The following is a 111,454-nucleotide window of genomic DNA, read 5'->3' on the forward strand; positions in this document are numbered from 1 at the left end:
CCCAATGTCTTCGCGCTGAGCGAGGCCGACCTGATTCTGGTGATCCTGTCGCTGATCGACATGTCGCTGGTCGGAGGCCTGCTGGTGATGGTGATGATCTCTGGCTACGAAAACTTCGTCTCGCAGTTGGATATCGACGACAACAAGGAGAAGCTCAACTGGCTGGGCAAGATGGATTCTTCTTCGCTGAAGATGAAAGTCGCGGCCTCCATCGTGGCGATCTCCTCGATCCATCTGCTGCGGGTATTCATGGATGCCCAGAACATCTCCACCGACTATCTGATGTGGTATGTGATCATCCACATGACCTTCGTGGTCTCGGCGTTCGTCATGGGTTACCTGGACAAGCTCACCAAGCACTGATCGACGCTGTTGCCGAGCATCTAGCCGCCGCCCGTCCGTTGCCAAACGGACGGGCGGTTGCGCTCATGGCTTGTGATTTTTCAACGGGTGTACAAAAAATGAGCAGTCATGCGTGGTTCCCACTTGTGAGGTGCTCTCATGAACCTGCATCAGCTCAATGTCGAAGCCAGGGCTGGCCATGTCGAGGAACTCAATCTGATCGCCATCGAAGGCGGTGATTATCTGCTCGAGGCCCGGATCCAGGGCCATGCCCACCCACTGGCAGATGGTCGTGGCGAACGGTTGCGGGTGCATTCGGTGGAGGATGCGCGGCAACTGCTCAACGCTCTGCCGATGTTGTCGATGAACCTGGTGCACTGGTCGGTCCAGGACGAAATGTGCGGAATGGGTTCGCACCCGGAGGAGGACTTGAAAGTGCCGATCTCCCAGCGTTCGGCCTGGTAGCCCTGATAGCTGAATCACTGCGTCGCTGTGTGCTAGGCTTCTCGCCCTTTTTCATGCAGGGCGGATTTCCTTCGCCCTCAAGCGGAGAGTGAAATGTCCGAACTGAACCTGAGCACCGACGAAACGCGCGTCAGCTATGGCATTGGCCGTCAGCTGGGCGGCCAACTGCGTGACAACCCGCCGCCAGGCGTGAGCCTGGAAGCCATCCTGGCTGGCCTGACCGATGCGTTCAACGGTGCCGAGAGCCGAGTCAGCGAAGCCGACCTGTCGGCCAGCTTCAAGGTCATCCGTGAGGTGATGCAAGCCGAAGCGGCTGCCAAGGCCGAAGCTGCTGCTGCCGCTGGCAAGCAGTTCCTGGTCGAGAATGCCAAGCGTGACGGCATCGTCACCCTGGCGTCGGGCCTGCAGTACGAAGTCCTGACCGCAGGCGAAGGCGCCAAGCCGACTCGCGAAGACAACGTGCGTACCCACTATCACGGCACCCTGATCGACGGCACTGTGTTCGACAGCTCCTACGATCGTGGCCAGCCGGCCGAATTCCCGGTCGGTGGTGTCATCGCGGGCTGGACCGAGGCGCTGCAACTGATGAATGCCGGTAGCAAATGGCGTCTGTACGTGCCGAGCGAGCTGGCCTATGGCGCCCAGGGCGTCGGCAGCATCCCGCCGCACAGCGTACTGGTGTTCGACGTCGAGCTGCTCGACGTTCTGTAATGCCGTCGGGGCCGCATTGCGGCCCAGTCGCGGGCAAGCCCGCTCCCGCAGGTGCCGTGCATTCAGCGCGTGCGGGAGTTGGCCAAGCCTGTGGCATCAGTTCCACTCTGTTCCCCCGGGGCGCAATGCCCGTGCATAGCAATACAGAAACAGATTTCGCACCAACTCCTTGAGCACTCCCGGCTCGCTTGAATTCAGGCCATTGAGGTCCAGGTCGCCCTGGTCGCGCAGCTCATCGAGCGCGTCTTGCTCGAGCACGGCACAGACTTCGCCTGTTTCGCGATGCAGAATGCGCAGGTAGGGGTGAGGCCGGTCGAGCCAGGCATCGATCAGATAGGTCATGGCTGTTCTCCTTGGAATGGGTTCCAATGAGAATAATTCTTATTATCAGAATAGCAAGACCCTATTGGAAGTTTTCTTCCGGGCGGGGTAGGGACTTGTCGCAGACCTGAGGGGCCGCCCGGGTGGCGGCCCCGGTGCGGGGTCAGACCTTGCGTACGAACTCGGACTTCAGCTTCATGGCGCCGATGCCGTCGATCTTGCAGTCGATATCGTGGTCGCCATCGCACAGGCGGATATTCTTGACCTTGGTGCCGACCTTCACCACCAGGGAAGATCCTTTGACCTTGAGGTCCTTGATGACCGTGACGGTGTCGCCGTCCTGCAGGACATTGCCGACCGAATCCTTTTTCACCACGTCGTCGCTGGCGGCTTCGGCTTCGCCATTGGCCGACCATTCGTGGGCGCATTCGGGGCAGATCAGCTGAGTGCCATCCTCATAGGTGTATTCGGAGTTGCATTTGGGGCAAGGTGGCAAAGTGCTCACAGGGGTTCCTCAAGACAAGCGGGATTAAGGCCCACATTGTATAAGGTTTTGATCGGATAGTGTGTTTTGCCTGTGCAAACGCATTCGCGGGTAACCCCGCTCCCACAGACGCGGCGCAATCTGTGGGGCGGAGTTACCCGCGAATGAGGGCGATGCGATCTTAGTGGGTTCGGGCTACCGCAAACTCGCTCAGTTCGATCAGTGCGTCACGGTATTCGCTGGCTGGCAGCACTTCCAGGCATTCGATGGCGCGCTTGACGTAGTCCCGGGCGAGCTGGGCGGTATAGTCCAAGGCGCCGGAGGCTTCCACGGCGATGCGGATCTGCTCCAAGTCCTCGATACCGCCCTTCTGGATCGCCTGGCGTACCAGGGCGGCCTGTTCGGCGGTGCCTTCGCGCATGGTGTAGATCAGCGGCAGGGTTGGCTTGCCCTCGGCCAGGTCGTCGCCGACGTTCTTGCCCAGGGTCTGCGAGTCGCCTTTGTAATCCAGCAGGTCGTCGACCAGCTGGAAGGCCACGCCCAGATGGTCACCGAAGGTGCGCAGGGCTTCGCGCTGCTCGTCGCTGGCGCCGGCCAGTGCAGCGGCGCTGTGGGTGGAGGCCTCGAACAGCATCGCGGTCTTGCCGCGGATGACATCCATGTAGACCTCCTCGGTGGTGCTGGCATCGCGAACTCGCGACAGTTGCAGCACCTCGCCCTCGGCGATCACCCGGGTGGCCTTGGAGAGGATCTGCATGACCGGCATCGAGCCCAGCTCGACCATCATCTCGAACGAGCGCGAATAAAGGAAGTCGCCGACCAGCACGCTCGGGGCGTTGCCCCACAGGGCGTTGGCGGTGGAGCGGCCACGGCGCATACCGGACATGTCGACCACGTCATCGTGCAGCAAGGTGGCGGTGTGCAGGAACTCGATGGTCGCCGCGAGCAAGCGCAGGTCGTCGCCTTCACGACCCAGGGCCTTGCCGCACAGCAGCACCAGCAATGGGCGCAGGCGCTTGCCGCCAGCGGACGTGATATAGTCGCCGATCTTCGATACCAGCGGCACGCGCGAGGTCAGCTGCTTCTTGATGATCTCGTCGACGGCGCTGAAATCGTCAGCTACCGCGCGGTAGAAGGTTTGGGGTTGCATCGGCTGCTCCATTGAGGTTGCGCGGCATGCTAGGTCGCGGGTCCCGGTGTGTCAAGGCGCGGTGCCCGTGGCCCCTGGCCGCCACTTGCAAGCATTTATTGGGTTGCGTACAATCGCGCACCCTAACTTCCTGGGCAGCACCTGCCTTACGCAATTGCACCGGGCCGTTCCAGCCCAGTGCAGCCATGCCAGCCAATACTCATCATATAAAGCGCTGGGTGAGCAGGATTATCGGAGAAATACCCAATGTCTTACGCAGTAATCGTTACCGGCGGCAAGCAGTACAAAGTCGCTGAAGGTGAATTCCTCAAGATCGAGAAGCTGGAAGTCGCTACTGGCGAATCCGTGACCTTCGATCGCGTTCTGCTGGTCGCCAACGGCGAAGAAGTCACCATCGGCGCTCCAGTCGTCGCAGGTGCCAAGGTTGTGGCCGAAGTCGTTTCGCAAGGCCGTCACGACAAGGTTCGCATCATCAAGTTCCGTCGTCGTAAGCACCACATGAAGCGCATGGGCCACCGCCAGTGGTTCACCGAAATCAAAATCACCGGTATCCAGGCTTAATCGCCCCGATCCCCTGAATTTATTGGAGAATTGAACCATGGCACACAAAAAGGCTGGTGGTAGTACTCGTAACGGTCGCGACTCAGAATCGAAACGCCTTGGCGTGAAGATGTATGGTGGCCAGGTTATCAAGCCAGGCAACATCATCGTCCGCCAGCGCGGCACCGAATTCCACGCCGGCTACGGCGTTGGTATGGGCAAGGATCACACCCTGTTCGCCAAGATCGAAGGCGTGATCAAGTTCGAGAAGAAAGGCGAGTTCGGTCGTCGTTACGTAAGCGTCGTCGCGGCCTAATCGCGCTGTCGCTGGAGAAGCCCCGTCATGCGACGGGGCTTTTTCGTTTGTGGTGAGCCTCTTGCAAAGCTGTTTGTATGGGCTGCCGGCGTGGGTTTCTACGGTCGTACGGGGCCGCCGCGCTCATTTTTGCAAGAGCCTCATGTAATTGAGTCATTCAGCTCGTCGGAAGACGAGAGGCGGTTTTTATGAAGTTTGTTGACGAAGTATCGATCCGGGTCAAGGCCGGTGACGGCGGCAATGGTTGCATGAGCTTCCGCCGCGAGAAGTTCATCGAGAACGGTGGCCCCAACGGTGGTGATGGTGGCGACGGCGGCTCGGTGTACATGGTTGCCGATGAGAACCTCAACACCTTGGTCGACTACCGCTACACCCGTCATCACGAAGCCCAGCGTGGTCAGAACGGTGGCAGCACCGACTGCACCGGCAAGAAAGGTGAAGACCTGTTCCTGCGCGTGCCGGTCGGCACCACCGTGATCGACGCCTCGACCCAGGAGGTGATCGGTGATCTGGTCACGCCGGGGCAGAAGCTGATGGTCGCCCAGGGCGGCTGGCACGGCCTTGGCAACACCCGTTTCAAGTCCAGCACTAACCGCGCGCCGCGTCAGACCACGCCAGGCAAACCGGGTGAGCAGCGCGACCTGAAGATGGAGCTCAAGGTCCTGGCCGACGTCGGTCTGCTGGGCTTGCCGAATGCGGGCAAGAGCACCTTCATCCGTGCGGTTTCCGCAGCCAAGCCGAAGGTTGCCGACTACCCGTTCACCACCCTGGTGCCGAACCTGGGTGTGGTCAGCGTCGACCGCTGGAAGAGTTTCGTCATCGCCGACATCCCGGGCCTGATCGAAGGTGCTTCCGATGGCGCCGGCCTGGGTATCCGCTTCCTCAAGCACCTGGCGCGCACCCGTGTGCTGTTGCACCTGGTCGACCTGGCGCCGCTGGACGGCAGCAGCCCGGCCGATGCCGCTGAAATCATCCTCAACGAGCTGGCGCAGTTCAGCCCGGCTTTGGTCGATCGTGAGCGTTGGCTGGTGCTGAACAAGGCCGACATGATCATGGACGATGAGCGCGAAGAGCGCGTCAAGGAAGTCGTCGAGCGCTTGAACTGGGATGGTCCGGTCTATGTGATTTCGGCCATTGCCAAGCAGGGCACCGAACAGCTCAGCCACGACCTGATGCGTTACCTGGAAGACCGCGCCGACCGCCTGGCCAACGACCCGGCCTACGCCGAAGAGCTGGCCGAGCTCGATCAGCGTATCGAAGATGAAGCCCGTGCCCAGCTGCAGGCGCTGGATGACGCGCGTACTCTGCGCCGCACCGGCGTCAAGAGCGTGCACGACATCGGCGACGACGATGACTGGGATGATTTCGAGGACGACGAAGACGGTCCGGAAATCATTTACGTGCGCGACTGATCGGTTGCAGTACACTAAACGCCGCTCAAACGAGCGGCGTTTTTGTATCTACGGTATCTACAGATTCGACATAGGTTGGAAGAGAAGATGCGAAGCAAGGTGACAGGCGCCAAGCGCTGGGTCGTGAAGATCGGCAGCGCCCTGCTGACGGCGGATGGCAAAGGCCTCGACCGCGGCGCCATGGCTGTCTGGGTCGAGCAGATGGTCGCACTGCGGGAAGCAGGTGTGGAATTGGTGCTGGTCTCCTCCGGGGCCGTGGCAGCGGGCATGAGCCAGCTGGGCTGGACCTCGCGACCGAGCGCGATGAACGAGCTGCAAGCCGCCGCTTCCATTGGCCAGATGCGCCTGGTGCAGGCATGGGAGTCGAGCTTCGGCGAGCACGGCAAACACACCGCGCAGATTCTTCTGACCCATGATGACCTTTCCGACCGCAAGCGTTACCTCAATGCGCGCAGCACCCTGCGTACTCTCGTCGATCTGGGTGTGGTCCCGGTGATCAACGAGAACGACACCGTGGTCACCGACGAGATCCGTTTCGGTGACAACGACACCCTGGCCGCCTTGGTGGCCAACCTGGTGGAAGCCGATCTGCTGGTGATCCTCACCGACCGCGACGGCATGTTCGACGCAGACCCACGCAACAACCCGCAGGCGCAGCTGATCTATGAGGCTCGCGCCGATGATCCGTCGCTCGATGCCGTTGCTGGCGGTACCGGGGGGGCGCTCGGTCGCGGCGGTATGCAGACCAAACTGCGCGCCGCGCGCCTGGCTGCCCGTTCCGGCGCCCATACCATCATCATCGGTGGCCGCATCGAGCGTGTCCTGGATCGCTTGAAGGCTGGCGAGCGCTTGGGAACTCTGCTGTCGCCCGAGCGCGGCATGCTCGCCGCACGCAAGCAGTGGCTGGCCGGCCATCTGCAAACCCGCGGGACCCTGGTGCTGGACGACGGCGCCGTGAAGGCCTTGCGCGAATCGAACAAGAGCCTGCTGCCGGTTGGCGTGAAGACCGTGCAGGGCAGCTTCCGTCGTGGCGAAATGGTGGTCTGCGTAGGGCCTGATGGCCGTGAAGTGGCCCGTGGCCTGGCCAATTACAGCGCCCTGGAGGCGCAGAAGATCATCGGCCAGCCTTCCGATGCCATCGAGAGCCTGCTGGGCTACAGCGCCGAACCGGAGCTGGTGCACCGCGACAACCTGGTGCTGGTCTGAGGAGGCGGGGCATGCTGAAAAAGATGATTGCCCTGGCGGCCTTGGCGCTGCCGGTGCTAGCCCCAGCCGATGAAATCGGCCAGGTATCCACTGTGTTCAAGTTCCTCGGGCCGAACGACCGCATTGTGGTCGAGGCGTTCGACGATCCGAAGGTCGAGGGTGTGACTTGCTACCTGTCGCGGGCCAAGACGGGCGGTGTGAAAGGTGGGCTGGGTCTGGCCGAAGACCGCGCAGAGGCGTCGATCGCCTGCCGTCAGGTCGGTCCGATCAACTTCAAGGGTGAGCTCAAGGACGGCGAGGAAGTATTCAAGGAGCGCACCTCGCTGGTGTTCAAGACCATGCAGGTGGTGCGCTTTCTGGACAAGAAGCGCAACACGCTGGTGTACCTGGTGTACAGCGACCGGATGATCGAAGGCAGCCCGCAAAATGCGGTAACGGCAATTCCCATCCTGCCGTGGGCGCAGTGATACCTGGTTGACGGTCGGGAGGGGGCTTTGGCCCCATCCTACGCTGCAAGGGAGTCACGCCAGACTCAAAGCATGCAGGCGCTGGCGCTAGCCTGCGAAGGGCCGCAAAAGCGGCCCCAGTTCACCGACTCAGGCCAGTTCCTCGGCCACATCCTCACGCACGATCGCCTTCACTTCATCGATACGGCTGATGAACTTCCAGTCCGCTTCGTCGATGTAGATGCCGTTCGGTCCGCTACCCCCTTCCAGGTCAATCGCGACCCGCGCCGACACCTGCGGCTTCACGCTCGCCAGAATCGGCACGAAGCCTAGCTGCTGGCTGGTTTCCAGCAGCGCTGCCTGGTTGCGTTCGTCGATGTCCGCCGCCTCGTCGAGGTAGTAGGGCAGGCGGATGCGCCCGGCCAGATCGCGATCCATCAAGTGCAGCAGCAGGTACATGTTGGTCAGCGCCTTGATGGTCATGGTGGTGCCGTTGGACGCGGCGCCATCGATGTCGGCGTGGATCACCGGCTGGCTGTTGATCTTGGTGATCTCGAAGGCGAGCTCGAACAGGTCCTTCAGGCCCAGCTGGTTGTGGTTGGCCGCCACCAGCCGCGCCAGGTACTCCTTGGCCTCTTCGTTCTTGTGATCCTGCTCGGCGCTCTGGGTCAGGTCGAACACCGACAGGGTCTCGCCTTCTTCGTACTGGCCGGCGCTGTGGATGATCTGGTCGATGTGCTTGAGCGCTTCCTTGTTCGGTGCCAGGACCACGCGGAAGCTCTCCAGGTTGGACACCTGGCGCCGGTTGATCTCGCGGTTGAACAGCGCCAGTTGGTGCTCGAGGCTGTCGTAGTCACTGCGAATGTTGCGCAGAGTCCGGGCGATGTCGGTGACCGCCGCGCGACGGGCCTTGGCCAGGGTCAGGGCCTCTTCGGTGCGGTGCGAGTAGGCATTGATCAGCAGCTGCAGGCGGCGTTCCATGTCGTCTTCGCTGTCGAACTTGGCCACGCCCTTGAGGCGCACCTGGGCGTACAGCGCCTCGATCTGGTTGTCCACCCGCTGCAGCGCCTGCCAGCTGTCCTGGTAGTCGTTGAGCAGTGGCAGCAGGTTGTCCATGGAGTCGTCGACCGCTTCCATGAACGGCGTGCCGAACGGCAGGTCGGCCGGCAGCAGCTGGCGGCGGCGCAGGGCGTCGTCGAGGGTGCGTTGCTTGGCTTCGAGGTCGGCGATCTGCCGGCCGACCAGTTGCAGCTTGGCCGACAATTGCTGGACGCGTTCGGTGAAGGCGTCGCTGGAGCGCTTGAGCTCGTCCTGGGCGGCTTCCAGTTGCGCCAGTTGCTCCATCTTCTCGGGCTCTTCGGCGCTCAGGGTTTCGCTGCGGCGGAAGTCTTCCAGGGCCTTCTGGGCGTCGAGCACCTGTTGGTACAGGGCCTCGGTCTGGGCCTTGCTCGCGTTGCGGTCGGCGGCGACTGCCTGCTGGGTCTTGAGCTGCTTGAGTTCTTTTTCCAGGCGCTCCTTCTGGTCGCGCAAGGCGGCGCGGTCGGCCAGGGCCTGCAGGGCCGGCGGGTCGATGTGCGAAAGGTCGATGGACAGGCCAGGCGCCTCGAAGCGCTCGCCCTTGAAGCTGTCGAGCACTGCTTCGAGGGTCTTGACCCAGACATCGCTGTCGTCCAGCTCGATGCCCCGATCGCCCAGCGGCAGGCTGAACAGCGCACCGTTGAACAGGCGCATCAGGCGGTCGACATCCTGCTGGGAAAACTCCTCGCGCAGGCGGGCGTAGCTGTTGTTGTCGGCGTGATCGAGCTGCTGCTTGACCTGCTTTAGGCGTTTTTCCAGATCGCGCACGCGCTCGTCGAGGTCCTCGGCGGAGAACTGACGCGACTGGGCCAGGGCGCCGGCCAATTCGTCGTGGGCATCCTTGGCGGCCAGCAGTTGCTGCTCCAGGACCTTGGCATCTTCGACCAAGGCGAAGCGATGCTTGAGTACCGACAGCTCGCCAAGCCAGCGCTGGATGCCGGTGATCTCGCGCTCCAGTCGCATCAGCTCCTGGGTACCACCGCGTTGGTCGTTCTGCAGGCGGTCCTGTTCGCTGCGGTAGTGCTCGGCCTGGATGACCAGTTCTTCCTTGCGCGCCATGGCGTACTCCTGCCAAGTGCCCAGCAGGTTGTCGAGCAGGGGCGAGAGGCGGTGCAGCTTGCCGCGCAGGATGTCGCGCTGGGCCACGCCGCCGGCCAGGGCCTCGACCAGCGGGCCTGCGGCGACCAGGGCATTGTAGTCCTGCTCCATGCGGCGCACGTCGCGGAAGGCTTCCTCGCAGGCGGCGATGTAATCGACGCTGCCCGAGCGCAGGCTGTGCTCGAAGGCATCGAGGAACAGCTGCTTGAGCTTGGCTGCGGTGATCTCGCGCATGTGCAGCAGGTTGATGAACAGCGAGCGGAAGGTCTTCAGGCTCTGTTCGCTGGTCGAGCGCAGCGGGATCAGGGTCAGGTCCAGCGGCACCGACGTATGACCGCCGACCAGCAGTCGGCGCAGTTCGTCGGGCTTGAGTTCGTAGGCCTTCAGGCCGTGCTGCTCGAGGTTGGTGAACAGCTCCTTCTGTCGCAGGCAGGTGTCGTTCTTCTGGTAGTGCGCCAGGTCCAGCTGTCCCTGGTAGGCAAAGAACTGGTGGCCGAAACCACCCCCTGGGCCGCGGCCGACCACACCGATCACGTGGGGGCCGTGGGGCAGGTTCAGCTCGCAGAGGATATAGCTGGTGTCGCTGGCGAAGTAGAACCGGCGCGACTGCTCCAGGCTGTACTTGCCGAAGCTCATGTCGGACATGCGCGCCAGGATCGGGAACTGCAGGGCGTTGATCGAGGCGGATTTACCGAGGTTGTTGGCACCATAGACCGACAGCGGCTGCTCCAGAGGGAACAGTCCCAGGCTGTAGCCGGCGGTGTTGAGCAGTGCGAAGCGGCGAATACCGTAGCGTTCCTGGCTCATGCGTCAATCTCCTGTTGCTCTTCGCGGATGGCTCGGGCGAGGGCTTCTTCCTCGCTCTCCTCGCTGTCGAACGGCGACAGGTCGAGCGGATCGTCGGTGCGGTTGAGTTCTTCCGGGCTTTCTTCTTCGACCAGTACCGGCGTTGGCAACGGCAGGTCGCTGTGCAGACTGGCAGCCAGATCCCGGTCCTGCTGGACCGACAGGCACACATCCAGGAAGCGGTGCATCGGCGGCAGGAAGCGGTAGATGCCGCCTTCCTCGTGGGCAAAACCCAGCTGGGTCATGCGGCGCAGGATCTTTTCTTCCAGCTCGTCGACGGTCTGCACTTCGGCCTGGATGAACAGGTCGCGGTACTTTTCCAGCAGCGAAGGCAGCTCATCGCGGCCAATGCTGCCGCCGTCAAGCACGGCCATTGGATCGCGGCCCTGGTCGGCCAGGTGCTCGACCAGGATGAAGGTGAACAGCGACAATCGCTGGGCGGTCTTGTTGACCTGCGCGGCGGCCTGCTCGGGCACGAAGTAGTAGAACCCGCGGGTATCGCACACCAGTTCGAAGCCCAGGGCCTTGAACAGGGTGCGGTACTGGTCCTGGAAGTTCGACAACTGGGCATACAGCTCAGGGTCCCGGCGGCTGATGTGAAAACCTTTGAACAGCTCGCGGAAGATGGGGGCGAGCTGGGACAGTTCGGAAAGATCAAGATGCATTGGCTGGGCTCGCGTTGGATTCAGGCGTGGTTTCGCGGCTGGAGGTCAGGGCGAAGGAGCGCAGGCTGACCAGGTGCTCGCGGGTGGTGTACTCGCGGCGGTCCAGGCGTTCGCGGCTAAAGCGCTTCTCCCGCGACAGGCGCGAGAACCAGTACAGCAATTCGTCGGTGGCGCCTTCGGGCTCCTGCTCGAGCAGCCAGACCATCAGATCCGGCAGGGGCAAGGCGTCCTCGCAGCGCTCGAGCATTTCCTTGACCGTGCGCGGAGCGCGGGGCAGCGGGCCCTTCTGGCTCTTGTGCGCCTTGGGGAAGCGCGCCGGCTTGGGCTCGAAGCGGGCCAAGGCATACACATAGGCCTCGACCTGGCTGGCGCTGCCGAGGAACGTGCTCTGCGGGCGGGTGAACATCGGCATGGCCGCATGCGGCACCGCATCGATGCCTTTGCGTCGGATCACCGAGAGGGCCAGGGCCGCGCCACGGGTGACCGCGTTGTGCCGGCGCGCTTCTTCGCGCAGCGGCAGCAGCAGCTCACGGGCATGGCGCAGGGTGAGCTGGGCGCTGGTCTGCATCTCGAGGATGCGCGCATGGGTGCGCAGCAACATGTCGTCGTCGACCAGATGGCCCAGGCGCGCCTGCTCGCCCAGCAGGCGCAGCAGCACGGTTTCGACCTTGCGCACGCCTTGTTCGAAGGCGCCGTCGGCATTGACCAGTTGGATCATCGGCTCGACGTATTCGTCCCAAGTCGCCAGGACTTCGGCGTAACGTTGGCGCAGGGGGATCTGGCGGTTGCTGGTCTTGGCCCGTTCAGCCACGGCGACCAGCGCCTGCTCGTCGTTGTCGAGTTTCTTGAGGACATCGCGCACGCGCATGTCGAGCAGGCGCAGTTGGCGCGCCAGGTCGTCGCTGTCGCGGTTGTCGAAGGCGTCCTGGATGTGCCCGGCCAGGCGCTCCAGGTGGCGCAGGTAGGCCTCGATCTCAAGGCACAGGCCCAGGCGGTGCTCGCGGCGCAGGTAGGCGAGGAAGTCGTGGATCTGGGCGTTGAGCTCGAAGCGGTTCGGGCTCTTGGCCACCGGCACCAGGATATCCAGGCGTATCCATACGTCCAGCAGCTGGGTGATGTCCTGCGGCGTACTTTCCACCTGCTGCCGGGCAAGCTGCTGGCGCAGTTCGACCAGGCTCAGGGTGCCCTGGTCGAAACGCTCGCACAGCGGCTCGATCAGGGCCCAGTGTTCGGCTAGGGCGCGCAGGACGCGCTTGGGTTCGATCATTGGCGGGTCGACTCGTTGCCAAATAAAAGGGGCGATTGTACTGCATCCGGGGGGGAGGATTTCACCCCTTGGTCTGTAATCGGGATGGCCCCAAGCCTTGCAGGGAATTGCCTGGCCTCTTCGCGGGCAAGCCCGCTCTCGCCTGGTCCAGTGGTGCGCTCAGCAACACCGCTGTATCCGTGGACGCGGGTTTGCCTGCGGATGGGGAAGCAAACAACAAATTTCCGCCGACCAGTTGCGGCGCTTGCTGGGCAACGGCGTTAGAATGGCCGACTGTTTTCGTTCCCCGGATGCCTGTGCCTTGCTGACCGAGCCCCGCCGCCGCGCTTACCTATCCGCCATGCAAGTGGTGCATTGGCTGCCGCGCGCCGAACTGCCGTTCGCCGCACCGTCGCGTCCGGAGCTGTTGGCGCCTTTGGCGCCGGTCGAGGACGTCGAAATCGACGTGCGGGCCTCGGTGCCATCGTCCGAGCAGGCGCCAGCCGCGCCGCAGGCCCGCTCGGCGGAGCGACCGAAGATCGAGATCCCCCGACCTGGCAGCGCTCCCAAGCCCGCCAGCAAACCGGTCGAAGTCGAGGAGCAGGCGCCGGCACCCCGGCCAGTGCCTGTGCCGCCGCCGCGTTTCGCCCTGCAATTGCTGCGTGCCGGCAGTTGCCTGCTGTTGGTGGAGCTGGCCACCGGCCAGCCGTTCCAGAGCCGTGACCCGTCTTACTTGCTGCTCAAGGACATGCTGCGCGCCGCCGGCCTGCCCGATGCGCCGCAGATCATCGGCGAGCCGGTGCGCTGGCCGCTGCTGGTACGCGGCAACATGGACCAAGGCCCAGAGGCTGCGCGCGACTTCGTCCAAGGGTTCATTCAGGCTCGCCTGGAAGAGGCGCCCTGCACCTGCCTGTGGCTGGTCGGCCTGCCAGCCGTGCGCTTTGCCGGCCAAGCCGACGGCGAGGCCTACTACCAAGAACTGAAGGTCGAGGGCCTGGGCGATGCCTGGGCCTTGCCGGGCCTTGAACTGTTGATGGACGAGCCGCAACGCAAGGCGGACGTCTGGCAAGCGATGCGCCGGCTGATGGCGCGCTGGAAGAGCGTTGAATGAGTGACTCGATCAGTTTCCGCCGAATGACCGAGGCGGATCTGGATGCCGTGCTTAAGATCGAATATGCCGCGTTCAGTCATCCCTGGACCCGCGGGATCTTTCAGGATGCGCTCAAATCCTACGAAGTGTGGCTGATGTTCGACGGGCAGCAGCAGGTGGGGCATGGCGTGATCAACGTGATCATCGACGAAGCCCACTTGCTCAACATCACCGTCAAGCCCGAGAACCAGGGACGCGGCCTGGGCCTGCGCTTGCTCGAGCACCTGATGGCGCGGGCCTATCAGCTCAATGGTCGCGAATGTTTCCTGGAGGTGCGCGCCAGCAACCAGTCGGCTTATCGTTTGTACGAGCGCTACGGATTCAACGAAATCGGCCGGCGCCGGGACTACTATCCGGTCGCCGGCGGCCGCGAAGACGCCCTGGTGATGGCCTGCACCCTGCTCGAAGAGTGACCTTGCAGGAGCAGGTCGTGTCACACAGCCATACCCTGATGAGGCAACGACCATGCATGACCTGCAGGAACTGATCGACAACAATGAGCGCTGGGCCGATGCGATCAAGCAGCGCGACCCGGATTTCTTCGCCAAGCTGGCCCGCCAGCAAACCCCCGAATTCCTCTGGATCGGCTGCTCCGATGCCCGCGTGCCGGCCAACGAGATTGTTGGCATGCTGCCGGGCGATCTGTTCGTGCATCGCAATGTCGCCAACGTGGTGCTGCACACCGACCTGAACTGCCTGTCGGTGATCCAGTACGCGGTCGAGGTGCTCAAGGTCAAGCACATCCTGGTCACCGGCCACTACGGCTGCGGCGGGGTGCGGGCGGCCATGCAGGACCGCCAGCTGGGCCTGATCGATGGCTGGCTGCGCTCGATCCGCGACCTGTATTACGAAAAGCGCGGCGAGCTGGCCAAGCTGGAGAGCGAAGAGGCCAGGGTCGATCGGCTGTGCGAGCTCAATGTCATCCAGCAGGTCGCCAACGTGGCTCATACCAGCATCGTGCAGAACGCCTGGCATCGCGGACAGGAGCTGTCGATTCATGGCTGTATCTATGGCATCAAGGATGGTCGCTGGAAGAGCCTGGACACCACCATCAGCGGCTTTGCCCAGTTGCCGCCTCAATATCGCCTGCGGCCTCTTGAGTAGCCCTTACCTCAATAGCGCGGGGCCCGTGCTTTACTCGGTGTAGGGACGAGCACAGGAGTGGTAGATGAAAGGCATGACGCTGCTGGCATTGGCGGCAAGTCTGGTGATGGGCGCCCACGCTCGCGCCGATGATCGAGACCTGTGGATGTTCGCCCAATGGGCGGGTGACCACGAGACGCGAGCCTTCCGCCAGATGCTGGTGGATGCACGCCTTTATGGTGTAGTGCCGATCCATCAACTGCTGCGCTCGGCCTCGGACTGGCGCCTGTGCCAGGCCTCGCCCTTCGCCGTGCCGCCGGCCGCCCAATGGCCCCAGGTGCGATCCACCTTGGCGCTGCTCAAGACCCTTGATGAACAAGGCATCCTGCGTCAGTTCGAAGTGGTCTCGGCCTATCGCGATCCGCGCCTGAACGCCTGTGCGGGCGGCGCGCCGGGTAGCGCTCACACGCGGGCTTTCGCGGTCGACGTGCTGCTGCCGGCGTGGTCAGATCCCAATCCGCTTTGCCGCTTCTGGCAGCAGCACGGCCAGGCCTGGAACATGGGACTGGGGCGCTACCCGACTGGGCGCATTCATCTGGATACCGCAGGGTTTCGGACTTGGGGTGGCGACGGTCACTCGGGCTCGTCGTTCTGTATCAAGCCCAAGTGAGCCAGGCAGCTGCGGCACTCCTGAACCACCCACGTCGCGAAGCGCTGGCGCTTGTCACCGGCCTCCAAGGGGCGGGGGCTGAGCAGGTGATAGGCAGAGCCATCACGCAAGAAGCCAAACGGCGCCTGAAGCTGTCCGCTGTCGAGCTCGTCGCGAACCATCAAGGCTGAAGCGATCGCCAGGCCCAGGCCCGCGCTGGCGGCCTGTATCGACAGATAAAAATGCTCGAAGTCGCTACGCTCGGTCTCTCGGGCCTGTCTACCGTCCAGGCGCAGCCAAGTGCTCCAGGCGTTGGGGCGGGTGGCGCTGTGCAGCAGCCGTTGGCCTTCGAGGCTGCCTCCCAGGTTGGGTTGGCAGACCGGGCCGATCCATTCGTCGCAGATCTTCAAACTGTGCAGCTGTCGGTCCCAATGGAAGTCGTCACGCCGCAGGGCCAGGTCGACACCCGCCCGTGCGAAATCCAGCGGGCCGCCAGCGGCCACCAGGTGCAGTTGCAGGTCAGGGTGGGTGGCGTGGAAGCGGGGCAGGCGCGGAATCAACCAGCGCATGGCGATGGTCGGCTCGCACGACAACACCAGGACGTTATCGCGCTCCTGGGTTTGCAGGCGCTGCACCGTGCCTTCCAGTTGTTCGAAGATCGATTGGGTGGTGCTGTGCAGTGTCCGGCCGGCAGCGGTGAGGAAGATCGCCCGGTTGCGCCGTTCGAACAGTTCGATGCCAAGGCTCTCCTCCAGCAGTCGCACCTGGCGACTGACCGCACCATGGGTCACATGCAGGCGCTCGGCGGCGCGCACGAAGCTTTCGGTTTCGGCGGCGATGTCGAAGTAACGAAAAGCGGTAAGTGGCGGCATTTTCATGATCGTGTCGGCGCGACAGCCCTGTGGGAGTGGGTTCGCCCGCGAAGGGAATCCTGTGTTTTCAAGAGCGAGTTCGCTCTCGAATCCGTGAAAGAAACTAGCGGATTTGTCGCACTATAAATCGATTTTTGCCTGTGGATAAGCCCTCGATAATTGGCGCTTCTGTGTATTTTCATCGCCTATCGAGGGGTTTTTTTGTGAATGAACTGATCGCTGTCGCCCTGTTCACCGTGCTGGCTGTCATCAGCCCGGGCGCTGACTTCGCCATGGTCACCCGCAGCAGTTATGCGCAAGGGCGCAAGGCAGGACTTGCCGCTGCCATCGGCATCGCATTGGGGGTGCAGGTGCATGTGCTGTACACCGTCCTGGGTATTGCCGTGATCATCAGCCAGAGCCCGGTGTTGTTCATGGCGATGAAGGTGGTGGGGGCGGGCTACCTGATCTACCTGGGCTACAAGTCGCTGACCAACACCTCACGCATCTGCCTCGATGGCCTTGCGCAGGACGGCCAGGCGAGCACGTTGCAGGCGTTGCGCACGGGCTTTCTGACCAATGCGCTGAATCCCAAGACCATGCTGTTTGTCGTCAGCGCCTATACCCAGGTCGTGCAACCGGGTAGCCCGTTAGCCCTGGACTTTGCCTATGGTGCGTTCATGTCCTTTGCCCATTGGCTGTGGTTCAGCCTGGTGGCGGTGTTCTTTTCCAGTGCGGTGTTGCGCAAGGCAATGATCGAGCGGCAGGTGATGGTCGATCGGGTGATCGGCGTAGCCTTGATCGGGCTGGGCGTCGCGGTGGTGGCGGCGGGGGTGCGATGAGTGATAGAGCTGGCGCGACTTTTCGCGGGCAAAGAAAAAGGGCTTATCTTTCGATAAGCCCTTTTCAATATGGTGGCTACACAGGGACTTGAACCCCGGACACCGGCATTATGAATGCCGTGCTCTAACCGACTGAGCTATGTAGCCAAGTGGCGCGCATTATTCGCCTGAAACGCGATTGTGTCAACACTCATTTCAAAAAAAATTTACGCGCTTTCAATCGCTTAGCCAGAAAGCCCTGAATCCGCGCATCACCAGACAATGGCCGAGCACCTTGACCAGGCGCTAATGCTGTTCGCCAGCCAAGCGTGCTGCGCGCTGTGTGGGGTGTCGATGGTGAAGTCATCACTGACGCGCCGCTGGAGAGATTGTGGCGACAATATAAAAAGGTAGCTATCTATCTACTTATTTCCGGATAATCGGATCCCAAATTCGCGGACGGAATACCTGCCATGGCCATCAGCAGCGCCCAGACTTCCACTGCCGCCAGCGCGACGGCCCAAGCCAACCCGCTGGTGATTCGCATCATCGCCTTCTGCGCTTTGGCGCATCTGATCAACGACTTGATCCAGTCGGTGTTGCCAGCCATCTACCCCATGCTCAAGGCGAACTATGACCTGAGCTTTGCCCAGATCGGCCTGATCACCCTGACCTTCCAGGTCACTGCCTCGCTACTGCAACCTTGGGTGGGCTTTTTCACCGACCGGCGACCGACGCCGAACCTGTTGCCTCTGGGCACGGTGTGCACGTTGGTGGGGATCGTGATGCTGGCGTTCGTCGGCAGCTTTCCGATGATTCTCCTGGCCTCGGCGTTGGTAGGCATCGGCTCGTCGACCTTCCATCCGGAAACCTCGCGGATCGCCCGTCTGGCCTCGGGCGGACGGTTTGGCCTGGCCCAGTCGACGTTCCAGGTTGGCGGCAATGCCGGCTCTGCCTTCGGCCCGTTGCTAGCGGCGGCGATCGTCATTCCCTTCGGCCAGACCCACGTGGCCTGGTTCGGACTGGCCGGATTGTTCTTCTTCGCCGTGACCTTGCTGCTGCGCCGCTGGTACACCGGGCACCTCAACCAGTTCAAGGCGCGCAAGGCCGTACAGGCCAGCCATGGCATCTCCCGCCAGCGAGTGATCCTGGCGCTGGTGGTACTGGGCCTGTTGGTGTTCTCCAAGTACTTCTACATGGCCAGCTTCACCAGTTACTTCACTTTCTACCTGATCGAGAAGTTCGACCTGTCGGTGGCCAGCTCCCAGTTGCACCTGTTCCTGTTCCTCGGCGCAGTGGCCGCCGGGACCTTCTTTGGCGGGCCGATCGGTGATCGCATCGGGCGCAAAGCGGTGATTTGGTTCTCCATCCTGGGCGTGGCGCCATTCACCCTGGTGCTGCCCTATGCCGATCTGTTCTGGACCACCGTGCTCAGTGTCGTGATCGGCTTCATCCTCGCGTCAGCCTTCTCCGCGATCGTGGTGTACGCCCAGGAACTGGTGCCTGGGAGTGTCGGCATGATTGCCGGGATCTTCTTTGGCCTGATGTTCGGGTTCGGGGGCATTGGGGCGGCGTTGCTCGGGTATCTGGCTGACTTGCGGGGAATCGAGTACGTGTACGGGTTGTGTTCGTACCTGCCGTTGTTCGGCCTGCTGGCGGTGTTCTTGCCGTCCACCAGCAAGCGCTGATGTCGTTGGGACCGCCTGGCGGTCCCGAGATTGACGAGTCGGCGGCCGTTGGCCTAGAGTGCCGGCTCTTTTCTTTCCACGTAGTCGATGCAATGCGCTGTTCCCTGAGTTCTCGCCTTGTTCGCCAGCCTGCTTTCCAGGCTGCACGTCGCACGTGGCCGAGCGACACGGTGCTCAAGCGTCGACGCAGCGTGCTGTTCGCCTTCACTTTCTCGCCACACCTTGCCCTGATCTGATCCGCGCTTACCTGCGCCGCGCCTTTGCGGTGCGCGTCTGCGCTTGCATCTGTTTTCAGTGATTTTTCCAGCCGACCGGGCCCCCATGGGGGCTGCCTGGCGGCGCGCAAGGAGTGGTACATGAACATGCGTTTACTGGCGGGCCTGTTGTTCGCCGTGTCAGTGGTGGGCTTCAGCCTCGGAGCGAGCCTGCCGCTGGTGTCGTTACGCCTTCACGAGGCGGGGGCCAGCACCCTTGAAATTGGCATCATCTCGGCCATTCCGGCGGCAGGAATGATGCTCTCGGCGTTCATGGTCGATGCCTGCTGCCGGCACCTGACCCGGCGCACCATCTACCTGTTCTGCTTTAGCCTGTGCACCCTGAGCATCGCCTTGCTGGAGTGGTCGTTCGCCTCGATCTGGTACCTGGCGCTGCTGCGCCTGGCGTTGGGGGTTGGCATGGGAATCGCGATCATCCTGGGTGAATCTTGGGTCAACGAGCTGTGCCCGGATCACAACCGCGGCAAGATCATGGCGCTGTACGCCACCAGCTTCACCGGCTTCCAGGTGCTGGGCCCGGCGATGCTGGCGCTGGTCGGTGCCAATAGCCCCTGGGTCACCGGCGTGGTGACGGCCTGTTACGGCCTGGCCCTGTTGTGCATCCTGCTGACGGTGCCCAAGGATCATGTGGAACACGGCGAGGAGGGCGAAAAGAGTTTCACCCTCGCCGGCTTCTTCCGCGTGGCACCAGCGCTGTGCGTGGCGGTGTTGTTCTTTTCCTTCTTCGATGCCGTGGTGCTGTCGTTGCTGCCGGTGTACGCCAGCAGTCATGGCTTTGCGGTGGGCGTGGCGGCGCTGATGGTGACGGTGGTGTTCGCCGGCGACATGATCTTCCAGTTGCCCCTGGGCTGGCTGGCCGACCGGGTCGAGCGCACCGGGTTGCATTTGGTGTGCGGGGTAGTGGCGATGTCGATCGGCATAGGTCTGCCGTGGCTGTTGCAGGCAACCTGGTTGCTCTGGCCGATGCTGGTGCTGCTGGGGGCAGTGGCCGGTGGCATCTACACCTTGGCGCTGGTGCTGATCGGCCAGCGCTTCAAGGGCCAGGACCTGGTCACCGCAAACGCCAGTGTCGGCTTGCTATGGGGTGTCGGCAGCCTGGTCGGGCCGCTGGTCAGCGGCGCGGCGATGGATGTGGCGCCCCATGGGTTGCCGATGGCGCTGGCGCTGATGGCGGGTCTGTTCGTGTGCTTTGCCCGGCAGTCGTATCGTCGGGCGGCCAGGCTGCGGGCTGTGACAGACTGACGCCAAGGCGCTGCCAATATCGGTCTGTTCGCAGGCATTTCGCGAAGAAGGCGCCACGGAGCAAGACCATTGAAAGCGGAATTACCCGCGCAAGATCCGTCGTTTAGCCGGTGAGCGATTGGTCTAAGCTGGGTGTTTTCCGCTCCCTGGAGGGCACTGCGCATGATCCACGCCGACCTCTCGCCCGCGGCCTACCGTGAAGCCACGGATTATCTGGCCGCTCTGGACCCGGACTGGGCCCGGCATATCGACACCATCGGCCCTTGCCTGCACAGCGCTGCGCCCGAGCGTGAACCCTTCGAAGCGCTGGTGCGGGCGGTGGCCTATCAGCAACTGCATGCCAGGGCAGCCGAGGCGATCCTGGCGCGGATGCTGGCCTTGTTTCCTGATGCCGCATTCCCCGAACCTGAGCAGCTGTTGGCGACACCGCCTGAGGTGCTGCGCGGCTGTGGCTTTTCTGCGAGCAAGCTGGCGACCGTGCAGGGTATCGCCCAGGCGCGCCTGGACGGTATCGTGCCCAGCCGCGAGCAGGCCATGACCTTGACCGATGACGCACTGATCGAACGGTTGGTGAGCCTGCGCGGTGTTGGCCGTTGGACGGTGGAGATGCTCCTGATCTATTGCCTGGAGCGCTCTGACATCCTGCCGGTGGACGACTTCGGCGTACGGGAGGGTTACCGGCGGCTCAAGGGCATGGACAAGGCCCCGACCCCCGCGCAGTTGCGTTCGTTGGGTGGGGTATGGAGCCCGTATCGGACGGTGGCGTCCTGGTATCTGTGGCGGGCTTGAACCGATGACGCACAGATTGCTCGGCAAGAATCGGAGTGCCACGCTCCAAGCACCCTGTCAGGCTTGAACCATCCGCAGCCAGGAGATGCCCATGAAGCCTGCCTCGACTTACCTCACCGATACCGACCGCTGGCACGCTGTGCAGGCGCGCGACGCTGCGGCCTGCGGTCATTTCGTCTATGCCGTGCGCACCACGGGGGTCTATTGCCAACCCGGTTGCAAGTCGCGGCTGGCCAAGCGCGAGAACGTCGAGTTCTTCGCCGATAGCGGGGCTGCCGAGGCGGCCGGTTATCGTGCTTGCCGACGCTGCACCGAGGCCAAGGCCGAGCAGGTTGCGCGACGCACTGAGCTGGTTGCTCGTGCCTGTCGCTTGATCGAGGCCAGCGACACCGCACCCAACCTCGAGCAACTGGGTGAGCAACTGGCACTGAGCCCGTTCCACCTGCATCGCCTGTTCAAGGCTGAAACCGGCCTTACGCCCAAGGCCTACGCCTCGGCCTTCCGCGCCCGTCGCCTGCGCGAGCGGCTCGATGATCAAGGCAGTTCCGTGACCGACGCGATCTATGACGCCGGTTACAACTCCAACAGCCGATTCTATGAAAGCGCAGGCCAACGCCTGGGCATGCGCCCGCGCGAGTACCGCGCCGGCGGGGCGGGGGCGAGGATCCGATTCGCCATTGGCCAATGTTCTCTGGGGGCGATCCTGGTGGCCCAGAGCGAGCGCGGCATCTGCGCCATTCTGTTGGGCGACGACCCGGAGCAGCTGTTGCGCGAGTTGCAGGATCAATTTCGCAATGCGCAGTTGATCGGCGGTGATGCCGGCTTCGAGCAATTGGTTGCGGTGGTGGTGGGCTTTGTCGAGCAGCCGGCACTAGGGCTGGCCTTGCCGCTGGATGTGCAGGGCACGGCCTTTCAGGAGCGGGTCTGGCAGGCGCTGCGTGAGGTGCCGCTGGGCAGCCGGGTCAGCTATACCGACATCGCCCAGCGCATCGGCGCGCCCAAGGCCGTGCGTGCGGTGGCCCAGGCCTGCGCGGCCAACCACCTGGCCGTGGCGATCCCCTGCCATCGGGTGGTGCGCCGCGATGGCGACCTCAGTGGCTACCGGTGGGGTGTCGAGCGCAAGCGGCAATTGCTGGAGCGAGAAACGGCACTCACGTGATCATCAGGAGCAGCGTAGAATTCCCGCCCAATCGAGCTTGTAAATAGGGGAATTCGATGGGGCGACTCAGCCATTGCCGTTTTTACGTGGGAATCCTCGCCTTGTTGCTGTGGGTGGCGACACCGGCCTGGTCGGCATCCGTCGGGCCGCTGAGCCTGGACGAACTGCCGGTGCTGGACGAAAACGCCAGCTTGAAGCAACTGACCGATCGGCTTGATCAGGTTCGCCAGGAACTGACCAGCGAAGCCAACGATGACCTGCTGTCACAGTTGCGTCAGGCCGCCTTGCAGGTGCAGCGCCAAGCGGACGCCTTGAGCGCCCAGCGTACGACCGATGTCGAGCGTCTGGACGACCAGCTCAAGGTCCTTGGCCCAGTATTGCCGGATGAAGCCGAGAGCATCACGCGTCAGCGCAAGCAGCTCAGTGACGAGAAAAAGCAGGTGCTGGCCGAGCAACAGCAGGCCATCAAGCTGACCCAGTCGGCGCGCGACCTGGCTACGCAGATCGTCAACCTGCGCCGCAGCCAGTTCAACTCCCAGGTCACCACCCGTGCTGCCAGCCCCTTGAGTCCGGCGTTCTGGTCGAGCCTGATCCGGCCGACCGACGAAGATGTCGCCCGCCTGCGCGATCTGCGTGGCGAGGCGACTGACGCTGTGGCCAGCGCCTTCAGTGCCGATCACCGCTGGTTGTTCATTGGCAGCCTGGCGGCCGCGCTGTTGGTCTGGACCTGGGTACGCCGCTTGCTCGAGCGCTTGCTGGCCAACGCCATGGTCCGCTGGTTGCCCGAGGGCCGCCTACGTCGCAGCGCCTTGGCCTTGAGTGTCAGTCTGGCGACCTTGAGCACCATCGGCGGCTCGGTGTCGTTGGTGCGTTGGGGCCTGGAGAACAGCGCCGAGCTGGGCAATGACATTGCCAGCTTGACCAACCACATTCTGGCGCTGGTGGTGTTCAGTGCCTTCATTGCTGGCCTTGGCCGCGCCATGCTGATGCTCCAGCGTCCGTCCTGGCGACTGCCGCCGATTCCGGATGAAGTGGCCAGCGCCCTCGGCTGGTTCCCCAAGCTCCTGGCGCTGGCGTTGATGGTGCTGCTGACCCAGGAGCGCATCAACAGCGTGATCGGTACCAGCCTCGCGCTCACCGTGGCCACCAATGGCCTGACCGCGCTGGTGGTGTCGCTGATCTTCGTCGCAGCGCTGGTGCGCTATCGTCGTGCCCGCAAGCAGCATCAGCTGGAACGGGCACCTGGGCTTGCGGGGCTGATCCCGTTCGTGATCGTGGTGTGGGTCGCGTTGGTCCTGCTGGCGCTGCTCACCGGTTACCTGACCCTGGCTTATTTCCTCACCGCCAAGCTGCTTTGGGTCAGCGTGGTGGGCACCTGCGCCTACCTGCTGGTCACGGTGTTTGGCGATCTGTGCGAAACCTTGCTCTCGCCACGCCAGCCTGGTGGCCTGGCCCTGGCCGCTGCGCTGGGGCTGCAGCAGCGCCACCAGGCCCAGGCCAGCACGATCCTGGCAGGGATCGGCCGCACCTTCTTGTTGTTTGTCGCCGGCCTGCTGGTGCTCATGCCGTCGGGCACCAGCCCGGGCGAGCTGCTGCAGAGCCTGGCGGACTGGGATGACACCGGCGGCAAGCTGCTGGGCAACCTGAACATCGTGCCCCAGGACATCCTGCTGGCCGTGGCCATGTTCCTGGGCGGTCTGTTCGCCATTCGTGTGGTCAAGCGCTGGCTGAGCGAGCGCCTGCTGCCGGAGACGGACATGGATGCCGGCATGCGTGCCTCCCTGGTGACCTTGGTCGGCTACCTGGGCTTCTTGTTCCTGGCCATGCTGGTGATGACGACCCTGCGCATCAACCTCACCAGCCTCACCTGGGTAGTCAGTGCCCTGTCGGTGGGTATCGGTTTTGGCTTGCAGCAGATCGTGCAGAACTTCATCTCCGGCTTGATCCTGCTCACTGAGCGTCCGGTCAAAGTAGGTGACTGGGTGAGCCTGGCCGGTGTGGAAGGGGATATCCGCCGGATCAACGTGCGAGCCACGGAAATCCAGATGTCAGACCGCTCCACGGTGATCGTGCCCAACTCCCAGTTCATTTCGCAGAACGTGCGCAACGTCACCATGGGCAATGCCCTGGGTGTGGTCGGCATCACCCTGACCTTGCCGCTGGAAACCGATGCGAACAAAGTGCGCGAACTGCTGCTGACGGCCTTCCGCGAACATGAGTCGATCCTCGATGCGCCAGCCTCGTCGGTGACCTTCAAGGACCTCACCACCAGCGGTATGGTGCTCAGCGTCAGCGGCTATGTGGCCAGCCCCCGCCAGGTGTCGGGCGCGCGCAGCGACCTGTTGTTCATGGTGCTGGGGCGTCTGCGCGACGAGGGCATCGCACTGTCGTCGCCGCAGAGCATGGTGCTGTTGCAGGACAATGCACGGCCAGCGGACGGAGCTGTGTGAGGCCCATCGCGGGCACCCCGGTGCTTTTGAGCGAAGCGTAAATCCTGGAGTTGCCCGCGAAGCCGACGGCTCGGTCGTTCAGACCGGCGTTGTCGGTGTTCGTGGGATAGAGGCGTAAGCACCTTCAGGCTCAATGCTGCTTCGCCCGCCGGATCCGCAACAGGATCATCCCCAGCAGCAGAATCACCGGCACCGCCATTCCCAGCAACGCCTCGCGCGCCGTCAGCCCAGCCCCCAGCACGTTCAGCCCGCCATACAGCAGCTTGAACAGGTTCAACAGGTAGTAGGTGATGGCGATGATCGACAGCCCTTCCACGGCCCGCTGGATCTTCACCTGGGCGTCAGCGCGGGCATTGAGGCTGCGCAGGATCTCGGCGTTCTGTTCTTCCATCTCCACTTGCACCCGAGCCTGCAATAGGTCGCCCAGGTTGGCCACGTTCTTGGCCAATTGTTCCAGGCGTTGCTCGGTGGCCGCGCAGTAACGCACGGTCGGCTTGAAACGCCGCTCGATGAACACCCCTAGACGCTGGCAGTCGCCCACATGGCTTTCGCGCAGCTCGCCCAGGCGCTCGAACACCAGCTGTGCATAGGCCTGGGTCGCGCCGAAGCGATGACGGGTCTTGACCGTGCGGCTGACCACCTGGCGCGAGAGGTGGGCAATGGCTTCGAGCAGGGCTTTGGAGTCCTGGCCGTCGACGCTGGCACTGCGTTCGGAGAGGCTCACCAGGGTCCGGTCAAAGGCATCGAGCTCCTGGCTCAACGTCTTGGCCGTGGTGAGTGTCAGCGAAGCCATCATACGGTAGGTCTCGATCTCCAGCAGGCGCCGGATCATGCGACCTTGGCGGTAGGCATTGAGCCGCCGGTTGACGAACAGCAGGCGGTTGGTGCCGTCTTCGGTCAGGCGAAAATCGCTCCACACCACCGCATCACCGCCCCCGACGCAGGAGCCGCAGGGGTCCTTGAAACCGTACCGTGTCAGGTCCAGGTCCTGCTCGCCACGCACCAGCACCTGTACGGCATTGATCACTTGCGCCGCCTGCGGCGCGACGGCCTCGGCCAGGACCTGGGGCAGCCCCTGCCAGCCGGCATCGTGGGCGGCGCAGGGCACCACCAGCGTCAGGGTGAAGAACTCGGCGTGGCGCTCCCATTTGAACGGATGGCCCTCCAGCCGGGTGATGCCTTGGGCGGCCTCGGTGTCGAGTGCATCCGGGCAACAGCGCTGCAGCAAGGCCCGGCAGTCGGCCTCATCGCCCAGCAGTGCCAGGTGATGGACATGGGCAGGCTCGTTGAAATACAGCGAAGGTCGGGCGTGCAGTTCGTTGTGCAGGGCGGTGCGTTGCGGGTGCATGGGAGGTCTGGCCTGGTGTTGTGATTGTTGGGCTACCAGGGGTGGGACTCTTTCATTTTAGATAAAAGTCACCAGAGGCACAGAAATGTGCCGGCGGGTTGTGGGACCCGCTCGCTGCGTAACGTCATTGTGGCGACCGATCGCTTGCAGGATGCAATCGAACGAGCTCTGGTCGCGTCTGAAAGAGTGGGTTGCGTTGCGTCTGTCGTTCATCCGCGTACCGAGCGGCTTGAGCAGTTCTACGCACAATATGCGGGGTTCAGGCACTGCCCTGATCTATCACTCAAGACGATGATGCTGGCGCTTCGGTAGCCAGTGCCTTATTTGTGAAAGCCCCTTGTGACAGCCGTCAGCAAGGGGCTTTTCGTCTCCGGCTATCAGCCCAGGCAACGCGTCACATGCTTGACCGACTGATACGCCGACAAGCCCCACGGCCCCAGTTCACGGCCGATGCCGCTGCCCTTGGTTCCGCCCCAGGACGTCTCGACGAATACCGCCTGGACCGAGTTGATCCACACGTGCCCGACCTCCAGCGCATCGGCCACACGTTCGGCGCGTTCGAGGTCGGCGCTGCAGACCGTGGCGACCAGGCCGAAGCGGCTGTCGTTGGCCTGGGCGATGGCTTGGTCTTCAGTGGCGAAGCGGCGGGCGCAAAGCACCGGGCCGAAGATTTCCTCGCTCCACAGGCGGCTGGATTCGGGCACGTCCACGTACAGGGTGGGGCTGACGAACCAGCCGTCACGGTCCAGTACCTGGCCGCCGGTCAGGCAGCGCAGGCCTTCTTCGCGCGCGGTAGCGAAGTAGCCGGCGACCTTCAGCCATTGCGCCTGGCTGGTCAGTGGGCCCATGGCCACCTCCTCGGTCAGCGGATTGCCCACCTGCATCTGCTCCAGGGCTGCCTGCAGACGTGGCAGCAGAGCATCGGCGATGCCGTCCTGCACGAGCAGGCGGGAGGTGGCCGAGCACATCTGGCCGGCGTTCCAGGTGATGCCTGCGACGATCCACTCCACTGCTTGGTCCACGTCACAGTCATCGAACACCACGATCGCCGACTTGCCCCCAAGCTCCAGGGTCACCGGCCGGCATTGGGCTGCGGCGGCGCGCATCACTTGGCTGCCGACGCCATTGCTGCCGGTGAACGACAGCTTGTCCAGGCCGTTGTGGCCACTCAGGGCGGCGCCGGTCTCGGCCTTGCCGTTGACGATGTTCAGCACACCGGCAGGCAGGTTCAAGGCCTCGGCAATCTGGCCGTAGGCCTGTTCGATCAGCGGGGTGACTTCCGAGGGTTTGAGCACCACGGTGCAGCCTGCGGCCAGCGCTGGGGCGAGTTTCCAGGCGCTGGTCACCAGAGGGAAGTTCCACGGCACGATCAGGCCGACCACGCCTACCGGCTCCAGGCGGGTGCGGGCGGTGAAGCCTGGGGCGGCCAGGGGCACGACGCGGTTCTTCTCGGGCAGTTGCTCGGCAAGGTCTGCGTAGTAGCCGAAAGTGGCGATGGCATCGTCCAGGTCGATCTCGGCTTCGTGGCGCGGCTTGCCGTTGTTGCGCATCTGCAGAGTGATCAACGCCTCGCGGCGTTGGCCGAGTTGATCGGCGAAGCCACGCAACAGTGCGGCGCGGGTGGCCGGGCTGGTGGTTTTCCAGGCAGGCAGGGCGCGGCGGGCGGCGGCCACGGCTTGGTCGACCTGAGCAGCGCTGGCCGACATCAGTTCGGCGAACGGCTGGCCCAGCGAAGGGTCATGCACGACGATGCAGTCGTTGCCTTGGCCTTCGACCCAGTGGCCATCGATGTAGTGAGGTGCGGTCATGATCGGATTCCAGTCAGGCGATTTCGGCGGAGGTTACCGGCGTGCGCGGCGCGCTTTTGCAGCGCACCCAGCGCGGGCCGTTCGGGCCATAGACGCCGGCAGGTTCAGGGAACAGATTGAGCAGGATCAGGTACAGCACGCCCGCCAAGCCCAGGGTGACTGGCAAGCTCAGGTCGATACCGCCGGCCAGTTCACCCAGGGGGCCGACGAACTGTCCGGGCAGGTTGACGAAGCATAGGCCCACCGCCGCGCTGGGGATCCAGGCGCCCATGCCGCGCCAGTTCCAGCCATGCAGGAACCAGTAATGGCCGCCGCGTTGGCCCCGGGTGAACACTTGCAGGTCATCGGCGTGGTAGAAGCCGCGGCGTGTGATCAGGCCGAGGATCATGATCACCATCCAGGGGCTGGTGCAGGTAATGATCAGCACGGCGAAGGTCGACACGCTCTGCACCAGGTTGAAGGTGAAGCGGCCAATGAAGATGAAGGCGATGGCAGCGACCCCGATCAGCAGGGTGGCGCCGGCGCGGCTGAGCAGGCGCGGGAAGACGCTGGACATGTCCAGACCTGTGCCGTACAGCGCTGTGGTGCCGGTGGACATGCCGCCGATCACCGCGATCAGGCATACCGGCAGGAAGAACCAGCTCGGCGAGATCGCCAGCAGGCCGCCGACATAGTTGTTGGCCGCGATGTAGTCCGGTGCCTGGGTGGCGACCAGGGTCGCGGTGCACAGGCCGAACAGGAACGGGATCAGCGTCGCCAGCTGGGCAGCGATCACCGCCAGCATGATGCGCGCCTTGGGCGTCTGGCGTGGGATGTAGCGCGACCAGTCGCCAAGGAAAGCGCCGAACGAGACCGGATTGCTCATCGCCAGTATCGCCGCGCCCACGAATGCCGCCCAGAAGCCTGGCTGACCGAGATTGACGCTGCCAGCGAAGTTGAGGTCGAAGGGGCCGGCGAAGGCGAGGATGCCCAGCAGGAACAGCAGGCTCGAAGCCCATACCGCGATCTTGTTGACCCACAGCATGAAGCGGAAGCCAAAGATGCACACCACCAATACCAGCACCGCGAACAGGCCATAGGCCAGGCCCAGGGTCAGGTCGGTTTCCGGCACCCCGACCAGGCGCTTGGCGCCGCCGACCAAGGCGTCGCCCGAGCTCCACACCGACAGGGAAAAGAACGCTACAGCGGTGAGCAGCGACAGGAACGAGCCGACGATGCGCCCATGCACGCCGAAGTGCGCACCTGACGACACCGCGTTGTTGGTGCCGTTGAGCGCGCCGAACAGGCCCATGGGCGCGAGGATCAGGGCGCCGACCCCGACGCCGAGCAGGATCGCCCAGACACCGGCCTGGAACGACAGGCCGAACAGCACCGGGAAGCTGCCCAGCACCGCGGTGGCGAAGGTATTGGCACCGCCGAATATCAGGCGGAACAGGTCCAGCGGGGAGGCGTCGCGTTGATCGTCGGGGATCTGTTCGACGCCGTTGGTCTCGATACCGGTCGATTGACTCATGGCAAGGCTCCAGCGCGCATGTTGTAGGTCGTCGCGGGGCGCGACCCTATTGTGGTTGCGTTGGCAGTGCGGCAAGGCCGCGGAAAAGGTCAGGCGTCGGAGACGACCGACAGGTGCTCGTGGCAGGCCAGCCAGCCTTCGTCCTGGCGGCGGAAGACGATGGTTTCGCGTTCGGCGAGCGAGTGCTCCTGGCCTGCGATGCGGATGCGGGTGGCCACATCGTGCATGAAGATCGCTACGTCGCCCTGCAGGCTCACGTGCTGATTGCTGGACTGACACGCCAGCACGGCGAAGCCTTCGGCTTGCCATTGGGCCCACAGGTGCTCATAGGCCCGGCGCGACAGCAGCGGCTGCGCCAGGGTATGGAAGAGGAAGGTGGCGTCTTCGCTGAAACAGGCGAAATAGCGGGCGGTATCGTTGCTGGCGAAAGCGGCGACGAGGTCGGCGGCGGCCTGGCGTACCTGGAGGGTCTGGTCCACAGCAGTGGCCTCACGGTTATTGTGATTGTGGTGCAGCGATTCTGGTGAGCCTTGGCGGGGGGAAAAATCGCTGGGGATAAATAATCAGTTCAGGAATTTGTGAACCAAGTCATCCAAGGGGGCGGCCGTTGTGACGTTTTCCAGAACCTTGGAGTTTTCACACAGTCAGCGACGGCCGTTGCAACGCTGCTGAAACAGTGCGCGTTTTTTAGCCACAGAATGGTTGTCGAGATTTTGACGAGGCAGGGGAGGGGCCATTGAGATTTATCATGGTGGCGGTCTATTGACGTAGTGTCATGGTGCCCCATACTCAAGCCATATAAAAAGAAAGCTGTTTCTCAATTAAACAGTTTCAATCCTCTTTCAGGGAGGGGATCATGCGCTCGACACTGATCATCAAGTCGATTTTCTTGTTGGTGCTGATGAGTGGCGCAGCTGGCGCTGCGGATTCCTACATCAGCAAGGCGAGTGTAGTGCCTGCCGCGACGGCGGGATGGCTATTTTCCTTTGCGGTGATTGGGTTTATCGCCCTCGCCAACCGATCGAAAATATAGTGAAAGTTATTCGCTTTTCTGTGCATTAACACCTTGGTTTTAATGCGTACGTTTTAAACATTGGCGTGCGGTGTATTGCCCTGCGCCGATAAGTGAAAACGATGTGAAAGTTCCTGGAAGAACCGCGTTTTATCAGGACGGAGCAACGGCTTGTGGAATCCCATGCCGTTGCTATATTCCACTTGTCGGCGCCCCCCAGCGGACGCCGCGGGAGCAGGAAGCTTCGTCGATGTGTTTCATCGCGGAAACATCCTCCAGGACGGTCGAGGCGATTGCGGTCGGTACTTGTTTTACGGCAAAGGCGAGCGTTTTCGCCCCGTTCTATTGTGTAGCGCTGGGCATGGCTACTTGACCGGAGGGATCCCGATGTTCCGTTTCCTGATCTCCACACTCTGCGCACTGATGCTCCTGCCTTCGGCGGCCAATGCCACCGAGCCGAATGCGGCCTACCTGCTGAGCCCTGGCGATGTAATCCTGGTCTCGGTCTGGCAGGAAGAAAACCTTCGCCAGGAGGTGAAGGTGCTTCCCGATGGCAGCATCACCTTCCCGCTTGCCGGGCGCGTCGACGTCGCCGGCCTCGATGCCAGCACGGTCGCCCAGAAGATTGCCAAGAAACTCGAGCAGTACCTGCCCGAGCCGAATGTCAGCGTGGTCGTCACCAGCATCGCCGGCAACCTCGTTTATGTGCAGGGCAAGGTGCTCAAGCCCGGCCCGGTGCTGATGGAAGGCCCCATGGCGGTGTTGCAGGCCCTGAGCATGTCCGGTGGCCTGGACAAGTTCGCCGATGAAGGCTCCATCAAAGTGATCCGGCGCAAGGGTGAGAGCCAGCAAGTGCTGCCCGTGCGCTACCGGGACCTGGTTTCCGGACGTGACATGACCACCAATTTCCAACTGCAGGCCGGCGATACGCTGGTCGTTCCTTGATCCTGCTTTGAGCCTATCGTGTCTGTATTGAAAACTTCCCGGGTCGCCGCGGCGATCCTGATTCTTCCTTGCCCGGCCGTGGTCCAGGCAGCGCTCTGGCACACGTCGGTCGCCGTACCCATGACCGTCGAACATGACAGCAACCCGTTGCTGCTGACCTCTCAGGAGAAAGCAGTGACCAGCACCTACCTCGATCCGGAAGTCGGCCTGCTGGGCACTTTCGATCGCGATCAGTTCGACTTCGGTCTGGGGGCTCATGTGTTGCGCTCATCCGATCGCAACATCCTCGACAACCGCGAGGACCCTCGCGTGCGGCTGGGGTGGCAACGCGATTACGACAAAGGCCGTTATGGCCTGGTGGGGACCTACGTCGAGAGTTCGACGCTGTCCAGTGCGGTACTCGAAACCGGCGTGGTCACCACCGACGGTACGCAGAAGCTCTACACCCTGACCGGCAACTGGAGCCGGCAGCTCAGCGAGCGAGGCCTTCTGGAAAACGAGACCTCGTACGACGACGCCAGCTACGACGTGTCCACGCTGATCGGCTACAAGGAATACGCCAACCGGTTGAGCTACACCTATGCCTGGACCGAGCGCACCGACCTGTTCACCCGGTTCATCTACCGGCGTTACGAACCGGATGATCGCGATGCGGCGATCGCCTCGAACAGCTACACGCCAGTGATCGGCATGACGCACCAGTTCACCGAACGCCTGGAGGGGAGCGTGAACGTCGGCGTCAACGAAGTCTCCGGTGACGGCGGTGGACGCAAGGGGCAGGGCGGCGTGTCGTTGCGCTATCGGGGCGAGCGCATGGACGCCAACGTCGCCGCCGACCGCAGTTCGGTGGCCAGCGGTCAGGGTGGGTTTTCCGAGATCGACACGTTGCGCGGCTCCTGGAGCTACCTGGTCGCCGACACCGATCGGGTCGGGTTCGATGCCAGCTGGCAGGACAGCAAAGGGCAAACGCCCAACAAATTATGGTCGGTTGGCGCCTGGGCCAGTCGAGAGCTCTCGCCATTTTGGGTAGCGCGCCTATCCTTGGTGTACAGAGAGCGCCAGCAAGACAACCTGCCAGATGCCACCGGCACCATTATCGGACTGAGCTTGACCTATAGATTTCCCGACTACTGATTTTTCAGCGGTGTGGTGACTATGAAATCTGAATACGAGCTGTCGATCAGGGACTACATCTCCATCATCAAGGATCGTGCACTGGTGCTGGCGATTGTCATCGTGGTGATCCTCGCGGCGACCGTGGCGGTCGCCGTGGCGGTGCCGCCGGTCTACCAGTCGACCGGGACTATCCTGGTGGAGTCCCAGCAGATATCTCCGGATCTGGTCGCCAACAACAACAACAGCTTTGCCGACGAACGCATCGAGGTGATCCGCCAGCGGGTGATGACCCGCGAAAACCTGCTGCGGATCATCGACAAGTACGGGCTGTTTTCCAGCAAGGCCCGCCAGCTCAGTGACGCCGACAAGGTCGAGCTGATGCGCACCGCGATCTTGGTCGAGACCTTGAGTACCTTCATAAAAGGGCGTGGCGAGGCCACGGTCGCCTTCAATGTGTCCTTCGAACACAAGCAGCCGGAGGTGGCCAGGGAGGTCGCCAACGAGCTGGTGACCTTGTTCCTCAACGAGAACATCAAGCAGCGTACCGAGCGCGCCAGTGAGACCACCGAGTTCCTCAGCCAGGAAGCGGACAAGCTGGGCGCCGAACTGCAGAGCCTCGAGAACCAGTTGGCCGACTTCAAACAAGCGCATGCCAACGCACTGCCGGAACACCAGACCCTGCGCATGAACATGCTGTCGCGCTCGGAGATGGAGTTCAGGGAAATCGATCGTGACTACAAGGCCGCCCAAGAGGAGTTGCGCTACCTGGACTTGGAACTGGCCGGGGCCAAGGCCGGCGTGCCTAGCACACTCGATGGCGGCAGGCCTCGTACGGCGGAGCCGCCGCAGGATCTGGCCAGCCTGCAGGCCGAGTACACCCAGTTGCTCTCCCGCTACAAGGAAGCGCACCCCGACGTACGTGCGGTCAAGCGCAAGATCGACGCCTTGAAAGCCGGCGGCGGCGCCGGTGGCATTGGCGTCGAGGGTAACCTGGACGTGGCCAAGGTACGCACCCGCATGGCCGCGGCGCAGGAGCGCGTTGCCTCGCTGGCCCAGCAAAAGCGCGACATGTCGCAGAAGATCAACGCCTACGAGGCCGAGATCCTCGAGGCACCCCAGGTCGAGCGTGGCCTGGTCAACCTGATGCGCGACCACGACAACGCCCGCAAGAAGTACGAAGAGATTCGTGCCAAGCAAATGGCGGCGAAGATTTCCGAAAGCCTGGAGCAGGAGAACAAGGCCGAGCGCTTCGTGCTCCTGGAGCCGCCGATGTTGCCGGAAAAACCGGTGAAGCCTAATCGCAAGAAGATCGTCGCGCTGGGCTTCGTCCTGGCCCCGGCCGGCGGTGGCGCACTGGTGATGGTGCTGGAAATGCTCAACCAGCGCGTGCGCGGTGTGGGGGCCCTGGAAAGCATCGTGGGCAAGCGGGTCCTGGTCAGCATTCCGCATATCCCGACCCAGGCCGAGCTTGCGCAGCGGCGGCGTTGGCGCGTGTGGCTGGTGGTCTCGATCCTGGCACTGGCGGTGCTAGGGGTGGTGTTGCTGCACTTCTTCTATATGCCGTTTGACCTCTTGCTGATGAAGGCCATGAGTCGGTTCGGATAGGGACAGCTGCGATGAACAAGATCACGCCGATAGACGAAACGAAAAAGACCGGCGCATCAGCGCCTTCCTCCATCGTGCCGGTCAAGCATCCGGAAGTGCCAGGCCTGTTCGACTATGTGCGCACCAAGGTCGTGCCCTTGCGCCCGGACCATCTGGAGCGTCACCGCATCGTGGCCTACAAGAAGAACTCGGCGATCAGCTCGGCCTTCGACCTGCTGCGCACCCAGGTGCTGCAAGCCATGGAGGAGAACGGCTGGCGCACGCTGGCCATCACCTCGCCGACGCCTGAGGCGGGCAAGACGGTGCTGGCGATCAACCTGGCGATGAGTATCGCCCACCACACCACCAAGACTGCGTTGCTGGTGGACTTCGACCTGCGCAGGCCACGGGTCGGCGCCTGCCTGGGGTTGCCGATGGAGAAGTCACTCAACGACTACCTGGCCAACGAAGCTGAGTTGTGCGATGCCATGGTCAACCCGACCTTGCCACGCTTCGTGGTGTTGCCGACCCGCGAGCCCATTCCGCTGTCGACCGAATTGCTGTCCTCGCCGCTGGTGAGCAACCTGATCCACGAGTTGCGCGAGCGTTACGAGTCGCGCATCACCATCTTCGACCTGCCGCCGCTGCTGAGCTCCGATGACGCCATCACCCTGCTGCCGAAATTCGATTGCGTGTTGCTGGTGGTGGCCAATGGCATGAACAGCAAGAAGGACATCGAGGACAGCCTGTATCACCTGGGTACCAGTAACCTGATCGGGACGGTGCTGAACAAGGCCGAGGAACAGCCGCGCACCTACTACTGAACTGCTGGCCACTGGGCAAGGGCTGCCGATCAGTTCGGGGAGTACCAAGGGTACTTTTGCTCCCAATGCCAGGCATGCGAGACGATCTGCTCCAGCGCCGCGAAGGCCGGTCGCCAGCCCAGCACGGTCCTGGCCCGGCTGGCATCTGCCACCAGGCGGGGCGGGTCGCCGGCGCGGCGGGGGGCGTCGCTGGTGGCGATCTTGCGCCCGGTCACGCCGCAGGCGGTGTCGATCACTTCCTGCACCGAGAAGCCCAGCCCGTTGCCCAGGTTGAATGCCGTGCTCGCACCACCGGCGAGCAGGTAGTCCACCGCCAGTGAATGCGCCGCAGCCAGGTCTGCCACATGAATGTAGTCGCGGATACAGGTGCCATCCGGCGTGTCGTAGTCCCGGCCGTACACCGTGATCGTCTCACGCCGTCCGGAGGCCGCCTGCAGAATCAACGGCAGTAGGTGGGTCTCAGGCTCATGGCATTCACCCAGTTCGCCCTCCGGGTCCGCGCCCGCGGCGTTGAAGTAGCGCAGGCACACTGAGCGCAAGCCATAGGCGCGGTCGAAATCCTCGAGGATCTGCTCGACCATCCACTTGCTGCGTCCATAAGGATTGATCGGCTGCTTGGGATGCGCTTCGTCGATGGGCACATGCTGCGGGTCGCCGTAGACGGCGGCGGTCGAGGAGAAGATCAGGTGACGGACATTGGCGCGCACCATCGCCTGCAACAGGGTCAGGGTCGCGACGACATTGTTCTGGTAGTACTTGGAGGGTTCGACCACCGACTCGCCCACCTGGATGAACGAGGCGAAATGAAACACCGCGCTGAATCGATGCTGGGCGAACAAGGCATCCAAAGCATGGGCGTCGGCGATGTCCAGCCTGACCCAGTTCGGACGCGGCCCGCAGGCGCAATTGTCCGCCACGATGACGTCGTGCCCTGCGCAACGCAGGTGTTTGACCATGTGCGAGCCTATGTAGCCCGCGCCGCCGACAACCAAGAACTTCATCCAAGCCTCCTGGAATCTGTTTGATGTGCAAGCGCGCTCCGGAGGGGCCGGGCGGTCATCCTTAGCAAGCGGATCAGGTGGTCAGCGGGTTGGCCATCTGCATGGGCACGCCCCTGGTTTCTTGGAGCCTAGATGCCTATTTCAAGAACAGCCAATTCGTCATCTGCCTGCCGTCGAAATGGATCAGATAGCGCCCGTCCTGATAGCTGACGGGGTATTCCTGAAGCTGTCCCTGGGCGTTTCGACTGAACAGTTTCAAGCCGTCGACGGCCTGGATCGACAAGGTGCCGTCCAGCGGCTCGACACGAAACGGGGTCCGCTTGTTCGGCTGGGGCTCGGCCCGGGTGCCCAGGGAGATCAACAGGTTTCGCGACTGTTTCAGCGGTTTGCCGTCCAGGCTCTGCACCGCCACGCTCGCGCTGGCGGTCTTGAGCTTAAGCTGGATGTCACCGAGCGCGAGCGTCTTGCCGCCGAGCCAGCCGATGGCCGCTTGGGTCAGCGGTGTGTCGATGGTGTAGAGCCCTTGTTGCCAGTTGCGTCTGAGCTCGCCGGTGTCGCTGCGGGCCTCGCTGGCGTTGGCCGGCAGCAGGGACTGGTTGGGATCCTGGATAACCTTGGCGCCGGTGGGCAGTGCGCTCGCCTGCAGCCACGGCAGCGCCGGTGTCTTTGGCATGGCAATCTGCAATTTGCCTTTTTCCATGGCTGTGCGCAGCAGCACCGAATCGGCTGGCGAGATGGACTGGTTGAACAAGGTGTCCGAGGTGGGGGCGAAGACGTAGCTTTGGTCGGCTTCGCGTACATCGCCGCGGCGATAGACCAGGGCAGCGGCCGGGAGTGTGGCCAGCTGGCTGGGGTCGTTGTAGGCGTGCCAGTTGCTCGCCGAACGATCCTGCTCGCGGAACGGCTCCTGGCTGTAGGCGTAGTGCATCAAGGCGTCCCAGCCCTGATAGCGGGCCGTGGCGGCGACATACAGCGCCAGTGTGTAGCGATCGGCCACAGGCTGGGTGTCGCTTTGCCATTCGTTGTTCCACTCGGTCACGCTCAACGGCCGGCCCACGACCTGGGCCGCGGCGAGCCAGTTGACCAGGTTGTCGCTGGTCAGCGGGTTCTTTTCCAGCTGGCCTGCGCCGCCATAGCTGTGGACGTCGATCAGGTCGCCACTGGTCAAGGCCGGCAAGGCGCTCAGGCCATTGCGTCCCCAGGTGCTGGTGGTGACGATCGGCACCTTCACGCCCAAAGTACGCAGGTGATCGATCATCTGCTGGTCGAAGCGTTGCTCCAGGTCGTTGAGGAACAGCTTGGATGGGCCATGTTCCCAGGCGCGCCAGGTCTGCTGCTTCGCGAGCCCATGTTGCTTGGCGAAGGCTTCGGCCAATTCCATGTAGCGCTTGATGTGCTGGGTGGGTGTCTTGTCTGGAAGCAGGGCATTGCCGTAATGCCCGGTGAGGTCGTTTTCATTGGTGATCAGTACGGCGGCGATGGCCGGGTCATCCTTGTAGGCAAGGCCGGTGTAGGCGTTGACGTGCCCCAGGTACTGCTCGGCGAAGCGCTTCATCGTCTGGGCGATGGTGTCGTTGACATAGTTGTAGCCCTTGAGGTCGGCGATGGGCTGTTTGTCGCGGTCGGTCAGGCCTTCGCGCTTGGGTAATTCATCGAAGCCGCGGATCTTGTCCCTGGCCATCAGGGCGCGCTGGACGTGCAGGTCCAGCCACACGTAGATCCCTTCGTCCTTGAGGCATTTGATCCACCAGTCGATCTTTTGCAAAGACTCAGGGCTCAGGTTCTGGGTGTCCCGCACTTGGTCGTGCCGGCCGAAGATGCTCGGTGTCACCCAATACGAATCGTGGTGATGCAGGCGCACGAGGTTGAATCCCAGGGCCGACAGGCGCTTGGCCTGGGCACGGATTTCGTCGTCCGTGGTGTTGAACAGGGCATAGGCCGAGACGTTGGTGCCCCAGAAGCGCACCGGGGTGCCATCGGCGAATTGCAACCGATCGCCCACTGCCTTGACGAAGCCACGCTTGCCGGCCGGTTTTTCTCCAGCGTTGAGGAACGACAGGTCCACCGGCGAGGTGCGCCAGTCGGTCTGGTCCAGCGGCCAGCGGCTGGTGTCGCCCAGGCCGAAGCGCTCATCGGAGGTCTGGGCCAGCTCGATGCCCTGCGAGACCGTGAGCACGCCTTTGATCTGCTGGGTGCCGGGAACGATCTGGTCTTTGTAGAAGAACGCCCGTACTTCGGCGTCGTCGATGGGCTCGATGTACACGCTCGTCAGGGGCGGATCGAAGCGCATCTCGATGTACGGCCCTTTGGCGCGGTCGCCCCAGGTCCAGCCTCGATTGCCCGGCAGCAGGCTTGGCTTGCCCATTTCAGTGAACAGGGCGCGGTCGAACTGGAACGAGATGCCGCCGCCCATCACATTGGTTTTGCGGCTGTGGGCCTGCAAGTCGAAAGCCCAGGTCAGGCTCTGCTGCGTGGTCTTGGCGATCTGGGCCTTGAGGTCGAACCCCAGTGTGGAGTTCCTGGCCTGCAGACTGTAGGTGAAGGGGGCCTCTACCTTGAAGGCGCCGCTGTCGAAGTTCGCCCATTTCCAGTCGGCAGCGAAGAACTTGAACTTGGCCTGCATCGCCAGGTTACCGCCACGGGTCAATTGTGGCAGGCCCTGGCTTTCGTCGATACTGGCGACCCAGTCCTCGGCGTGAGTGACGGGGGGCAATGCCAGCAGCAGGGTGAGCAGCAGGGATGAAACCAGGCAGCGTCGTGTCATGCGGGTCACCGGGCGGGCAGGCCGACACCAACGATGCCGGCAGCGTGGGCGAGTTTGAACCGGCGCACCATCTGCACATAGGCAACGGCTACACCGGCGAGGGACCAGTACACCACGGGGATGAACGTGATGCTGCTGACGGTGAAGATCGTGATCAGGATGCCAAGCAGGGTGGCTAGCAAACTGCGCCCGAGTCGGCACAGGTGCTCGTCCTTGTCGGCAAACGTACGCAGTGTCTTGCGCAGGCTCAGCAGCGCGGAGGCGAAGAAGGCGACGAACAGGGCCAGGCCGACCACGCCAAAGCGCAGGGCCAAGTTCAGGTAGGTATTGACGATGTCGATGATGCCTTGGCCCTGGACCATCGACTGCATTTCCGGCGTCTTGCGAAAATCGAACGAGCCGAACCACAGGTTGCGCTCGATGACGATCAGTGAGTTGTCCAGCAGCCGCTCCCGATAGGTGATGTTGTCTTTTTCCAGCGTGCCGATGTACGGCAGCATGTCGATCACCTTCTCGCCCCCCGGCACCACGGCCAGCAACGGCAAGCAAAGCAGGCCGGCGACCGCCAGCATTCCCAGGCGCTTGACCGCGCCACGCCCGGTGGCGATGAACACCACGATGATCACGCCCGTGCCGACCCAGGGCCCGCGCGACAACGGCACGAACAGTCCGGCTGCCAGTAGCAGGGCGCCCAGGGTGCGTTGCAGTGTGCTGCGTACATAGCCTTGGACGAACAGGTACAAGCCGATGCCGACCATCATCAGGTAGCCCAGAACGATCGCCTGGCCTGTGGTGGCGCTGGCGCGCAGCGCACCGCCCCGGCTCAGGTAGCTGGTCATGTCCATGTGGATGCCCAGCACGTAGGTCAAGGCGTTGTACAACAGCCAATGGCGCGCCGACTCGAAGGTTCCGATCAGTGCTAGCAACATCGTGGCGATCACGAAGCTGAACAAGGCGTCCTTGAAATGGCTGAGTTCCTTGAGTGCCCGGCTGGCCACGTAGTACGGCAGGAAGATATCCAGGAACAGGTACAACGTCTGGCGCAACGTGTCGGTCAGGCTGGTCTCGCGCAGGTAGAGCAGGTTCATCAGTACCAGGCTGGCGAGCAGGAAGCGGTCAGGCCAGGTGCGCCCGAACGGCAAGGTGTCCGACTCTTGGCGCAGGGCCAGGGCCGCGGGCAGCAGTACGCTCAGGCTGAGCAGGCGGATATGGTCCAGGTCGACCAGGTAGTTGATCACGCCAAAGCCAGGCACCGGTATCGCCGCCGCCGGCATCAGGAACAGCAGCATGAGGAACAGCGCCATCGGGTTGTGCTCGCGCCGTCCGGCAACCAGCAGCACCAGGACGGCAATGACGGCATACACCCAGAAGTTGCCGGACACGAACACCAGCAAGGTGAGCGCGAACCAGAGGTTGCGCCGACGCTTGAAGTCGGCTGAACGGATCAGGTCCAGCGCCGGCCGTCGTGCCATGGTGAACACCACGGTGGCCAGGAACAGGATGACGATCAATGCGCGAAGGTGTTCTGGCATAGGCGGTGATGACCTGTCCCTTTGTGATGGACGACGGCTAGCGACATGGCAGATTGAGACTATAGTGACTTTAGCCAATAGGTCAGGGAATGTAGTCATGCCGTCAGTCGACTTATCGCCGCCGACCAGCCTGCGCAAACGCGCATTGGGAGCGGGTGCGTGGAACATGGTCTCCCTGGTCGGTACGCAGGCCCTGCGCCTTGGCGGCAACCTGATCATGGCACGGCTGCTGGTGCCGGACATGTTCGGCATCATGGCCATCTCCACTACCTTGTCGGTGGTCCTGCACCTGCTGTCGGATGTCGGCCTGCGCCAGAACATCATCCAGAGCCCGCGCGGCGACGATCCGCTGTTTCTCAATACCGCCTGGACCGTGCAACTGCTGCGCGGCATCCTGCTGTTCGCCGTGACGCTGCTCATCGCCTTTGGCTCCTGGGCGACCCAGCAGATCAACCTGTGGCCAGCCGGATCCTCCTATGCCGCTCCGGAGCTGCCGTTGGTGCTGGCGGTCACCGGCATTTCCGCAGTGATCTACGGCTTGCAGTCCAACACCATCGACCTGGCCGTGCGGGCGTTCCAGCAAAAGCGCGTGGTGATTCTCGAGCTCACGGCGCAGTTCGTCGGATTGCTGGTCATGCTGGTGTTCGGCTACCTCACCCGGTCGATCTGGTCGCTGGTGGCCGCCGGGATCGTCTCCACCCTCGTCTCCACCGTGATGAGCCACTTGCTATTCGAAGGGCCACGCAGCCGCTTGTGCTGGGACAAGTCTGCGCTGACCGAGCTGATCAACTATGGCCGCTGGATTCTGTTGTCCTCGATGGTGGGCGTGCTGGCGATGAACGGCGACCGCATCTGGTTCGGCGGGGTGATGTCCACTTTCGACATGGGCGTCTACTCCATCGCGGTGCTGATTCTCTCGGCCGTGCAGGTCGGCTTGCTGAAACTGGGCGGGGCGGTGGTGCTGCCGGCCTTCAGCGAGGCCACTCGCGCTGGCGACAAACCCCGGCTGCTCAAGCTGTACAACCACTTCAGGCTGTACTTCGACACCGCCTGCCTGTTCGCCTGCGGCCTGTTCCTCACGGTCAGCCCGCTGATCATCAGCTGGTTGTACGACGACCGTTACCAGGATGCGGGCCGGATCTTGGCTATTCTTTCATGGTCGTTCTTCACCTTGCGTTACAGCTTGGCCCATCAGGTGTGGCTGGCCGTGGGGCTGACCAAGTACCAGGCCATGGACAACATCATCCGGGCCGTTTCGCTTTGGGTTGGGATGCCAGTGATGCTGGCCATCGGCGGCGTGGACTACGCGATCTGGTGGGTGGCGCTGCATACCTTCCCCACGTTGATCCTGGTGTTCTACGTCAATCGCAAACTGGAGATGTTCAGCCTCAAGCGTGAGCTGATGGTCTTGCCGATCATCGCGGTCGGCGCGTTGTGTGGTGAGCTGGTGACGCGGCTTTTCAACGGGTTCTGATTCCATCGCGAATACGCTGTCTGTCGCCGTCGGAAACCTAGAATTCCAAAGTCAATTTCACGGCATGGGTCTTGGAATCATGGGAAAGCATGACTCTGTTTCCCCGCTGCTAGGACGCAGGGGCTTTCTCAAGGGATGCGCGGTATTGGGTGCAGGCGGGCTGGTCTTCGGGCTTTCCGGGACCGCCACGCGCAAAGTCACTCAGACCGGGGGCTTCGTGGTGATCAACGGATGGGTGTTGCCCGCCGAATACTTTCGCAAGGCCTGAGCATGATCAAGGATTATCAGACGCACAAAGCACTGCGTGATGACTACGACTTCTGCATCATCGGCGGGGGACCTGCGGGCATCACCCTGGCCTTGCGCCTGGCCGAAGCAGGCTGGCGCGTGGTGTTGCTCGAAGGCGGCGGACACGAGTATTCCCAGCAATCCCAGGATCTTTATCAATGCACCTCCTCCGGTCTGGAGGCGTATATCCAAAATACGCGCCTGCGCTTTCTGGGCGGCACCTCCAACCATTGGGCCGGGCGCTGCCGGCCATTCGAAGCCTCGGACTTTTCTGTCCCGCCGCCGGGCGGCATTCCTGGCTGGCCCATCGCCTATGCCGAGATCGAGCGGTACCTGCCGGCCGCCATGGCCATCGTCGACCTGCCGGAAGGCGCGCACTTCCAGGCGATCAATGTCAGTCGGCTCGGTGATGACTTCGTACCTGACGAGTTCTTGCTCAGCCCGCCCACTCGGTTTGCCCAGAAGTACGCCAAGGCGCTGGAGCAGACGCCAGGGCTGGATGTGTTCATCCACTGCAATTGCGTCGACCTGGAATTCGATCACGCTGCCGATAGGGTCAAGGCTGTAGTGGTGTCCGATTACGATCTGCACCGGGAGCGGGTGATCGCCCGGCAGTTCGTACTGGCCATGGGCGCTGTGGAAAATGCCCGGCAACTGCTCAATAGCGAGTCACTGGCTGCCGCGGGCGTGGTCAAGCCCGATGGTTTTGTGGGGCGCTGTTTCATGGAGCACCTGAATGTCGACCTGGGCACGTTCATCCTCAATAGCGGAAAAGTGGACAAGCCTCGCCAGTACTTCACCACCGATGCGTTCGTGGCCGAGTATCACGCGGGCAAAGGCAATGTCTCCGCGACGGTGCTGGACGAGGTGACGAACTATGGCCGGACCGCCCAGGTCAAGGACTTCCTCGAGACCCTCAGCTGCGATATGGGAATCGCCCACAAGATCGATTTCATCGCCAAGTTCAACTGCCCCGGCGATGGCGTGCTGAGCACCATGATCGAACAGTTCCCCAACCTGCAGAGCCGCCTTTCGACATTGCAAGAAAAGGACGCGCTGGGCGTGGCCAAAGTGAACATGAACTGGGTACTGAGCGGCGATGACCGCCAGACCATCAAGTGCATCGGCGTCGAGCTGGCAAAGCGTTTCGCCGAAAGCGGGCTGGCCTTCGTCAAGTTGAACGACTTCGTCCACGACACGTCCCTGCCCCTGAAAATGTCGCCCCACGCGCACCACATGGGCACCACGCGCATGGCGGCCTCGCCCGATGCCGGGGTGGTCGACCCGGACTGCAAGGTGTTCGGCACAGACAATCTGTATATCGCTGGCAGCAGCATTTTCGCCAAGGGCGGGGCGAGCAATCCGACGATGCCGCTTCTGCAGTTCGCCTTGCGGCTGGCGGACCATCTGGACGCAAAGATGAAGTCTCAGGCGGGAGAGTTCGCCTGAAGGGTGTGACAGCGCGCCTGCAACCTGTGGATGTCTGGCAGCTGCGCTGATGGGGCAGGTACCGTGCGAGGAACGTGCGGCCTGGGTTCGGTTCGACATCGATAGGTTTGCGAGGGCAACAGCATGATGGGATGGCTGAGAAAAATCGTGGCGCATTACGCCATGTCCACCGGACGTGGGGCCGGACTGTACAGGCGCCTGTGCCGCCCCAACGCTATCCAGTGGGGCGCGTACCTGTCGCGCTGGGGGCGGTTTCACTCCACCGGGACCAACGTCCAGATAAACCCGGGATGCAATATCACCGACCCTTCCCTGGTGCGCCTGGGCAACAATTGCGGTCTGTCGGATTGCACGCTGATCGGGCACGACGGTGTGGTGGAGCTGATTGAGGTCATCTACGGCAAGAAGCTCGACTCGGTGGGTTTCATCGATGTCCGTGACAACAGCTGGGTCGCCCATGGGGCGATCGTCATGCCGCGGGTGACCATCGGGCCGAACTCCATCGTGGCCGCAGGGGCGGTGGTGACCAAGGACGTGCCGCCGGGCACGGTCGTTGGTGGCAACCCGGCCAAGGTCCTGTGCACGCTCGAAGACCTGGTCAAGCGGGTCGAGGCGCGCTGCGAGGCCTACCCGTGGATCGACCTGATCAAGAATCGGGCAGATGTCTTCGATCCACAGCTGGAGCCGAAACTGGCTGCCATGCGCGCCGAGTACTTTTACGGCACCGGGAGGCAGGAGACATGACTGAAAAGCTCGTCGATGTGCTGATCGTCAATTACAACACCGCAGGGCTGCTGCAACCGATGTTCGATGCCCTGCGCCGTGGCGAGGGCGCGGATCTGGCGAGCTACTTGGTGGTCGACAACGCCTCGGTCGATGACTCCCTGGAGCGCCTGGCGGCGGTCTGCCCCGAGGCGCTGCTGGTGGCCAATCCGAAGAACGTCGGTTTCGGCCGCGCCAACAACCAACTGGTCGAGCACCTGCAGGGCAAATACGCTTTGCTGCTCAATACCGACGCCTTCGTCGCGCACGACACCCTGGTGCGAACGGTCGAATACATGGAAGCGCATCCGCAGTGCGGCGTGCTCGGGGTGCGTCTGGTGGGGCGCGAGGGAGACCTTCAGCCCAGCTGCCGGTACTTTCCGACGCCGCTGAACATGTTTGCCGCGCGCACGGGGCTGGAGCGCTTCTTCCCTGGGCTGCAGACCATCGACGAGATGAACTGGGACCACGACTCGGTGCGTGAATGCGACTGGTTGCCAGGCTGTTTCTACCTGGTCCGACGCGAGGTCATCGAGCAGGTAGGTTTGTTCGACCCGCGCTACTTCCTCTATTACGAGGAAGTGGACCATTGCAAACGGGTCAAGCAGGCTGGCTGGAAAGTCGTGTATTACCCCTACACCACAGTGGTGCACATCGGCGGCGAAAGCTCCAAGTCAGTCACCGAGCTCGAAGCGGCCAGCCGGCAGATCTCGGTGATGCAGATCGAAAGCGAGCTGCTGTACTTTCGCAAGCACCATGGCGTGCCAGGGCTTGTGCTGCACATGCTGCTGGTGAGCCTCGGGGACACCTTGCTGGCGCTCAAGGCATTGCTCAAACGACGTGGCTGGGGGGCCGTGAAAGCCAGCTGGAAGCATGCCCGGGCGACCTGGGCGTTGCTCTTCGACACGCGCTTTGCAAGCCAGCCGACACGCTAGGGGGCCGTATGTTCGAGAACGTTCGCGCGGACCTGCGGGCCCATGGAGGCGACTGGGCGGCACAGGGCTTCTGGGTGATGCTGGTCTACCGTTTCGGGCGCTGGCGCTACGGGGTGCGTCCGGCGTTGCTGCGCAAGCTGCTGTCGTTCATCTACAAGGTGCTGTTCAAGCTGGTGCAGATCCTCACCGGCATCGAACTGCCCTGCGAGGTGGAGCTGGGGCGCAACTTCGTCATCGATCATTTTGGCGGCATCGTGGTCAGCGGCTATGCCCGCTTCGGCGATGACTGCCGCATTCGCAATGGCGTGGTGGTGGGCTTGAAGAACGTGCAGGAGCCCATCGCGCCGGTATTCGGCAACAACGTCGATATCGGCACCGGGGCCAAGGTGCTGGGCAATATCCGCATCGGCAACAATGTGATCATCGGGGCCAACGCGGTGGTGTTGACCGATGTGCCCGACGATTCGCTGGCTGTCGGTGTGCCCGCGGTCATCAAGCCCCGACGCAGTGGCGGATGAATCCATGATGACCGGCATCGGTGTGGTGGTGATCGGGCGCAACGAGGGCTCGCGGCTGGAGCGCTGCCTGGCGTCGCTGGCCGGTGCGGCGGATCAGGTGGTGTATGTCGACTCAGGCTCCACCGACGGGTCTGTGCAGATGGCGCAGGCGCGGGGTATCGAGGTGCTGGCCCTGGACATGACGCAGCCCTTCACTGCCGCGCGTGCGCGCAACGAAGGCTTTGCCTGTTTGCATCGCTTGATGCCTTCGGTGCGTTACGTGCAGTTCGTCGATGGCGATTGCGAAGTGGTCGCCGGCTGGCTGCCCGCGGCGCAGGCCTTTCTCGACCAGCACCCTGAGGTCGCCGTGGTCTGTGGTCGGCGCCGCGAGCGATACCCCACACGTTCGATCTACAACCAGTTGTGCGACCTGGAGTGGGACACCCCGGTCGGCCAGGCCAAGGCCTGTGGCGGCGATGCGCTCATGCGCGCCGATGCCTTCGTCCAAGTGAATGGCTACCGCGCTGACTTGATCGCCGGCGAGGAGCCGGAGTTGTGCGTGCGCCTGCGCGCCCAGGGCTGGAAGGTCTGGCGTCTGGACGCCGAAATGACCCTGCACGACGCGGCCATGACCCGCTTCAGCCAATGGTGGCGGCGCAGCCTGCGCGGCGGCTATGCCTTTGCCGAAGGCGCGTTCCTGCATGGCGCGGCACCCGAGCGCCATTGGCTGCGTGAGTCGCGCCGAGCCTGGGTGTGGGGGCTGGGGATTCCCTTGGCGACCCTGCTGGCCTGCACGTTGTTCGGTTGGGGCGGGCTGTTGCTGTTGCTCGTCTACCCGCTGCAGGTGCTGCGGCTGATGCGCCGGGGGCGCGGGTCGTTGCAGCAGAACGGGTTGCAGGCGGGGTTTCTGGTGTTGGGCAAGTTTCCCGAAATGTGTGGGCAGGTGAAGTTCTTGCTGAAAAGGTTCGGTGTCGGCAAATCCGTGTTGATCGAATACAAGTGAGATGTCCATGACATATCGGTCACTGGTCAAAAGCGTGTTCACCTTGCACCCCGGTTACTCGCTGCGGGCGCTGCACAACAAGCTCCGTCTGGTACGGCACATGGCGCGGGAATGGTCCGGCCTCAATGCGTTCCAGCGGCGTCTGTCGCTTGCCTTGGGCGACAGTGGCCGGGAGCGACTGGGCATCGATTGCATCGGCCTAGTCCAGTGGCCGTACATCAGCAAGGACTGGCCGGCGTCGATGCGCTTCGATGCGCTGGCCTCGCACTACGAAGTGGTCAGCAGCCGGTGCCCGAGCCTGCTGCTGCTGGGGCGCGAAGAGCGGCTGCTGCTCGATGACCTGTCGCGCTATTCACCGGCATGCTCTTTGGTGCTTGATCGGGCGTTCTGGTTCATGCGCGAAGGGGAGTTGGTGCTTAACCTGTTCCAACATGATCTGCGGGTCGCGTCGCTGGCCTTCAGCCTGGGCCTGGAGGACGGCGAGCTGTGCGTGTTCATCGGCGCAGTGCAGGGCATTCACAAAGGCATCGACAGCGAAACGTCACTGTCGATCTATCGGACGCTGACCAAGGATTTCGAAGGGCTGCGTCCGCGCAGCCTGTTGATCGAGGTGCTCCGCCACCTGGCCACGCGCCTGGGCGTCACGCGGCTCTACGCCGTGGGAGATAGCTACCGGCATCATCGCCATGCCTACTTCGGTGCGCAAAAGGCCCAGGAGTTGCCGACCAACTACGATGTCATCTGGCAAGAGCACGGTGCGCTGCCTTCGCAGCGCCAGGACTTCTACGTCATGCCGATCGACGAGGCCCGGCGCAGCCTGGACGACGTCGCGCCCAAGAAGCGCGCGATGTACCGCCGCCGTCATGACCTGCTGGACGATGTATTCGCCCAGGTGGACGCCACGTTGCGTTTGCAAGGTAAACAATCGGTGAGCGTGAAGGAGGCAGGCTACCCTGAGTCAGGAGTGCACCCATAATCAATCGAACACGCATTCAGTCGGGTCCCTATGCGCATTACGTATTTCGTCAATCAGTACCCGAAGGTCAGCCATAGCTTCATACGCCGTGAAATCCTGGCGCTGGAGCGTCAGGGCTTCATCATCCAGCGCATGGCCTTGCGGGGTTGGGATGCGCAATTGCTGGATGCCGACGACATGGCCGAGCGGGATCAGACCCAGTACGTCCTGCAAGGCGGCCTCAGAGGGCTGATCAAGCCCTTGCTACAGGTGCTGCGGGCCGACCCGCGACGGTTTTTTACCGCATTCTGGCTGGCCTTGCGCCTGGGCTGGCGCGCCGACCGGCCATTGCCTTACCACGTGGTCTACCTGGCTGAAGCCTGCTGGGTGCTGCAGCGATTGCGGGCATTTGGCAGCGAGCATGTGCATGCGCACTTTGGCACCAACTCCACCGAAGTGGTGATGCTGGCCAATGCCCTTGGCGGGCCGGCGTACAGCTTTACCGTGCACGGGCCGGAAGAGTTCGACAAACCCCAGTTTCTCCACTTGGGCGAGAAGGTCCGGCGCGCCGCGTTCGTCGCGGCGATCAGCTCCTACGGGCGCAGCCAGTTGTTCCGTTGGGTCGCCCATGGGCATTGGGCCAAGGTGAAGGTGGTGCATTGCGGCCTGGAGCGGATGTTCCACGACGTGCCGGCAGTACCGGCTCCGGCGGTACCAAGGCTGGTGTGCGTGGGGCGGCTGTGCGAACAGAAAGGGCAACTGCTGTTGCTCGAGGCGGCGCGGCGCCTGGCCGAGCGCGGTGTGGCCTGCGAATTGGTGCTGGCGGGCGATGGCGAGATGCGGGCGGATATCGAGGCGCTGATCGCCCGGCACGGCCTGCAGGCCCAGGTGCGCATCACCGGCTGGATCAGCAGCGCGCAGGTGCGTGCCGAGATCCTGGCGGCGCGCGCCCTGGTGCTGCCGAGTTTCGCTGAGGGTCTGCCGGTGGTGATCATGGAGGCCATGGCCCTGCGCCGACCTGTCTTAACGACCTATGTGGCGGGCATCCCCGAGCTGGTCCGCCAGGGTGAGAACGGCTGGTTGTTCAGCGCCGGGGCCGTGGAGGAACTGGCGCAGGCCATGGCCGACTGCCTGGCGCAACCGGTGGAGGTGCTTCAGCGTATGGGGGAGGCGGCGTATGCGCGGGTGCTTGAGCGCCATGACATCGACACCGAGGCCGGTAAGCTGGCCGCACTGTTCAGGGCTCCGGCATGACAGGGCTCGCGGCGGCGATACTGGGCGCGCTGGCGTTGCTCGTGCTGTTGCCGACGCTGGTGTTGTTCATCGAGGTGCTGATGGCCTGCCTGCCGGCACGGCTGCCGCCTGCGGCCCGCGTGCCGCGTCCGCGTTTGGCGGTGCTGGTGCCGGCCCATGATGAGGCCTCGATCATCATCGCCACGCTGGACAGCATCCGTGCGCAGCTGTGCGAGGGTGATCGACTGCTTGTGGTGGCGGACAACTGCACCGATGACACCGCAGCGCTTGCGCGGGCAGCAGGTGCCGAGGTGGTCGAGCGCTTCGATGCACAGGCGCGGGGCAAGGGTTATGCGCTGGACTTTGGAGTGCGCTACCTGGGTTTCGACCCACCGCCGGTGATCGTCGTGGTCGATGCCGATTGCCAGCTGGGCGAGGGCGCGCTCACGCGCCTTGCTACCTGCTGCATCGACAGCGGGCGTCCGGTTCAGGCGTTGTACCTGATGCAGGCGCCTGAGGGCGCAGGACTCAAGACCCGCGTGGCCGAGTTCGCCTGGCGCGTGAAGAACCTGGTGCGTCCACGCGGCTGGGCGCGGCTGGGCCTGCCTTGTCAGTTGATGGGCGCTGGCATGGCGTTCACCTGGCGTGACCTGGCCTCGCTGGAGCTTGCCAGTGGCCATTTGGTCGAGGACCTGAAGATGGGCCTGGACCTGTGCCGCATCGGCAAGGCGCCGTTGTTCTGTCCCGATGCCAGAGTCACCAGCTGGTTTCCCGTCAGCAACGAAGGGCTGGGGGCGCAACGGCGACGTTGGGAGCACGGGCACCTGGGCGTCTTGCTCAAGGATGCGCCACGGTTGTTGATCGAAAGCCTCGCCCGTCGCAATGGTGCGTTGTTGGCCCTGGCGCTGGACCTGATGGTGCCACCGCTGGCCTTGCTGGTGTTGGCCTTGGCCGGGGTTTTCTGCCTTTCGTGGTTGGCCTGGTTGCTGCTGGATGTCAGCACCGCGCCGTGGCTGGCGAGCTGCGCAGTGGTATTGCTGGGCATCGCCGTCCTGCTGGCCTGGTACCGGTTCTGCCGAGGGCTGATCGCATTTTCAGTGCTGCTCTACGCGCCGCTCTACGCGGCGAAGAAAATCCCTATCTACCTGGGGTTCCTGGTCAAACGCCAGGTGGACTGGGTGCGCTCCAAACGGGATGGCAACTGATGCCTATGTCGATCTGGCAAGGCCACTGGAGCACCATCGTCGACAAGCTGCGGGTGGTCGAAGACGCAGAGGATGAGCAGCGCTTGCTGGCCCAGTTATCCACACCTGGGGCGCGGCGGGTGCTGGGTTTCGTCAACGCCCATGCCATGAACTTGGTGACCCGCGACCGCGCTTATCTCCAGGCGCTGGCTTCGGCGGACGTGCTGTTGCGCGACGGTTCGGGCATGGCGATCCTGTTGCGCCGGCTGGGGTTGGCGCCTGGCCTGAACATGAACGGCACCGACTTCATTCCCAAGTTGCTGATGGCCTTCAGCGGGCGGCGTGTGGCGTTCTGGGGCACCGAAGCGCCTTATCTGGAAAACGCAGCGCGCAGCAGCGAAGCCCGCTTCGGGGTTCAGGTGACGTCTGTTCACCATGGTTTCGATCAGATCGATACCTACCTGGCCCTGGCGCACCGGCAGCGGCCGGAGCTGATCGTGCTGGGCATGGGCATGCCCAAGCAGGAGGCGGTCGCTGCCCGGCTGGCGCAAAGCGGCGTGCCCTGCGTGGTGGTGTGCGGCGGGGCGATCCTGGATTTTCTCGGCGACAAGGTGACGCGTGCGCCTCGGTGGATGCGGCGCCTGGGCTGCGAGTGGTTGTTCCGACTGCTGCGTGAGCCTAGGCGGCTGTTCAGCCGGTATGTGCTCGGCAATCCATTGTTCCTCTGGCGCACGTTGAGCTATGCGCGAGCGCGTGGTCACTGACAGGGAGTGGTGTCTGCTTCGCGGGTAAACCTGCGAAGGGGGCGACGCGCCTCTGCAACGGCCCAAAAGGGTAAATCCCCGGCGCGGTTCCAAAGTACTGCTACAGTGATATCAAACGCACCCATGTGCCGAGGACCCTCGGCAAACGGGTCGCACTATCGCCCTGGGGAGCAGTCCGCGCATTAGCGTGTGATTCAGGTGATCGATAGTCACGGGGACGATCTCCTACGTCATTGACCAGGCGGCACTCGCTGAGTGCGCGTCGGGTCTTTGTCTTTTCAGGATGAATGCGGTTGTTCTTGGCTTGGTAGGAAAGCGTGTGGTTTCTCGGCATCAGTGAGGACGAGCAATGGTTTTCGAACCCAGAAGTAACCGTTCCCTACTCCAGCGCAGACGCAGCATCAGCAACGCCATCCAGGCCGGGCTTGACGGCATCGCGGTGACCGGAGTCGCCTGGTACCTGATCTACCTGCACGTCGGTTACATCACCCCCGACTACGTCATCATGCTGCTGTTGCTGATCGGCGCCCTGGCGGTGGTCTATGACCACTACGCCATCTACCGCAGCAACGTGGGCCTGTCGATCAAGGCGTTCAAGCTGTTCAAGGCCTGGACGGTGACGTTCTGCTTTCTCGTGGCCATGGCTTTTCTCACCAAACAGAGCGAGCAGTATTCGCGCCTGCTGGTGGGCGAGCTGTTCGTCATCGGCTATTTCATCCAGTTGCTGCTGCATTTTCTGGTACGTGAAATCCAGGTGAAATTCCTGACGCTGCCCTACAGCCAGGAGAACGCCTTGATCATCGGCTCCGGTGAACTGGCGACCTTCCTGCACAAGAAGATCAGCAACAACCCCTGGCTGGGCGAGAAGATCGTCGGCTGCGTGCACATCGGTGAGACGGAGCTGCAAGTAGGGGCGCAGGAGGGAGAGGGTGGCCCGGTGATCCTGGGCGATATTTCCCAGCTGGATGACATCGTGGTACGTCATGGCATCAAGACCGTCTACCTGGTCACGCCGCTGGAAGGCTCGCAACTGATCCGCGATGTGTACCTGCGGCTGCTGGACAAGTGCGTTTCGGTCAACTGGATTCCCGACATCTTCTCGCTGCGACTGATCAACCATAGCGTGCGCGAAATTGCCGGTATCCCTGTGCTCACGCTTTCCGAAACGCCACTCACCGGCACCAGCCTGTTCCTCAAGAACCTCGAAGACAAACTGCTGGCCGCATTGATTGTGCTGTGTGCCGCACCGGTCCTGCTCATCATCGCTGTGGCCATCAAGCTCGACAGCCCGGGGCCAGTGTTCTTCCGCCAGGAGCGCATGGGCTGGAGCGGCGAGACCTTCCGCATCTGGAAATTCAGAAGCATGTTCGTGCACCAGCCCGAAACCGGGGTGCTCCAACAGGCGCAGAAGAACGACCCGCGCATGACCCGGGTCGGGGCGTTCATTCGCCGCACCAGCCTCGACGAGTTACCGCAGCTGTTCAATGTATTGATGGGCGAGATGTCCCTGGTGGGGCCACGTCCGCACGCCATCCAGCACGACACTCAGTATTCCAGGGACATCGCCGACTATTTCGCGCGCAACAACATCAAGCCCGGCATGACAGGGTTGGCGCAGGTGCGCGGTTACCGGGGAGAGACCAAGGATCTGGGACAGATGATCCAGCGGGTCGACTCGGACATCGAATACATCAACAACTGGTCGGTGTGGCTGGATTTCATCATTCTCGTGCGCACGCTTTCGGCGTTCACCGGCAAGCAGGCGTACTAGCGCGTCAGACGTGTCTGGATTATCGGCATCGGGTTCAGGTGCGCGTAGCGGCTGCGCAAGGTCTCGATCAAGGACGGGCTTGGTACCCGGGAGCAATGCAAGTACACCTTGGACAACCCGCCAAAGCCCATTTCCCGGTAGCGGCTGGCGATCTCTTCATCGCTCGGCCCCTCGGGCACACCCAGGTGCAAGGTCAGCCGGCCATCCTCCACCGCGAACAGCGGCGTACTCCAGAGGAACCATTCCGAGCCGGTGCGGGGGAGCCTGACAAAGAAGTGGGCATGGTTGCCTAAGGTATCGACGTCGCCGCCGCGGCGTCTTTTCCATTCCAGCAGCCCATCGTCGGGGCGGGCCAGGCAGCAGCCAATGTCGTAGTAGTCGAAGCCGTTTTCCAGCGCCCACTCCAACGCCATGAAGGTGGTAATCGAGTTGACCTCGCGCAGCTGCTTGGCATCGGCGAAAACCGACTCGGGGTAGCCGAAGCGAATGGTGCTCCAGTAGCGCTTACCGGCACGGGTGATGACGCAGCCCAGGTGGCAGGCCACCACTTCATCGTCGCGCAGGATCAGGTCCAGCCGGCCTGCGGACTTGGCGAGCCTGAAAACCTCGGCAGTGGCAATCTGCGAGGCGGACGCCCCATGGCGAGCCTTGGCGTAGGGTTGCAGCATCGTCGTGTCGGCATGGGCGATCTCTTCGTCGGTGACTGCCGGGCGCATGTGATAGCGCGGCCGGTGCTTGCGCAGGCTGCGCCGCAACTCACTGTTGTAGGTGGCGACGATGCTGTCCAGAGAGCGCCCCAATGGCACCACGGCGCTCAAAAAATGCGGCACCTGCAGGGCTCCGGGCACCGGCACTTCGCTGGCCAGTACCACGGCATCGCTGGTCGCGCTGGCCGGCGTGGTCGCCCCCATCAGTAACTTGGCCAGGTCGCGGTGGGCTTTGCGGCCCAAGTAAACCACCTCGTGGCTGCTCTGTTGGTCGGGCTTGAAGCGGCTGCGCTCCCAGCGCCACAGGCAGGCGCGGCTGGCCAGGTCCTTGAGCCTGGCGGACGTGGCCCTGATTTCGAAGCGGACCGACGGCGAAATGCACTGCCTGGCCAGTAGGGCGAGCTGTTCTTTCATCGCGGTGCTGGCGCTCCTTCAAGGGGCATGTGCATACCTAGAACGAGTAAAGATGTGAAACGGCCAGCTCGCAAGGCAGGGCCACAGTGTTCACCCAATGGAACGCTGAGGTCTGATTTGAGTATCTAGCGACTGTCCACTCGTCGGACTAACGTTGTGTCTATTGTTTTTTCAGAAGGGGCGCCGACCGCCGAATCGAGCCGACTGACGGTCGCTTGGCATGGCCGGTGTTGCCTACGCTGATAGTCCCGCACATGAATTGCGGGCAGGCGGCAACTGGATTGCGTACGTCTAAAAATCCCACCGAAGAAAGGAGCATTACCATGGCTTTCCAATACAAGCGTCTGGACAAGAACGACGCCGCTGTCTTGCTGGTCGATCACCAGACGGGTCTGCTCTCCCTGGTGCGTGATATCGAACCGGACCGCTTCAAGAACAACGTGCTGGCCCTCTCGGACTTGGCCAAGTACTTCAAGCTGCCGACCATCCTCACCACAAGCTTCGAAAACGGCCCCAATGGCCCGCTGGTGCCTGAGCTCAAGGCGCAGTTCCCAGATGCGCCCTATATCGCCCGCCCCGGCAACATCAACGCCTGGGACAACGAAGACTTCGTCAAGGCGGTGAAGGCCACCGGTAAGAAGCAACTGATCATCGCCGGTGTGGTGACCGAGGTGTGCGTGGCCTTCCCGGCGCTGTCGGCCCTGGAAGAGGGCTTCGATGTGTTCGTGGTCACCGATGCCTCCGGGACCTTCAACGAACTGACCCGTGATTCTGCCTGGCGCCGCATGGAGGCGGCCGGTGCGCAGTTGATGACCTGGTTCGGCGTGGCCTGTGAGCTGCACCGCGACTGGCGCAACGACATCGAAGGCCTGGGCACACTGTTCTCCAACCACATCCCGGACTACCGTAACTTGATGACCAGCTTCAGCACGCTGACGAAGTAATCCGGCGTGGGAGCTTTGCCTTAGGGGCTCATGCGCCTGGGGCAGGGTTCCCCGTCCGTATCCAGAGGTACCGGATGGGTCCACTGATCGGCTATTTCAAACTGGCCCTCAATCCCGGGCGTGGGGTGTTGCTCTTCACCTTACGCACCATCGTCGCAGGCCTGCTGTGTCTGTATCTGGCGTTCATCTTCGATCTGGAACAGCCCAAGTGGGCGCTGATGACCGTGATCATCATCAGCCTGCCCTTGGCCGGCATGACCCTCAAGCGCAGCTTCGCGCAGGTGATCGGCACGGCGGCGGGCGCGGCGGTGGCGGTGGTGCTCATGGCGCTGTTCCCCCAGGCACCGATGCCCTTCATCGTTTGCCTGGCCTTGTGGCTGGCGTTCTGCACGGCAGGGGGCACGCTGCTGCGCTATACCGACTCCCATGCCTTCGTCCTCAGTGGTTTCACTGCCGTGGTGGTGGCGATGCTGGCGGTGCCCGAACCGGACGGCATCCTGCTGCTGGCCATCACGCGCCTGACCGAAACCCTGCTGGCAGTGGCCTGTGTAGCCGTGGTCAGCCTGCTGACAGCGCGTCCGCAGGCGGTCGCCCAAGGTTACTTCGCCCAGGTCGACAGCCTGGTCAAGCTGATCGCTCGGCATGCCGCCGAGGTCATCAGGACCGAGGAAGACGAAGCCGCTTTCAACCAGCGCCAAGCCCAGCTGATCGCCCAGGTCAGCGCGCTGGAAGGCCTGCGCCGACATCTTTATTTCGATGCCCCGCACCTGCGCAACGCCGATGGCCTGGTGCAACTGCTGGCCAACCAGCTGGTGCTGCTGGTGTCGCGCCTACTGGTGTTGCGACAGCAACGTGAGCTGATCAAGCAGCACTGGCAAGGGCCGCTGCCGGCCGACATCCAACTGTTGCGCAACGATGAGCTGGACAGCCTCGATGCCCTGGCCAATGAGGGTGTGGCCTTATCGGCGCAGCGTCGCCAGGCCATACACCGCCTGAACCAGCGCTTCGAGCAGGCCGCCGACCGTGCGGAATTTCTCAGCGAACCATTGCCACCGCGTCTGCGTTCACTGGCCTGGGCCCTGCGTTGGGAGCAGGCGCGTCTGTTGCAACAACTGAACGAGCTGATCGAGCTGAACGAGGCGATCCAGCAGGGCAGGGCTGCCAGCTGCCCCCATGCCCAAGGGCGGGTCAGTGCCCTGCACCTGGATTTTCGCCTGGCCGGCATGAACGCCGCGCGGGCCTTCCTGGCGTTGTTCCTGGCAGGGTGGCTGTGGATCGAGACCGCTTGGGACGGCGCCCGCTCTGGAGTGATCCTGATCGGCGTCATGTGCTCGCTGATGGCCACTTTGCCTCGACCGCTGCTGGCCAGCCAGAACTACAACCGCGGATTGCTGGTGGCGCTGGTACTCTCAGCGGTCTATCAGTTCGGCCTGCTGCCGATCTTCACCGATTTCGAAATGCTCGCCCTGTGCCTGACACCCTTGCTCTATCTGGCCGCCGTCGGTCTGGCCAACCCCATGACCGCCGGGATCGGTATGGGCATCGGCCTGGTGGGCCTGCTGATGATCGGCCCGCAGAACGTCGGGGCTTACCATAACAGCGCCATCCAATGGTTCGAGTTCGCCGGGGCCTACCTAGCCGGGGGGCTGCTGGCGATGGTGGTGTTTGCCCTGGTCTTCCCGTTCAACCCGCAAAGGCGCATGGCCCGCCTGTTTCGCCTGAGCCGGGAAGATGTGTACCAACACGTGACTGCCCCCTCCAGCCTGGTGCGCCAGTTCGATTTCGAGAGCCGCATGCTCGACCGGCTCTCGGCCATGATCGGCCTGCTGCCGGCCACCAGCGATGCGCGTTCGCGGGAGCTGTTCGAGTGCAATCTGGTGTGCCCGGCATTGGCTATCGTCCTGGCCAAGGCACAGGCCCAGTGCGTCACCAGCGAGACCTTGCCGGAAGGCGTAAAGGCGCGATTGCGCCTAGGGTTGCAAGAGATGGCGGACTTCATCGGTGCGCGTCGTCAGGTGGACCTGGACGCACTGCTGCACGAGCTCGAAGCGCTTGGCGAAACCCTGGACGCCTTGCATCAGGTGCATTTCGAGGCGGGCCGGGAGGCGCTGCGTCAGTTGTTCATCCTGCGGGTCGCCTTGGCGATCGCCGGCCAGTTGCTCCAGCGCTACCGCCAGGTACTGGTGCCGACCACGCAGCCTGAAGAGGAGGGCGCCTATGCCCATTGATTTCGAGTTCGGCGGTGTCTACCTGCCGCCGATCGCCCAGGCGTTGTTGCTGGGCTTGCCGTTGTTTCTGCTTGCCGACGCCTTGCTGCGTCGAGTTGGGGTGCTGGCGTTGGTGTGGCATCCCGCCTTGTTCCAGGGTGCTCTGTATGCCGCGATCTGCGCGGCCCTGGTGTTATCGATGGGAGTGAGTGTCTAACAATGCCTGCCTTGAAACCTGTATTTTCCAAGGCACTGACCTTGGCCGTGCTGGCCCTTGCCCTGGTGCTGGGCTGGTTTGCCTGGGACTACTACACCCGTGCGCCCTGGACCCGCGACGCCCGGGTGAGGGCGGACGTGGTGACCCTGTCGGCCGAGGTGGCCGGTCGCATCATCGAACTGCCGATCCATGACAACCAGTTCGTCAAGCAAGGCGAGCTGCTGCTGCAGATCGACCCCGCCCGTTATGAGCTTGCGGTACTGCATGCCGAGCGCGCGGTCGAGGTCGCTCGCGCCGCACTGGGGCAGTCCAAGGCATCGATCGTCGCCAACGAAGCCCTGCTCAAGCAACGGCGCAGCGAAGAGCAACGCCGGCGTAGGCTTCAGTCCTTGTCGGCGATTTCCGCGGAAGAGTGGGAGAAGTCCGGCACGGACGTGGCCGTGGCCCAGGCCGATCTTCTACGCGAGCAGTCCAACCTGGGGTTGGCCCAGGCCAACGTGCAGCTCGCCGAGGCCACATTGAAGCAGGCCCGCCTGGACCTGGAGCGCACACGGGTCACCGCGCCGGTCAGCGGCTATGTAACCAACCTGTTGACCCGCCAGGGGGATTTCGCCCAATCCGGCACGCCGCTGTTGGCGCTGGTCGACAGCAGCTCGTTCCACGTCAGTGGCTATTTCGAAGAAACCAAGCTGCCGAAGATCAAGGTGGGCAGCCACGCGCGCATCGCCTTGATGAGCGGCGAGGTGCTGGAGGGCACGGTGGAAAGCATCGCCTACGCCATCACCGATCGCGAGAACCAGCCGGGCAACCGCCTGCTGGCCAACGTCAATCCGAGCTATACCTGGGTCAAGCTTGCCCAGCGGATCCCGGTGCGCCTGCGTCTGGAGCGCAGCGCCGACGCACCGCCGCTGCGCGCTGGGACCACGGCGACGGTCACCATCGTGGATTGAGTTGGGTGAGTCTGTCGCATGTTCGATCTGAATGATTTGTACCTGTACACCAAGGTGGTGGAGCACGGTGGCTTCGCCCCCGCCGGCCGTGTCCTCGGCTTGCCCAAGTCGCGCCTTAGCCGTCGTGTGGCCCTGCTGGAAGAGCGCCTGGGCGTGCGTCTTATCCAGCGCTCCACCTGCCAGTTCGCCGTCACCGAGGTGGGCCTGGAGTACTACCATCACTGTGTATCGATGATGGACCGGGCGTATGCCGCCGAAGACGCGATCGAGCGCAGCCGTGCGGTGCCCAGCGGTATTATCCGCCTGGCCTGCAGCACCTCGCTGCTGGACTCGCGCCTGGCGCCGATGCTGGCGCGCTTCATGGCCGAATGCCCAGTGGTGGAGTTGCTGGTCAAAAGCTACAACCGGCGTGTCGATGTCATTGGCGAGGGCTTCGACCTGGTCCTGAGCGTGCGCCATCGGCCACTGGAGAGCAGCGAGCTGGTGATGCGCAAGTTGGCCGATAGTCGCCAATGCCTGGTAGTCGCCCCCAGGCTGCTGATCGGACATGAGCAACCGCTGCGCCCCTCGGACCTGTTCGAACTGCCGAGCCTGGGCTGGGGCGCCAATGTACAGGAGTACACCTGGGACCTGGACGGGCCGGACGGCGCCGTGGCGTCGATTCGCTACCGGCCCCGCCTGGTGTCGGACGATGTCGCGGTGCTGCGCCAGGGTGCGTTGGCAGGTGTCGGTGTGGTGTTGCTCCCCGAGGAACTGGTGCGCGCCGACCTGGCAGCCGGGCGCCTGGTGCCTGCCTTGGAAGATTGGACCCCACGCAAGGGCGAGATCGTTGCGCTGTTCCCGTCACGACGCGGGGTGATGCCTGCGGTGCGCAAGCTGATCGACTTTTTGGTGGCGGCGTTCGAGCGAGAGGCTGAAGGCCAGATGCGACAAACCCTTTGAAACGGGGAGGTCACGAGGTGGGAGGTCAGGGAGCTGCAAGGCTCGGTGTCCGCTTCGTAGAGAGCGGATCATAAAGCCGTGCGCTTGAGTATTTCTTTTATGGCATCCAGCGCTTTTGGCCTTCGCGGGATGGATTTATACAGTAAAACGAGTTGGCGTATGTAGTCATCGGAGTCTGAGACGGGCGTGGCGAACACCTCCCCACTTTTCAAACCTGCCCATGCGGGAACGAGCGATACGCCCATCCCTTTCTCTACCATGATGTAAATGGCGTCAAGCGCATCGAGGTTGCACAGTAGATCAGGGCTTAGATCGTTGTCATGCAAGTATTGCAGGGCTATCTGCCCGCCCCAAGCATTTGAATCGTATCGAATCAACGGGTGGGTGAGAATGGTCGTATTTATATTGCTCTGCTCAATGGGTTCCTTTGTCAACAGCATTAAAGGTTCATGCCGCAGCGTTTGCATCTTGATGGATTTCGGTACGGAAAACGGGGGGCAGACCATAAGCCCGGCATCGAGTTCACCTGTTACCACCTGCTCATACAGCGCGCGCGAGTCGCCAGGTGTGATTCTAAGCCTCAGGTGCGGTGCCGTTATCGTTAATTGGTGCATTAATTCTGGAAGCAGGCCTGTCAACGCAGTTGAAATAGCGCCTAACTTGAAATCACCTGTAAGCCCATTGCTGTCGAATCCATCCCTGAGTTCCGTGGCGCACTGAATTAAGTTGCGCATTTTCGGCAACAGTGCCAAGCATTGTTCAGAGGGATCAACTGAGTGGGATCCACGGTTCAATAGTTCACAGCAGAGCGATTTCTCAAGCGCTTGAATACGCTGGCTGATGGCAGGTGCAGTAAGGTTTTCTCGGCGGGCGGCTGCCGCGATGGAACCTGTTTCAATAACCGCGACCAGACTTTCGAGAAATCGAATATCCAAAACAATTCCTTTCGGTCAGAGATGGAAAATCACGCTCCAGAACAAGCGAAAGGATAGGGTAGGCTGCACGAAATTCCCACCCAAACAAGAGGGCGTTTCCGTGACCGCATTTTTCCATGCCTCCTATCATGTAACAAACCTTGAAGAGTCTCGTAAGTTTTACGGCGAGGTGCTGGGCTGTAAAGAAGGCCGCTCCAGCGAGACGTACATCGATTACGACTTATTCGGTCATCAAATTTCCCTTCACGAAGGCACGCCATTTCCGACCACGCGCACCGGCAAGGTCGGCGAGCACATGGTGCTGATGCCGCACATCGGCCTGGTGCTTCAGTTGGATGATTGGATGGTGATGGCAGAGCGCCTGCAAGCCCATGGGGTGAAGTTCGATATTCCCCCCGTTGTGCGCTTCCCGGGTCAGCCGGGTGAGCAGCGGACAATGTTCTTCCTCGATCCAAGTGGCAACCCAATCGAGATAAAAGGTTTCAAGGACTTCAAAGAAGTCTTTGCTGTTTGAAGGCGTGCTTTTATCCAAGCAGCACGCTTTGTCGATCACGCTGTTTATCATGAGCACCAACGCATGAGTGCGAATACCGGATGCTTGAGTGTGCGCGGCGTTTACCAGCCAGTTGACAGTCCAAATTATAATAATGGGAGGACGTATGGCGAAGGCGAGTCTGGTCACAAGAATCATCGTGGGTCTGGTGTTGGGCATTATAGTGGGTGCCCTGTTAAATATTTATCCAGATTACAAAGTATGGGTGAGTAGTCAGGTCCTGCAGCCAGCCGGTGATATTTTCATCAAGATGATGAAAATGATCGTGGCGCCACTGGTCTTTGCCTGCATGGTCAGTGCCGTTGCCGGTAATGGCGACAGCAAGGCAATCGGGCGGGTGGGGGCCAAAACCATGTTCTACTTCTTCGTCGTCACGGGTATCGCCATTGTTTGTGGTTTGATCATAGGTAATGTGGCCCAGCCAGGTACCGGCGCGAACTTGAGTACCCTTTCGGCTGCCCAGTCACTGACGTTGCCCTCTTCTTCGGAGGGTGGCGATGTCGGAAGTGTGATTCTTGGTGTCATTCCGGATAACATCGTGAATGCAATGGCGCAGGGTAACTTGCTACCCATCTTGTTCTTTTCGATCCTGTTCGGTTTTGGTGTGAATGCGCTTGATGCGGATAAGAAGCGACCGCTGATCGCTGTGTTCAACGCCTTTTCCGGAGCGATGTTCAAAGTCACGCACATCGTCATGCACTATTCTCCGATCGGCATTTTCGGTCTCATTGGCGTGACGGTGTCTAACTTCGGACTTTCTGCGCTGTTGCCGTTGGGTAAATTGATTCTTGTCACTTACGCCGCTGTCCTGCTGTTCGGACTGGTCGTACTTGGCGGAATAGCCAAAGCGGTTGGCATTAACATCTTCGACCTGATCACGTTCATCAAGGATGAACTGATTTTGGCATTCAGTACCGCCACTTCGGCTACCGTGATGCCACAGCTCATCGAGAAGGTGGAGGCTTACGGCGCGCCGAGGTCCATTGCTTCCTTGGTGATTCCTACTGGGTACTCGTTCAATCTGGATGGCGCATCGCTCTTCGTGGGCATTGGTACGCTTTTCATCGCCCAACTGTATGAAATCCCATTGAGCCTCGCTGACCAGGCGGTGCTGGTGCTCATCATGGTTTTGACGTCCAAAGGCGCGGCGGGTGTGCCAGGGGCGATGTTCGTCATCCTCACCGCCACGCTGACCAGTGCCGGGCTTCCCGTGGAGGGCATCGCTTTCATCGCCGGTGTCTACAGGCTCATGGACATGCCGATCACCGCGTTGAATGTGCTGGGCAACGCCTTGGCGCCCTTGGTGATCTCCAAGTGGGAAAACCAATTTCGAATAGCACCTAGCCAACAGCCTGACGCAGTTGCGGGTGAGCGCCCTATGAACGCGTTGGCAAGCGAAGGGGGGGGCTGAACCGGACACTCGTGGGCAATAAAAAACCCCTTGAATCGGCTGTATTCAAGGGGTTTTGATGTCCATCAGGAGCTCGTGCGATCTCGACTCCCGATTAGACGTTGAAGCGGAAGTGCATCACGTCACCGTCCTTGACGATGTAGTCCTTGCCTTCCAGACGCCATTTACCGGCTTCCTTGGCGCCGCCTTCACCCTTGTACTGGATGAAGTCGTCATAGGCCACGACTTCGGCGCGGATGAAGCCTTTCTCGAAGTCGGTGTGGATCACGGCGGCGGCTTGCGGCGCGGTGGCACCGACACGCACGGTCCAGGCGCGGACTTCTTTCACACCCGCGGTGAAGTAGGTCTGCAGATTGAGCAGGGCGTAGCCGGCGCGGATCACGCGGTTCAGGCCAGGCTCTTCCAGGCCCAGGGCCTCGAGGAACATGTCCTTCTCCTCGCCTTCTTCCAGCTCGGCGATCTCCGCTTCGATCTTGTTGCACACTGGCACCACGACCGCGCCTTCTTCCTCGGCGATGGCCTTGACCACGTCCAGGTGCGGGTTGTTCTCGAAGCCGTCCTCGGCCACGTTGGCGATGTACATCACCGGCTTGCTGGTCAGCAGGTGGAAGCCGCGGATCACGGCCTTCTCCTCGACGCTCATGTTCTTCATCAGGCTGCGCGCAGGCTTGCCATCGGTGAAGTGGGCAATGAGCTTTTCCAGCAGGGCTTTCTGGGCCAGGGCTTCCTTGTCACCGCCCTTGGCGTTGCGCGCGACCTTCTGCAGTTGCTTCTCGCAGCTGTCCAGGTCGGCGAAGATCAGTTCCAGGTCGATGATCTCGATGTCACGCTTGGGGTCGACGCTGTTGGAGACGTGGATCACGTTCTCGTCTTCGAAGCAGCGCACCACATGGGCGATGGCGTCGGTCTCGCGGATGTTGGCGAGGAACTTGTTGCCCAGGCCTTCGCCCTTCGAGGCACCGGCGACGAGACCTGCGATGTCGACGAATTCCATGGTGGTCGGAATCACACGCTCAGGCTTGACGATCTCGGCCAGGGCGTCGAGGCGTGCATCGGGCATCGGCACGATGCCGCTGTTCGGCTCGATGGTGCAGAAGGGGAAGTTCTCCGCCGCGATACCGGACTTGGTCAGGGCGTTGAACAGGGTGGACTTGCCGACGTTGGGCAGGCCGACGATGCCGCAATTGAAACCCATGGGAATTCCCCTCTCTAGGAAATCAGGCCTTCTGGCTGTGCAGTTCGCGCATCGCCTTGGCGAAATCGCCTGCGAGCACGTCCGGCATCACGCCGAGGGCAAAATCGATGCTGGCGTCGAGCTTCTCCTGCTCGGCGCGCGGTGCGCGGCCCAGGACGAAGTTGGAGACCAGTTTGGCGTCACCTGGGTGGCCGATGCCGAGCCGCAGGCGATGGAAGTCGTTCTGGTTGCCGAGCTGCGCGATGATGTCGCGCAGGCCGTTGTGCCCACCATGGCCGCCGCCTTTCTTGAGCTTGGCGACGCCCGGGGGCAGGTCGAGTTCGTCATGCGCCACCAGGATGGCCGCCGGTGGAATCCGGAAGAAATTGGCCAGTGCCGCGACGGACTGGCCGCTGCGGTTCATGTAGGTGGTGGGAATGAGCAGACGAACGTCTTGGCCCTGATGGCTGAACTTAGCCGTCAGGCCGAAATACTTGCGGTCAGCGGTCAGCGATACACGCTGGGCGCTGGCGAGGCGTTCAACGAAAAGAGCCCCTGCGTTATGCCGGGTCTGTTCGTATTCGGGGCCGGGGTTACCCAGGCCGACGATCAACTGGATGGCGGTCACGTCAGGGGCTCTTCCTTGGAGTTGGTGGGTTACGGTGCGCGCGGCACTGTAACCCGATCAACGCCGGCGTGCGAGTGGATTACTCGGCAGCGCCTTCAGCAGCGTCAGCGGCTACGCGCGGGGCGTGGACGTTGGCAACAGCTTTGTCATCACCGTGGGCCAGAGCGACGAACTCTACGCCTTTCGGAGCTTTCAGGTCCGACAGGTGGATGATGGTGCCGATTTCAGCCTTGGCCAGGTCGACTTCGATGAACTCAGGCAGGTCTTTGGCTTCGCAGGAAACTTCGATCTCGGCTTCTACGTGGGAGATCTCGCCGCCTTTCTTGACCGGGGCTTCTTCGTTGATGAAGTGAACCGGTACCTTGGCGGTCAGCTTCTGGCCAGCAACGACGCGAACGAAGTCGGCGTGCATGATGAAGCCTTTGGCTGGGTGACGCTGCAGGGCCTTGACGACGACGTTCTGCTTGGTGCCGTCGACGTTCAGTTCCAGAACGTGGCTGAAGGCAGCTTCGTTATCGAACAGCTTGGTGATTTCCTTGGCCAGGATGGTCAGGGATTGGGCTTCTTTGCCACCACCGTAGACAACGGCTGGGATGTTGGCGGAATGACGCAGGCGGCGGCTCGCACCTTTCCCCAGGTCAGTACGCGCTTGGGCGTTCAGGATGAAATCGGTCATTTTGTATCTCCAAAATAGCCTCCCGTATGGCGTTTGCGACCAGCGCCATCGGGATTGGCAAAAAAGCCCCGCCCCGACAAGATGCCGGGGCGGGGCGCTTTTCGTCAGCGAGCGTTCCGCTTAGCGGAACATCGCGCTGATCGATTCTTCGTTGCTGATGCGGCGAACCGCTTCAGCGACAACCGGTGCGATATCCAGCTGGCGGATACGGTCACAGGCTTGAGCAGCGGCGGACAGCGGGATGGTGTTGGTCACCACCAGCTCGTCCAGCACCGACTTCTCGATGTTCTCGATCGCACGGCCCGACAGTACCGGGTGCGTGCAGTAGGCGTAGACCTTGGCCGCGCCGTGGTCTTTCAGGGCCTTGGCCGCGTTGCACAGGGTACCGGCGGTATCGACCATGTCGTCTACCAGGATGCAGGTGCGTCCTTCGACGTCGCCGATGATGTGCATCACTTCGGAGTGATTGGCCTTTTCACGGCGCTTGTCGATGATACCCAGGTCGACACCCAGGGACTTGGCGACGGCACGTGCGCGCACGACACCACCGATGTCCGGGGAGACGATCATCAGGTTCTCGAAACGCTGGTCTTCGATGTCGTCGACCAGTACGGGCGAGCCGTAGATGTTGTCGACGGGAATATCGAAGAAGCCCTGGATCTGGTCAGCGTGCAGGTCGACAGTGAGTACACGGTCGATACCCACGACAGTGAGCATGTCAGCGACGACTTTGGCGCTGATGGCTACACGTGCCGAACGCGGACGGCGGTCCTGGCGGGCGTATCCGAAGTAAGGAATCACGGCAGTGATTCGTGACGCTGAGGAGCGGCGGAAGGCGTCGGCCATCACTACCAGTTCCATCAGATTGTCGTTGGTAGGGGCACAGGTTGGCTGAATGATGAAAACGTCCTTACCACGAACATTTTCATTGATCTCAGCACTGATTTCGCCGTCGGAGAATTTACCGACAGAAACATCACCCAGTGGAATATGCAGCTGACGTACGACACGCCGAGCCAGATCGGGGTTGGCATTCCCCGTGAAGACCATCATCTTGGACACGCGCAGTACCTGAAGGCTGAGGGTAACCTGGATGAGTATAAGGAAAATGGCAGGGGCGGCTGGATTCGAACCAACGCATGGCAGGATCAAAACCTGCTGCCTTACCGCTTGGCGACGCCCCTGTATCTGTTGCTGCGAGTACCGAATACTCGACTTCTAGAGCAGGCTCTGCAGCTTGCGATGCAACATCGAAATGTTGCTTCCCTTTGCCACAAACCCTGTTTGGGTCTCTGAAAGAAGGGCCAGAACTTTATCAGCTTCGGCTTTGCTTGGGAAGGCCCCAAACACACAACTTCCAGTGCCGGTTAGACGAGCTTCAGTGTATTTACCCAGCAGATTCAACGCATTGCGAACTTCTGGATAACCTTGCTCTACCACCGGTTGGCAGTCATTTCGACTGTTTCCCTCGGGAACGGGGCGCATCTTAAGGGGGAGGGAATCACGTGTCAACTCTGGATGCGAAAAAATTTCCGCTGTGCTGACAGACACTTGCGGCACCAGTACGACGTACCAGGGCTCTTCGGGGTCCACCGGGGTCAGTTGCTCACCCACACCTTGGGCGAAGGCGGCGTGGCCGCGGACGAACACCGGTACATCGGCGCCAAGCCCCAGGCCCAGGCCGGCCAGGCGGTCTTCGTCCCAGCCCAGTTGCCACAGATGATTGAGGGCCAGCAGCGTGGTCGCGGCGTTGGAGCTGCCGCCACCGATGCCGCCGCCCATGGGCAGGATCTTGTCCAGCCAGATGTCGACGCCGAGCGCGCAGCCTGATTGTTGTTGCAGCTGGCGTGCAGCTTTCACGATCAGATTGCTGTCGTGGGGCACGCCGGCGATTTCGGTGCGCAAGTGGATCTGGCCATCGTCACGCAGGCTGTAGTGCAGCTGATCGGCATGGTCGAGAAACTGGAACACGGTTTCCAGCTCGTGGTAACCGTCTGGGCGGCGACCGATGATATGCAGCCACAGGTTGAGCTTGGCCGGGGCGGGAAGGGTGAGCGTGGCCATCGATCAATGCCCCAGCTGACGTGGCTGCCAGTCCTTGACCACCAGGGTGACGTCCAGGTCCTGGCCGTGCAGCTTCAGGCGTTCAGGTAGCCAGTAGCCGTTCTGTTGGGTGTAGCTCAGGTACTGCACCTGCCAGCCGTCCTGGGTCAGGCTGGCCAGGCGGCTGTCGCCATCCAGGGTCAGTTGGCTCTTGCTGTCGGGGGCAGGCAGGCCACGGACCCACCAGACCAAATGCGAGACCGGCAGTTGCCAGCCCAGCTGTTCTTCGAGCAGTGCCTCGGGGCTTGGGGCTTCGTAGCGGCCCTGGTTGGCCACCTCCAGGACCACGCCGCCGGGGCGTCCGGTCAGGCGTGCCGCCCCGCGACCCAGGGGGCCGGCCAGGCGGATGTCGTAGTAGTCCTGGCGTTGCAGCCAGAACAAGGTACCACTGCCCGAATCACGGGGGGCGCGAATGCCGACCTTGCCGTTGATCTGCCAGCCGTCGAGGTTGCTCAGTTGCTCTTTATGGGCGCGCCACAACTGTGGATCGCCGTGGCCTTGCAGGGATTCACGGCTACCGAATCCGGCGCAGCCGGCCAGCAGGGCGATCAGGGTAAAGGTGATGCAATGACGCAGGAACATGGTTTACAGGGTCTCTGATCCGGTCAGGCGCAGGAGAGTCTTGCGCAGGATTTGGCTGTCGGGTTGGCCCTCGAAGGCCTTGGCCCAGACCTGGCGGGCTTCGCGGCGTTTGCCGTTGGCCCAGAGCACTTCACCCAGGTGGGCTGCTACTTCGTGGTCGGGGAAGCGCGCCAGGGCCTGGCGCAGCAGGCGTTCAGCTTCGTCGAGGTTGCCCATGCGGTAGTTGACCCAGCCCAGGCTGTCGAGCACAGCGGGGTCGTCCGGGGTGAGCTGGTGGGCTTTTTCGATCAGCGCCTTGGCTTCGGCGTAGCGCGTGGTGCGGTCGGCAAGGGTGTAGCCGAGCGCGTTCAGGGCCATGGCGTTTTCCGGTTCGCGCTGGATGATGGCGCGCAGGTCTTTTTCCATTTGCCCCAGGTCATCGCGCTTCTCCGCCAGCATGGCGCGGGTATAAAGCAGGTTGAGGTCATCCGGGTAGCGCTTGATCGCCTGGGCCAGGACTTGTTCAGCCTGGGCTTCCTTGGCGTTGTTGCCGTAGCTTTCCGCCTCGATCAGGTACAGCTGGATGGCGTAGTCCGGCTGGGCCTCTCGGGCTTCGCCGAGCAGGCGCGACGCCTCGCTGGAGCGGCCGTTAGCGATGAGGATGTCGGCCTGGCGCAATTGCGCCGGCAGGTAATCGGGGCCAGGGCCTACCAGGGCGTATTCACGCAGGGCGGCCTCGGGATCGCCGCGCTCTTCGTGCAGGCGGCCCAGGTTCAGGTGTGCGGCGTCGACATTGCTGTCGCGCTCCACCAGCTCCTGCAGATACCCCTCGGCCTCGTCCCAGTTCTTGGTTTCCAGGCAGACCAGAGCGAGCGAATAGCGCAGCTCGTCATCTTCGGGGTACTGCTGAAGCAGGCTCTCGAATTCGGCCTTGGCATCTGCCATGCGGTCCTGCTCGACCAGAGTGCGGGCGTAGGTCAGGCGCAGGCGCTTGTCGTCGGGATTGTCGCGAATAGCCCCGCGCAGCAGTGGCAAAGCCTCCGAACCACGGTCCAGGGTCTGCAGCAGACGGGCGCGCAGCAACACCGGGGCGACTTCGCCGTTTTGCGGCGGGTGCGATTCGAGTAGTTCGAGGGCTTGCTCGGTCTTGCCATCCTGGTTCAGCAACAGTGCTTTGCCAAACACCAACTGGCCGTTGTCCGGATACTTGACCAACAGGCGGTCGAAGCTTTGCAACAAGCCGTCGCGGGTGTTCTGGTCGGTTTCGGCTGCGGACAGCGCGAGGAAGTCGAAGTGGGTGTCGCCCTGGCCCTGGAGGACCTTTTCCATGTAGGCCATGGATTCGTCGTAGCGTCCGGCGCGGGCCAGTTGAATGGCCGCGGCCCGTTGAGCGTCGAGGTTCTGCGCATCGTTGCGTGCCCAGATCATCGCGGTGTCCAGCGCGGGCTCGTCGGCACCGAGGTATTCGGCGATGCGGTAGGCGCGTTCGGAGACGGCTGGGTCCTGGGTCTTCTCAGCCTGGTCGACATAGTTGGCCAGGGCAATGTCAAAGCGGTTACGTTGCCCGGCCAGTTCCGCTACCAGCAGGCTGTAGAGCGTTTCCTCTTTGAACGAGCCGTACACCACAGGCTTTTCCGGTGCGCTTTTGCCTGCCGCGGCAACGGGCGACGCGGCCTCGTTCTTCTGCGGGGCCAGGCTTTGGCAGCCCTGGAGCAGGGCGAGAGCAAGCAACAATGCGTAGGACTTGTTCATAAAGAAGGCTTTGGATACCGGCGGTCGGAGCATGATGACACAAGCGCGATGGCAAACCCACCTGCGAAGGTCGAGGTTGCGAGGTTTCGGATTGTTCGGACCATTCTATTAGCGGGTTGTTCTGGACTTTCGAAATCACCGGACCAAAATCCCAATCCCGCTTTTGCTTTTAATTGCACAAATTAGTTCAGGCGCCGCCAATCGCGACTTCAGGAGGCCGAGTGCAGGTGCCTGTAGCGGCAGGCGCGCAGCGCCCTTCGGCATCAGCCGAAGTTGCGAGATGGAGACTTGCGAAGCAAGTCGGAGGCCGCGAAGCCCCGGAAGGCGCCGGAGCGTAGGGGCCGGATGCAGGAGCAAGCGGTTTTTGCCTCCTTTTTGCCAAGACAAAAAGGAGGTCGCCGTAAGGGCGAAAGGTGAGTCTGCGCCGGCGCAGGGAACGGATATTCCCACGCTGTAAATGCCCACCGGCGGTGTTTGAGCCATCGTGCACCAAAAAGCCAAAGCCGATAGGGTGAGAGCGAGGGCTGTCAGTCACTGTATGTGCTCGTAGCGTCTGGCCGGCGCAACGGCCCGCCACCGTCGATAGCCCTCGGGTATCGCGACAATAGCGAACGGTGGTTGTTCTGAAACCTGCGAAGTAGGACAATTATCGGCTTCTCGTCACAACCAGCGACCTCGCATGGCCTTTCTTGCACTTGGTATCAACCATAAGACTGCCTCGGTAGACGTACGCGAGCGCGTGGCGTTTACGCCAGAGCAGCTGGTCGATGCCCTGCAGCAGCTTTGCCGACTGACCGCCAGCCGTGAGGCGGCGATCCTGTCGACTTGCAACCGCAGTGAACTCTATATCGAACAGGACCACCTGGCCGCCGACGCCGTGCTGCAGTGGCTGGCCGAGTATCATCAGCTCAACCTCGAAGAGCTGCGTGCCAGCGCCTATATCCACGAAGAGCATGATGCGGTCAGGCACATGATGCGTGTGGCCTCGGGCCTGGATTCGCTGGTGCTGGGCGAGCCACAGATTCTCGGCCAGATGAAGTCGGCCTACGCCGTGGCCCGCGAGGCCGGGACCATCGGCCCGCTGCTCGGGCGCCTGTTCCAGGCCACGTTCAGTGCTGCCAAGCAGGTGCGCACCGACACCGCCATCGGCGAGAACCCGGTTTCCGTAGCCTTCGCCGCCGTCAGCCTGGCCAAGCAGATCTTCAGCGACCTGGGTCGCAGCCAGGCGCTGCTGATCGGCGCTGGCGAGACCATCACCCTGGTCGCCCGCCACCTCCATGAGCAGGGTGTACGGCGTATCGTCGTGGCCAACCGTACCCTGGAGCGCGCCAGCATCCTGGCCGAACAGTTCGGTGCCCATGCGGTGCTGCTTTCGGACATCCCTCAGGAGCTGGCCAACAGCGACATCGTCATCAGTTCCACCGCCAGCCAGTTGCCGATCCTCGGCAAGGGCGCGGTGGAAAGCGCCTTGAAGCAGCGTCGGCACAAGCCCATCTTCATGGTCGATATCGCCGTGCCAAGGGACATCGAACCGCAGGTTGGCGAGCTCGATGACGTCTACCTATATACGGTCGATGACCTGCATGACGTCGTCGCGGAAAACCTCAAGAGCCGCCAAGGCGCGGCCCAGGCTGCCGAGGAGCTGGTATCGGTCGGTGCCGAGGATTTCATGGCGCGCCTGCGCGAGCTGGCCGCGGTGGATGTGCTCAAGGCCTATCGCCAGCAAAGCGAGCGCCTGCGCGACGAAGAACTGCAAAAGGCCCAGCGCCTGCTGGCCAATGGCGGCAATCCCGAAGAGGTACTGGCCCAGCTGGCCCGGGGGCTGACCAACAAATTGCTGCATGCGCCCAGCGTGCAATTGAAAAAGCTCTCCGCCGAAGGCCGCCTCGATGCGCTGGCCATGGCCCAGGAACTCTTTGCCCTCAACGAGGGCTCGACGGACAAAACCCCGCAATGAAAGCGTCGCTGCTCAATAAACTGGACACGCTCCAGGACCGCTTCGAAGAACTCACCGCTCTGTTGGGCGATGCCGAGGTCATTTCCGACCAGACCCGTTTCCGCGCTTATTCGCGTGAATACGCCGAAGTCGAGCCGGTCATCGACGCCTATAAAGAGTGGCGAAAGGTCCAGGACGATCTGGCCGGCGCTCAGGCGCTGCTCAAGGACAGCGACCCGGACTTGCGCGAAATGGCTGTCGAGGAAGTGCGTGAGGCCAAGGAGCAACTGGTCGGCCTGGAGGCCCGGTTGCAGCGCATGTTGCTGCCCAAGGACCCCAACGACGGGCGCAACGTGTTCCTCGAGATCCGCGCCGGTACCGGTGGCGACGAGGCCGCGATCTTCTCGGGCGACTTGTTCCGCATGTATTCGCGTTACGCCGAAAAGCGTGGCTGGCGTCTGGAGATTCTCTCCGAGAACGAAGGCGAGCACGGCGGCTACAAGGAGATCATCGCCCGGGTCGAAGGCGACAGTGTCTACGGCAAGCTCAAATTCGAATCTGGCGCACATCGCGTGCAACGAGTGCCGGAGACCGAATCGCAAGGGCGTATCCACACCTCCGCCTGCACCGTGGCGGTCTTGCCGGAGCCGGATGAACAGGTCGCCATCGAGATCAACCCGGCCGACCTTCGTATCGATACCTACCGCGCCTCGGGCGCCGGTGGTCAGCACGTCAACAAGACCGACTCGGCGATTCGCATCACCCACCTGCCTACCGGCATCGTGGTCGAATGCCAGGAGGAGCGGTCGCAGCACAAGAACCGTGCCCGGGCCATGTCCTGGCTGTCGGCCAAGCTCAATGACATGCAGACCAGCGCCGCGCAAAACGCCATTGCCACCGAGCGCAAGCTGCTGGTGGGCTCGGGCGATCGCTCCGAGCGTATCCGCACCTACAATTATCCACAGGGCCGGGTGACCGATCATCGCATCAACCTGACCCTGTACTCCCTGGATGAAATTCTGGCCGGGGGCGTCGATGCGGTCATCGAACCCCTGCTCGCTGAATACCAGGCCGATCAGTTGGCCGCCCTGGGGGATTGAATGACCATCATCGCCAGCCTGCTGCGCGACGCGCAGTTGCCGGATTCCCCGACCGAGCGCCTGGACGTCGAGCTATTGCTCGCCGCAGCCCTGGGTAAGTCGCGCAGTTATCTGCACACCTGGCCAGAGCGAATCGTCAGCAGCGAGGCCGCCGAGACGTTCGCCGGCTACCTGGCGCGTCGCCGAGCCGGTGAGCCGGTGGCCTACATCCTGGGCCAGCAGGGTTTTTGGAAGCTCGATCTTGAAGTCGCGCCGCACACCCTGATCCCACGTCCGGAAACCGAGCTGCTGGTAGAAGCGGCGTTGGAACTGCTGCCCATGCGACCTGCGCGGGTGCTTGACCTGGGCACTGGCACCGGCGCCATTGCCCTGGCCCTGGCCAGCGAATGCCCGGCCTGGCAGGTAACCGCACTGGACCGCGTGCCCGAAGCCGTGGCCCTGGCCGAGCGCAACCGCGATCGCCTTGGCCTGGCCAATGCCCAGGTACGCCTGAGCCACTGGTATGACGCCGTGGCTGGCGAGCGCTTCGACCTGATCCTGAGCAACCCTCCCTACATCGCTGCCGACGACCCGCATCTGGTCGCAGGCGATGTGCGCTTCGAGCCCAGCAGTGCCCTGGTGGCGGGGCAGGATGGCCTGGATGACCTGCGAGTGATCATCGCCCAGGCGCCGGATCACCTATCGGCCGGTGGCTGGCTGCTGCTCGAACACGGTTACGACCAGGCCTCGGCCGTGCGTGAGCTGCTCACCCGCCACGGCTTTATCGACGTGGCCAGCCGCCTGGACCTGGCCGGTCACGAACGCATTTCCATGGGACGACTGCCATGCTGAGTGATCAGGAACTGTTGCGCTACAGCCGGCAGATCCTGCTGGCCCAGGTGGATATCGACGGTCAGTTGCGGCTCAAGCGCAGCAAGGCGTTGGTCGTCGGGCTTGGGGGGCTAGGGTCGCCGGTTGCTCTGTACCTGGCCGCGGCCGGTGTCGGCGAGCTGCACTTGGCCGACTTCGACACCGTCGACCTGACCAACCTGCAACGCCAGGTCATCCATGACAGCGACAGCGTGGGCATGAGCAAGGTCGACTCGGCGTGCAAGCGTCTTGAGGCGATCAACCCCGAGGTCAAGCTGGTTGCGCACCGCGAGGCGCTGGACGAAGACTCCCTTGCCGCGGCCGTCGGCGCGGTCGACGTGGTGCTGGACTGCTCGGACAACTTCTCCACCCGCGAAGCGGTCAACGCCGCCTGTGTCGCAGCAGGCAAGCCGCTGGTCAGTGGTGCGGCGATCCGCCTGGAAGGGCAGCTGTCGGTGTTCGACCCCCGTCGTGACTACAGCCCCTGCTACCACTGCCTTTATGGCCATGGCAGCGAGGCTGAGCTGACGTGCAGCGAGGCGGGTGTGCTCGGTCCGTTGGTGGGCTTGGTGGGCAGCCTGCAAGCACTCGAGGCGATGAAACTGCTGGCCGGCTTCGGCGATCCTCTGGTGGGGCGCTTGCTGTTGATCGATGCGTTGGGCACACGCATGCGCGAGCTGCGGGTAAAGCGCGATCCGGCGTGTGCTGTCTGTGGCAGCCGGCATGGCTGAGCGTGCGGCGCCGGTCGGCGTGATGGATTCTGGGGTCGGCGGTCTGTCGGTGCTCGCCGAGATCCAGCGCCTGTTGCCCAACGAATCGCTCCTGTATGTCGCCGACAGCGGCCATGTGCCGTACGGCGAAAAGTCACCGGACTATATCCGCCAGCGCTTGCGCCACATTGCCGGGTTCTTCCACGCGCAAGGTGCCAAGGCGATGGTCCTGGCCTGCAACACTGCGACCGTGGCGGCAGTGGCCGACCTGCGCGAGCTGTACCCGAATTGGCCTCTGGTGGGCATGGAGCCTGCGGTCAAGCCGGCCGCTGCAGCGACGCGCTCTGGCGTGGTCGGGGTGCTGGCCACCACCGGCACTTTGCAGAGCGCCAAGTTCGCTGCCTTGCTCGATCGTTTCGCCAACGATGTCCAGGTCATCACCCAGCCGTGTCCTGGCCTGGTGGAGCGCATCGAGGCGGGGGATCTCGACAGTCCACAGCTGCGCCAGTTGTTGCACGGCTATGTGCGGCCTTTGCTGGACGCAGGTTGCGACACGCTCATCCTTGGCTGCACCCACTACCCCTTCCTGCGTCCGCTGTTGGCCAGCATGGTGCCGGCGGATGTGGCCATCATCGATACCGGTGCCGCTGTGGCGCGGCAACTGCAGCGCTTGCTGGCGGCGCGGGACCTGCTGGCCGAGGGGCCAGCGCGTGACACCGCGTTCTGGACCAGCGCCGAACCACAGTCGCTGAACGACGTGCTGCCGCTGCTCTGGGGGCGTGCCGATCAGGTTCTGCCTTTTCCGCTGTAACCGAAGTGTGCTGCCCAAGGGTGCGGCTGCAGACGCTGGCCTAGCCTGCGATGGGGCGCACCGCGCGCCGCAGGCTCAATCCTTAAGACCTTGAAACGCCGCCAAGACCCGCTCACGACTGCTGCCCAGGTCCACGATCGGCTGCACGTATGACGCAGAAAATAAATCCCCGCCGGCACCCGGTTCATGGATGGTTTTGTCATCAAGCCCCTGCAATTCCGGCAGCCAATGACGGATGAACTGCCCTTGCGGGTCGAAGCGGCGTGACTGGCTGACCGGGTTGAACAGACGGAAATAGGGCACTGCATCGGTCCCGGTGGAGGCACTCCATTGCCATCCACCATTGTTGGCGGCCAGATCGCCGTCGATCAGGTGTCGCATGAAATGCCGTTCGCCCAGGCGCCAGTCGATCAGCAGGTTTTTGCTCAGGAACATCGCCACGACCATGCGCAGACGATTGTGCATCCAGCCGGTGTGCAGCAATTGGCGCATGGCGGCATCGACGATCGGAAAACCGGTACGACCGGTTTTCCAGGCTTCCAAGTCTTCGGGGGCATCCCGCCAGGGCAGCGCTTCGGTGGGGGCGCGGAAGGCCCGGTGTCGAGAGACCTGTGGATAACCCACCAAGATGTGTTTGTAAAACTCCCGCCACAGCAGCTCGTTGATCCAGGTTTGTACACCTACGCTGCCGCTGTCCAATTCGCCCTGGTTCCCGCTCAAGGCAGCGTGCAGGCACTGGCGCGGCGATATCACGCCGGCAGCCAAGTATGGCGAGAGTTGGCTGGTGCCGGTCCGGGCGGGTAGGTCCCGTAGTTGAAGGTAGTCCTCGACCGTCTCGTCGATGAAGCGGGTCAGGCGCCGATGGGCTTCGTTTTCTCCGGCTGGCCAGTGCTCGCGCACACTTCGCGGTGGGGACGGAAAACCGGTGAAGCCCTGGGGGAGGGGATCGCTGGCAATGCGCAGCGGTGCCTGACGTTTCACGGGAGGCGCCAGGCTTGGCAGGCTCAGATGCAGATGCTCAAGGCATGCCCGACGGAACTGGCCGAACACCTGGAAGTAGTGCCCGCTTCGGGTCAGCACCGAGCCTGGGCGAAGCAGCAACTGATCCAGGTGGCCATGGGTGAGGATGCCCGCCTGCTCGAGCAGATCCTGGGTAGCGGCGTCACGCTGCTGCTCGTTCACGCCGTACTCTTCATTCCAATGCACCGCCTCGATCCGATGTTCTCGGCAGACCTCCAGCACCGCCTGGGGCGCCTGTCGCCAGGTGTCGACGTGGCGGATCAGCAAGGGGATATTCAGGCGCTCCAAGGACTGGCGCAGGGTCTGCAGGTTGCGCAGCCAGAAATCGACCTTGCAGGGAGCATCGTCATGGGCGAGCCACTGGCCGGGGCTGGCCAGCCACAGGGCGAGGGTCGGCCCAAGGGCACAGGCCGCGCTCAGGGCGGTGTTGTCTTCGACGCGCAGGTCGCTGCGCAGCCAGATCAGTTGCAAAAGCGTTTCCTCAAAGTGATTGCAGCAGGCGCAGGGCTGCCAGGGGCGTGTCGAACAACTGCAAGCCCTCGACGTCGGATTCGACCAGGCGCGGGCCGTGCGCGAAGACAGTGCCACCACCGGCCAGCAGTGGGATGTCGATGCCGGTCAACGCTGCCTTGAACGAGCGGATGTCGACACGGGTGCCGAGGTAGAAGATCACCGCCCGTGGCCGCAGGGCTTGCACCGCGCGGTGCAGGCAGGGGCCGGTGAGCGGTTGTTCGAGCACCTCCACGGCGATCGCACTGTTGCCGAGCAACCAGGCGCACAGCCAAAGGTGCGGATCGAACGCGCCATCGCCGCAGGTTGTGATGAGCACGGCGGGGCCTGGCAGCGACAGGCTGTCGTGCTGAACGCGCGCGCCCAGCTTGCTACGCAGCCAGGTGTAGAAGAATGCTTGCTCGAGCCGGGCGTTGAAGTAGCTGCGCCAGCGTTGTTCCAGGCTGTCCAGCAGGGGCAGCAGCAATTGCTCGCACAAAGTGAAGGCCGGATACAGTGCCATCGCCTGGTTGAATTGCTGGTCGAGAGCATGATGTGAAAGCGAGGCGATGGCCTCGATCATCGCCTGTTCGCGTAATTGCCAATCGCCCACCGGGGCAACGCTCGGCGGGCGTTCGAGCAGCTCGCGCACCTGGCCCACCGACGCGCCGCGTTCCAGCCAGCTCAGGATGGCGTGCACCCGCTCGACCTGTTCTGGCGGATAAAGGCGATGGCCTTTGGCGGTGCGCTGGGGTTTGAGCAAGCCATAACGCCGCTCCCAGGCCCGCAGGGTGATCGGGTTGACGCCTGTGCGCCGGGCCAGTTCGCCTATCGGCAGCAGGATTTCAGAGAGCATTGCGCAGGCCCAGGGGCGCGGGGTGTGGTTGCAGGTAAGCCTGTTGCAGCAGATAAGGGTCGGGGTGGTTGCGCAGGTGATGCTTGAGCAAGGTCAGGGGCACCACCAACGGCACGATGCCTTGCTGGTACTGGCCGATGAGCTGCTGCAGTTCGTTGCGGTCGCCTTGTCCCAGAACATCTCTCAAGTAACCACTCAGGTGCTGCAAGACGTTGCCATGGGTGCCACGGCTGGCGCGACGGCGTAGCGCCTGCATCAGCGCGCTGAAATAACGGGGGCCGATGTCGAGCGGGTCGTCGTCACGGCGCATGCTGCCGAGCATTCGGCCCAGTTCGCGATAGGCCTGAGGATTGTTGGCCATGAGCAGGTATTTGTAGCGCGAGTGAAAGCGCACCAGGGCTCCGCGGTTCAGGCCCTGCGTCAGCAGATGCTGCCAGTCGGCATAGGCATAGACGCGGCTGATGAAGTTTTCCCGTAGTACCGGGTCGTGCAGGCGGCCTTCTTCTTCCACCGGAAGATCCGGGCGGCGCGCGCAAAATGCACTGGCGTATGCACCTTGCCCCGGCAGGCGGGAGAGCTGACCGTCGTGCTGATAGACCTTCACCCGCTCCAGGCCACAGGACGGCGACTTCTGCATGAAGATGTAACCGCACAGGTCATCGAGCGACTCGGCCATCTGCTCGCCATAGGCGCGCAGCGGGCCCGACAGATCAGTGCCAGGGCTTTGGGGGGCTATCACTTCAGGGCGTTCAGGATCGCCGACCAGGCGGATAGCGGCGCGGGGAACGCCTAGACCAATGGCCACCTCAGGGCATACCGGAGCCCATTCGAAGTGATCTGCGAGCAACTCAAGGCACAGGGGAGAGGCCTTGTGACCGGCGTTGAAGCGCACGGATTGGCCGAGCAGACAGGCACTGATACCAATCCGCGGCTTGTCGGTGGGCGAAGCGATGTCCATGGCGGGTCTCCGGAAAACCTGTACGCTGATGTGCGTCTTGTACAGGTTCATTCCAGCACACCGAAAAACTTATGCAAGAGAAATTTTTTGTACAGCTCTGCGGATCGCGTTAATCGAGGTGCTCCAGCAGCCGCCGGGCAGCCTCCTGACCGCTGAGCCAGGCGCCTTCCACGCGGCCGGACAGGCACCAGTCCCCGCAGGCATACAACCCAAGGTCGGCATCGGCCAGGGCCCCCCACTCATGGTTGCCGGCCGGACGGGCATACAACCAGCGGTGCGCCAGGGCGAAGGTCGGTGGCGGCACGATGCAGCCAATCAACTCAGCGAATTCGCCCCACAGCTGCTCGATCACGTCCTCTTTGGGCAGGTCGATATGCTGCTTGCTCCAGTTCGAAGTGGCGTGCAGTACCCAGGTGTCGAGTTGTTCGTCGCGCCCAGGCTTGCTGCGGTTGCGGGCCAGCCAGTCGAGCGGGTTGTCCTGTACGAAGCAGCCCTGCATGGGCGTATCGAGGGCGGTCTGGAAAGCCAGGGCGACGGCCCAGGTAGGCTCCATCTGCACGCCAGCGGCCACGGCGGCGAGCTTGGGCGTCGCGGCCAGCAGCGGTGTCGCCTGGGGCGCGGGCACCGCGATCACCACACGGCTGAAGGGGCCGTGGCTGCACCCTTCGGTGTCCTGCAGGTGCCAGTATTGTTTGCCACGGAAGACTTCGGCGATGCGGCAGCCGAAGTTCACCGTCACGTCCTTGAGCAGGCCGCGGGTGATGGCGCTCATGCGCGGCACACCGACCCAGCGCGTCTGTTCGTCGGGTGAGGGGGTCAGTTCGCCGTCTCGGTAGTTGTACAGCTGAGGCTTCCACTGCTGCACCCAGCCGGCCTCGACCCATTGATGGACCTGCTCGACGAAACGCCGGTCACGGGCGGTGAAGTACTGCGCACCCAAGTCCAGTGCGCCCGCTTCGCTGCGTTTGCTGGCCATGCGGCCGCCGCTGCCGTGGCCCTTGTCGAACAAGTGGACCGTCTGCCCGGCTTTCTGCAGAGCCTGGGCGGCGGAAAGGCCGGCGATACCGGCACCGATGATGGCAATAGGTACTGTCATGATGGCCTCTTCGAACCTTGCTGTAAGCAGACTACGCTGTTAGGCAAACCTGTACAATGCACAAAATTTGTATAAGGTTATACCGCTCGATAGGGCAGGTTGGCCTATGTTTAATCCGAGAGCATCCGGTCTAAAAAGTGCCTTGTTCTTAAAAATAGACCACGGCCGCAACTTGCGAGGACACAGCCATGCATATATTGCTGACCGGCGGTACTGGCTTGATCGGCCGGCACCTGTGCCAGTACTGGCTCGGCCAGGGCCATCGCCTGACCGTATGGAGCCGTCGCCCCGAGCAGGTCGCTAAAATCTGCGGCACCGGCGTGCGCGGCATCGCCCGACTGGAAGACCTGGCAGCGGATGAGGAGGTCGACGCGGTGATCAACCTGGCCGGCGCACCGATCGCCGACCGTCCTTGGACTGCCTCGCGACGGACCCTGCTGTGGGCCAGCCGCATCACCCTCACCGAGCAGCTGCTGGCGTGGCTGGAGAGCCGTGAGCAGCGCCCCGAGGTGCTGATATCGGGGTCCGCGGTGGGCTGGTACGGCGACGGTGGCGAGCGGGAACTGACCGAGGCCTCGCCTCCGGTGAAGGAAGATTTCGCCAGCCAGCTGTGCATCGCCTGGGAGGAAACCGCCCAGCGTGCGCAACGGCTGGGCATTCGCGTGGTGCTGGTGCGAACCGGGCTGGTGCTGGCCAGCGACGGCGGCTTTTTGTCGCGCCTGCGCCTGCCGTTCAAGCTGGGGCTGGGCGGGCCTTTGGGAGATGGTCGGCAATGGATGCCCTGGGTCCATATAGAAGACCAGGTCGGCTTGATTGATTTTCTCTTGCAGCACAAGGACACCACCGGTCCCTATAATGCCTGCGCGCCAGAGCCGGTGCGCAACCGCGAATTCGCCAAGCGTCTGGGGCGTGCCCTGCATCGGCCTGCCTTCATGCCGACACCGGCGCTACTGCTCAGGGCGGGCCTGGGCGAGCTTTCGACGCTGCTGCTTGGCGGACAACGGGCGCGCCCGGTCCGCTTGCTGGCGGCAGGATTCACATTCCGTTTCAACGATCTGCAATCGGCCCTGGACGACCTGTCCAGCCGCCTCTGACATAGGATGCTGCATGACCGATCACGCCTTGCTACTGGTCAACCTGGGTTCGCCGGCCTCCACCTCGGTTGCCGACGTGCGCCGTTACCTCAACCAGTTCCTCATGGACCCCTACGTGATCGACCTGCCGTGGCCTGTGCGTCGTCTGCTGGTGTCGCTGATCCTGATCAAGCGACCGGAGCAGTCGGCCCACGCCTACGCCTCGATCTGGTGGGACGAGGGCTCGCCCCTCGTGGTCCTGACCCGGCGCCTGCAAGCGGCCATGGTCGAGCATTGGCCCCATGGCCCGGTGGAGATCGCCATGCGCTATGGCCAGCCGGCCTTGCCCGAGGTGCTGGAGCGTCTGGCGGCCCAGGGTGTGCGCAAGGTTACCCTGGCGCCGCTTTATCCACAGTTCGCCGACAGTACCGTGACCACGGTGGTGGAGCTGGCCAAGCAGACCATCGCAAATCGTCAGCTGCCATTGCAGATGCGCGTGCTGCAGCCGTTCTATGATCACCCCGACTACATCGATGCCTTGGTGGCCAGCGCCAAGCCGTATCTTGAGCAGGGCTACGATCACCTGCTGCTGAGCTTCCACGGCTTGCCCGAGCGACATCTGAAGAAGCTCGACCCGACCGGCAAGCATGACTTCCAGGCCGCCGATTGCTGCAAGGATGCCGATGCCCAGACCCGTGCGATCTGCTACCGCGGTCAATGCCTGGCCACGGCCAAGGCGTTCGCGCAAAAGATGGGGATCGCCGATGGCAAGTGGTCAGTGTCGTTCCAGTCACGCCTGGGGCGTGCCAAGTGGATCGAGCCCTATACCGAGACGCGTCTGGATGAGCTGGGCAAGGCTGGGGTGAAGAAGCTGCTGGTGATGTGCCCGGCGTTCGTCGCCGATTGCATCGAGACGCTGGAGGAGATTGGTCAGCGCGGCAGTGAGCAATTCATCGAGGCGGGAGGTCAAGAGTTGGTGCTGGTGCCATGTCTGAACGACCACCCGCAGTGGGTGAAGGTGCTGGCAGGGATGTGCGAAAAGGCCTGACTTTCTGAACACCTGTTCGGCCTCTTCACGAGTAAACCCGCGAAGAGGCCTGGTCAGGCTGAAGTCGGGTGTCAGGGCAACTGATCGTCCAGTTTCTTGTGCTTCCAGCTGTCGTTACCCGGCAGGATCAGGTTCAGGGCGATGGCCACGATGGCGCACAGGGCGATGCCCTTCAGACCCCAGTCATCGGGGCCGTCGCCGCTGCCGATCAATACGCCGCCGATGCCGAACACCAGGGTCACCGAGACGATCACCAGGTTGCGGGCTTCGGCCAGGTCGATCTTGTGACGGATCATGGTGTTCATGCCCACTGCGGCGATCGAACCGAACAGCAGGCACAGAATCCCGCCCATCACCGGTACCGGAATGCTTTGCAACAGCGCGCCGAACTTGCCGATGAACGCCAAGGTGATGGCGAAAATCGCCGCCCAGGTCATGATCTTCGGGTTGTAGTTCTTGGTCAGCATCACTGCGCCGGTCACTTCGGCATAGGTGGTGTTGGGCGGGCCGCCGAACAGGCCGGCTGCGGTGGTGGCCAGGCCATCGCCGAGCAGGGTACGGTGCAGGCCCGGCTTTTTCAGGTAATCGCGCCCGGTCACGCTGCCCACGGCAATGACGCCGCCGATGTGCTCGATCGCCGGAGCCAGAGCCACCGGAACGATGAACAGGATCGCCTGCCAGTTGAATGCCGGCGCGGTGAATTTCGGCAGTTCAAGCCAGGGCGCCGAGGCGATCTTGGCGGTATCGACCACCCCAAAGGCGAACGACAGGCCAAAGCCCACCAGCACGCCGGCGATGATCGGTACCAGACGGAAGATCCCCTTGCCGAACACGGCCACGATCAGCGTGGTCAGCAATGCCGGCATGGAGATCAACATGGCGGTCTTGTACGGCATCAGCACACTGCCATCACCGGCCTTGCCCATGGCCATATTGGCCGCGATCGGCGCCATGGCCAGGCCGATGGAGATGATCACCGGGCCGATCACCACAGGCGGTAGCATACGGTCGATGAAACCGGTGCCCTTGATCTTCACCATCAGGCCCATGAAGGTGTACACGAAGCCCGCTGCCATCACGCCGCCCATGGTCTCGGCCAGGCCGAACTGGCCCTTTGCGAGAATGATGGGGGTGATGAAGGCAAAGCTGGAGGCCAGGAATACTGGGACCTGGCGGCCTGTAACCAGCTGGAACAGCAAGGTGCCGATGCCCGCGGTGAACAGCGCCACGTTGGGGTCGAGGCCGGTGATCAGCGGCATCAGTACCAGCGCGCCGAATGCCACGAAGAGCATCTGCGCGCCCGAGACGACCTGGCGCCAGAGCGGGTCGTTGAAGCCGTCCTGCATGTTCAGGCGTCCTTCTGCTTGGTGCCGAAGATCTTGTCGCCGGCATCACCCAGGCCTGGGACGATGTAGCCGTGTTCGTTCAGGCGCTGGTCGATCGATGCGGTGTAGATCTGCACGTCTGGGTGGGCTTTCTCCACCACGGCGATGCCTTCGGGTGCGGCGACCAGGACCATGGCGCGGATCTCTTTGCAGCCTGCCTTCTTGAGCAGGTCGATGGTGGCGACCATCGAGCCGCCGGTGGCCAGCATCGGGTCGATGATCAGGGCCAGGCGCTGGTTGATGTCCGGCGCGAGCTTTTCCAGGTAGGTATGTGCTTCGAGGGTTTCTTCGTTGCGGGCAACGCCCACGGCGCTCACCTTGGCGCCCGGCACCAGGCTGAGCACACCATCGAGCATGCCGATGCCTGCGCGCAGGATCGGAACCACGGTGATCTTCTTGCCGGCGATTTTCTCGACCTGCACCTTGCCGCACCAGCCGTCGATCTCGTAGGTCTCCAGCGGCAGGTCCTGGGTGGCTTCATAGGTCAGGAGCGCGCCGACTTCCTGGGCGAGTTCGCGAAAATTCTTGGTGCTGATATCGGCGCGGCGCATCAGGCCGAGCTTGTGGCGGATCAGCGGGTGGCGGATCTCACGAGTAGGCATAGGGGAGGGCTCCGGGAGGCGGGCAAAAAAACGGCGGTAGATTAATCTATTCAGTCCGGCATGTCGTCTGCTCATTCTGGACGTTAGTCCATAAATGCTTGATCTGGGGCGGGCGGATGCGTACCTTTGCCCGCTTTTCCAATTCCGAGCCCCCTGGAGAGCGCCATGTCCGCCGATCTCGAGCATATCCGTCAAGTCATGCGCGAGGCTGACTGCCTGTACACCGAAGCCGAGGTCGAAGCGGCCATCGCCAAGGTCGGCAAGCAGATCTGCCAAGACCTGCATGACAAGAACCCGGTGGTCTTCTGTGTCATGAACGGTGGCCTGATCTTCGCCGGCAAGCTGCTGACTCACCTGCAGTTCCCGCTTGAGGCCTCCTACCTGCACGCCACGCGTTACCGCAACCAAACCAGCGGCGGCGAACTGTTCTGGAAGGCCAAGCCTGAGATTTCCTTCATCGACCGCGACGTGCTGATCGTCGACGACATCCTCGATGAGGGTCACACCCTCAGCGCCATCATCGATTTCTGCAAGCATGCCGGTGCCCGCTCCGTGCACACCGCGGTGCTGATCGACAAGGATCACGACCGTAAAGCCAGCCCGGACCTCAAGGCCAACTATGCCGGCTTGCCGTGCGTCGACCGCTACATCTTCGGCTATGGCATGGACTACAAAGGCTACTGGCGCAACGCCAACGGCATCTTCGCAGTCAAGGGCCTGTGACCATGCGCCAACCTGCATTCATCGACCACGCGTTGTTTGCCGAGTTGGCGCAAAAAGCTGCCGACAGCCCCCGTGGGCGGCAACACCATAATTTCCATGAGATGGAAGAACCCTGCCACCGCATGGCCGTCGGCCTGCAGCCCACCACCTACATCCCGCCCCACCGCCACCTGAGCGACGACAAGGCCGAGGCGCTGATCGTGCTCAAGGGGCGCCTGGGCCTGTTGATCTTCGACGAGCAGGGCGTGGTGATCGACAAGCGGGTGATGCAGGCCGGAGGCGATTGCCTGGGTGTCGACTTGGCGCCGGGTACCTACCATGGGCTGGTGGTGCTAGAAGCCGACAGCATGCTGTTCGAATGCAAGGCCGGGCCCTACCGGCCGGTGGGCGAGGGCGAGCGTGCTCATTGGGCGCCGCGTGAGGGCGAGCCAGGCGTGGCCGAATACCATGCGTGGATGCGTGCGCAGTTCGAGTAGCGTTCGCGGGTAAGCCTGGTCCGCAGTGCCTTTGGGGGCGAGTGTACCCACTGAGACGACACCGCAGAGCAAGGCAGTTTCACCATGAACCTGAGTGGCAGCGGTTTTCTGCGAAGGGACGCAGACGCAATCAAAAAGCGCCACGCCCACTCAGGATCCTGAACCCACCTCCATGCTAGAGTGCTTCTCCCTGCCAAGGAGCCTCACATGCGTGCGATTCTTCCTTTCCTGCTGGCGGTGAGCCTGCCGCTGTCCGCGGCGCCGCTGCATGGCCAGTTCCTGCCCCCCGATGAGCTGTCCCTGCGCCAAGAGGCTCCGACAGCCCAGCAACTGCTGCAGGTGACCGACTATTCGGTGGTGACCGGCATCCAGCGCCAGTCCGACCAGCAACCCATCCCGATCACCTCATCGTTGCTGTTGCGCCTGAAGGGCAAGCCCTTGAGCAAGGGCGCCACCCTCAGCCAGGTCTTGATCAATTTCGATGGCGAAGGCGGCAAGAGCCTGAAGAAGCCGGTCTACGACGAAAAGACCCGAACCCTCACCTTGAGCTATCCGCTGGCCAACTATCGAGTGATCATGGACCTGCTGCGCAACGAGACGTTGTACGTGCAGTTTCTCACTTACCCCAACGGTCATCTCTGGGCGGATCTGCACACCGGCACCGTACGTACGCGTTGAGACCCGCGGGCCGTGAGGGGTAAACTGCGGGCCTTTGAATGCCCATATGGCCCAGTTGGAGTCGGCAATGCGTAAAGACAAGAAGCAGGTGATTGGTGACGAGATCAGCGACGACTACGTCAAGACGTTCCTCCAGTTCGAGCCGGCCGATGGCGTGACCTCGCCATCGCTGCACAAACTGGTCAAGGCCTATCGTGGCCTGCGCGTAGACGATTTCGAGCGTTTCGTCGGCTTCTTCGTCGAGGCGGGTCTGGACCTGGACGGCAAAGATGAGCACGGCAAGACCTTTGTCGAGCTGATCGCCGACCAGCGCAATGCGCCTGAATACATCGAGATCATCAATAACGCCCGTGGCTGATCGGTAAGCCTGTGCCGACCTTTCGCGGGTAGGCCCGCTCCCACAGGGTTCATCGCAATGCTTGTGGGCGCGGTTTCCCGCGAAGAGCACCGCAAATCCAGGCACAAAAAAACGCCCCGAGGGGCGTTTTTTTGTGGGGTCGGTATCAAGCGTAGTGCTGGGCCGGGCTGCTGGTGTCTTCCACCATTTCCAGCGCTTCGTCGTTCTGTGCGCTGATCTTGTGGTAGAGCGCGGCATCGGTGGCCAGGACCTTCTCGCGAGCCGGGAAGATCTCCTTGAGCTTGGCAGCCCAGGCACCCTTGGCCTGCTCGGGGAAGCAGCGCTCGATCAGTTCAAGCATGATCGAGACGGTCACCGAAGCGCCTGGCGAGGCGCCGAGCAGGGCTGCCAGGCTGCCGTCCTGTGCCGAGACCAGCTCGGTACCGAATTGCAGAATGCCGCCTTTCTTCGGATCCTTCTTGATGATCTGCACGCGCTGGCCTGCAACTTCCAGACGCCAGTCCTCGGCTTTGGCTTCAGGGTAGAAGCGGCGCAGGGCCTCCAGGCGTTGTTCCATCGACTGCATCACTTCGCTGACCAGGTATTTGGTCAGGTCCATGTTGTCACGGGCGACGGCCAGCATCGGGCCGATGTTGCCCATGCGTACCGACAGCGGCAGGTCGAGCAGAGAGCCGTGCTTGAGGAACTTGGTGGTGAAGCCTGCATACGGGCCGAACAGCAGCGACTTCTTGCCATCGACCACACGGGTGTCCAGGTGTGGAACCGACATGGGCGGAGCGCCGACCGCGGCCTGGCTGTAGACCTTGGCCTGGTGCTGCTTGACGATCTCGGGGTTGTCGCAGCGCAGCCACTGGCCGCTGACCGGGAAACCGCCGAAGCCCTTGCTTTCGGGGATGCCGGACATCTGCAGCAACGGCAGGGCCGCGCCGCCAGCGCCGAGGAAGACGAAGCGGGCATCGACTTCACGGCTGCCGCCGCTGTTGACGTCCTTGATGCTGACGGTCCAGCCGCTGCCGTTGCGGCGCAGGCCGACGACCTTCTTGCTGTACTTGACCTGCGCATCGGCGCAGTTGCCCAGTTGCTTGAGCAGCTTGTTGGTCAGGGCGCCGAAGTTCACGTCGGTACCCTTGATCACGCGTGTGGCGGCGATGCGCTGGTCGGCCGGGCGGCCCGGCATCATCAGCGGCATCCACTGCTCCATCACGGCCTTGTCTTCGGTGTACTCCATCTCGCTGAAGGCATGGTGCTGTTTGAGCAGCTCGAAGCGCTTCTTGAGGAAGGAAACGCCCTTGTCACCTTCGACATAGCTCAGGTGCGGGACCGGATTGATGAAGGCACGTGGCGAGCCGAAGCTGCCCTTGCGCACGAGATAGGCCCAGAACTGACGGGACACCTCGAATTGGGTATTGATGTGCACGGCCTTCTTGATGTCGATGCTGCCATCGGCGGCCTGAGGCGTGTAGTTCAGCTCGCACAGGCCTGCGTGGCCCGTCCCTGCGTTGTTCCAGGGGTTGGAACTTTCCGCGGCACCGGAGTCCATCGCCTCGACGACCTCCAGCTTGATCGACGGGTCGAGTTCCTTGAGCAGTACGGCCAGGGTGGCACTCATGATGCCCGCGCCTACCAGTACCACATCAACCGATTCGTTCTGCGCCATTAACGCGTCTCCACAATCTACAGCACCTAATTGACAGCATAGGATCCCTGGGTTGGCCAGGATCGCCATGTCCGACTCTTCGCAGTTCTTGCCACTTCCGCGGACCCTGCCAATTCAGTCTTGGTGTTCGGCTATTGAACGCCCTTGCCACGGGTGCGGCAATTCGACTTATGGTCAAGGTATCCGCCGTGCGGTATGGACCGGCTTCAGTACTTCATCGAGGATGAGCACTTTTGCCGTCTGTTCGAGGCTGTTCGGGACGCATCTGTCGCTTTTGCACATGCCAGACTGTTCATTTGCTCGCCACACTCTTGTGAAGTTTGAAAAACCCGTTTTTTCACGCTCTTTTGGAACGTGAACCTCAAAAGGGACTGCGCGATGGCAATCCACAGGTTCCTGCAATGCGAAGGCCGGGACAGCAGGCGCGGCGGATGCAAGACCTGAGTGGAAGGCTCTCTGTGGGCAAAGCGTCGAAAGTGCCGTGGTCAACGGCGATGCGGGGCCCGATCAGGAGACGTCCTTATAATCGGGGGGAGATTATAACGATGTCGCGGGCAGAAAGGTGCGCTTAATGGGCTTTTTATTGCTGCGTTTGTCAGGCTGGCAGGGTGCGTTGCTGCCAGCGGCGGCTTGCGTGCGCGCAAACCCGAGCACTGTCCGGTAGCGGCTGACCAAGCCAGCCCAGCTGGGCTTCGCTGACCTGCACCCAGCCGCTGCTGCTGGGCCGTCGTGTGCAGTGCAGGAATCCAAGGCAATTGCCCTCGGCATCGAGGCGGACATAGGTGTTCTGGCGGGGGCGGGAGAAAAGCAGATTCCACAGCGAGGTCATGGCGGCGATCCTGTTCGGTCTGTCTGGCAACAGGATGAACGCCCGGCATGAACCCCATGTGACAACCGCAATTAAGGAGGCGGATCGGTTGCTCGGCTGCTTTTTCTAACAGCTTGCAGCGTGAAGCTTGTCGCTAGGTATACTGTGGGCCTTTGCCGTATTTTCTGGAGAAACGCGCATGTTGCAACGTCTGTTGTTCGGTTTGATCGCGGTGGCCAGCCTGAGCCTGGTCGGTTGTGCCCACAGCCCGCAACAACTCAGCCCGCAACCCAAGCTCACCGCCCAGCTCAATCCGGTCGGCCGTGGCCAGCCGGTCGTGGTCAAGGTGGTCGATGGCCGTGCCTCGCAATCGCTGGGGACCCGGGGTGGCATGTACCCTGAAACCAGCACTATCAGCGTCAGTGGCAACGATATCGTGCCCAAGCTGCAGGCCCAGGCCGAGGCCGCGGTACGCCTGTTGGGCTTCACTCCGACGCCCAACGCCTACAATGCCCCTCAGTTGACCGTGACCCTGGCCGAGCTCAAGTACCAGTCGCCCAAGGACAAGATGTATGTGACCGAAGCCACCATCGGCGCCAGCTTCCGTGCCGATGTGTCCAACGCCAACCGTCGCTACAGCGGCCGTTACGGTGCTTCCCTGGATCAGCGCTTCGGCATGGCGCCGAATCAGGAGACCAACACCAAGCTGGTCGGTGACGTGCTCAGCGATGCCCTGACCCGTCTGTTCAAGGACCCGACCATCGGCCAGGTCCTAGGCGAATAAGCGCAGCGCCCTCGATAAAAAGCCCGCTGCCGGGTGCTTCCGGTAGCGGGCTTTTTGTTGCCTGTGAAGAGGCTAAGGAGCAGGCCAGCTTGTCATGCGGCCTCTATACGAAAGTCGAGCAGGCTACGGCCGGTATAAATATCGACTTCGGGCAGGTTTTGGTGGGCATGACCACCCAAGGCGCAATAGACCAGCCACTGGCGATCCTGGACGTTAATGGCCAAGCCGTCGATCAGCGCCTGTTGTTCATCGCTCTGGGCGACAAGGTAGAGGCGGTCCTGGTTTTCGGCGTGCAACATGACAAGCTCCATCGTAGGAAAAGGCCGACAGGGTGGCCTGTCCTGATGACGAGCGTGTGACAGTGAAATTCAATGACAGTTGGTCGCAAAATCCGAGCAGCAGGATTGGGCTTGGGTAGAATGCCGGGCTTTGCCGTCGTTCTTTTCCGAGGTTATGCGATGTCCTTGCAAGTGCTCTGGGGATTCCTGGCTGCCCATCCGGCCAAGTTGATCAATCTGCTGGCCCTGCTGATTACCTGTCCCGGCGGGCTGCTGCTGCAAAGCGCACGGCGGCGCGAAGTGGTGGCGCGGGCAAGTGGTGCGAGCGACGAGGCAGTGGTCGATGCCTTCGACCAGCGGGTGCCGCGCTACTACTACATCCTCGGATTCTCTTGCCTGGCCATGGCGCTGCTGCTGTCCTGGTTCAGCACCTGGATCTGAACACCGGATGCCCCTGTTGGGACGGGTAACCCGCCCCAACAGGGGATATTTCAGGCGACGGGGCTTTGAGCCTTGACCTGGTACTGGTTGCGCACCGGGGTGGCGTACTGCTGCACCAGGTAGGGCTGGTGTTCCACCGGGCAAGCGTCCAGGCGGCGCTGCCATTCTTCCTTGGCCTTGGCCAATTCCTGCGCGGGGAACAGTTTCTCCGCACTCGGCACCTGCAGGGCCGGGTCTGCTTCACTCCACATGCCATAGGCCAGGTAATGCACCGGGAACAGGCGGTAGCCGCCGAGAATCTGCCGGTCGATTTCCTGCGCCAGTTGCTTGGTGTCTTCGAAGTACTCGGTCACCGGGGCCGCGAAGCTGATATGCACCCGACCTTTGTAGCCGGTGATGCCCTGGGCGATGCTGTTGTCGTCCTCGCCCGGTGCCTTCTTGTAGGTGCCGGTGGTGGCGCGGATGTACAGCTCGCGGGCCTTGGCCAGGTCGCACGGATCGTACTCGTAGCTGATCGACACCGGTGTCAGGTTCAGGCTCTGGATCACGGCGCCGAAGGCTTCGTCCTTGCGGCTCATGTGGAACATCTTGAGGATCGCCGAATCGGTACGGTCATCGCCGTCCTTGGCCCGTCCTTCGGCCTGGGCGATCCAGATCGACACGCAGTCGTTGCGGATCGAGTGATTGATATAGGCCGACAACAGCTGGTAGGCGGCGAGTTTTTCCCGGCGACCGCTCAGCGAGCGATGGACGATGAAGCTCTTGTTCAGGCGCATCATGTCGCTGACGAAGGGCTTTTGCAGCAGGTTGTCGCCAATGGCGATGCGCGGCGTCGGCAGGCCGGCGTGATACACCGCGTAATTGACGAAGGCCGGGTCCATGACGATGTCGCGATGGTTGGCCAGGAACAGGTAGGCCGTCCCTGACTTGAGCTGCTCGACCCCGGAGTAGGTGACCCCATCGGTGGCGCGCTCGATGGTCTGGTCGACGTAGTGCTCGACCTTGTCCTGCAGGGTCGAGACGCAGGTAACGCCGGCGAACTCGTTGCGCAGGCGGCGGGCGATCAGTGGCTTGAGCAGCCAGCCGAAGGCGCCGGCCGCCCGCGGGAAGCGGAAGTGGGTGAGGATATCCAGAAATGCCGGGTCGCTGAGCAGGCGTGCCAGGACGGCAGGGACCTCAGCGTCGTCGTACGGTCGGATGGCATCGAATTCGCCCATCATGCTCTCTTGTTGGAAACGGCTAGGGTAATAAGGTAGGGGTGGGGTCCGAAAAAACGGCTCGGACACACGCAGGCCCTGTAAACAGACCGGCAATTATACGCATAAGTCACCGCGGAGGCCGCGATGCTGGAAACCGACTTCTATCGTTGTCCCTATTGTGGTGAAACCGTGGAAACCACGGTGGATATCTCCGGCGGCGACCAGGTGTACACCGAGGACTGCCAGGTGTGTTGCCAGCCAGTGGTGTTCATCTTGCAGGTGCATGGTGACGAATGGATGCTCGATGTCAGACGCGAGGATGATGCCTGATGATGCGGATCTACGAGCCGGAGAGCCTGATGGAGGCGCAGTTGCTGGTGGGCATGCTGGCCAGCGAGGGTGTCCAGGTACATCTGGCCGGGCGTGATCTGGTCGGCGCTGCCGGCGAGTTGCCGATGCAAGGGTTGCTCGGTCTGGTAGTACCGGACGAGCAGGCTGGGTACGCACGGCAGTTGATCGATGCGTACAATGCGGCCCTGCCACTTGCCGGCGACGAACCGGAGAGTTTCCCCGGAACCCTGATCTGCTGAGTTTTTATCGCCATGTGTGGACGCTACGCCCTGTTTCGCTGGTCCCCGGCCTTTGCCGCCTTGCCCGGGTACCCCGCCGACCAGCAGGCGCAATGGAACATTGCCCCAGGCGCTTCGGTGCTGATCCAACGTCAGCTCGACGGCCAGATCCAGTTGGCCAGGGCCCGCTGGGGACTGACCCCGGCCTGGCTGACCGACTTATCCCGCACACCTGCCCAGGCGCGTGCCGAAACCTTGGCGGAGCAGCCGATGTTCCGCGAGGCCTTCCGCCAGAGGCGCTGTCTGATGCCGGCCAATGGTTTCTACGAGTGGCGTGGCACGGTGCGCAAGCGGCCGTACTGGCTGACACCGGGGGAGGGGGCCTCGCTGTTCTTCGCGGCGGTGTGGGAGGCGTATCCGGTGCAGGACGAGGTCTGGCTGAGTTGCGCGGTAGTGACCCAGGCGGCGATGAACCAACGTCGACCGCTGATTCTCGATGAAGCGGGGCAGGCGGCCTGGTTGGACCCGGAAACGCCGCTGGCGCGGCTGCACGAGCTGTTGGCCAGCCCACCAGCAGCGTTGCGCGAGCGGGCGCTGGCGCATTTCGTCAATGATCCGAAGCTCGATGCGCCGGAGTGCCTGACCCCGGCGTGAACCTCACGGGGCTGCAAGGCAGCCCCTTGTTCCTCAAACGCGGAACTGGTTGATCAAGCGCCGCTGCTGTTCGGCCAGCTTGGTCAGTTCGGCGCTGGCCTGGCTCGACTCGTCGGCACCGCCGGCCACTTCACCGGCCACCTGGCCAATATTGATGACGTTGCGGTTGATGTCTTCGGCCACGGCGCTCTGCTGCTCGGCCGCGCTGGCGATCTGGGTGTTCATGTCGTTGATCACCGACACGGCCTGAGTGATGCTCTCCAGCGCTTCGGCGGCACGGGTGGCCTGTTGCACGCTGTCGTCGGTCTTGCCCTGGCTGTCTTCCATGACCTTGACCACTTCGCGGGTACCTTGCTGCAGCTGTTGGATCATCTGCTGGATTTCTTCGGTGGCCTGCTGGGTCTTCTGCGCCAGGTTGCGGACCTCGTCGGCGACCACGGCAAAGCCCCGGCCTTGCTCGCCCGCGCGGGCCGCTTCGATGGCGGCGTTGAGTGCCAGCAGGTTGGTCTGCTCGGCGATGGCGCGGATCGCCACGAGGATCGCGTTGATGTTCTCGCTGTCGCGGGCCAGGGTCTGGACCACCTCCACCGCACGGCCTATCTCAGTGGCGAGCACGCTGATCGAATGGGAGGTGTCGCGCACGATCTGCAAGCCCTGGTTGGCCGCCTGGTCGGCGTTGTTCGCGGCCTGGGCGGCGTGGGTCGCATTGCGCGCCACATCCTGGGCAGTGGCAGTCATTTCCTGCACGGCAGTGGCCACCTGATCGATCTCGGCCATCTGCTTGTGCACGCCTTGGTTGGTGCGAATGGCGATATCGGCAGTGTGCTCCGAGGAGTCGCTGACTTTCTGCACCGAGCCCACCACCTGGGTGATCATCGCCTGCAACTTGGCCAGGAAGGTGTTGAAGCCCTTGGCGATCGCGCCCAGTTCGTCGGCACGGTCGCTGTGCAGGCGGCGGGTAAGGTCGCCTTCGCCCTGGGCGATGTCGTCGAGCATGGCCACCATCTGACGCAGGGGGCGGGCGATACCGTGGGCCAGCAGCCAGATCACCAACAAGCCGATGGCGGCGATACCCAGACCCATCAGGGTCATGCCGGTGATGTCGGTGCGCCGTTGTGCGGCGAGGTCTTTCTGCAGTTGGTTGACGTCGGCCATCACTGTGCTCAGCGGCAGTTCGAGCAGCAGCGTCCAGCGGGCGTCGGTGCTGGCGACGCGGAAGGGCAAGTAGAGTTCGATGCGGTCCTTGGTTTCGTCGAGCTCATAGTGGAGGTTTTCGCCAGTCAGGGACGTAAGCGTGCCCGACTCCTCGGCATCCAGCACATCACTGGCTTTTTCGCCGAACTTCGACGGGTCACGGGTATAGGCCACCAGGCGGCCGTTGCTCGAGACCAGGGCCAGTTCGCCGGCGCCGTCGTATAGCTGACGGTCGGCGTTGTTGAGCAAGTCCTGGATGAAGTCTACCGACAGGTCGGCACCGGCCATGCCCTGGAACTGGCCATCGATCATGATCGGTGCGACGAACGAGGCGAGCATGACGGTCTTGTCGCCCACCTTGTAGGGCGCCGGATCGATCACACAGGGCTTCTTCGACTCTTTCGGGCACAGGTAGTACTCACTGGCGCGTACGCCTGTGGCCAGCACGGTATGGTCGTTCACATCGATCAGCTTGTCCTGGCCGAGGCTGCCGTCACCATTACGGAACCACCACGGCAGGAAACGTCCCGTGGCGCTATCGACGCCAACCATGTTGCTGCCGACATAGCGGGCATCGTCATGGTCCAGGGCATTGGGCTCCCAACCCAGGTAGGCGCCGAGCACGGTCGGGTTGACCTCGACGGTGCGCTTGAGTTGGTTGACCAGGGATTGGCGGTCGACGCGCATCAGCGGTTGGCCGTCGGTGCCTTGCATGCCGATCATGGCATTGCTGGTGGCCAGGCTGCGGGCAATCAGCAGCGGCGCTTCCAGCCCGCGCTGGATCTCGCTGACTTGCGTACGGGCCAGGGCCCCCAGGCGTTGCTCGATCACGTTTTCAAACTGTTGACGGGTGCGTTCCTGCACCAGCGACTGAGTGCGTTCGCCGGAGTACACGGCGTACAGCACCAGGGCCGCGACAATGCTCAAAACGATGGCGCCCGCCAGGGCAGCCACGGAAAACTGAATCGACTTGAACTTCATGGGGCACCGCGTTCGAGAATGATTGTTTCCCGGGTTATCGGCGGGGCCTGGCGAAAGCATGAGGGGGTGATGAGAAATCTTACCTGCGGCTCTGGCGAGGCCAGGCGACTCGGCCTAGGATACGCGGCATGTAAAAACGGAGTGCTTTCATGCGTAGTTCATTCGTTGCCAGCCTGATCGGCGCCAGTATCCTGCTGTCTGGTTGCCAGGCAGTGAATACCACCAGCGGTGGTGCCGTGGGCGTCGATCGCCAGCAGTACATGTTCAGCATGCTCTCGACCGACCAGGTCAACCAGATGTATGCCCAGTCGTATCAACAGACGCTCAGCGAGGCCTCGAGCAAGGGTGAGCTGGACAAGAGCAGCGCCAAGGCCAAGCGTATCCAGGCCATCGCCAGCCGCCTGATCGCCCAGGCGCCCAAGTTCCGGCCGGACGCCGCGCAGTGGAACTGGGAGGTCAACCTGATCGACAGCGACGAGCTCAACGCCAACTGTGGCCCGGGCGGAAAGATCATTTTTTATACCGGCCTGATGGACAAGCTGCAGCTCACCGACGCTGAGATTGCTGCTGTACTGGGTCATGAAATCGCCCATGCCCTGCGCGAGCATGGCCGCGAAGCCATGTCCAAGGCCTATGGGGTGGAAATGGCGCGCCAAGGCGCCGGTGCTCTGTTCGGCCTGGGTCAGGGCGGCATGGCCCTGGCGGACACCGTGGTGAACTACGCCATGACCCTGCCCAACAGCCGCGCCAACGAGAACGAGGCCGACTTGATCGGCCTGGAGCTGGCGGCGCGTGCCGGTTACGACCCGAATGCCGCGATCACCTTATGGAACAAGATGAGCAAGGCCTCCGAAGGCGCGCCGCCTGAGTTCATGAGCACCCACCCGGCCTCAAGCAGCCGTATTGCCTCGCTGCAGGCGGCGATTCCGAAGGTGATGCCGCTCTACCAGGCTGCCAAGAAGTAAGCTGCAAGCTTCAAGCTGTAAGGACGGCGTGACTCGCTTCTCTTGCAGCTTGCAGCTTTTAGCCCACCCAGCCGCTGGCTTTCATGGCCGAGTACACGGCGACGATGGCCAGTACGAAGAATGCAGCCGCTGCCAGGCGTCGAATCAGTGTCAGTGGCAGCTTCTCGGCGGCGAAGTTGCCCGCCAGCACAACCGGCACGTTGGCAATCAGCATGCCCAGGGTGGTCCCGAGGATGACCATGATCAGGTGAGGATACTGGGCCGCCAGCATGACCGTGGCGACCTGGGTCTTGTCGCCGATTTCAGCCAGGAAAAATGCGATCAGCGTGGTGACGAAGGGGCCGAAGCGGCGTGCGGCGCTGTTTTCGTCATCGTCCATCTTGTCTGGAACCAATGTCCACAGGGCTGTTGCAGCGAAGCTCGCGGCGAGGATCCAGTGCAATACCGTCTCGCTGAAGAAACTGCTGACCCAGGCGCCCACGGCACCGGCGGCGGCATGGTTGGCGAGGGTGGCTGCGATGATGCCGGCGATGATCGGCCAAGGCTTGCGAAAACGCGCGGCGAGAATGAGGGCGAGCAATTGCGTCTTGTCGCCGATTTCAGCGAGGGCGACGATTGCGGTGGGGACGAGCAGGGATTCCAGCATCAGGTTTCCTACGGGGGCGGGTCGACACGGCTATGACACGTACGACCTCCCCGCCCCGGGTAAGGTGTGCGTGTCATAGGTCTTGTCAAACCCTGGATCTGTCTGCGCAGACCGCGGGTCGCACGCGCCATGGCCTGTGGGCCAAGTGTGTTGACGCGTGCCGGGCGAGCAGGGCGCTCGCGGGAGACTACTCCCCTAGGACGGTGCGGATTCTGCCTAGGTGAATGCGTTTCGGCAAGCCCTGTTTTCAGCCGCGTGTGGCCTGGTAGATACGAAAGCCGTCCGCCTCGGCGCAGACCCGGCAATTGCCCAGGGCGCCTTCGATCAGCGGTTGATAGCGCAGGAAGCTATTGGCGACCAGACGCATTTCCCCACCTTTTTGCAGATGAAGACCTGACTTTTTCAGCAGGTTCTCCGATGCCTGGTAGTTGGTATGCACACCGGTATGAAAGGGCGGGTTGCTCAGGATCACGTTCAGCCCGGTAGGCGCGGCATCGATGCCGTCGCCACTGATCACGTCGCCTTCCAGACCATTGGCCGCCAAGGTCAGCCGACTGCTCGCCACGGCGAAGGCATCCACATCGAGCAGGGTGACGCGGCTCTGTGGATAACGGCGTTTGATGGTCGCGCCCAGTACGCCGGCACCGCAGCCGAAGTCCAGCACGTGACCGGCCGGCAGGTTGTCCAGGTGTTGGAGCAGCAGGGCAGTGCCGCGATCCAGACGGCCATGGCTGAACACGCCGGGCAGGCTCACGACCTGCAGCGGGCCGTCTTCCAGGGGCAGCTCGAAACGTTCGGCCAGGCTCTCCAGGGGTTTGGCCTGCGGAGCATGGTCCACCGTCACTTGCCACAGCTGGCAGTGACGCGCGCTGTCGAGCTTGCGCGGCTTGCCGAAAGCTTGCAGCTGCTTGGCAGCGCCCTCGATGCCCCCGCGCTTCTCGCCTACCAGATACAACTCACGGCCTGCCAGGCGGGACGCCAGGGCATTGAGCAGATAGGCAGCAAGCTCCCGCGACTTGGGCAGAAACAGTACGGCGGCCTCGAAGGCCACTTCGGGCACGTGCACGCCATAGTGGCTGCGGTCGCTGAAACGGCTGTCGAGCAGGGCCTGGTCCCCGGCGTGCCAGGACCAGCCGCTAGCCTGCGGCAGTTGGCCGAGCAGGTCGTCGGCGGGCAGCCCGGCGAGCAACAGCGGGCCTTGGAACAGTTCGGCCTGGCGAAGCAACACTTCACTGCGCGGGTCCATGGACGACGTCTCCTGAAAAAGCGCGCAGTGTACCAGAGCCCCTTGCCGATTCAGCTGACCACTCGCCGTGGCTGGCCGGCGAAGAAGGCCTGGGCGTTCTCGCTCAACTGGCCGACGATGCGCTGGCGCGACTCCACCGCGCCCCAGGCGCTGTGCGGGGTGACGATCAGACGCGGGATGTCCGGGGCCAGCAAGGGGTTGCCATCGACCGGGGGTTCGACGCTCAGCACGTCAGTGGCTGCGCCGCCGAGGTGGCCGCTGCGCAGGGCGTCGGCCAGCGCCTGTTCATCGATGAGGCCGCCTCGAGCGGTATTGACCACCAGGGCGCCGGGTTTGAGCTGCGCCAGTTCGCGCGCGCCGATCATGTGCCGGGTGTGCTCGTTGAGCGGGCAGTGCAGGGTCAGCGCATCGACCTGAGGCAGCAGTTCGTCCAGTGGCAAACGTTCAGCGCGGGCTGGGCGACCGGGGATCTGCCCGCTGAGCACGCGCATGCCGAACGCCTCGGCCAGCCGCGCCACCGCGCCGCCGAGCTCGCCGTGACCTAGCAGGCCGAGGGTCTTGCCTTCCAGTTCGACGATCGGGAAGTCCAGCAGGCAAAACTGGCTGGCCGTGGCCCAGCGGCCCTCGCTGACCGCCTGGTGGTAGTCGCACAGGCGCGTGGCCAAGGCCAGCAACAAGGCCAGAGTGTGCTGGGCGACCGATGGGGTGCCATAACCCTGGCAGTTGCACACGGTGATGCCCTGGGCACGGGCGGCGGCCAAGTCGACATTGTTGGTGCCGGTGGCGGCAACCAGAATCAGCTTGAGCTGTGGATTGGCCGCCATGGCCGCGGCGTCGATCATTACTTTGTTGCTGATCACCGCTGTGGCACCTTGCAGGCGCTCGGCGACCTGTTCCGGCTGGGTAGAGGCGAACAGCTGCAGGCTGTCGAAGGGGCGTTGCAAGGGCGCGAGATCGAGGTCGCCCAGGTCAAGGGACTGGTGATCGAGGAAGACGGCGCGACGCGGGCTAGGCATGAGGGGCTCCGGGCTGGGGTTCGGGCGGTGACAGATCAGGTCAGCCGTTGCGCGACAGCGCAGCCGATCAAGCTGAAGGCGGGTTGGCAAAGTGTCAAGCGTGTGGGGCGAGGCCACTCATACCTTTATCCCTTCGAATCATTCCTTCGGCTGATTTGACCAAAGTGTCACCGTTCTAGAGTAGACATCAGACTTCTCCGGCCAGCATTGCAGATAAGGGATCCCTATGTTGCAGACGCGTATCATCAAGCCCGCCGAGGGCGCCTATACCTTCCCGCTGTTGATCAAGCGTCTGCTGATGTCGGGCAGCCGCTACGAAAAGACCCGAGAGATCGTCTACCGCGACCAGTTGCGCCTGACCTATCCGCAACTGGTCGAGCGCATCGCGCGTCTGGCCAACGTGTTGACCGAGGCTGGGGTCAAGGCCGGTGATACCGTGGCGGTGATGGATTGGGACAGCCATCGATACCTGGAGTGCATGTTCGCCATCCCGATGATTGGCGCGGTGGTGCACACGATCAACGTGCGCCTGTCGCCGGAGCAGATTCTCTACACCATGAACCACGCCGAGGATCGCGTGGTGCTGGTCAACAGCGACTTCGCCGGTCTTTACCAAGCCATCGCCGGCCAGTTGACCACGGTAGATAAAACCATCCTGCTGACCGATGGGCCAGACAAACAGGCCGATCTGCCCAGTCTGGTCGGCGAGTACGAGCAACTGCTCGCCGCGGCCAGTCCACACTATGACTTTCCCGATTTCGACGAAAACTCGGTGGCCACCACCTTCTACACCACTGGCACCACCGGCAACCCCAAGGGGGTGTATTTCACGCATCGCCAGTTGGTGCTGCACACCCTGGCCGAGGCGTCGGTCACCGGTAGTATCGACAGCGTGCGCCTGCTGGGCAGCAACGATGTGTACATGCCTATCACCCCGATGTTCCACGTGCATGCCTGGGGCATTCCCTATGCGGCCACCATGCTCGGCATGAAGCAGGTCTATCCGGGGCGCTACGAGCCGGAAATGCTGGTGAAGCTGTGGCGCGAGGAAAAGGTCACCTTCTCCCATTGCGTGCCGACCATCCTGCAAATGCTGCTCAATTGCCCGTCTGCCCAAGGCGAGGATTTTGGCGGCTGGAAGATCATCATCGGCGGCAGCGCGCTCAATAGGGCGCTCTATGAGGCGGCCCTGGCGCGGGGCATCCAGCTGACCGCAGCCTACGGAATGTCGGAAACCTGCCCGCTGATTTCCTGCGCCCACCTCAACGACGAATTGCAGGCCGGCAGCGAGGACGAGCGTATTTCCTACCGCATCAAGGCGGGTGTGCCGGTACCGTTGGTGGAGGCGGCGATCGTCGATGGTAACGGCAACTTCCTCCCAGCCGATGGTGAGACCCAGGGCGAACTGGTCTTGCGCGCACCCTGGCTGACCCAGGGGTACTTCAAGGAATCCGAAAAGAGCGAGGAGCTGTGGGCGGGCGGCTGGCTGCATACCGGCGATGTCGCCACCCTCGACGGCATGGGCTACATCGACATCCGTGACCGCATCAAGGACGTGATCAAGACCGGTGGCGAGTGGATCTCCTCCCTCGACCTCGAGGACCTGATCAGTCGCCACCCGGCGGTGCGCGAAGTGGCGGTGGTCGGTGTGGCCGACCCGCAATGGGGCGAGCGGCCATTCGCCTTGCTGGTGGTCCGCGAAGGGCAGGCCATCGATGCCCGGGCGCTCAAGGATCACCTCAAGCCGTTCGTCGAGCAGGGGCACATCAACAAGTGGGCGATCCCTAGCCAGATCGCGATTGTTACTGAAGTTCCCAAGACCAGTGTCGGCAAGCTCGACAAGAAGCGTATCCGCCAGGACATCGTCCAGTGGCAGGCCAGTAACAGCGCGTTTCTGTCGACCTTGTAACCTCCCTGCGGGTCGCGCTCGTCTGCGCGCGACCCGCAGGCCAGAGCGGCTGGCGCTTGTAAAACGCTGAAATTGCGCCATGCTTGCGCGCGTCCTGAAAGCCATCGTCGGCCCAGGAAACACAAATCACACTTTAGAGGGATCAAGCACCCGGACCTGCTGGCTATAGTCGGGGCCAGGTGATTTTCAGGAATGGGGCAAGGCACTGCGCGCAAGTCGCAGCGCCGCGGGCGCAAGCCTGCACACCGGTCGCACGGGCCGTTTCTGAAAGGACTCACTGCCATAACAATAAAGTACATGGAGTAGCGTCGATGACATCTGCAAACCTGTTCTGGCGCCGGGCGAAGTTGCCCTTGGCCGTCAGCCTCGCTTCCACGCTCGCAAGTCCCGCATTCGGTGTCAGCTTCAACATCGGGGAAATCGAAGGCCAGTTCGATTCGTCGCTCTCCATCGGGGCCAGCTGGTCAACGGCCAATCCGAACCAGAACCTGATCGGGGTCAACAACGGTGGAAAGGGCTTGTCCCAGACCTCCGATGATGGCCACCTGAACTTCAAGAAGGGCGAGACCTTTTCGAAGATTTTCAAGGGCATCCATGACCTGGAATTGAAGTACGGCGACACCGGCGTGTTCGTCCGGGGCAAGTATTGGTATGACTTCGAACTCAAGGACGAGCACCGCCAGTTCAAGGACATCAGCGACTCCAATCGCAAGGAAGGCGCCAAGTCCTCGGGCGCCGAGCTGCTCGACGCCTTCGTCTACCACAACTACTCCATCGGCGATCTGCCAGGCTCCGTACGCCTGGGCAAGCAGGTGGTCAGCTGGGGTGAGAGCACCTTCATCGGTGGCGGCATCAACGCGATCAACCCGATCGACGTGTCTGCCTTCCGCCGCCCTGGCGCCGAGATCAAGGAAGGCCTGATCCCGGTCAACATGTTCTATATCTCCCAAAGCCTGACCGACAACCTGTCGGCCGAAGCCTTCTACCAGATCGAATGGGACCAGACGGTCGTCGACAACTGCGGCACCTTCTTCTCCCAGGCCGACATCATCGCCGATGGCTGTAGCGACAACCTGCGCGTGCTCAACAGCAGCCGCTCCCTGCCGGCTCCGGTGCTGGGCCTTCTGGCCAGCCAAGGGGTGGATATCAACCAGGAGGGCGTGAAGGTCGCCCGTGGGCCGGACCGCGATGCACGCGACAGTGGCCAGTTCGGCGTGGCCATGCGCTACATGTTCGAGCCGCTGGATACCGAGTTCGGCGCGTATTTCATGAACTACCACAGCCGTGCGCCGATCTTCAGCGCAACTGGCGCACCTGCGTCGGTCTATGCCGCAGCGGGCAACTTCGGTCGACTGGCGCCGATCATCGTCGCGGGTAACTCGAAATACTTCGTCGAATACCCTGAGGATATCCGACTGTATGGCCTGAGCTTCTCCACCACGCTGCCCACCGGCACTGCTTGGAGTGGCGAGCTGAGCTACCGCCCCAACGCTCCGGTGCAGTTGAACACCACCGACATCCTCTTCTCGGCCGTGCGTCCGCTGGGCGGCCCTTACGCCGATGCCTCGGTGCTCACCGGCGTGCCGGGCGAGGACCTGCACGGGTACACCCGAAAGGAAATCACCCAGTTCCAGACCACCTTGACCCACTTCTTCGATCAGGTCATGGGTGCCAGCCGCCTCACCGTGGTGGGAGAAGTGGGCGTCACCCACGTAGGCGGGCTCGAGAGCTCGAGCAAAGCGCGGTACGGTCGCGACCCGGTCTTTGGCCCAGGCAATCTGCCCAACGGTACCTGCGAAGCGCTCAACGGCAGCACCATCGGGGGCTCTGGCCTGAACAGCTCCACCGCCAACATCAGCCGCAACTGCGAGAACGATGGCTTTACCACCACGACCTCCTGGGGTTACCGCGCCCGCGCCATCTGGGACTACAACGATGTCTTCGCCGGGGTGAACCTGCGGCCGAACGTGGCCTGGTCCCATGACGTCTCGGGTTATTCGCCAGGCCCTGGCGCCAACTTCGAGGAAGGCCGCAAGGCCATCAGCCTGGGCCTGGACGCCGAATACCAGAACACCTACACGGCGAGCCTTTCGTACACCAACTTCTTCGATGGCAAGTACAGCACCGTGGACGATCGCGACTTCGTGGCGCTGAGCTTTGGCGTGAACTTCTAAGCACACTGATCCAGGACGACAACAATGAACAAGACCAGAAGTCTGCTCAAAGCCGGTGTACTGGGGCTGTCCCTGCTGGCCACCAGCGTAATGGCCGCGGTGTCCGCCGACGAGGCTGCCAAGCTGGGCGCCAGCCTGACCCCAATGGGGGCAGAGAAGGCCGGCAATGCCGATGGCTCCATCGGCCCGTGGGAACCGCTGTCCAAGACTGCAGGCAGCGCTGACGCCAAGGGCTTTTTGTCCGACCCCTATGCCAGCGACAAGCCGCTCTACACCATCACCGCGCAAAACGTCGACCAGTACAAGGACAAGCTGTCACCAGGCCAGGTGGCGATGTTCAAGCGCTACCCGGACACGTACAAGATCCCGGTGTACAAGACCCACCGCGGCGCGACCGTGCCCGATGAAGTGTTCGCCGCCATCAAGGAAAACGCCACCAAAACCACGCTGGTCGAAGGCGGCAACGGCCTGAACAACTTCCGCACCGCCATTCCGTTCCCGATCCCCAAAAGCGGTCTGGAGGTGATCTGGAACCACATCACTCGCTACCGTGGCGGTAGCGTGACCCGCCTGGTCACCCAGGCCACGCCCCAGCAGAACGGCTCCTACAGCCTGGTGTACTTCCAGGACCAGTTCGTCTTCCGTGACCGCATGAAGGACTACGACCCGAACAACCCAGGCAACATCCTGTTCTACTTCAAGCAGAAGGTCACCGCCCCGGCGCGTCTGGCGGGCACCGTGCTGCTGGTTCACGAGACCCTCGACCAGGTCAAGGAGCCGCGCAAGGCCTGGATCTACAACGCTGGCCAGCGTCGTGTGCGCCAGGCTCCACAGGTGTCCTACGATGGGCCGGGCACCGCCGCGGACGGGCTGCGCACCTCCGACAACCTGGACATGTACAACGGTGCACCGGACCGCTACGACTGGAAGCTCGAAGGCAAGAAGGAGCTGTACATCGCCTCCAACAGCTACAAGCTCGACTCGCCCACCCTCAAGTACGCCGACATCCTCAAGCCGGGGCACATCAACCAGGACCTGGCCCGCTACGAGCTGCGCCGTGTGTGGCATGTGGTCGCGACCTTGAAGCCTGGCCAGCGGCACATCTACGCCAAGCGTGACTTCTACATCGACGAGGACACCTGGCAGGCCGCGGTGATCGACCAGTACGACGGCCGTGGCCAGCTGTGGCGTGTATCGGAGGCTCATGCCCAGGACTACTACAACGTGCAAGTGCCGTGGTACACCCTGGAGACCATCTACGACCTGCAATCGGGCCGTTACCTGGCGCTGGGCATGAAGAACGAGGAAAAACGCGCCTACGACTTCGGTTTCAGTGCCAGCAAGAGCGACTTCCAACCGGCGGCGCTGCGCCAGGACGGCGTGCGTTGAGGTCTGATTTCGCCTGAAGCCACTGGGGCTGCCAAAGCAGCCCCAGAGGTTTACACACCCTGCCTGCCATTCACGCATCCAATGCCTGCTCATTCCCGCCATCGGCCTTGTTTCTTTTTGTTGTAGTCTTTTTCTTGCCAGCCGCAGCCATCATCTTCAAATGAGCGGCGTTACCGGCTAGTCTCGCAACAATCCATACCCGCCGTAGTCCTCCACCCAGAACGAGCCGGCCATGACAGACCTGTCCCGTATGCATGGATTTGCCAGTCAGGCCTTCGGCCTGTTGGACGGGCGTTTCTTCCGGCCGCCCCTGCCTGATGGCCATGTGCCCAGGTCGCGGCTGTGCCAGCGCCTGCAGTTGGGCCTCGATGGGCGTCTGTTGCTGGTCAACGCACCGGCGGGCTTCGGCAAAAGCTCCCTGGCTATCGAGTTCTGTCAGGCCTTACCTGTTCACTGGCGCAGCCTGTGGCTTGGCCTCAGCCAGCGCGATGCCGACCCCGGCCGCTTCCTTGAACGCCTGCTCGAAGGCCTCCAGCAGTTCTGTCCGGCCCTGGGGGGCCAGGCCATGGGGCTGCTGAAAATGCGTCAGCGCCACCAACCGTTCGCCTTCGAACAGTGGCTCGATGGCCTGCTCGACGAGCTCGCGCTCTACCTGCAGGCGGACTCTCCTTTGCTGTTGGTGCTGGACGACTATCACCTGGCCCAGGGGCCCGTGCTGGACCGTTGCCTGCAGTTCTTCCTCAACCATTTGCCCACCGGCCTGGTCTTGCTGGTCACCAGCCGCCAGCGACCTGACTGGCACCTGGCGCGGTTGCGGCTGTCGCGCCAATTGGTCGAGCTCAATGAGCAGGACCTGCGCCTGACGCCCGACGAAGCCTTGGCAGTGATCGGCCGCCAACCCACAGGGCTGCGCGGGCAGGCGCTGGACAACTTGATCCAGCGCAGCGACGGTTGGGTTGCCGGGCTGCGTTTCTGGCAACTGGCGGCCAGCGAGTCCGGCGAGGACAACGCCTTGCCCCAGGCCTTGCACGGCGGCGAAGGGCTGATTCGCGACTACTTGCTCGAAGAGGTCATCGAGATCCTGCCGGCCCATGTGCAGGCGTTTCTCTATGACACCGCCTGCCAGGAGCGCTTCTGCGCTGAGCTGTGCGATGCATTGCGCGAACGCGAGGACAGCGCCGGCATCCTGAAATACCTGCAGGCCCACCAGGTGTTTCTGGTGCCGTTGGACGAACATGGCCGCTGGTTCCGTTATCACCATCTGTTCTCCGATCTGTTGCGCAGCCGTCAATCCAGCCAGCCGTTAGGCGCCCTGCACCTGCGGGCGTGCCGCTGGTTCCAGGCCCAAGGCTTGCTCGACGAGGCCGTGGAACAGGCCTTGCGCGCGGGGCATCTGGACGTAGCCGCCGACCTGGTGCAGAGCCTGTCTGAAGAGCAACTGCTGGCCGAGCAGAACGTCGGCATGCTGCTGCGCTGGAAGATGGACCTGCCCGATAGCCTGCTGATCAGCACCCCGCGTCTGATCGTGCTGTATAGCTGGGCCTTGGGCCTGGCGTGCCAGCTTGATGCGGCCGAAGAGCTGGCGGCGCACTTGAGCCGTTTCCTGCCGGCCCCTTCGGCCACTGCGCAGAAATCCATGCTCGCCCAGTGGCTGGCATTGAGCGGGGTGATCGCCCGGGGGCGTGGGGACCGTCAGCGCACCCTGGCCTACTGTGGCGAGGCACTGCGCAGCCTGCCTTACAAACGCTATGGCCAGCGTCTGGTGTGCCTATCGACGCTATCCAACCTGGCGATCGCCGATGGCGATTTCTGGCGGGCCCGAGGTTGGAACCGAGAAGCCTTGGAGTTGGCGCAGCGCGTCGGCAATCCGTTGTTCGAGGCCCTGGCCCATTACGATCGGGCGCGCGTGCTGCACGCCCGCGGTGAGGTGCTGCGTGCCCTGGATGAAGTGCATCAAGGCCTGCAGCGTCTGCAAGGGTTGTCGGCGCAACGCCTGTATGCCGTACGCGCCCGGCTGACCTTGTATGAGGGGTATCTGCTGGTCTCGCGCCTGCAGCCCGCCCAAGGCCGCGCGCGGCTTCGTGCCGGGCTCAGCGAGGCGCGGGCTTGCCGCGATATCAGCGTGCTGATCGGCCATTGTGTGATCGCCTCGCTCGACGGTCGGGAGGGCCGGTTCGCCGAGGCCTTCGCCGAACTGGCCGAGGCCGAGCGGTTGATGCACATCTGGGATGTGCCGCCGATCTTCTACCTGGCCATGATCACTTTGGTGAAATGCGAGCTGTGGCTGGCCCAGGGGCGTACCGACCTGGCCGGCTCCTGGCTGTTGCGCCTGGGCCAGACCTACGGCGGCGAACGACCGGCGGCGGCGCCGGAATTCCACCCGTTGCTGGCGCTGCACATCGAGTTGCAGCAGTCGCTGCTCGAGCCCGTGCTGGCGCGGCCTCAGGAGGCGGCGGAGCGTCTGCGTGCACTGGTGGAGCGTGGTCAGGCCAGTGGCGGCATGATGCTGGTCGTCAACGCCCTGTGCCAATGGATGTCGCTGTTACTGGCCGAGGGGCAGGAGCAGGAGGCGGCGGCCTTGCTGCCTCAAGCCCTCGAGGCCGCCCGGGGCGGCGTGTTGCAACCGTTCCAGCGACTGCTCGAGCAGCAGCCCCACTGGCTGCGTGAGCAACTGGCCACACGCCCGGCCTGTCAAGTCCAGGCCGAATTGCTCGCCCGCCTGCCGCGCCCCGCAGCGGTCGCGGAAAACATCGAGGCGCTCAGCGGACGCGAGTTGGCGGTGCTCGAATTGATCGCCCAAGGCTGCTCGAACCAACAGATCAGCGAGCGGCTGTTCATCTCCCTGCATACCGTCAAGACCCACGCCAGTCACATCAACGCCAAGCTTGGCGTTGAGCGTCGCACACAGGCCGTGGCCAAGGCCAAGAGCCTGGGGCTGCTTGCCTGATCGTGGATCGGGTCGGATAATGGCTCATGGCCATTATTTCTGGGCGGCCATCGCGGGCTCATCTTTCCTGACTCGCTGCCGATAGCCTGTTCGGCGGTACGCATCGCCACGGACCATTCTCCAACTCTTGCCAATACAGGGTCGTGTTGATGCTGCAGTACGGGCAAAAAAGCTTCCTGATCGTCGACGACTTCACCGACTTTCGCACCTCGACCCGCTCCATGCTCCGTGAGCTGGGGGTGCGCGATGTGGATACCGCCGACAGCGGCGAGCAAGCCTTGCGCATGTGCGCGCAGAAGCGCTACGACTTCGTCCTCCAGGATTTCCACCTGGGCGACGGCAAGAAAAACGGTCAGCAGGTGCTCGAAGACCTGCTGCTGGACAAGCTGATCAGCCATGAATGCGTGTTCATCATGGTCACCGCCGAGAGCAGCCAGTCCATCGTCCTGAGCGCACTCGAACATGAGCCCGATGCCTATCTGACCAAACCGTTCAACCGGGTGGGTCTGGCCCAGCGCTTGGAAAAACTCGTTCAGCGCAAGACCCTGCTCAAGCCGATTCTCCAGGCCCTGGACCGTGCACGCCCTGCCGAAGTGCTGGCGGCCTGCACCGAGCTGTGCAAGAAGGACCCACGCTTCGCCCCGCTGTGCCTGCGCTATCGCGCTGATGCGCTGCGCGACCTGAACCGCTTCGAAGAGCTGGAAAAATTCCTCACCAGCATCCTTGCCAGTCGCCCCCAGCCGTGGGTCTATGCGTCCCTTGGCAGCCTGCTGCACAAGCGTGGCCAGCATGCCCAGGCCCAGGGTGTCTATGAGCAGGCGCTCAAGGCGTTCCCGATCATGCCGGGGTTGTACGATGGCATGGCTGAAGTGCTGGTCGCCCAGGGCGAGACCAAGCGGGCCCAGCACATGCTCGAAGAAGCCGTGCGCCTGTCGCCCCTGGCGGTACGCCGGCAGGCGGCGCTGGGTAAGCTGGCGCTGGACAACGAAGACTTCGAGAGCGCTTCCAAGGCCTATCGTCACGCCGTCAACCAAGGCCAGAGTTCTCGTTATAAAAGCCCGGAGAGTAACTTGGGCCTGGCCCAGGCGCTGATGAGCAAGAACGCCGGCAATGGCCTGGATGCCCGCACTCGCGTCGAGATCAACACGGTGCTCAGCGAAGTGGCCAAGGAAAACGTCGAGGATCAGGGCCTGCAGGTGCGTGCCCGACTGATGAAAGCCGCCAGTCTGCAACAGGCCGGTGACGAGGAAACGGCGGGCAAACTCACCGAGCAGGCCATGCAGCGCCTGGAGAAGATGGACCAGTTCTTCTCGGTCGAAGCGGCCCTGACCGTGGCCAAGCAGTTGCAGCAACTCGGCCAGGCTTCGGCCGGCACCAGCATCCTCAAGGGCTGTGTGGAAACCTACGGCGACGACCCCAAGGTCATGCAGAGCGTGGCCAAGCTCACCGACGACCCTAGCGTGCTCGGTGCTGTCACCGAGGCGGTGGACCTCAACCGCCAAGGCGTGCGCAGCTACCAGGGCGGCCAGCTCAACGAGGCGCTGGAGATGTTCCGCCGGGCGCTGGCGTTGCAGCCCAAGAACATCAGCATTGCACTGAATACCGCCCAGGCGCTGCTGCGTATCGGTGGCGAAAACCCGGCGCCTGCACTGATGCAGGAGTGCCGCAACTGCCTGCAGAGCGTCGCCGGCATTCCGGCCAGTGACAACCGCTACGATCGCTACCGCAAACTGCATATCCGGGTATTCGGCGCATGAATCGAGACGAGCAGGGGCTGGATTTCTCCACGGTGATCGCGTCTACCGTGCATGACATGAAAAACTCGCTGTCGGCGCTGATCCAGGCCCACGACCAATGGCTGGCGCGGCTGCCCGAAGTGCTGCACGGCGGCAGCGAGCAAGGCGTGATGGAGCATGAGTTTCGCCACCTCAACGGCATGCTGGTGCAGTTGCTGGGCCTGTACAAGCTGGATATCAACCAGTTGCCGATCTGCCCGGACTACCACGAACTGGACGACTTCATCGAAGCCCAGCTCGCCGCCCAGCAGGAGGTGCTGGAGCATCGCGACATTCTCGCCACCTGGCGCCTGGAGACCGAAAGCCCGCTGGGTTTCTTTGACCGCGAGCTGGTCGCTTCGGTGGTGGGCAACGTCCTCACCAACGCCATTCGCCATGCCGGTCACGCCTTGCAGATCAGCATCGAAGACGTGGGAGAGCAACTGGTGATCAGCGTCAACGACGATGGCCCCGGTTATCCACAGCGCATGCTCGAACGCCAGCAGGACTACGTCCAAGGCATCGACTCGAGCACCGGCAGCACAGGCCTTGGTCTGTATTTCGCCGCCCGCATCGCCGCCCTGCACGAGCGCAATGGCGTGCGCGGGCGGATCGAGATCAGCAACGGCGGGGTGCTGGGGGGCGGGTTGTTCCGGTTGTATTTGCCTTGATGCTGTATCGAACACGTTTTGTATAAGCCTCGTTCGCGGGTAAACCCACCCCCGCAAGGGGCAACGCGGGCCAGATAGCGGGTTTACCCGCGAAGAAGGCGCCACGAAGCGAGACAGTTGCTCTTCAGTTCTCTGTTATTGGTATGGGGAGCCAGGGGTTTTTCTTGTATGGTTTCTGCCTGAACGCAAGCAGGACCAAACGCACATGAATCCCCAATCTCCCAGCCTCATTCGGGAAACCTTCCCCGTCGGCCCGTTGCAGTGCAACTGCACTCTGATCGGCGATCCGATCAGCAAGAAGGCAATCGTGGTCGACCCGGGGGGCGATCCGGAAAAGATTCTCGCCCGCCTGCAGGCCCATGGCCTGACATTGGTGAGCATCATCCACACCCATGCCCACTTCGATCACTTCCTCGCCTCGGGCAAACTCAAGGAACTGACTGGCGCGACCTTGCATCTGCACAAGGACGACCAGCCTTTGTGGGACAACCTTCAGATGCAATGCCAGATGTTCGGCGTGCCCTACACGCCGGTGCCGCCACCGGACCGCTGGTTGGGAGACGACGAGGAACTGGCCTGTGGCTGCGGTGTGGCTTTGCATACGCCGGGACACACACCGGGCTCGATGAGCTTCTGGTTCGCCGATGCCAAGCTGCTGATCGCAGGTGATACGTTGTTCCGCCGGGGAATCGGTCGCACCGATTTGTGGGGTGGGGATCAGCGGGCGATCGTCCGTTCCATCAAGGAGCGGCTCTATCGCCTGGACGAGGAAGCGGTGGTGGTGACCGGCCATGGCCCGGATACTCGTCTTGGCGACGAAATGCGCGAAAATCCTTTCGTGCGGGCGTGAGGTTTCACGGAATTATTCCGCCTCGCTTCGGTCCAAGGCTGGCATAGGGCCATCCACGACCTTTTGCACTTTCGAATTTCTGTAGGAGCTTGTCCATGTTCACCATGCGTCGTCTGATTATCGTCGCTACCGCTGCTGCCCTGATGACCGGCTGTGCCGGCCAGAACCCCTATGACAGCCAGGGCCAGGCGCAGGGCTCCACCGGGATGAGCAAGACCGCCAAGTATGGTGGCCTGGGCGCGCTGGCCGGTGCCATCGCCGGCGCTGCCATCGATCACAACAACCGTGGCAAGGGCGCGCTGATCGGCGCCGCCGCAGTGGGCGCCGCCGCTGCTGGCTATGGTTACTATGCCGACAAACAGGAAGCCGAGCTGCGCGCCAAGATGGCCAATACCGGTGTCGAAGTGCAGCGCCAAGGCGACCAGATCAAGCTGATCATGCCGGGCAACATCACCTTCGCCACCGATTCGGCGAACATCTCCCCAAGCTTCTACTCGCCGCTGAACAACCTGGCCAACTCGTTCAAGCAGTTCAACCAGAACACCATCGAGGTGGTCGGCTTCACCGACAGCACCGGCAGCCGCCAGCACAACATGGACCTGTCCCAGCGTCGCGCCCAGGCCGTCAGCAGCTATCTGACTTCCCAGGGCGTCGACCCGTCCCGCGTCAGCGTGCGCGGCATGGGCCCGGACCAGCCGATCGCCAGCAACGCCGACGCCAATGGCCGTGCGCAGAACCGTCGTGTAGAGGTCAACCTCAAGCCGATTCCGGGTCAGCAGTACGATCAGCAGGGCACTGTCCAGCAGTACCCGTAAGCGTCAGACCCACATGACAGGGGCCGCATAGCGGCCCCTGTTCATTTCAGCGCACGGTACTGGCCTGAATCGCGGTCAAGGCGATGGTGTGGACGATATCGTCTACCTGAGCCCCGCGTGGCAGGTCGTTCACCGGCTTGCGCAACCCTTGAAGCATCGGGCCGAGGCTGACGCAGTCGGCGCTGCGTTGCACGGCCTTGTGCGTGGTGTTGCCGGTGTTCAGGTCCGGGAAGACGAACACTGTCGCCCGCCCGGCCACAGGGCTTGCCGGAGCCAGCTGACGAGCGATTTCGGGGTTGGCGGCGGCGTCGTACTGCAACGGGCCGTCTATCACCAGATCGTGCTCGGCCTGCTGCGCCAGGCGGGTGGCCTCACGTACCTTCTCCACTTCCTCGTCGCTGGCGGCCGAATCGCTGGAGTAGCTGAGCATCGCCACGCGTGGGGCAATGCCGAAGGCCTGGGCCGATTCGGCACTCTGCCTGGCAATCTCGGCCAGTTCCGCAGCGCTGGGGTGCGGGTTCATCACGCAGTCGCCGTAGACCAGCACCTGCTCGGGGAAGAGCATGAAGAACACCGACGACACCAGGCTGCTGCCGGGTGCGGTCTTGATCAATTGCAGGGCAGGGCGGATGGTATTGGCAGTCGAATGGACCAGCCCTGACACCAGCCCGTCGACCTCGTCGAGCGCCAGCATCATGGTGCCGATCACCACTGGATCTTCCAGTTGCTGTTCGGCCATGGGAGCGTTGAGATTCCGGCTCTTGCGCAGCTCGACCATGGGCTGGACGTAGCGGCCGCGGATCAACTCCGGATCGAGCACCTCGAGATCCGGTGGCAGGGTGATGCCCTGGGCGCGGGCGACCGCCTGGACGTCCTCGGGCTTGGCCAGCAGCACGCAACGGGCGATGCCCCGCGCCTGGCAGATGGCGGCGGCCTGCACCAGCAGCGGCTCGGCGCCTTCGGGCAGGACGATGCGCTTGTTGGCCTGCTGGGCGCGCTGGATCAACTGGTAGCGGAACACCGCCGGTGACAGGCGCAACTCGCGTGGTGTGCCACAACGCTGATGCAGCCAGGCGGCATCCAGGTGGCTGGCGACGAAGTCGGTGATGAACTCGGCGCGTTCGCGATCATCGACTGGGATTTCGCGGTTGAGTGAGTTGAGGCGATTGGCGGTGTCGTAGGAACCGGTGCTCACCGACAGGATCGGCAGGCCGGCCTGCAGGGCGCCGCGGCACAGTTCCAGGATGCGAGGGTCCGGCTTGCTGTCGCTGGTCAGCAGCAGGCCCGCCAGCGGGACCCCATTGATCGCCGCCAGGCTCACCGCGAGGATGATGTCGTCGCGGTCACCCGGCGTCACCACCAACGTGCCCGGCTTGAGCAGCGGCACGGTGTTGGCCACGGTGCGGGCGCAGATGATGATGGTGTTCATGCGCCGCTGCTCGTAGTCGCCGGCATTGAGCACTTGGGCGCCTAGCAGCTCGGCCACATCGCGGGTCCGTGGGGCATTGAGCTCGGCCTGGTAGGGGATGCAGCCGAGCAGGCGGAAGTCATCGCCGCGCAGCAGGGGCGAGTGTTCGCGCAGGCGGGTGGCGAAGTCGGCCATGCTCTCTTCGGTGCGAACCTTGTTCAGGACCACGCCGAGCACCTTCGGATCGCGCGGACCACCGAACAGCTGGGCCTGCAGTTCGACACGGCCGGACAGCTCGCTGAGTACTTCGTTTTCCGGTGCCGACACCAGGATCACCTCGGCGTCCAGGCTCTTGGCCAGGTGCAGGTTGACCCGGGCCGCGTAGCTGGCATGGCGGGTGGGCACCATGCCCTCGACCACCACCACGTCGTTGCCGATGCACGCCTGCTGGTACAGGCGGATGATTTCCTCGAGCAACTCGTCCAACTGGCC

At 62.8% G+C, this 111,454-nt stretch carries 105 protein-coding genes, 2 tRNA genes, 1 pseudogene and 1 riboswitch (2 of these 109 running past the window's edge); of the genes and pseudogenes, 67 read left to right on the forward strand and 41 right to left on the reverse strand.

The genetic code is table 11. From position 1 onward, the window contains the following. The 3 genes from BLS27_RS13255 to bamJ form a co-directional block, all read left to right on the forward strand. Positions 1–363: the 3' portion of a TIGR00645 family protein gene (locus BLS27_RS13255; RefSeq protein WP_043208460.1), read on the forward strand. It extends 126 nt beyond the left edge of the window; the window shows 363 of its 489 coding nt (coding positions 127–489); its start codon lies off the left edge, out of view; its stop codon occupies positions 361–363. A gap of 138 nt (positions 364–501) precedes the next feature. After that, positions 502–807, forward strand: a complete 306-nt coding sequence (locus BLS27_RS13260; RefSeq protein WP_043208462.1) for a DUF6482 family protein — start codon at positions 502–504, stop codon at positions 805–807. Positions 808–900: 93 nt separating this feature from the next. Further along, a complete protein-coding gene (gene bamJ, locus BLS27_RS13265) occupies positions 901–1,518 on the forward strand; it encodes a BamJ family beta-barrel-assembly machinery protein (RefSeq protein ID WP_043208464.1) in 618 nt (205 codons plus the stop codon). Between the two features lie 96 nt (positions 1,519–1,614). Here bamJ and BLS27_RS13270 read toward each other — a convergent pair whose 3' ends face one another. The 3 genes from BLS27_RS13270 to BLS27_RS13280 form a co-directional block, all read right to left on the reverse strand. Next, complete coding sequence (locus tag BLS27_RS13270) at positions 1,615–1,860, reverse strand: PA4570 family protein (RefSeq protein WP_043208467.1); 246 nt, start codon at positions 1,858–1,860, stop codon at positions 1,615–1,617. A gap of 142 nt (positions 1,861–2,002) precedes the next feature. Then, positions 2,003–2,344, reverse strand: a complete 342-nt coding sequence (locus tag BLS27_RS13275; protein WP_043208469.1) for a zinc ribbon domain-containing protein YjdM — start codon at positions 2,342–2,344, stop codon at positions 2,003–2,005. A 160-nt stretch (positions 2,345–2,504) separates the two neighbouring features. Then, on the reverse strand, positions 2,505–3,473 hold the full coding sequence (locus BLS27_RS13280) for a polyprenyl synthetase family protein (RefSeq protein ID WP_043208470.1): 969 nt from the start codon (positions 3,471–3,473) through the stop codon (positions 2,505–2,507). 246 nt (positions 3,474–3,719) lie between these two features. Here BLS27_RS13280 and rplU point away from each other — a divergent pair, with 246 nt between their 5' ends. The 5 genes from rplU (at position 3,720) to BLS27_RS13305 (ending at position 7,414) form a co-directional block, all read left to right on the forward strand. Next, positions 3,720–4,034 (forward strand): 50S ribosomal protein L21, encoded by a 315-nt coding sequence (rplU, locus tag BLS27_RS13285; RefSeq protein ID WP_003247466.1) that lies wholly within the window; start codon positions 3,720–3,722, stop codon positions 4,032–4,034. 37 nt (positions 4,035–4,071) lie between these two features. Next, complete coding sequence (gene rpmA, locus BLS27_RS13290) at positions 4,072–4,329, forward strand: 50S ribosomal protein L27 (protein WP_043208473.1); 258 nt, start codon at positions 4,072–4,074, stop codon at positions 4,327–4,329. 188 nt (positions 4,330–4,517) lie between these two features. Then, on the forward strand, positions 4,518–5,741 hold the full coding sequence (cgtA, locus tag BLS27_RS13295; protein WP_043208475.1) for an Obg family GTPase CgtA: 1,224 nt from the start codon (positions 4,518–4,520) through the stop codon (positions 5,739–5,741). A gap of 87 nt (positions 5,742–5,828) precedes the next feature. Beyond that, on the forward strand, positions 5,829–6,947 hold the full coding sequence (proB, locus tag BLS27_RS13300) for a glutamate 5-kinase (protein WP_043208477.1): 1,119 nt from the start codon (positions 5,829–5,831) through the stop codon (positions 6,945–6,947). An 11-nt stretch (positions 6,948–6,958) separates the two neighbouring features. Beyond that, positions 6,959–7,414 (forward strand): CreA family protein, encoded by a 456-nt coding sequence (locus BLS27_RS13305; protein ID WP_043208479.1) that lies wholly within the window; start codon positions 6,959–6,961, stop codon positions 7,412–7,414. A gap of 129 nt (positions 7,415–7,543) precedes the next feature. Here the strand turns inward: BLS27_RS13305 and mksF are convergent, their stop codons facing one another. Genes mksF through mksB form a run of 3 tightly spaced genes read right to left on the reverse strand, consistent with a single transcriptional unit; the run spans position 7,544 to position 12,346 of the window. Then, positions 7,544–10,375, reverse strand: coding sequence for an Mks condensin complex protein MksF (mksF, locus tag BLS27_RS13310; protein WP_043208481.1), 2,832 nt, complete (start codon positions 10,373–10,375; stop codon positions 7,544–7,546). Further along, the gene (gene mksE / locus BLS27_RS13315; protein WP_043208483.1) at positions 10,372–11,079 is read right to left on the reverse strand and encodes an Mks condensin complex protein MksE; all 708 of its coding nucleotides are present in this window, start codon (positions 11,077–11,079) and stop codon (positions 10,372–10,374) included. Before mksE ends, mksF begins: the two co-directional genes overlap by 4 nt. Beyond that, on the reverse strand, positions 11,069–12,346 hold the full coding sequence (mksB, locus tag BLS27_RS13320; RefSeq protein WP_043208486.1) for an Mks condensin complex protein MksB: 1,278 nt from the start codon (positions 12,344–12,346) through the stop codon (positions 11,069–11,071). Before mksB ends, mksE begins: the two co-directional genes overlap by 11 nt. A gap of 301 nt (positions 12,347–12,647) precedes the next feature. Between mksB and BLS27_RS13325 the strand changes: the two genes are divergently transcribed. The 4 genes from BLS27_RS13325 to BLS27_RS13340 all read left to right on the forward strand — a co-directional run bounded on the left by BLS27_RS13325 (position 12,648) and on the right by BLS27_RS13340 (position 15,228). Next, positions 12,648–13,436 (forward strand): energy transducer TonB, encoded by a 789-nt coding sequence (locus BLS27_RS13325; protein ID WP_090345319.1) that lies wholly within the window; start codon positions 12,648–12,650, stop codon positions 13,434–13,436. After that, positions 13,433–13,888 carry a ribosomal protein S18-alanine N-acetyltransferase gene (gene rimI, locus BLS27_RS13330; RefSeq protein WP_043208488.1) on the forward strand — a complete coding sequence of 152 codons (456 nt, stop codon included), beginning with the start codon at positions 13,433–13,435 and terminating at the stop codon, positions 13,886–13,888. The genes BLS27_RS13325 and rimI overlap by 4 nt, the downstream gene beginning before the upstream one ends. A 52-nt stretch (positions 13,889–13,940) precedes the next feature. Further along, positions 13,941–14,579 carry a carbonate dehydratase gene (can, locus tag BLS27_RS13335; protein ID WP_070576852.1) on the forward strand — a complete coding sequence of 213 codons (639 nt, stop codon included), beginning with the start codon at positions 13,941–13,943 and terminating at the stop codon, positions 14,577–14,579. A gap of 73 nt (positions 14,580–14,652) precedes the next feature. Beyond that, positions 14,653–15,228: a D-Ala-D-Ala carboxypeptidase family metallohydrolase gene (locus BLS27_RS13340; protein ID WP_180962693.1), complete on the forward strand. Its 576-nt coding sequence runs from the start codon at positions 14,653–14,655 to the stop codon at positions 15,226–15,228. Here the strand turns inward: BLS27_RS13340 and BLS27_RS13345 are convergent. Continuing rightward, a complete protein-coding gene (locus tag BLS27_RS13345; RefSeq protein ID WP_090345167.1) occupies positions 15,192–16,085 on the reverse strand; it encodes a LysR substrate-binding domain-containing protein in 894 nt (297 codons plus the stop codon). The two genes, BLS27_RS13340 and BLS27_RS13345, sit on opposite strands and share 37 nt — an antisense overlap. A gap of 197 nt (positions 16,086–16,282) precedes the next feature. Here BLS27_RS13345 and BLS27_RS13350 point away from each other — a divergent pair, with 197 nt between their 5' ends. Next, complete coding sequence (locus tag BLS27_RS13350) at positions 16,283–16,900, forward strand: LysE family translocator (RefSeq protein WP_090345169.1); 618 nt, start codon at positions 16,283–16,285, stop codon at positions 16,898–16,900. Positions 16,901–16,970: 70 nt separating this feature from the next. Here BLS27_RS13350 and BLS27_RS13355 read toward each other — a convergent pair. After that, positions 16,971–17,047: transfer RNA gene (locus BLS27_RS13355), tRNA-Met, on the reverse strand. A 305-nt stretch (positions 17,048–17,352) separates the two neighbouring features. Between BLS27_RS13355 and BLS27_RS13360 the strand changes: the two genes are divergently transcribed. The 5 genes from BLS27_RS13360 to BLS27_RS13380 all read left to right on the forward strand — a co-directional run bounded on the left by BLS27_RS13360 (position 17,353) and on the right by BLS27_RS13380 (position 24,482). Further along, complete coding sequence (locus BLS27_RS13360) at positions 17,353–18,567, forward strand: MFS transporter (RefSeq protein WP_090345171.1); 1,215 nt, start codon at positions 17,353–17,355, stop codon at positions 18,565–18,567. 356 nt (positions 18,568–18,923) lie between these two features. Beyond that, positions 18,924–20,084: an MFS transporter gene (locus tag BLS27_RS13365; RefSeq protein WP_043208496.1), complete on the forward strand. Its 1,161-nt coding sequence runs from the start codon at positions 18,924–18,926 to the stop codon at positions 20,082–20,084. 162 nt (positions 20,085–20,246) lie between these two features. After that, the gene (locus BLS27_RS13370; RefSeq protein WP_043208497.1) at positions 20,247–20,873 is read left to right on the forward strand and encodes a DNA-3-methyladenine glycosylase family protein; all 627 of its coding nucleotides are present in this window, start codon (positions 20,247–20,249) and stop codon (positions 20,871–20,873) included. A 91-nt stretch (positions 20,874–20,964) separates the two neighbouring features. Then, positions 20,965–22,032 carry a bifunctional DNA-binding transcriptional regulator/O6-methylguanine-DNA methyltransferase Ada gene (gene ada, locus BLS27_RS13375; RefSeq protein ID WP_090345173.1) on the forward strand — a complete coding sequence of 356 codons (1,068 nt, stop codon included), beginning with the start codon at positions 20,965–20,967 and terminating at the stop codon, positions 22,030–22,032. Between the two features lie 56 nt (positions 22,033–22,088). Further along, a complete protein-coding gene (locus BLS27_RS13380) occupies positions 22,089–24,482 on the forward strand; it encodes a DUF3772 domain-containing protein (RefSeq protein ID WP_090345175.1) in 2,394 nt (797 codons plus the stop codon). Between the two features lie 130 nt (positions 24,483–24,612). Here the strand turns inward: BLS27_RS13380 and BLS27_RS13385 are convergent, their stop codons facing one another. From BLS27_RS13385 to BLS27_RS13400, 4 genes are all read right to left on the reverse strand, one after another. Continuing rightward, a complete protein-coding gene (locus tag BLS27_RS13385; protein ID WP_090345177.1) occupies positions 24,613–25,830 on the reverse strand; it encodes a DUF3422 domain-containing protein in 1,218 nt (405 codons plus the stop codon). 377 nt (positions 25,831–26,207) lie between these two features. Then, positions 26,208–27,638, reverse strand: a complete 1,431-nt coding sequence (locus tag BLS27_RS13390; RefSeq protein ID WP_090345179.1) for an aldehyde dehydrogenase family protein — start codon at positions 27,636–27,638, stop codon at positions 26,208–26,210. 13 nt (positions 27,639–27,651) lie between these two features. Further along, the gene (locus BLS27_RS13395; RefSeq protein WP_090345181.1) at positions 27,652–29,151 is read right to left on the reverse strand and encodes a purine-cytosine permease family protein; all 1,500 of its coding nucleotides are present in this window, start codon (positions 29,149–29,151) and stop codon (positions 27,652–27,654) included. An 89-nt stretch (positions 29,152–29,240) separates the two neighbouring features. Next, on the reverse strand, positions 29,241–29,630 hold the full coding sequence (locus BLS27_RS13400) for a YybH family protein (protein ID WP_090345182.1): 390 nt from the start codon (positions 29,628–29,630) through the stop codon (positions 29,241–29,243). A gap of 377 nt (positions 29,631–30,007) precedes the next feature. On the opposite strand from BLS27_RS13400, the gene eppA reads away from it, so the two are divergent. From eppA to BLS27_RS13420, 5 genes are all read left to right on the forward strand, one after another. Beyond that, positions 30,008–30,184, forward strand: coding sequence for an EPS-associated small membrane protein EppA (eppA, locus tag BLS27_RS23840; RefSeq protein WP_167358099.1), 177 nt, complete (start codon positions 30,008–30,010; stop codon positions 30,182–30,184). Positions 30,185–30,550: 366 nt separating this feature from the next. Next, entirely contained in the window at positions 30,551–31,108 is a 558-nt protein-coding gene (locus tag BLS27_RS13405) for a polysaccharide biosynthesis/export family protein (protein WP_043208513.1), read from the forward strand. 18 nt (positions 31,109–31,126) lie between these two features. Continuing rightward, positions 31,127–32,242, forward strand: coding sequence for a hypothetical protein (locus BLS27_RS13410; RefSeq protein WP_043208514.1), 1,116 nt, complete (start codon positions 31,127–31,129; stop codon positions 32,240–32,242). 21 nt (positions 32,243–32,263) lie between these two features. Continuing rightward, positions 32,264–33,829: a GumC family protein gene (locus BLS27_RS13415; protein WP_090345184.1), complete on the forward strand. Its 1,566-nt coding sequence runs from the start codon at positions 32,264–32,266 to the stop codon at positions 33,827–33,829. 11 nt (positions 33,830–33,840) lie between these two features. Beyond that, positions 33,841–34,632: a CpsD/CapB family tyrosine-protein kinase gene (locus BLS27_RS13420; RefSeq protein WP_043208519.1), complete on the forward strand. Its 792-nt coding sequence runs from the start codon at positions 33,841–33,843 to the stop codon at positions 34,630–34,632. A 29-nt stretch (positions 34,633–34,661) separates the two neighbouring features. On the opposite strand, the gene galE is transcribed toward BLS27_RS13420, so the two are convergent. The 3 genes from galE to BLS27_RS13435 all read right to left on the reverse strand — a co-directional run bounded on the left by galE (position 34,662) and on the right by BLS27_RS13435 (position 39,929). Continuing rightward, on the reverse strand, positions 34,662–35,633 hold the full coding sequence (gene galE, locus BLS27_RS13425) for a UDP-glucose 4-epimerase GalE (RefSeq protein ID WP_043208522.1): 972 nt from the start codon (positions 35,631–35,633) through the stop codon (positions 34,662–34,664). A gap of 136 nt (positions 35,634–35,769) precedes the next feature. Next, entirely contained in the window at positions 35,770–38,406 is a 2,637-nt protein-coding gene (locus BLS27_RS13430; protein ID WP_425262102.1) for a cellulase family glycosylhydrolase, read from the reverse strand. After that, entirely contained in the window at positions 38,403–39,929 is a 1,527-nt protein-coding gene (locus tag BLS27_RS13435; RefSeq protein WP_090345189.1) for an O-antigen ligase family protein, read from the reverse strand. The genes BLS27_RS13430 and BLS27_RS13435 overlap by 4 nt, the downstream gene beginning before the upstream one ends. Positions 39,930–40,026: 97 nt before the next feature. Between BLS27_RS13435 and BLS27_RS13440 the strand changes: the two genes are divergently transcribed. The 12 genes from BLS27_RS13440 (at position 40,027) to BLS27_RS13495 (ending at position 52,244) form a co-directional block, all read left to right on the forward strand. Next, positions 40,027–41,403 carry an oligosaccharide flippase family protein gene (locus BLS27_RS13440; protein ID WP_090345191.1) on the forward strand — a complete coding sequence of 459 codons (1,377 nt, stop codon included), beginning with the start codon at positions 40,027–40,029 and terminating at the stop codon, positions 41,401–41,403. Positions 41,404–41,482: 79 nt separating this feature from the next. Next, complete coding sequence (locus tag BLS27_RS13445; RefSeq protein ID WP_043208541.1) at positions 41,483–41,671, forward strand: twin-arginine translocation signal domain-containing protein; 189 nt, start codon at positions 41,483–41,485, stop codon at positions 41,669–41,671. A gap of 2 nt (positions 41,672–41,673) precedes the next feature. Continuing rightward, positions 41,674–43,140 (forward strand): FAD-dependent oxidoreductase, encoded by a 1,467-nt coding sequence (locus tag BLS27_RS13450; RefSeq protein ID WP_090345193.1) that lies wholly within the window; start codon positions 41,674–41,676, stop codon positions 43,138–43,140. 123 nt (positions 43,141–43,263) lie between these two features. Next, on the forward strand, positions 43,264–43,884 hold the full coding sequence (locus BLS27_RS13455) for an acyltransferase (protein ID WP_043208529.1): 621 nt from the start codon (positions 43,264–43,266) through the stop codon (positions 43,882–43,884). Then, a complete protein-coding gene (locus BLS27_RS13460; protein WP_043208530.1) occupies positions 43,881–44,837 on the forward strand; it encodes a glycosyltransferase family 2 protein in 957 nt (318 codons plus the stop codon). The genes BLS27_RS13455 and BLS27_RS13460 overlap by 4 nt, the downstream gene beginning before the upstream one ends. Before the next feature lie 8 nt (positions 44,838–44,845). After that, positions 44,846–45,355 carry a serine O-acetyltransferase gene (locus BLS27_RS13465; RefSeq protein WP_043208531.1) on the forward strand — a complete coding sequence of 170 codons (510 nt, stop codon included), beginning with the start codon at positions 44,846–44,848 and terminating at the stop codon, positions 45,353–45,355. A 4-nt stretch (positions 45,356–45,359) separates the two neighbouring features. Continuing rightward, positions 45,360–46,337, forward strand: coding sequence for a glycosyltransferase family 2 protein (locus BLS27_RS13470; RefSeq protein WP_043208532.1), 978 nt, complete (start codon positions 45,360–45,362; stop codon positions 46,335–46,337). 7 nt (positions 46,338–46,344) lie between these two features. Continuing rightward, the gene (locus BLS27_RS13475; RefSeq protein ID WP_090345323.1) at positions 46,345–47,313 is read left to right on the forward strand and encodes a DUF535 family protein; all 969 of its coding nucleotides are present in this window, start codon (positions 46,345–46,347) and stop codon (positions 47,311–47,313) included. A gap of 30 nt (positions 47,314–47,343) precedes the next feature. After that, entirely contained in the window at positions 47,344–48,546 is a 1,203-nt protein-coding gene (locus tag BLS27_RS13480) for a glycosyltransferase family 4 protein (RefSeq protein WP_090345195.1), read from the forward strand. Beyond that, positions 48,543–49,730, forward strand: coding sequence for a glycosyltransferase family 2 protein (locus BLS27_RS13485; RefSeq protein WP_090345197.1), 1,188 nt, complete (start codon positions 48,543–48,545; stop codon positions 49,728–49,730). The genes BLS27_RS13480 and BLS27_RS13485 overlap by 4 nt, the downstream gene beginning before the upstream one ends. 5 nt (positions 49,731–49,735) lie before the next feature. Then, on the forward strand, positions 49,736–50,473 hold the full coding sequence (locus BLS27_RS13490) for a WecB/TagA/CpsF family glycosyltransferase (protein ID WP_043214923.1): 738 nt from the start codon (positions 49,736–49,738) through the stop codon (positions 50,471–50,473). Between the two features lie 349 nt (positions 50,474–50,822). Then, positions 50,823–52,244: an undecaprenyl-phosphate glucose phosphotransferase gene (locus BLS27_RS13495; protein ID WP_043214886.1), complete on the forward strand. Its 1,422-nt coding sequence runs from the start codon at positions 50,823–50,825 to the stop codon at positions 52,242–52,244. Here the strand turns inward: BLS27_RS13495 and BLS27_RS13500 are convergent. Continuing rightward, positions 52,241–53,365 (reverse strand): GNAT family N-acetyltransferase, encoded by a 1,125-nt coding sequence (locus tag BLS27_RS13500; RefSeq protein WP_090345199.1) that lies wholly within the window; start codon positions 53,363–53,365, stop codon positions 52,241–52,243. The two genes, BLS27_RS13495 and BLS27_RS13500, sit on opposite strands and share 4 nt — an antisense overlap. Positions 53,366–53,688: 323 nt before the next feature. Between BLS27_RS13500 and ycaC the strand changes: the two genes are divergently transcribed. The 5 genes from ycaC to BLS27_RS13525 all read left to right on the forward strand — a co-directional run bounded on the left by ycaC (position 53,689) and on the right by BLS27_RS13525 (position 58,625). Next, positions 53,689–54,309 (forward strand): isochorismate family cysteine hydrolase YcaC, encoded by a 621-nt coding sequence (gene ycaC / locus BLS27_RS13505; RefSeq protein WP_043214892.1) that lies wholly within the window; start codon positions 53,689–53,691, stop codon positions 54,307–54,309. Positions 54,310–54,383: 74 nt separating this feature from the next. Next, complete coding sequence (locus tag BLS27_RS13510; RefSeq protein ID WP_090345202.1) at positions 54,384–56,537, forward strand: FUSC family protein; 2,154 nt, start codon at positions 54,384–54,386, stop codon at positions 56,535–56,537. Next, positions 56,527–56,733 carry a DUF1656 domain-containing protein gene (locus BLS27_RS13515; protein ID WP_043214896.1) on the forward strand — a complete coding sequence of 69 codons (207 nt, stop codon included), beginning with the start codon at positions 56,527–56,529 and terminating at the stop codon, positions 56,731–56,733. Before BLS27_RS13510 ends, BLS27_RS13515 begins: the two co-directional genes overlap by 11 nt. Positions 56,734–56,735: 2 nt before the next feature. Beyond that, on the forward strand, positions 56,736–57,683 hold the full coding sequence (locus tag BLS27_RS13520; protein WP_377734709.1) for an HlyD family secretion protein: 948 nt from the start codon (positions 56,736–56,738) through the stop codon (positions 57,681–57,683). Between the two features lie 18 nt (positions 57,684–57,701). After that, complete coding sequence (locus tag BLS27_RS13525) at positions 57,702–58,625, forward strand: LysR substrate-binding domain-containing protein (protein ID WP_090345205.1); 924 nt, start codon at positions 57,702–57,704, stop codon at positions 58,623–58,625. A 68-nt stretch (positions 58,626–58,693) separates the two neighbouring features. Here the strand turns inward: BLS27_RS13525 and BLS27_RS13530 are convergent, their stop codons facing one another. Continuing rightward, positions 58,694–59,560, reverse strand: coding sequence for a LysR family transcriptional regulator (locus tag BLS27_RS13530; protein ID WP_043214901.1), 867 nt, complete (start codon positions 59,558–59,560; stop codon positions 58,694–58,696). 100 nt (positions 59,561–59,660) lie between these two features. On the opposite strand from BLS27_RS13530, the gene BLS27_RS13535 reads away from it, so the two are divergent. Then, complete coding sequence (locus BLS27_RS13535) at positions 59,661–60,074, forward strand: VOC family protein (protein WP_090345207.1); 414 nt, start codon at positions 59,661–59,663, stop codon at positions 60,072–60,074. Positions 60,075–60,219: 145 nt separating this feature from the next. Beyond that, positions 60,220–61,524, forward strand: coding sequence for a cation:dicarboxylate symporter family transporter (locus BLS27_RS13540; protein ID WP_043214906.1), 1,305 nt, complete (start codon positions 60,220–60,222; stop codon positions 61,522–61,524). Positions 61,525–61,618: 94 nt separating this feature from the next. On the opposite strand, the gene ychF is transcribed toward BLS27_RS13540, so the two are convergent. From ychF to BLS27_RS13580, 8 genes are all read right to left on the reverse strand, one after another. Continuing rightward, positions 61,619–62,719 carry a redox-regulated ATPase YchF gene (gene ychF / locus BLS27_RS13545; RefSeq protein WP_043214908.1) on the reverse strand — a complete coding sequence of 367 codons (1,101 nt, stop codon included), beginning with the start codon at positions 62,717–62,719 and terminating at the stop codon, positions 61,619–61,621. A 22-nt stretch (positions 62,720–62,741) separates the two neighbouring features. Next, complete coding sequence (gene pth, locus BLS27_RS13550) at positions 62,742–63,326, reverse strand: aminoacyl-tRNA hydrolase (protein WP_043214910.1); 585 nt, start codon at positions 63,324–63,326, stop codon at positions 62,742–62,744. Between the two features lie 79 nt (positions 63,327–63,405). Further along, the gene (locus BLS27_RS13555) at positions 63,406–64,002 is read right to left on the reverse strand and encodes a 50S ribosomal protein L25/general stress protein Ctc (protein WP_043214913.1); all 597 of its coding nucleotides are present in this window, start codon (positions 64,000–64,002) and stop codon (positions 63,406–63,408) included. A gap of 120 nt (positions 64,003–64,122) precedes the next feature. After that, positions 64,123–65,064 (reverse strand): ribose-phosphate pyrophosphokinase, encoded by a 942-nt coding sequence (locus tag BLS27_RS13560; protein ID WP_043214915.1) that lies wholly within the window; start codon positions 65,062–65,064, stop codon positions 64,123–64,125. Positions 65,065–65,111: 47 nt separating this feature from the next. Beyond that, positions 65,112–65,186 (reverse strand) — tRNA-Gln (locus BLS27_RS13565). Positions 65,187–65,220: 34 nt separating this feature from the next. Further along, positions 65,221–66,066, reverse strand: coding sequence for a 4-(cytidine 5'-diphospho)-2-C-methyl-D-erythritol kinase (gene ispE, locus BLS27_RS13570; protein ID WP_043214917.1), 846 nt, complete (start codon positions 66,064–66,066; stop codon positions 65,221–65,223). A gap of 3 nt (positions 66,067–66,069) precedes the next feature. Then, positions 66,070–66,687: a lipoprotein insertase outer membrane protein LolB gene (gene lolB, locus BLS27_RS13575; RefSeq protein WP_043214919.1), complete on the reverse strand. Its 618-nt coding sequence runs from the start codon at positions 66,685–66,687 to the stop codon at positions 66,070–66,072. A 3-nt stretch (positions 66,688–66,690) separates the two neighbouring features. Next, a complete protein-coding gene (locus BLS27_RS13580) occupies positions 66,691–68,418 on the reverse strand; it encodes a tetratricopeptide repeat protein (protein WP_090345209.1) in 1,728 nt (575 codons plus the stop codon). A 679-nt stretch (positions 68,419–69,097) separates the two neighbouring features. On the opposite strand from BLS27_RS13580, the gene hemA reads away from it, so the two are divergent. Genes hemA through murI form a run of 5 tightly spaced genes read left to right on the forward strand, consistent with a single transcriptional unit; the run spans position 69,098 to position 73,824 of the window. Beyond that, positions 69,098–70,375: a glutamyl-tRNA reductase gene (gene hemA / locus BLS27_RS13585; protein ID WP_043215333.1), complete on the forward strand. Its 1,278-nt coding sequence runs from the start codon at positions 69,098–69,100 to the stop codon at positions 70,373–70,375. Then, the gene (prfA, locus tag BLS27_RS13590) at positions 70,372–71,454 is read left to right on the forward strand and encodes a peptide chain release factor 1 (RefSeq protein ID WP_090345211.1); all 1,083 of its coding nucleotides are present in this window, start codon (positions 70,372–70,374) and stop codon (positions 71,452–71,454) included. Before hemA ends, prfA begins: the two co-directional genes overlap by 4 nt. Next, a complete protein-coding gene (gene prmC / locus BLS27_RS13595) occupies positions 71,455–72,285 on the forward strand; it encodes a peptide chain release factor N(5)-glutamine methyltransferase (RefSeq protein WP_043215330.1) in 831 nt (276 codons plus the stop codon). It abuts the gene before it with no gap. After that, complete coding sequence (locus tag BLS27_RS13600) at positions 72,279–73,034, forward strand: molybdopterin-synthase adenylyltransferase MoeB (RefSeq protein WP_043215329.1); 756 nt, start codon at positions 72,279–72,281, stop codon at positions 73,032–73,034. The genes prmC and BLS27_RS13600 overlap by 7 nt, the downstream gene beginning before the upstream one ends. Next, positions 73,027–73,824, forward strand: a complete 798-nt coding sequence (gene murI / locus BLS27_RS13605) for a glutamate racemase (RefSeq protein WP_090345213.1) — start codon at positions 73,027–73,029, stop codon at positions 73,822–73,824. Before BLS27_RS13600 ends, murI begins: the two co-directional genes overlap by 8 nt. Positions 73,825–73,899: 75 nt before the next feature. Here murI and phrB read toward each other — a convergent pair whose 3' ends face one another. From phrB to BLS27_RS13625, 4 genes are all read right to left on the reverse strand, one after another. Continuing rightward, positions 73,900–75,315, reverse strand: a complete 1,416-nt coding sequence (phrB, locus tag BLS27_RS13610) for a deoxyribodipyrimidine photo-lyase (protein WP_043215324.1) — start codon at positions 75,313–75,315, stop codon at positions 73,900–73,902. A 10-nt stretch (positions 75,316–75,325) separates the two neighbouring features. Continuing rightward, on the reverse strand, positions 75,326–76,189 hold the full coding sequence (locus tag BLS27_RS13615) for a MerR family transcriptional regulator (RefSeq protein ID WP_043215322.1): 864 nt from the start codon (positions 76,187–76,189) through the stop codon (positions 75,326–75,328). Next, positions 76,179–77,147 carry a YbgA family protein gene (locus BLS27_RS13620; RefSeq protein WP_070576948.1) on the reverse strand — a complete coding sequence of 323 codons (969 nt, stop codon included), beginning with the start codon at positions 77,145–77,147 and terminating at the stop codon, positions 76,179–76,181. Before BLS27_RS13620 ends, BLS27_RS13615 begins: the two co-directional genes overlap by 11 nt. A gap of 109 nt (positions 77,148–77,256) precedes the next feature. Continuing rightward, the gene (locus tag BLS27_RS13625; RefSeq protein ID WP_043215317.1) at positions 77,257–78,243 is read right to left on the reverse strand and encodes an NAD(P)/FAD-dependent oxidoreductase; all 987 of its coding nucleotides are present in this window, start codon (positions 78,241–78,243) and stop codon (positions 77,257–77,259) included. A gap of 188 nt (positions 78,244–78,431) precedes the next feature. Here BLS27_RS13625 and BLS27_RS13630 point away from each other — a divergent pair, with 188 nt between their 5' ends. Further along, positions 78,432–79,337, forward strand: coding sequence for a TIGR01777 family oxidoreductase (locus BLS27_RS13630; RefSeq protein WP_070576949.1), 906 nt, complete (start codon positions 78,432–78,434; stop codon positions 79,335–79,337). 13 nt (positions 79,338–79,350) lie between these two features. After that, positions 79,351–80,364 (forward strand): ferrochelatase, encoded by a 1,014-nt coding sequence (gene hemH, locus BLS27_RS13635; protein WP_043215313.1) that lies wholly within the window; start codon positions 79,351–79,353, stop codon positions 80,362–80,364. A gap of 71 nt (positions 80,365–80,435) precedes the next feature. Here the strand turns inward: hemH and BLS27_RS13640 are convergent, their stop codons facing one another. Further along, positions 80,436–81,710 (reverse strand): uracil-xanthine permease family protein, encoded by a 1,275-nt coding sequence (locus tag BLS27_RS13640; protein WP_043215312.1) that lies wholly within the window; start codon positions 81,708–81,710, stop codon positions 80,436–80,438. Between the two features lie 2 nt (positions 81,711–81,712). Continuing rightward, positions 81,713–82,351, reverse strand: a complete 639-nt coding sequence (upp, locus tag BLS27_RS13645) for a uracil phosphoribosyltransferase (RefSeq protein WP_028691132.1) — start codon at positions 82,349–82,351, stop codon at positions 81,713–81,715. Between the two features lie 165 nt (positions 82,352–82,516). On the opposite strand from upp, the gene BLS27_RS13650 reads away from it, so the two are divergent. The 4 genes from BLS27_RS13650 (at position 82,517) to BLS27_RS13665 (ending at position 84,586) form a co-directional block, all read left to right on the forward strand. Further along, on the forward strand, positions 82,517–83,074 hold the full coding sequence (locus BLS27_RS13650; RefSeq protein ID WP_043215311.1) for a hypoxanthine-guanine phosphoribosyltransferase: 558 nt from the start codon (positions 82,517–82,519) through the stop codon (positions 83,072–83,074). 2 nt (positions 83,075–83,076) lie between these two features. Next, complete coding sequence (locus BLS27_RS13655; protein WP_090345215.1) at positions 83,077–83,550, forward strand: WbuC family cupin fold metalloprotein; 474 nt, start codon at positions 83,077–83,079, stop codon at positions 83,548–83,550. Positions 83,551–83,757: 207 nt separating this feature from the next. Next, on the forward strand, positions 83,758–84,228 hold the full coding sequence (locus BLS27_RS13660) for a hypothetical protein (RefSeq protein ID WP_043215307.1): 471 nt from the start codon (positions 83,758–83,760) through the stop codon (positions 84,226–84,228). A 67-nt stretch (positions 84,229–84,295) separates the two neighbouring features. Continuing rightward, positions 84,296–84,586 (forward strand): PA4642 family protein, encoded by a 291-nt coding sequence (locus BLS27_RS13665; protein ID WP_043215305.1) that lies wholly within the window; start codon positions 84,296–84,298, stop codon positions 84,584–84,586. A 145-nt stretch (positions 84,587–84,731) separates the two neighbouring features. Here the strand turns inward: BLS27_RS13665 and mqo are convergent, their stop codons facing one another. Both mqo and BLS27_RS13675 read right to left on the reverse strand, forming a co-directional pair. Beyond that, positions 84,732–86,243 (reverse strand): malate dehydrogenase (quinone), encoded by a 1,512-nt coding sequence (gene mqo / locus BLS27_RS13670; protein ID WP_070576955.1) that lies wholly within the window; start codon positions 86,241–86,243, stop codon positions 84,732–84,734. Between the two features lie 595 nt (positions 86,244–86,838). After that, complete coding sequence (locus BLS27_RS13675) at positions 86,839–87,072, reverse strand: hypothetical protein (protein WP_043213802.1); 234 nt, start codon at positions 87,070–87,072, stop codon at positions 86,839–86,841. 178 nt (positions 87,073–87,250) lie between these two features. On the opposite strand from BLS27_RS13675, the gene BLS27_RS13680 reads away from it, so the two are divergent. After that, positions 87,251–87,835, forward strand: a complete 585-nt coding sequence (locus BLS27_RS13680; RefSeq protein ID WP_090345217.1) for a YajG family lipoprotein — start codon at positions 87,251–87,253, stop codon at positions 87,833–87,835. 92 nt (positions 87,836–87,927) lie between these two features. Here BLS27_RS13680 and BLS27_RS13685 read toward each other — a convergent pair whose 3' ends face one another. Beyond that, positions 87,928–88,134 (reverse strand): hypothetical protein, encoded by a 207-nt coding sequence (locus tag BLS27_RS13685; RefSeq protein ID WP_090345219.1) that lies wholly within the window; start codon positions 88,132–88,134, stop codon positions 87,928–87,930. A 159-nt stretch (positions 88,135–88,293) separates the two neighbouring features. Between BLS27_RS13685 and BLS27_RS13690 the strand changes: the two genes are divergently transcribed. After that, positions 88,294–88,554 carry a hypothetical protein gene (locus tag BLS27_RS13690; RefSeq protein ID WP_043213805.1) on the forward strand — a complete coding sequence of 87 codons (261 nt, stop codon included), beginning with the start codon at positions 88,294–88,296 and terminating at the stop codon, positions 88,552–88,554. 50 nt (positions 88,555–88,604) lie between these two features. Here BLS27_RS13690 and BLS27_RS13695 read toward each other — a convergent pair whose 3' ends face one another. After that, a complete protein-coding gene (locus BLS27_RS13695) occupies positions 88,605–89,774 on the reverse strand; it encodes a 1-acyl-sn-glycerol-3-phosphate acyltransferase (RefSeq protein WP_080642133.1) in 1,170 nt (389 codons plus the stop codon). A gap of 123 nt (positions 89,775–89,897) precedes the next feature. Here BLS27_RS13695 and BLS27_RS13700 point away from each other — a divergent pair, with 123 nt between their 5' ends. The 3 genes from BLS27_RS13700 to BLS27_RS13710 are packed head-to-tail and all read left to right on the forward strand — an operon-like array spanning position 89,898 to position 90,976. Continuing rightward, positions 89,898–90,083, forward strand: a complete 186-nt coding sequence (locus BLS27_RS13700; RefSeq protein WP_043213807.1) for a CPXCG motif-containing cysteine-rich protein — start codon at positions 89,898–89,900, stop codon at positions 90,081–90,083. Then, the gene (locus BLS27_RS13705; protein ID WP_090345222.1) at positions 90,083–90,343 is read left to right on the forward strand and encodes a putative signal transducing protein; all 261 of its coding nucleotides are present in this window, start codon (positions 90,083–90,085) and stop codon (positions 90,341–90,343) included. The genes BLS27_RS13700 and BLS27_RS13705 overlap by 1 nt, the downstream gene beginning before the upstream one ends. A 12-nt stretch (positions 90,344–90,355) precedes the next feature. Next, positions 90,356–90,976 carry an SOS response-associated peptidase gene (locus tag BLS27_RS13710; protein ID WP_090345224.1) on the forward strand — a complete coding sequence of 207 codons (621 nt, stop codon included), beginning with the start codon at positions 90,356–90,358 and terminating at the stop codon, positions 90,974–90,976. A 33-nt stretch (positions 90,977–91,009) separates the two neighbouring features. Here BLS27_RS13710 and BLS27_RS24225 read toward each other — a convergent pair whose 3' ends face one another. Next, positions 91,010–91,852: a methyl-accepting chemotaxis protein gene (locus BLS27_RS24225; protein ID WP_371906719.1), complete on the reverse strand. Its 843-nt coding sequence runs from the start codon at positions 91,850–91,852 to the stop codon at positions 91,010–91,012. A gap of 12 nt (positions 91,853–91,864) precedes the next feature. Continuing rightward, positions 91,865–93,211, reverse strand: a pseudogene (locus BLS27_RS24380) (methyl-accepting chemotaxis protein); the annotation flags it as partial. An 89-nt stretch (positions 93,212–93,300) separates the two neighbouring features. On the opposite strand from BLS27_RS24380, the gene BLS27_RS13720 reads away from it, so the two are divergent. Continuing rightward, complete coding sequence (locus BLS27_RS13720) at positions 93,301–94,116, forward strand: M48 family metallopeptidase (protein WP_043213812.1); 816 nt, start codon at positions 93,301–93,303, stop codon at positions 94,114–94,116. A gap of 58 nt (positions 94,117–94,174) precedes the next feature. Here the strand turns inward: BLS27_RS13720 and BLS27_RS13725 are convergent, their stop codons facing one another. The 3 genes from BLS27_RS13725 to BLS27_RS13735 all read right to left on the reverse strand — a co-directional run bounded on the left by BLS27_RS13725 (position 94,175) and on the right by BLS27_RS13735 (position 97,024). Beyond that, on the reverse strand, positions 94,175–94,759 hold the full coding sequence (locus BLS27_RS13725; RefSeq protein WP_177343710.1) for a TMEM165/GDT1 family protein: 585 nt from the start codon (positions 94,757–94,759) through the stop codon (positions 94,175–94,177). A gap of 90 nt (positions 94,760–94,849) precedes the next feature. Next, positions 94,850–94,970: riboswitch (yybP-ykoY riboswitch) on the reverse strand. Positions 94,971–95,009: 39 nt separating this feature from the next. After that, complete coding sequence (locus BLS27_RS13730; protein WP_043213815.1) at positions 95,010–96,008, reverse strand: class I SAM-dependent methyltransferase; 999 nt, start codon at positions 96,006–96,008, stop codon at positions 95,010–95,012. Positions 96,009–96,058: 50 nt separating this feature from the next. Further along, positions 96,059–97,024 carry a 2-hydroxyacid dehydrogenase gene (locus BLS27_RS13735; protein ID WP_090345226.1) on the reverse strand — a complete coding sequence of 322 codons (966 nt, stop codon included), beginning with the start codon at positions 97,022–97,024 and terminating at the stop codon, positions 96,059–96,061. Positions 97,025–97,250: 226 nt separating this feature from the next. On the opposite strand from BLS27_RS13735, the gene BLS27_RS13740 reads away from it, so the two are divergent. The 8 genes from BLS27_RS13740 to BLS27_RS13780 all read left to right on the forward strand — a co-directional run bounded on the left by BLS27_RS13740 (position 97,251) and on the right by BLS27_RS13780 (position 109,554). Then, positions 97,251–98,933 (forward strand): fatty acid--CoA ligase, encoded by a 1,683-nt coding sequence (locus BLS27_RS13740; protein WP_043213818.1) that lies wholly within the window; start codon positions 97,251–97,253, stop codon positions 98,931–98,933. A gap of 311 nt (positions 98,934–99,244) precedes the next feature. Next, a complete protein-coding gene (locus BLS27_RS13750) occupies positions 99,245–101,107 on the forward strand; it encodes a DUF1302 domain-containing protein (protein ID WP_043213820.1) in 1,863 nt (620 codons plus the stop codon). Between the two features lie 24 nt (positions 101,108–101,131). Continuing rightward, entirely contained in the window at positions 101,132–102,496 is a 1,365-nt protein-coding gene (locus tag BLS27_RS13755; RefSeq protein ID WP_043213821.1) for a DUF1329 domain-containing protein, read from the forward strand. Positions 102,497–102,728: 232 nt separating this feature from the next. Further along, a complete protein-coding gene (locus BLS27_RS13760) occupies positions 102,729–105,443 on the forward strand; it encodes a winged helix-turn-helix domain-containing protein (RefSeq protein ID WP_090345227.1) in 2,715 nt (904 codons plus the stop codon). Between the two features lie 149 nt (positions 105,444–105,592). Beyond that, positions 105,593–107,200 (forward strand): tetratricopeptide repeat-containing response regulator, encoded by a 1,608-nt coding sequence (locus tag BLS27_RS13765; protein WP_090345229.1) that lies wholly within the window; start codon positions 105,593–105,595, stop codon positions 107,198–107,200. Beyond that, the gene (locus BLS27_RS13770; RefSeq protein WP_043213827.1) at positions 107,197–107,889 is read left to right on the forward strand and encodes a sensor histidine kinase; all 693 of its coding nucleotides are present in this window, start codon (positions 107,197–107,199) and stop codon (positions 107,887–107,889) included. The genes BLS27_RS13765 and BLS27_RS13770 overlap by 4 nt, the downstream gene beginning before the upstream one ends. A gap of 205 nt (positions 107,890–108,094) precedes the next feature. Further along, positions 108,095–108,739 (forward strand): MBL fold metallo-hydrolase, encoded by a 645-nt coding sequence (locus BLS27_RS13775; protein ID WP_043213829.1) that lies wholly within the window; start codon positions 108,095–108,097, stop codon positions 108,737–108,739. Between the two features lie 95 nt (positions 108,740–108,834). Then, complete coding sequence (locus BLS27_RS13780; RefSeq protein ID WP_043213831.1) at positions 108,835–109,554, forward strand: YiaD family glycine zipper/OmpA-like lipoprotein; 720 nt, start codon at positions 108,835–108,837, stop codon at positions 109,552–109,554. Between the two features lie 46 nt (positions 109,555–109,600). Here the strand turns inward: BLS27_RS13780 and pta are convergent, their stop codons facing one another. Then, a protein-coding gene (pta, locus tag BLS27_RS13785; protein ID WP_043213833.1) for a phosphate acetyltransferase crosses the window boundary here: on the reverse strand, positions 109,601–111,454 show its 3' portion. The gene runs 237 nt beyond the window's last position; only the last 1,854 of its 2,091 coding nucleotides appear in the window; its start codon lies beyond the right edge, outside the window — the gene reads right to left on this strand; it ends in the stop codon at positions 109,601–109,603.

Source organism: Pseudomonas guariconensis, from assembly GCF_900102675.1.
In the GTDB taxonomy this organism is placed as follows: domain Bacteria; phylum Pseudomonadota; class Gammaproteobacteria; order Pseudomonadales; family Pseudomonadaceae; genus Aquipseudomonas; species Aquipseudomonas guariconensis.

What these genes read in the sequence shown, in the direction of transcription:
- BLS27_RS13740 (WP_043213818.1), top strand. Translation starts at nt 97,251, where the DNA reads ATGTTGCAGACGCGTATCATCAAGCCCGCCGAGGGCGCCTATACCTTC.
- prmC (WP_043215330.1), top strand. Translation starts at nt 71,455, where the DNA reads ATGACCATCATCGCCAGCCTGCTGCGCGACGCGCAGTTGCCGGATTCC.
- BLS27_RS13750 (WP_043213820.1), top strand. Translation starts at nt 99,245, where the DNA reads ATGACATCTGCAAACCTGTTCTGGCGCCGGGCGAAGTTGCCCTTGGCC.
- BLS27_RS13640 (WP_043215312.1), bottom strand. Translation starts at nt 81,710, where the DNA reads ATGCAGGACGGCTTCAACGACCCGCTCTGGCGCCAGGTCGTCTCGGGC.
- BLS27_RS13280 (WP_043208470.1), bottom strand. Translation starts at nt 3,473, where the DNA reads ATGCAACCCCAAACCTTCTACCGCGCGGTAGCTGACGATTTCAGCGCC.
- BLS27_RS13390 (WP_090345179.1), bottom strand. Translation starts at nt 27,638, where the DNA reads ATGACCGCACCTCACTACATCGATGGCCACTGGGTCGAAGGCCAAGGC.
- BLS27_RS13490 (WP_043214923.1), top strand. Translation starts at nt 49,736, where the DNA reads ATGTCGATCTGGCAAGGCCACTGGAGCACCATCGTCGACAAGCTGCGG.
- BLS27_RS13720 (WP_043213812.1), top strand. Translation starts at nt 93,301, where the DNA reads ATGCGTAGTTCATTCGTTGCCAGCCTGATCGGCGCCAGTATCCTGCTG.
- galE (WP_043208522.1), bottom strand. Translation starts at nt 35,633, where the DNA reads ATGAAGTTCTTGGTTGTCGGCGGCGCGGGCTACATAGGCTCGCACATG.
- BLS27_RS13685 (WP_090345219.1), bottom strand. Translation starts at nt 88,134, where the DNA reads ATGTTGCACGCCGAAAACCAGGACCGCCTCTACCTTGTCGCCCAGAGC.
- BLS27_RS13385 (WP_090345177.1), bottom strand. Translation starts at nt 25,830, where the DNA reads ATGCACCCGCAACGCACCGCCCTGCACAACGAACTGCACGCCCGACCT.
- upp (WP_028691132.1), bottom strand. Translation starts at nt 82,351, where the DNA reads ATGCCTACTCGTGAGATCCGCCACCCGCTGATCCGCCACAAGCTCGGC.
- BLS27_RS13695 (WP_080642133.1), bottom strand. Translation starts at nt 89,774, where the DNA reads ATGATGGGCGAATTCGATGCCATCCGACCGTACGACGACGCTGAGGTC.
- BLS27_RS13690 (WP_043213805.1), top strand. Translation starts at nt 88,294, where the DNA reads ATGTCCTTGCAAGTGCTCTGGGGATTCCTGGCTGCCCATCCGGCCAAG.
- BLS27_RS13735 (WP_090345226.1), bottom strand. Translation starts at nt 97,024, where the DNA reads ATGCCTAGCCCGCGTCGCGCCGTCTTCCTCGATCACCAGTCCCTTGAC.
- bamJ (WP_043208464.1), top strand. Translation starts at nt 901, where the DNA reads ATGTCCGAACTGAACCTGAGCACCGACGAAACGCGCGTCAGCTATGGC.
- prfA (WP_090345211.1), top strand. Translation starts at nt 70,372, where the DNA reads ATGAAAGCGTCGCTGCTCAATAAACTGGACACGCTCCAGGACCGCTTC.
- BLS27_RS13485 (WP_090345197.1), top strand. Translation starts at nt 48,543, where the DNA reads ATGACAGGGCTCGCGGCGGCGATACTGGGCGCGCTGGCGTTGCTCGTG.
- BLS27_RS13305 (WP_043208479.1), top strand. Translation starts at nt 6,959, where the DNA reads ATGCTGAAAAAGATGATTGCCCTGGCGGCCTTGGCGCTGCCGGTGCTA.
- BLS27_RS13420 (WP_043208519.1), top strand. Translation starts at nt 33,841, where the DNA reads ATGAACAAGATCACGCCGATAGACGAAACGAAAAAGACCGGCGCATCA.
- proB (WP_043208477.1), top strand. Translation starts at nt 5,829, where the DNA reads ATGCGAAGCAAGGTGACAGGCGCCAAGCGCTGGGTCGTGAAGATCGGC.
- BLS27_RS13660 (WP_043215307.1), top strand. Translation starts at nt 83,758, where the DNA reads ATGCGTGCGATTCTTCCTTTCCTGCTGGCGGTGAGCCTGCCGCTGTCC.
- BLS27_RS13445 (WP_043208541.1), top strand. Translation starts at nt 41,483, where the DNA reads ATGGGAAAGCATGACTCTGTTTCCCCGCTGCTAGGACGCAGGGGCTTT.
- BLS27_RS13770 (WP_043213827.1), top strand. Translation starts at nt 107,197, where the DNA reads ATGAATCGAGACGAGCAGGGGCTGGATTTCTCCACGGTGATCGCGTCT.
- BLS27_RS13655 (WP_090345215.1), top strand. Translation starts at nt 83,077, where the DNA reads ATGCGCCAACCTGCATTCATCGACCACGCGTTGTTTGCCGAGTTGGCG.
- BLS27_RS13705 (WP_090345222.1), top strand. Translation starts at nt 90,083, where the DNA reads ATGATGCGGATCTACGAGCCGGAGAGCCTGATGGAGGCGCAGTTGCTG.
- rpmA (WP_043208473.1), top strand. Translation starts at nt 4,072, where the DNA reads ATGGCACACAAAAAGGCTGGTGGTAGTACTCGTAACGGTCGCGACTCA.
- BLS27_RS13780 (WP_043213831.1), top strand. Translation starts at nt 108,835, where the DNA reads ATGTTCACCATGCGTCGTCTGATTATCGTCGCTACCGCTGCTGCCCTG.
- rimI (WP_043208488.1), top strand. Translation starts at nt 13,433, where the DNA reads ATGAGTGACTCGATCAGTTTCCGCCGAATGACCGAGGCGGATCTGGAT.
- BLS27_RS13580 (WP_090345209.1), bottom strand. Translation starts at nt 68,418, where the DNA reads ATGAACAAGTCCTACGCATTGTTGCTTGCTCTCGCCCTGCTCCAGGGC.
- BLS27_RS13450 (WP_090345193.1), top strand. Translation starts at nt 41,674, where the DNA reads ATGATCAAGGATTATCAGACGCACAAAGCACTGCGTGATGACTACGAC.
- BLS27_RS13435 (WP_090345189.1), bottom strand. Translation starts at nt 39,929, where the DNA reads ATGCCAGAACACCTTCGCGCATTGATCGTCATCCTGTTCCTGGCCACC.
- cgtA (WP_043208475.1), top strand. Translation starts at nt 4,518, where the DNA reads ATGAAGTTTGTTGACGAAGTATCGATCCGGGTCAAGGCCGGTGACGGC.
- mqo (WP_070576955.1), bottom strand. Translation starts at nt 86,243, where the DNA reads ATGGCGCAGAACGAATCGGTTGATGTGGTACTGGTAGGCGCGGGCATC.
- eppA (WP_167358099.1), top strand. Translation starts at nt 30,008, where the DNA reads ATGCGCTCGACACTGATCATCAAGTCGATTTTCTTGTTGGTGCTGATG.
- BLS27_RS13625 (WP_043215317.1), bottom strand. Translation starts at nt 78,243, where the DNA reads ATGACAGTACCTATTGCCATCATCGGTGCCGGTATCGCCGGCCTTTCC.
- can (WP_070576852.1), top strand. Translation starts at nt 13,941, where the DNA reads ATGCATGACCTGCAGGAACTGATCGACAACAATGAGCGCTGGGCCGAT.
- BLS27_RS13775 (WP_043213829.1), top strand. Translation starts at nt 108,095, where the DNA reads ATGAATCCCCAATCTCCCAGCCTCATTCGGGAAACCTTCCCCGTCGGC.
- BLS27_RS13665 (WP_043215305.1), top strand. Translation starts at nt 84,296, where the DNA reads ATGCGTAAAGACAAGAAGCAGGTGATTGGTGACGAGATCAGCGACGAC.
- BLS27_RS24225 (WP_371906719.1), bottom strand. Translation starts at nt 91,852, where the DNA reads ATGATCACCCAGGTGGTGGGCTCGGTGCAGAAAGTCAGCGACTCCTCG.
- BLS27_RS13470 (WP_043208532.1), top strand. Translation starts at nt 45,360, where the DNA reads ATGATGACCGGCATCGGTGTGGTGGTGATCGGGCGCAACGAGGGCTCG.
- BLS27_RS13630 (WP_070576949.1), top strand. Translation starts at nt 78,432, where the DNA reads ATGCATATATTGCTGACCGGCGGTACTGGCTTGATCGGCCGGCACCTG.
- BLS27_RS13650 (WP_043215311.1), top strand. Translation starts at nt 82,517, where the DNA reads ATGTCCGCCGATCTCGAGCATATCCGTCAAGTCATGCGCGAGGCTGAC.
- ycaC (WP_043214892.1), top strand. Translation starts at nt 53,689, where the DNA reads ATGGCTTTCCAATACAAGCGTCTGGACAAGAACGACGCCGCTGTCTTG.
- ispE (WP_043214917.1), bottom strand. Translation starts at nt 66,066, where the DNA reads ATGGCCACGCTCACCCTTCCCGCCCCGGCCAAGCTCAACCTGTGGCTG.
- BLS27_RS13510 (WP_090345202.1), top strand. Translation starts at nt 54,384, where the DNA reads ATGGGTCCACTGATCGGCTATTTCAAACTGGCCCTCAATCCCGGGCGT.
- BLS27_RS13765 (WP_090345229.1), top strand. Translation starts at nt 105,593, where the DNA reads ATGCTGCAGTACGGGCAAAAAAGCTTCCTGATCGTCGACGACTTCACC.
- BLS27_RS13415 (WP_090345184.1), top strand. Translation starts at nt 32,264, where the DNA reads ATGAAATCTGAATACGAGCTGTCGATCAGGGACTACATCTCCATCATC.
- mksE (WP_043208483.1), bottom strand. Translation starts at nt 11,079, where the DNA reads ATGCATCTTGATCTTTCCGAACTGTCCCAGCTCGCCCCCATCTTCCGC.
- BLS27_RS13440 (WP_090345191.1), top strand. Translation starts at nt 40,027, where the DNA reads ATGCCGTCAGTCGACTTATCGCCGCCGACCAGCCTGCGCAAACGCGCA.
- BLS27_RS13395 (WP_090345181.1), bottom strand. Translation starts at nt 29,151, where the DNA reads ATGAGTCAATCGACCGGTATCGAGACCAACGGCGTCGAACAGATCCCC.
- BLS27_RS13730 (WP_043213815.1), bottom strand. Translation starts at nt 96,008, where the DNA reads ATGGACCCGCGCAGTGAAGTGTTGCTTCGCCAGGCCGAACTGTTCCAA.
- murI (WP_090345213.1), top strand. Translation starts at nt 73,027, where the DNA reads ATGGCTGAGCGTGCGGCGCCGGTCGGCGTGATGGATTCTGGGGTCGGC.
- BLS27_RS13370 (WP_043208497.1), top strand. Translation starts at nt 20,247, where the DNA reads ATGATCCACGCCGACCTCTCGCCCGCGGCCTACCGTGAAGCCACGGAT.
- BLS27_RS13710 (WP_090345224.1), top strand. Translation starts at nt 90,356, where the DNA reads ATGTGTGGACGCTACGCCCTGTTTCGCTGGTCCCCGGCCTTTGCCGCC.
- BLS27_RS13405 (WP_043208513.1), top strand. Translation starts at nt 30,551, where the DNA reads ATGTTCCGTTTCCTGATCTCCACACTCTGCGCACTGATGCTCCTGCCT.
- BLS27_RS13495 (WP_043214886.1), top strand. Translation starts at nt 50,823, where the DNA reads ATGGTTTTCGAACCCAGAAGTAACCGTTCCCTACTCCAGCGCAGACGC.
- BLS27_RS13360 (WP_090345171.1), top strand. Translation starts at nt 17,353, where the DNA reads ATGGCCATCAGCAGCGCCCAGACTTCCACTGCCGCCAGCGCGACGGCC.
- BLS27_RS13700 (WP_043213807.1), top strand. Translation starts at nt 89,898, where the DNA reads ATGCTGGAAACCGACTTCTATCGTTGTCCCTATTGTGGTGAAACCGTG.
- BLS27_RS13270 (WP_043208467.1), bottom strand. Translation starts at nt 1,860, where the DNA reads ATGACCTATCTGATCGATGCCTGGCTCGACCGGCCTCACCCCTACCTG.
- BLS27_RS13480 (WP_090345195.1), top strand. Translation starts at nt 47,344, where the DNA reads ATGCGCATTACGTATTTCGTCAATCAGTACCCGAAGGTCAGCCATAGC.
- BLS27_RS13755 (WP_043213821.1), top strand. Translation starts at nt 101,132, where the DNA reads ATGAACAAGACCAGAAGTCTGCTCAAAGCCGGTGTACTGGGGCTGTCC.
- BLS27_RS13475 (WP_090345323.1), top strand. Translation starts at nt 46,345, where the DNA reads ATGACATATCGGTCACTGGTCAAAAGCGTGTTCACCTTGCACCCCGGT.
- mksF (WP_043208481.1), bottom strand. Translation starts at nt 10,375, where the DNA reads ATGAGCCAGGAACGCTACGGTATTCGCCGCTTCGCACTGCTCAACACC.
- BLS27_RS13525 (WP_090345205.1), top strand. Translation starts at nt 57,702, where the DNA reads ATGTTCGATCTGAATGATTTGTACCTGTACACCAAGGTGGTGGAGCAC.
- BLS27_RS13345 (WP_090345167.1), bottom strand. Translation starts at nt 16,085, where the DNA reads ATGAAAATGCCGCCACTTACCGCTTTTCGTTACTTCGACATCGCCGCC.
- BLS27_RS13615 (WP_043215322.1), bottom strand. Translation starts at nt 76,189, where the DNA reads ATGCTCTCTGAAATCCTGCTGCCGATAGGCGAACTGGCCCGGCGCACA.
- hemH (WP_043215313.1), top strand. Translation starts at nt 79,351, where the DNA reads ATGACCGATCACGCCTTGCTACTGGTCAACCTGGGTTCGCCGGCCTCC.
- mksB (WP_043208486.1), bottom strand. Translation starts at nt 12,346, where the DNA reads ATGATCGAACCCAAGCGCGTCCTGCGCGCCCTAGCCGAACACTGGGCC.
- BLS27_RS13455 (WP_043208529.1), top strand. Translation starts at nt 43,264, where the DNA reads ATGATGGGATGGCTGAGAAAAATCGTGGCGCATTACGCCATGTCCACC.
- BLS27_RS13460 (WP_043208530.1), top strand. Translation starts at nt 43,881, where the DNA reads ATGACTGAAAAGCTCGTCGATGTGCTGATCGTCAATTACAACACCGCA.
- BLS27_RS13340 (WP_180962693.1), top strand. Translation starts at nt 14,653, where the DNA reads ATGACGCTGCTGGCATTGGCGGCAAGTCTGGTGATGGGCGCCCACGCT.
- BLS27_RS13760 (WP_090345227.1), top strand. Translation starts at nt 102,729, where the DNA reads ATGACAGACCTGTCCCGTATGCATGGATTTGCCAGTCAGGCCTTCGGC.
- lolB (WP_043214919.1), bottom strand. Translation starts at nt 66,687, where the DNA reads ATGTTCCTGCGTCATTGCATCACCTTTACCCTGATCGCCCTGCTGGCC.
- BLS27_RS13540 (WP_043214906.1), top strand. Translation starts at nt 60,220, where the DNA reads ATGGCGAAGGCGAGTCTGGTCACAAGAATCATCGTGGGTCTGGTGTTG.
- BLS27_RS13380 (WP_090345175.1), top strand. Translation starts at nt 22,089, where the DNA reads ATGGGGCGACTCAGCCATTGCCGTTTTTACGTGGGAATCCTCGCCTTG.
- BLS27_RS13500 (WP_090345199.1), bottom strand. Translation starts at nt 53,365, where the DNA reads ATGAAAGAACAGCTCGCCCTACTGGCCAGGCAGTGCATTTCGCCGTCG.
- hemA (WP_043215333.1), top strand. Translation starts at nt 69,098, where the DNA reads ATGGCCTTTCTTGCACTTGGTATCAACCATAAGACTGCCTCGGTAGAC.
- ada (WP_090345173.1), top strand. Translation starts at nt 20,965, where the DNA reads ATGAAGCCTGCCTCGACTTACCTCACCGATACCGACCGCTGGCACGCT.
- BLS27_RS13520 (WP_377734709.1), top strand. Translation starts at nt 56,736, where the DNA reads ATGCCTGCCTTGAAACCTGTATTTTCCAAGGCACTGACCTTGGCCGTG.
- BLS27_RS13680 (WP_090345217.1), top strand. Translation starts at nt 87,251, where the DNA reads ATGTTGCAACGTCTGTTGTTCGGTTTGATCGCGGTGGCCAGCCTGAGC.
- BLS27_RS13600 (WP_043215329.1), top strand. Translation starts at nt 72,279, where the DNA reads ATGCTGAGTGATCAGGAACTGTTGCGCTACAGCCGGCAGATCCTGCTG.
- BLS27_RS13260 (WP_043208462.1), top strand. Translation starts at nt 502, where the DNA reads ATGAACCTGCATCAGCTCAATGTCGAAGCCAGGGCTGGCCATGTCGAG.
- BLS27_RS13365 (WP_043208496.1), top strand. Translation starts at nt 18,924, where the DNA reads ATGAACATGCGTTTACTGGCGGGCCTGTTGTTCGCCGTGTCAGTGGTG.
- BLS27_RS13620 (WP_070576948.1), bottom strand. Translation starts at nt 77,147, where the DNA reads ATGGACATCGCTTCGCCCACCGACAAGCCGCGGATTGGTATCAGTGCC.
- ychF (WP_043214908.1), bottom strand. Translation starts at nt 62,719, where the DNA reads ATGGGTTTCAATTGCGGCATCGTCGGCCTGCCCAACGTCGGCAAGTCC.
- BLS27_RS13555 (WP_043214913.1), bottom strand. Translation starts at nt 64,002, where the DNA reads ATGACCGATTTCATCCTGAACGCCCAAGCGCGTACTGACCTGGGGAAA.
- rplU (WP_003247466.1), top strand. Translation starts at nt 3,720, where the DNA reads ATGTCTTACGCAGTAATCGTTACCGGCGGCAAGCAGTACAAAGTCGCT.
- BLS27_RS13675 (WP_043213802.1), bottom strand. Translation starts at nt 87,072, where the DNA reads ATGACCTCGCTGTGGAATCTGCTTTTCTCCCGCCCCCGCCAGAACACC.
- BLS27_RS13465 (WP_043208531.1), top strand. Translation starts at nt 44,846, where the DNA reads ATGTTCGAGAACGTTCGCGCGGACCTGCGGGCCCATGGAGGCGACTGG.
- BLS27_RS13515 (WP_043214896.1), top strand. Translation starts at nt 56,527, where the DNA reads ATGCCCATTGATTTCGAGTTCGGCGGTGTCTACCTGCCGCCGATCGCC.